This is a genomic window from Pseudomonas sp. GL_091, from assembly GCF_057837725.1.
In genome coordinates this window covers 5,748,494-5,861,665 of the sequence record NZ_CM174451.1, presented here as the reverse complement: position 1 = coordinate 5,861,665, position 113,172 = coordinate 5,748,494, and the positions used below count along the sequence as shown (strand labels likewise).

Annotated in this window: 105 protein-coding genes, 1 tRNA gene and 2 pseudogenes (2 of these 108 only partly in view); 58 read left to right on the top strand and 50 right to left on the bottom strand. The window is 59.6% G+C overall.

Going from position 1 to position 113,172, the window contains the following annotated elements; all coding sequences use genetic code 11:
• The 5 genes in view from AC3ITY_RS26630 to AC3ITY_RS26610 are tightly spaced (each overlapping or abutting the next) and all read right to left on the bottom strand, a layout consistent with a single transcriptional unit that may run on beyond the window.
• A protein-coding gene (locus tag AC3ITY_RS26630; protein ID WP_477784112.1) for an AAA family ATPase crosses the window boundary here: on the bottom strand, positions 1 to 744 show its 5' portion. 258 nt of this gene lie to the left of the window's left edge; only the first 744 of its 1,002 coding nucleotides appear in the window; it begins with the start codon at positions 742 to 744; its stop codon lies off the left edge, out of view.
• Positions 741 to 1,904, bottom strand: coding sequence for a DUF4350 domain-containing protein (locus tag AC3ITY_RS26625; protein WP_489305974.1), 1,164 nt, complete (start codon positions 1,902 to 1,904; stop codon positions 741 to 743). Before AC3ITY_RS26625 ends, AC3ITY_RS26630 begins: the two co-directional genes overlap by 4 nt.
• On the bottom strand, positions 1,901 to 3,445 hold the full coding sequence (locus AC3ITY_RS26620; RefSeq protein ID WP_489305972.1) for a DUF4129 domain-containing protein: 1,545 nt from the start codon (positions 3,443 to 3,445) through the stop codon (positions 1,901 to 1,903). Before AC3ITY_RS26620 ends, AC3ITY_RS26625 begins: the two co-directional genes overlap by 4 nt.
• Positions 3,432 to 4,409, bottom strand: coding sequence for a stage II sporulation protein M (locus tag AC3ITY_RS26615; RefSeq protein WP_489305970.1), 978 nt, complete (start codon positions 4,407 to 4,409; stop codon positions 3,432 to 3,434). The genes AC3ITY_RS26620 and AC3ITY_RS26615 overlap by 14 nt, the downstream gene beginning before the upstream one ends.
• Positions 4,406 to 5,131, bottom strand: coding sequence for an RDD family protein (locus AC3ITY_RS26610; RefSeq protein WP_489305969.1), 726 nt, complete (start codon positions 5,129 to 5,131; stop codon positions 4,406 to 4,408). Before AC3ITY_RS26610 ends, AC3ITY_RS26615 begins: the two co-directional genes overlap by 4 nt.
• A gap of 200 nt (positions 5,132 to 5,331) precedes the next feature.
• On the opposite strand from AC3ITY_RS26610, the gene sbcB reads away from it, so the two are divergent.
• The gene (gene sbcB / locus AC3ITY_RS26605; RefSeq protein ID WP_489305967.1) at positions 5,332 to 6,762 is read left to right on the top strand and encodes an exodeoxyribonuclease I; all 1,431 of its coding nucleotides are present in this window, start codon (positions 5,332 to 5,334) and stop codon (positions 6,760 to 6,762) included.
• 99 nt (positions 6,763 to 6,861) lie between these two features.
• Here sbcB and mvaT read toward each other — a convergent pair whose 3' ends face one another.
• Entirely contained in the window at positions 6,862 to 7,239 is a 378-nt protein-coding gene (mvaT, locus tag AC3ITY_RS26600; protein WP_007933316.1) for a histone-like nucleoid-structuring protein MvaT, read from the bottom strand.
• Positions 7,240 to 7,575: 336 nt separating this feature from the next.
• Between mvaT and purU the strand changes: the two genes are divergently transcribed.
• Positions 7,576 to 8,424, top strand: coding sequence for a formyltetrahydrofolate deformylase (gene purU / locus AC3ITY_RS26595; protein ID WP_489305965.1), 849 nt, complete (start codon positions 7,576 to 7,578; stop codon positions 8,422 to 8,424).
• 86 nt (positions 8,425 to 8,510) lie between these two features.
• Positions 8,511 to 8,687: a hypothetical protein gene (locus AC3ITY_RS26590; RefSeq protein WP_173677941.1), complete on the top strand. Its 177-nt coding sequence runs from the start codon at positions 8,511 to 8,513 to the stop codon at positions 8,685 to 8,687.
• A 113-nt stretch (positions 8,688 to 8,800) separates the two neighbouring features.
• Here the strand turns inward: AC3ITY_RS26590 and gpgD are convergent, their stop codons facing one another.
• From gpgD to AC3ITY_RS26570, 4 genes and pseudogenes are all read right to left on the bottom strand, one after another.
• Complete coding sequence (gpgD, locus tag AC3ITY_RS26585; protein WP_489305964.1) at positions 8,801 to 9,577, bottom strand: N-acetylglucosaminyl phosphatidylglycerol deacetylase; 777 nt, start codon at positions 9,575 to 9,577, stop codon at positions 8,801 to 8,803.
• Positions 9,570 to 10,682: an N-acetylglucosaminyl phosphatidylglycerol synthase gene (gene gpgS / locus AC3ITY_RS26580; RefSeq protein ID WP_489305962.1), complete on the bottom strand. Its 1,113-nt coding sequence runs from the start codon at positions 10,680 to 10,682 to the stop codon at positions 9,570 to 9,572. The genes gpgD and gpgS overlap by 8 nt, the downstream gene beginning before the upstream one ends.
• A 214-nt stretch (positions 10,683 to 10,896) precedes the next feature.
• Positions 10,897 to 11,661 carry a methyl-accepting chemotaxis protein gene (locus tag AC3ITY_RS26575; protein WP_489311012.1) on the bottom strand — a complete coding sequence of 255 codons (765 nt, stop codon included), beginning with the start codon at positions 11,659 to 11,661 and terminating at the stop codon, positions 10,897 to 10,899.
• Between the two features lie 93 nt (positions 11,662 to 11,754).
• Positions 11,755 to 12,786 (bottom strand): annotated as a pseudogene (locus AC3ITY_RS26570) (HAMP domain-containing protein); the annotation flags it as partial.
• Positions 12,787 to 12,974: 188 nt separating this feature from the next.
• On the opposite strand from AC3ITY_RS26570, the gene AC3ITY_RS26565 reads away from it, so the two are divergent.
• Positions 12,975 to 14,453 carry a helicase HerA-like domain-containing protein gene (locus AC3ITY_RS26565; RefSeq protein WP_489305961.1) on the top strand — a complete coding sequence of 493 codons (1,479 nt, stop codon included), beginning with the start codon at positions 12,975 to 12,977 and terminating at the stop codon, positions 14,451 to 14,453.
• 116 nt (positions 14,454 to 14,569) lie between these two features.
• Here AC3ITY_RS26565 and AC3ITY_RS26560 read toward each other — a convergent pair whose 3' ends face one another.
• On the bottom strand, positions 14,570 to 15,028 hold the full coding sequence (locus tag AC3ITY_RS26560) for a DUF721 domain-containing protein (protein WP_046042193.1): 459 nt from the start codon (positions 15,026 to 15,028) through the stop codon (positions 14,570 to 14,572).
• Between the two features lie 307 nt (positions 15,029 to 15,335).
• On the opposite strand from AC3ITY_RS26560, the gene secA reads away from it, so the two are divergent.
• From secA to AC3ITY_RS26540, 4 genes are all read left to right on the top strand, one after another.
• Complete coding sequence (gene secA, locus AC3ITY_RS26555; RefSeq protein ID WP_489305959.1) at positions 15,336 to 18,071, top strand: preprotein translocase subunit SecA; 2,736 nt, start codon at positions 15,336 to 15,338, stop codon at positions 18,069 to 18,071.
• A gap of 120 nt (positions 18,072 to 18,191) precedes the next feature.
• Positions 18,192 to 19,409 carry a bifunctional glutamate N-acetyltransferase/amino-acid acetyltransferase ArgJ gene (gene argJ / locus AC3ITY_RS26550; RefSeq protein WP_090457453.1) on the top strand — a complete coding sequence of 406 codons (1,218 nt, stop codon included), beginning with the start codon at positions 18,192 to 18,194 and terminating at the stop codon, positions 19,407 to 19,409.
• Between the two features lie 148 nt (positions 19,410 to 19,557).
• The gene (locus AC3ITY_RS26545; protein WP_489305958.1) at positions 19,558 to 20,190 is read left to right on the top strand and encodes a glutathione S-transferase family protein; all 633 of its coding nucleotides are present in this window, start codon (positions 19,558 to 19,560) and stop codon (positions 20,188 to 20,190) included.
• The gene (locus tag AC3ITY_RS26540; RefSeq protein ID WP_489305957.1) at positions 20,187 to 21,134 is read left to right on the top strand and encodes a Nudix family hydrolase; all 948 of its coding nucleotides are present in this window, start codon (positions 20,187 to 20,189) and stop codon (positions 21,132 to 21,134) included. Before AC3ITY_RS26545 ends, AC3ITY_RS26540 begins: the two co-directional genes overlap by 4 nt.
• 115 nt (positions 21,135 to 21,249) lie before the next feature.
• Here the strand turns inward: AC3ITY_RS26540 and AC3ITY_RS26535 are convergent, their stop codons facing one another.
• The 3 genes from AC3ITY_RS26535 to AC3ITY_RS26525 are packed head-to-tail and all read right to left on the bottom strand — an operon-like array spanning position 21,250 to position 24,833.
• The gene (locus tag AC3ITY_RS26535; RefSeq protein WP_489305955.1) at positions 21,250 to 21,831 is read right to left on the bottom strand and encodes a cob(I)yrinic acid a,c-diamide adenosyltransferase; all 582 of its coding nucleotides are present in this window, start codon (positions 21,829 to 21,831) and stop codon (positions 21,250 to 21,252) included.
• A 2-nt stretch (positions 21,832 to 21,833) separates the two neighbouring features.
• On the bottom strand, positions 21,834 to 23,870 hold the full coding sequence (locus AC3ITY_RS26530; protein ID WP_489311010.1) for a sensor histidine kinase: 2,037 nt from the start codon (positions 23,868 to 23,870) through the stop codon (positions 21,834 to 21,836).
• Positions 23,871 to 23,915: 45 nt separating this feature from the next.
• Positions 23,916 to 24,833, bottom strand: a complete 918-nt coding sequence (locus AC3ITY_RS26525) for a putative 2-dehydropantoate 2-reductase (RefSeq protein WP_489305953.1) — start codon at positions 24,831 to 24,833, stop codon at positions 23,916 to 23,918.
• A gap of 134 nt (positions 24,834 to 24,967) precedes the next feature.
• Here AC3ITY_RS26525 and AC3ITY_RS26520 point away from each other — a divergent pair, with 134 nt between their 5' ends.
• Together AC3ITY_RS26520 and AC3ITY_RS26515 are read left to right on the top strand one after the other, a co-directional pair.
• Positions 24,968 to 25,453 carry a YajQ family cyclic di-GMP-binding protein gene (locus AC3ITY_RS26520; RefSeq protein WP_007977344.1) on the top strand — a complete coding sequence of 162 codons (486 nt, stop codon included), beginning with the start codon at positions 24,968 to 24,970 and terminating at the stop codon, positions 25,451 to 25,453.
• A 136-nt stretch (positions 25,454 to 25,589) separates the two neighbouring features.
• A complete protein-coding gene (locus AC3ITY_RS26515) occupies positions 25,590 to 26,432 on the top strand; it encodes a mechanosensitive ion channel family protein (protein ID WP_223459529.1) in 843 nt (280 codons plus the stop codon).
• A 144-nt stretch (positions 26,433 to 26,576) separates the two neighbouring features.
• On the opposite strand, the gene AC3ITY_RS26510 is transcribed toward AC3ITY_RS26515, so the two are convergent.
• Positions 26,577 to 27,905, bottom strand: coding sequence for an OprD family porin (locus AC3ITY_RS26510; RefSeq protein ID WP_489305951.1), 1,329 nt, complete (start codon positions 27,903 to 27,905; stop codon positions 26,577 to 26,579).
• Positions 27,906 to 28,816: 911 nt separating this feature from the next.
• On the opposite strand from AC3ITY_RS26510, the gene AC3ITY_RS26505 reads away from it, so the two are divergent.
• On the top strand, positions 28,817 to 29,242 hold the full coding sequence (locus AC3ITY_RS26505) for an HIT domain-containing protein (protein ID WP_489311008.1): 426 nt from the start codon (positions 28,817 to 28,819) through the stop codon (positions 29,240 to 29,242).
• A 3-nt stretch (positions 29,243 to 29,245) separates the two neighbouring features.
• A complete protein-coding gene (locus tag AC3ITY_RS26500; protein WP_008052459.1) occupies positions 29,246 to 29,452 on the top strand; it encodes a SlyX family protein in 207 nt (68 codons plus the stop codon).
• Between the two features lie 64 nt (positions 29,453 to 29,516).
• Here the strand turns inward: AC3ITY_RS26500 and AC3ITY_RS26495 are convergent, their stop codons facing one another.
• The gene (locus AC3ITY_RS26495) at positions 29,517 to 30,119 is read right to left on the bottom strand and encodes a cold shock domain-containing protein membrane protein (RefSeq protein ID WP_317848683.1); all 603 of its coding nucleotides are present in this window, start codon (positions 30,117 to 30,119) and stop codon (positions 29,517 to 29,519) included.
• Between the two features lie 592 nt (positions 30,120 to 30,711).
• On the opposite strand from AC3ITY_RS26495, the gene AC3ITY_RS26490 reads away from it, so the two are divergent.
• The 17 genes from AC3ITY_RS26490 (at position 30,712) to AC3ITY_RS26410 (ending at position 43,802) form a co-directional block, all read left to right on the top strand.
• Positions 30,712 to 31,047, top strand: coding sequence for a ribbon-helix-helix domain-containing protein (locus tag AC3ITY_RS26490; protein ID WP_489305949.1), 336 nt, complete (start codon positions 30,712 to 30,714; stop codon positions 31,045 to 31,047).
• 136 nt (positions 31,048 to 31,183) lie between these two features.
• A complete protein-coding gene (locus AC3ITY_RS26485; RefSeq protein ID WP_032829812.1) occupies positions 31,184 to 31,405 on the top strand; it encodes an FmdB family zinc ribbon protein in 222 nt (73 codons plus the stop codon).
• A gap of 120 nt (positions 31,406 to 31,525) precedes the next feature.
• A complete protein-coding gene (aspS, locus tag AC3ITY_RS26480; protein WP_489271107.1) occupies positions 31,526 to 33,301 on the top strand; it encodes an aspartate--tRNA ligase in 1,776 nt (591 codons plus the stop codon).
• Positions 33,302 to 33,429: 128 nt separating this feature from the next.
• Complete coding sequence (locus AC3ITY_RS26475; RefSeq protein WP_477787709.1) at positions 33,430 to 34,176, top strand: YebC/PmpR family DNA-binding transcriptional regulator; 747 nt, start codon at positions 33,430 to 33,432, stop codon at positions 34,174 to 34,176.
• A 140-nt stretch (positions 34,177 to 34,316) separates the two neighbouring features.
• Positions 34,317 to 34,841, top strand: coding sequence for a crossover junction endodeoxyribonuclease RuvC (ruvC, locus tag AC3ITY_RS26470; RefSeq protein WP_046042207.1), 525 nt, complete (start codon positions 34,317 to 34,319; stop codon positions 34,839 to 34,841).
• Between the two features lie 114 nt (positions 34,842 to 34,955).
• Positions 34,956 to 35,564, top strand: coding sequence for a Holliday junction branch migration protein RuvA (gene ruvA, locus AC3ITY_RS26465; protein WP_008052450.1), 609 nt, complete (start codon positions 34,956 to 34,958; stop codon positions 35,562 to 35,564).
• Positions 35,565 to 36,626 carry a Holliday junction branch migration DNA helicase RuvB gene (gene ruvB, locus AC3ITY_RS26460; RefSeq protein ID WP_046042209.1) on the top strand — a complete coding sequence of 354 codons (1,062 nt, stop codon included), beginning with the start codon at positions 35,565 to 35,567 and terminating at the stop codon, positions 36,624 to 36,626. It abuts the gene before it with no gap.
• A 127-nt stretch (positions 36,627 to 36,753) separates the two neighbouring features.
• Complete coding sequence (ybgC, locus tag AC3ITY_RS26455) at positions 36,754 to 37,221, top strand: tol-pal system-associated acyl-CoA thioesterase (protein WP_007990726.1); 468 nt, start codon at positions 36,754 to 36,756, stop codon at positions 37,219 to 37,221.
• Entirely contained in the window at positions 37,211 to 37,906 is a 696-nt protein-coding gene (tolQ, locus tag AC3ITY_RS26450) for a protein TolQ (RefSeq protein ID WP_008147369.1), read from the top strand. The genes ybgC and tolQ overlap by 11 nt, the downstream gene beginning before the upstream one ends.
• Positions 37,907 to 37,929: 23 nt before the next feature.
• Positions 37,930 to 38,382, top strand: coding sequence for a protein TolR (tolR, locus tag AC3ITY_RS26445; RefSeq protein WP_162135951.1), 453 nt, complete (start codon positions 37,930 to 37,932; stop codon positions 38,380 to 38,382).
• A complete protein-coding gene (gene tolA / locus AC3ITY_RS26440) occupies positions 38,382 to 39,461 on the top strand; it encodes a cell envelope integrity protein TolA (RefSeq protein WP_046042213.1) in 1,080 nt (359 codons plus the stop codon). Before tolR ends, tolA begins: the two co-directional genes overlap by 1 nt.
• A 17-nt stretch (positions 39,462 to 39,478) precedes the next feature.
• Positions 39,479 to 40,759 (top strand): Tol-Pal system beta propeller repeat protein TolB, encoded by a 1,281-nt coding sequence (gene tolB, locus AC3ITY_RS26435; protein ID WP_191624928.1) that lies wholly within the window; start codon positions 39,479 to 39,481, stop codon positions 40,757 to 40,759.
• A 52-nt stretch (positions 40,760 to 40,811) separates the two neighbouring features.
• On the top strand, positions 40,812 to 41,309 hold the full coding sequence (gene pal, locus AC3ITY_RS26430; protein ID WP_003178634.1) for a peptidoglycan-associated lipoprotein Pal: 498 nt from the start codon (positions 40,812 to 40,814) through the stop codon (positions 41,307 to 41,309).
• 6 nt (positions 41,310 to 41,315) lie between these two features.
• Positions 41,316 to 42,155, top strand: coding sequence for a tol-pal system protein YbgF (gene ybgF / locus AC3ITY_RS26425; protein WP_489305946.1), 840 nt, complete (start codon positions 41,316 to 41,318; stop codon positions 42,153 to 42,155).
• A 166-nt stretch (positions 42,156 to 42,321) separates the two neighbouring features.
• Entirely contained in the window at positions 42,322 to 42,969 is a 648-nt protein-coding gene (gene queE / locus AC3ITY_RS26420) for a 7-carboxy-7-deazaguanine synthase QueE (protein WP_150754451.1), read from the top strand.
• 1 nt (position 42,970) lies between these two features.
• A complete protein-coding gene (gene queC / locus AC3ITY_RS26415; RefSeq protein ID WP_108228647.1) occupies positions 42,971 to 43,663 on the top strand; it encodes a 7-cyano-7-deazaguanine synthase QueC in 693 nt (230 codons plus the stop codon).
• Between the two features lie 63 nt (positions 43,664 to 43,726).
• A tRNA-Lys gene (locus tag AC3ITY_RS26410) sits at positions 43,727 to 43,802 on the top strand.
• A gap of 129 nt (positions 43,803 to 43,931) precedes the next feature.
• On the opposite strand, the gene AC3ITY_RS26405 is transcribed toward AC3ITY_RS26410, so the two are convergent.
• Both AC3ITY_RS26405 and AC3ITY_RS26400 read right to left on the bottom strand, forming a co-directional pair.
• Positions 43,932 to 45,212, bottom strand: coding sequence for an MFS transporter (locus AC3ITY_RS26405; protein WP_489305945.1), 1,281 nt, complete (start codon positions 45,210 to 45,212; stop codon positions 43,932 to 43,934).
• Positions 45,209 to 45,592, bottom strand: a complete 384-nt coding sequence (locus tag AC3ITY_RS26400) for a hypothetical protein (RefSeq protein ID WP_489305943.1) — start codon at positions 45,590 to 45,592, stop codon at positions 45,209 to 45,211. The genes AC3ITY_RS26405 and AC3ITY_RS26400 overlap by 4 nt, the downstream gene beginning before the upstream one ends.
• A 316-nt stretch (positions 45,593 to 45,908) precedes the next feature.
• On the opposite strand from AC3ITY_RS26400, the gene nadA reads away from it, so the two are divergent.
• Complete coding sequence (gene nadA / locus AC3ITY_RS26395) at positions 45,909 to 46,967, top strand: quinolinate synthase NadA (RefSeq protein WP_007995624.1); 1,059 nt, start codon at positions 45,909 to 45,911, stop codon at positions 46,965 to 46,967.
• Positions 46,968 to 47,102: 135 nt separating this feature from the next.
• Here nadA and AC3ITY_RS26390 read toward each other — a convergent pair whose 3' ends face one another.
• From AC3ITY_RS26390 to arcD (AC3ITY_RS26335), 12 genes are all read right to left on the bottom strand, one after another.
• The gene (locus AC3ITY_RS26390) at positions 47,103 to 47,591 is read right to left on the bottom strand and encodes an RDD family protein (protein WP_489305941.1); all 489 of its coding nucleotides are present in this window, start codon (positions 47,589 to 47,591) and stop codon (positions 47,103 to 47,105) included.
• A 95-nt stretch (positions 47,592 to 47,686) separates the two neighbouring features.
• Positions 47,687 to 47,899, bottom strand: a complete 213-nt coding sequence (locus AC3ITY_RS26385; protein WP_007977299.1) for a cold-shock protein — start codon at positions 47,897 to 47,899, stop codon at positions 47,687 to 47,689.
• Between the two features lie 403 nt (positions 47,900 to 48,302).
• Complete coding sequence (gcvT, locus tag AC3ITY_RS26380) at positions 48,303 to 49,427, bottom strand: glycine cleavage system aminomethyltransferase GcvT (RefSeq protein WP_489305940.1); 1,125 nt, start codon at positions 49,425 to 49,427, stop codon at positions 48,303 to 48,305.
• A 36-nt stretch (positions 49,428 to 49,463) separates the two neighbouring features.
• Positions 49,464 to 50,840, bottom strand: a complete 1,377-nt coding sequence (locus AC3ITY_RS26375; protein WP_489305939.1) for an L-serine ammonia-lyase — start codon at positions 50,838 to 50,840, stop codon at positions 49,464 to 49,466.
• Positions 50,841 to 51,072: 232 nt separating this feature from the next.
• Complete coding sequence (gene gcvP / locus AC3ITY_RS26370; RefSeq protein WP_489305938.1) at positions 51,073 to 53,925, bottom strand: aminomethyl-transferring glycine dehydrogenase; 2,853 nt, start codon at positions 53,923 to 53,925, stop codon at positions 51,073 to 51,075.
• A gap of 11 nt (positions 53,926 to 53,936) precedes the next feature.
• Positions 53,937 to 54,320 (bottom strand): glycine cleavage system protein GcvH, encoded by a 384-nt coding sequence (gene gcvH, locus AC3ITY_RS26365; RefSeq protein WP_008047373.1) that lies wholly within the window; start codon positions 54,318 to 54,320, stop codon positions 53,937 to 53,939.
• A gap of 445 nt (positions 54,321 to 54,765) precedes the next feature.
• Entirely contained in the window at positions 54,766 to 56,274 is a 1,509-nt protein-coding gene (locus tag AC3ITY_RS26360; protein WP_489305937.1) for a sigma-54-dependent transcriptional regulator, read from the bottom strand.
• Positions 56,275 to 56,427: 153 nt separating this feature from the next.
• Positions 56,428 to 56,790, bottom strand: coding sequence for a DUF5064 family protein (locus AC3ITY_RS26355; RefSeq protein WP_108215109.1), 363 nt, complete (start codon positions 56,788 to 56,790; stop codon positions 56,428 to 56,430).
• Positions 56,791 to 56,802: 12 nt separating this feature from the next.
• The gene (gene arcC / locus AC3ITY_RS26350) at positions 56,803 to 57,732 is read right to left on the bottom strand and encodes a carbamate kinase (protein ID WP_489305936.1); all 930 of its coding nucleotides are present in this window, start codon (positions 57,730 to 57,732) and stop codon (positions 56,803 to 56,805) included.
• A gap of 156 nt (positions 57,733 to 57,888) precedes the next feature.
• Entirely contained in the window at positions 57,889 to 58,899 is a 1,011-nt protein-coding gene (locus tag AC3ITY_RS26345) for an ornithine carbamoyltransferase (RefSeq protein WP_046042231.1), read from the bottom strand.
• Positions 58,900 to 58,968: 69 nt separating this feature from the next.
• Positions 58,969 to 60,225, bottom strand: a complete 1,257-nt coding sequence (arcA, locus tag AC3ITY_RS26340; protein ID WP_489305934.1) for an arginine deiminase — start codon at positions 60,223 to 60,225, stop codon at positions 58,969 to 58,971.
• A 33-nt stretch (positions 60,226 to 60,258) separates the two neighbouring features.
• Positions 60,259 to 61,686: an arginine-ornithine antiporter gene (gene arcD / locus AC3ITY_RS26335; protein WP_489305932.1), complete on the bottom strand. Its 1,428-nt coding sequence runs from the start codon at positions 61,684 to 61,686 to the stop codon at positions 60,259 to 60,261.
• Positions 61,687 to 62,126: 440 nt separating this feature from the next.
• Between arcD (AC3ITY_RS26335) and arcD (AC3ITY_RS26330) the strand changes: the two genes are divergently transcribed.
• Complete coding sequence (arcD, locus tag AC3ITY_RS26330) at positions 62,127 to 63,554, top strand: arginine-ornithine antiporter (protein ID WP_489305930.1); 1,428 nt, start codon at positions 62,127 to 62,129, stop codon at positions 63,552 to 63,554.
• Positions 63,551 to 64,414 carry a DNA-3-methyladenine glycosylase family protein gene (locus AC3ITY_RS26325; protein ID WP_489305928.1) on the top strand — a complete coding sequence of 288 codons (864 nt, stop codon included), beginning with the start codon at positions 63,551 to 63,553 and terminating at the stop codon, positions 64,412 to 64,414. Before arcD (AC3ITY_RS26330) ends, AC3ITY_RS26325 begins: the two co-directional genes overlap by 4 nt.
• A gap of 130 nt (positions 64,415 to 64,544) precedes the next feature.
• Here AC3ITY_RS26325 and AC3ITY_RS26320 read toward each other — a convergent pair whose 3' ends face one another.
• From AC3ITY_RS26320 to AC3ITY_RS26310, 3 genes and pseudogenes are all read right to left on the bottom strand, one after another.
• Positions 64,545 to 65,894 (bottom strand): CoA transferase, encoded by a 1,350-nt coding sequence (locus AC3ITY_RS26320; RefSeq protein WP_489305926.1) that lies wholly within the window; start codon positions 65,892 to 65,894, stop codon positions 64,545 to 64,547.
• 84 nt (positions 65,895 to 65,978) lie between these two features.
• Positions 65,979 to 66,734, bottom strand: a complete 756-nt coding sequence (locus tag AC3ITY_RS26315) for a methyl-accepting chemotaxis protein (protein ID WP_489311005.1) — start codon at positions 66,732 to 66,734, stop codon at positions 65,979 to 65,981.
• Positions 66,735 to 66,836: 102 nt separating this feature from the next.
• Positions 66,837 to 67,853, bottom strand: a pseudogene (locus tag AC3ITY_RS26310) (methyl-accepting chemotaxis protein); the annotation flags it as partial.
• A gap of 564 nt (positions 67,854 to 68,417) precedes the next feature.
• Between AC3ITY_RS26310 and AC3ITY_RS26305 the strand changes: the two are divergent.
• A complete protein-coding gene (locus tag AC3ITY_RS26305) occupies positions 68,418 to 69,374 on the top strand; it encodes a hypothetical protein (RefSeq protein WP_489305924.1) in 957 nt (318 codons plus the stop codon).
• Between the two features lie 61 nt (positions 69,375 to 69,435).
• Here the strand turns inward: AC3ITY_RS26305 and AC3ITY_RS26300 are convergent, their stop codons facing one another.
• From AC3ITY_RS26300 to gap, 8 genes are all read right to left on the bottom strand, one after another.
• Positions 69,436 to 70,170: a hypothetical protein gene (locus AC3ITY_RS26300; RefSeq protein ID WP_489305922.1), complete on the bottom strand. Its 735-nt coding sequence runs from the start codon at positions 70,168 to 70,170 to the stop codon at positions 69,436 to 69,438.
• Between the two features lie 147 nt (positions 70,171 to 70,317).
• On the bottom strand, positions 70,318 to 70,707 hold the full coding sequence (locus AC3ITY_RS26295) for a YbaN family protein (RefSeq protein WP_489305920.1): 390 nt from the start codon (positions 70,705 to 70,707) through the stop codon (positions 70,318 to 70,320).
• Positions 70,708 to 70,882: 175 nt separating this feature from the next.
• Positions 70,883 to 71,491, bottom strand: a complete 609-nt coding sequence (locus tag AC3ITY_RS26290; RefSeq protein WP_489305918.1) for a biliverdin-producing heme oxygenase — start codon at positions 71,489 to 71,491, stop codon at positions 70,883 to 70,885.
• A 114-nt stretch (positions 71,492 to 71,605) separates the two neighbouring features.
• Positions 71,606 to 74,173 (bottom strand): TonB-dependent receptor, encoded by a 2,568-nt coding sequence (locus tag AC3ITY_RS26285; protein WP_489305916.1) that lies wholly within the window; start codon positions 74,171 to 74,173, stop codon positions 71,606 to 71,608.
• A gap of 122 nt (positions 74,174 to 74,295) precedes the next feature.
• Entirely contained in the window at positions 74,296 to 75,261 is a 966-nt protein-coding gene (locus AC3ITY_RS26280; protein WP_489305915.1) for a FecR family protein, read from the bottom strand.
• Positions 75,262 to 75,381: 120 nt separating this feature from the next.
• On the bottom strand, positions 75,382 to 75,900 hold the full coding sequence (locus AC3ITY_RS26275) for an RNA polymerase sigma factor (RefSeq protein WP_223458002.1): 519 nt from the start codon (positions 75,898 to 75,900) through the stop codon (positions 75,382 to 75,384).
• 77 nt (positions 75,901 to 75,977) lie between these two features.
• Complete coding sequence (locus AC3ITY_RS26270) at positions 75,978 to 76,442, bottom strand: methylglyoxal synthase (RefSeq protein ID WP_057713543.1); 465 nt, start codon at positions 76,440 to 76,442, stop codon at positions 75,978 to 75,980.
• A gap of 17 nt (positions 76,443 to 76,459) precedes the next feature.
• On the bottom strand, positions 76,460 to 77,461 hold the full coding sequence (gene gap / locus AC3ITY_RS26265; protein ID WP_150726688.1) for a type I glyceraldehyde-3-phosphate dehydrogenase: 1,002 nt from the start codon (positions 77,459 to 77,461) through the stop codon (positions 76,460 to 76,462).
• A 220-nt stretch (positions 77,462 to 77,681) separates the two neighbouring features.
• Here gap and edd point away from each other — a divergent pair, with 220 nt between their 5' ends.
• The 11 genes from edd to AC3ITY_RS26210 all read left to right on the top strand — a co-directional run bounded on the left by edd (position 77,682) and on the right by AC3ITY_RS26210 (position 91,403).
• Positions 77,682 to 79,508 carry a phosphogluconate dehydratase gene (gene edd, locus AC3ITY_RS26260; RefSeq protein WP_489305912.1) on the top strand — a complete coding sequence of 609 codons (1,827 nt, stop codon included), beginning with the start codon at positions 77,682 to 77,684 and terminating at the stop codon, positions 79,506 to 79,508.
• A complete protein-coding gene (locus AC3ITY_RS26255; protein ID WP_489305910.1) occupies positions 79,505 to 80,464 on the top strand; it encodes a glucokinase in 960 nt (319 codons plus the stop codon). The genes edd and AC3ITY_RS26255 overlap by 4 nt, the downstream gene beginning before the upstream one ends.
• 186 nt (positions 80,465 to 80,650) lie before the next feature.
• Positions 80,651 to 81,382: a response regulator gene (locus tag AC3ITY_RS26250; RefSeq protein ID WP_489305908.1), complete on the top strand. Its 732-nt coding sequence runs from the start codon at positions 80,651 to 80,653 to the stop codon at positions 81,380 to 81,382.
• A 31-nt stretch (positions 81,383 to 81,413) separates the two neighbouring features.
• Positions 81,414 to 82,841, top strand: coding sequence for an ATP-binding protein (locus tag AC3ITY_RS26245; protein WP_223458030.1), 1,428 nt, complete (start codon positions 81,414 to 81,416; stop codon positions 82,839 to 82,841).
• Between the two features lie 220 nt (positions 82,842 to 83,061).
• Positions 83,062 to 84,321, top strand: a complete 1,260-nt coding sequence (locus AC3ITY_RS26240; RefSeq protein WP_489305906.1) for a D-mannose isomerase — start codon at positions 83,062 to 83,064, stop codon at positions 84,319 to 84,321.
• Between the two features lie 117 nt (positions 84,322 to 84,438).
• Positions 84,439 to 85,737, top strand: coding sequence for an ABC transporter substrate-binding protein (locus AC3ITY_RS26235; protein WP_489305904.1), 1,299 nt, complete (start codon positions 84,439 to 84,441; stop codon positions 85,735 to 85,737).
• Between the two features lie 159 nt (positions 85,738 to 85,896).
• A complete protein-coding gene (locus tag AC3ITY_RS26230) occupies positions 85,897 to 86,805 on the top strand; it encodes a carbohydrate ABC transporter permease (RefSeq protein WP_008032969.1) in 909 nt (302 codons plus the stop codon).
• Positions 86,798 to 87,643, top strand: a complete 846-nt coding sequence (locus AC3ITY_RS26225; protein WP_007995997.1) for a carbohydrate ABC transporter permease — start codon at positions 86,798 to 86,800, stop codon at positions 87,641 to 87,643. Before AC3ITY_RS26230 ends, AC3ITY_RS26225 begins: the two co-directional genes overlap by 8 nt.
• A 4-nt stretch (positions 87,644 to 87,647) precedes the next feature.
• Entirely contained in the window at positions 87,648 to 88,808 is a 1,161-nt protein-coding gene (locus AC3ITY_RS26220; protein ID WP_046042253.1) for an ABC transporter ATP-binding protein, read from the top strand.
• 280 nt (positions 88,809 to 89,088) lie between these two features.
• Positions 89,089 to 90,435 (top strand): carbohydrate porin, encoded by a 1,347-nt coding sequence (locus AC3ITY_RS26215; RefSeq protein WP_489305901.1) that lies wholly within the window; start codon positions 89,089 to 89,091, stop codon positions 90,433 to 90,435.
• A 113-nt stretch (positions 90,436 to 90,548) separates the two neighbouring features.
• Positions 90,549 to 91,403 (top strand): D-hexose-6-phosphate mutarotase, encoded by an 855-nt coding sequence (locus AC3ITY_RS26210; RefSeq protein ID WP_489305899.1) that lies wholly within the window; start codon positions 90,549 to 90,551, stop codon positions 91,401 to 91,403.
• 161 nt (positions 91,404 to 91,564) lie between these two features.
• Here AC3ITY_RS26210 and AC3ITY_RS26205 read toward each other — a convergent pair whose 3' ends face one another.
• Positions 91,565 to 92,425 (bottom strand): MurR/RpiR family transcriptional regulator, encoded by an 861-nt coding sequence (locus tag AC3ITY_RS26205; protein WP_170948639.1) that lies wholly within the window; start codon positions 92,423 to 92,425, stop codon positions 91,565 to 91,567.
• 228 nt (positions 92,426 to 92,653) lie between these two features.
• Here AC3ITY_RS26205 and zwf point away from each other — a divergent pair, with 228 nt between their 5' ends.
• The 4 genes from zwf to AC3ITY_RS26185 all read left to right on the top strand — a co-directional run bounded on the left by zwf (position 92,654) and on the right by AC3ITY_RS26185 (position 96,427).
• Entirely contained in the window at positions 92,654 to 94,123 is a 1,470-nt protein-coding gene (zwf, locus tag AC3ITY_RS26200) for a glucose-6-phosphate dehydrogenase (RefSeq protein ID WP_489305897.1), read from the top strand.
• Positions 94,110 to 94,823, top strand: coding sequence for a 6-phosphogluconolactonase (gene pgl, locus AC3ITY_RS26195; protein WP_489305895.1), 714 nt, complete (start codon positions 94,110 to 94,112; stop codon positions 94,821 to 94,823). Before zwf ends, pgl begins: the two co-directional genes overlap by 14 nt.
• 17 nt (positions 94,824 to 94,840) lie before the next feature.
• Positions 94,841 to 95,506, top strand: a complete 666-nt coding sequence (locus tag AC3ITY_RS26190; RefSeq protein WP_223457981.1) for a bifunctional 4-hydroxy-2-oxoglutarate aldolase/2-dehydro-3-deoxy-phosphogluconate aldolase — start codon at positions 94,841 to 94,843, stop codon at positions 95,504 to 95,506.
• Positions 95,507 to 95,701: 195 nt separating this feature from the next.
• Entirely contained in the window at positions 95,702 to 96,427 is a 726-nt protein-coding gene (locus AC3ITY_RS26185; RefSeq protein ID WP_489305892.1) for an intradiol ring-cleavage dioxygenase, read from the top strand.
• A 2-nt stretch (positions 96,428 to 96,429) separates the two neighbouring features.
• On the opposite strand, the gene AC3ITY_RS26180 is transcribed toward AC3ITY_RS26185, so the two are convergent.
• From AC3ITY_RS26180 to AC3ITY_RS26165, 4 genes are all read right to left on the bottom strand, one after another.
• On the bottom strand, positions 96,430 to 97,611 hold the full coding sequence (locus AC3ITY_RS26180) for an aminotransferase class V-fold PLP-dependent enzyme (RefSeq protein ID WP_489305890.1): 1,182 nt from the start codon (positions 97,609 to 97,611) through the stop codon (positions 96,430 to 96,432).
• 19 nt (positions 97,612 to 97,630) lie between these two features.
• Positions 97,631 to 97,867, bottom strand: coding sequence for a DUF3820 family protein (locus AC3ITY_RS26175; protein WP_003227425.1), 237 nt, complete (start codon positions 97,865 to 97,867; stop codon positions 97,631 to 97,633).
• Positions 97,868 to 98,051: 184 nt separating this feature from the next.
• Positions 98,052 to 98,522, bottom strand: coding sequence for a MaoC family dehydratase (locus tag AC3ITY_RS26170; RefSeq protein ID WP_489305888.1), 471 nt, complete (start codon positions 98,520 to 98,522; stop codon positions 98,052 to 98,054).
• Between the two features lie 42 nt (positions 98,523 to 98,564).
• Positions 98,565 to 99,509, bottom strand: coding sequence for an alpha/beta hydrolase (locus AC3ITY_RS26165; RefSeq protein ID WP_489305886.1), 945 nt, complete (start codon positions 99,507 to 99,509; stop codon positions 98,565 to 98,567).
• Between the two features lie 244 nt (positions 99,510 to 99,753).
• Between AC3ITY_RS26165 and fadD2 the strand changes: the two genes are divergently transcribed.
• A complete protein-coding gene (gene fadD2, locus AC3ITY_RS26160) occupies positions 99,754 to 101,442 on the top strand; it encodes a long-chain-fatty-acid--CoA ligase FadD2 (RefSeq protein ID WP_489305884.1) in 1,689 nt (562 codons plus the stop codon).
• Between the two features lie 404 nt (positions 101,443 to 101,846).
• Positions 101,847 to 103,547, top strand: a complete 1,701-nt coding sequence (fadD1, locus tag AC3ITY_RS26155) for a long-chain-fatty-acid--CoA ligase FadD1 (protein WP_489305882.1) — start codon at positions 101,847 to 101,849, stop codon at positions 103,545 to 103,547.
• Between the two features lie 147 nt (positions 103,548 to 103,694).
• On the opposite strand, the gene AC3ITY_RS26150 is transcribed toward fadD1, so the two are convergent.
• Positions 103,695 to 104,072: a hypothetical protein gene (locus AC3ITY_RS26150; protein WP_046042266.1), complete on the bottom strand. Its 378-nt coding sequence runs from the start codon at positions 104,070 to 104,072 to the stop codon at positions 103,695 to 103,697.
• Positions 104,073 to 104,426: 354 nt separating this feature from the next.
• Here AC3ITY_RS26150 and AC3ITY_RS26145 point away from each other — a divergent pair, with 354 nt between their 5' ends.
• Both AC3ITY_RS26145 and def read left to right on the top strand, forming a co-directional pair.
• Positions 104,427 to 105,383: a YihY/virulence factor BrkB family protein gene (locus tag AC3ITY_RS26145; protein WP_046042267.1), complete on the top strand. Its 957-nt coding sequence runs from the start codon at positions 104,427 to 104,429 to the stop codon at positions 105,381 to 105,383.
• A 2-nt stretch (positions 105,384 to 105,385) separates the two neighbouring features.
• Positions 105,386 to 105,925 carry a peptide deformylase gene (def, locus tag AC3ITY_RS26140; protein WP_103397564.1) on the top strand — a complete coding sequence of 180 codons (540 nt, stop codon included), beginning with the start codon at positions 105,386 to 105,388 and terminating at the stop codon, positions 105,923 to 105,925.
• 117 nt (positions 105,926 to 106,042) lie between these two features.
• Here the strand turns inward: def and AC3ITY_RS26135 are convergent, their stop codons facing one another.
• On the bottom strand, positions 106,043 to 106,456 hold the full coding sequence (locus tag AC3ITY_RS26135) for a GNAT family N-acetyltransferase (RefSeq protein ID WP_489305879.1): 414 nt from the start codon (positions 106,454 to 106,456) through the stop codon (positions 106,043 to 106,045).
• A 329-nt stretch (positions 106,457 to 106,785) separates the two neighbouring features.
• On the opposite strand from AC3ITY_RS26135, the gene AC3ITY_RS26130 reads away from it, so the two are divergent.
• The 4 genes from AC3ITY_RS26130 (at position 106,786) to AC3ITY_RS26115 (ending at position 110,263) form a co-directional block, all read left to right on the top strand.
• Positions 106,786 to 107,727 carry a fatty acid desaturase gene (locus AC3ITY_RS26130; protein WP_489305877.1) on the top strand — a complete coding sequence of 314 codons (942 nt, stop codon included), beginning with the start codon at positions 106,786 to 106,788 and terminating at the stop codon, positions 107,725 to 107,727.
• A gap of 51 nt (positions 107,728 to 107,778) precedes the next feature.
• A complete protein-coding gene (locus AC3ITY_RS26125) occupies positions 107,779 to 108,570 on the top strand; it encodes a phosphate/phosphite/phosphonate ABC transporter substrate-binding protein (RefSeq protein ID WP_489311003.1) in 792 nt (263 codons plus the stop codon).
• A 134-nt stretch (positions 108,571 to 108,704) separates the two neighbouring features.
• Positions 108,705 to 109,253: a sigma-70 family RNA polymerase sigma factor gene (locus AC3ITY_RS26120; protein ID WP_489305875.1), complete on the top strand. Its 549-nt coding sequence runs from the start codon at positions 108,705 to 108,707 to the stop codon at positions 109,251 to 109,253.
• On the top strand, positions 109,250 to 110,263 hold the full coding sequence (locus tag AC3ITY_RS26115) for an ABC transporter substrate-binding protein (protein WP_489305873.1): 1,014 nt from the start codon (positions 109,250 to 109,252) through the stop codon (positions 110,261 to 110,263). Before AC3ITY_RS26120 ends, AC3ITY_RS26115 begins: the two co-directional genes overlap by 4 nt.
• Before the next feature lie 56 nt (positions 110,264 to 110,319).
• Here AC3ITY_RS26115 and gstA read toward each other — a convergent pair whose 3' ends face one another.
• Positions 110,320 to 110,922 carry a glutathione transferase GstA gene (gene gstA / locus AC3ITY_RS26110; RefSeq protein ID WP_489305871.1) on the bottom strand — a complete coding sequence of 201 codons (603 nt, stop codon included), beginning with the start codon at positions 110,920 to 110,922 and terminating at the stop codon, positions 110,320 to 110,322.
• Between the two features lie 99 nt (positions 110,923 to 111,021).
• On the opposite strand from gstA, the gene AC3ITY_RS26105 reads away from it, so the two are divergent.
• A complete protein-coding gene (locus AC3ITY_RS26105; RefSeq protein WP_489305869.1) occupies positions 111,022 to 111,894 on the top strand; it encodes a LysR family transcriptional regulator in 873 nt (290 codons plus the stop codon).
• 110 nt (positions 111,895 to 112,004) lie between these two features.
• On the opposite strand, the gene AC3ITY_RS26100 is transcribed toward AC3ITY_RS26105, so the two are convergent.
• Entirely contained in the window at positions 112,005 to 112,640 is a 636-nt protein-coding gene (locus AC3ITY_RS26100) for a glutathione S-transferase family protein (protein WP_489305867.1), read from the bottom strand.
• A gap of 399 nt (positions 112,641 to 113,039) precedes the next feature.
• Here AC3ITY_RS26100 and AC3ITY_RS26095 point away from each other — a divergent pair, with 399 nt between their 5' ends.
• Positions 113,040 to 113,172 carry the 5' portion of a DUF6124 family protein gene (locus AC3ITY_RS26095; RefSeq protein WP_489305865.1) on the top strand. It continues 116 nt past the right edge of the window, so the window shows 133 of its 249 coding nt (coding positions 1–133); the start codon lies at positions 113,040 to 113,042; its stop codon lies off the right edge, out of view.

Genomic DNA, 113,172 nt, shown 5'->3' with positions numbered 1-113,172 from the left:
GCGCACGGCGTAATCGAGCACCTGATCGTCCAGCGCCAGGTCGCTGGCAATGCGTTGCAGGGCCAGTACATCCTTGGCCTGCAACAACGTACGCATCGGTTGAACGTCGAGCATGTCGGCCCGGGTCGAGCGGCTGACCTGACGCACCATGTCCAGCTCTTGCTCGGCGTCGGGGTAATCCATGCGCACTTTGAGCATGAAGCGGTCCAGTTCAGCTTCCGGCAAGGGGTAAGTGCCTTCCTGTTCGATCGGGTTTTGCGTGGCGAGCACCATGAACGGTTGCGCAATCGGCAATGGCTGGCCTTCGAGGGTGACTTGCCGTTCCTGCATGGCTTCGAGCAGCGCGGCCTGGGTTTTCGCCGGGGCACGGTTGATCTCGTCGGCCAGTAGCAGGTTGGTGAACAACGGCCCCTTGCGCAGCTTGAACTGCTCGGTCTGCAAGTCATACACCGCATGCCCGGTGACGTCGCTGGGCATCAGGTCCGGGGTGAACTGGATGCGCGCGAACTCGCCGCCGAAGCAACGGGCGAGGGCACGCACCAACAGGGTCTTGCCCAAACCCGGCACACCTTCGAGCAACACGTGGCCGCCGGCGATCAGCGCGGTCAGGACGTCGTCGATCACGCGGTCCTGGCCAATCACTGCTTTTTGCAATTCTTTGCGTACGGCCTGGGCCAGATGGCCGGCACGCTGACGTTGTTGAGCGGCGTGGCTCGGTACGTCAGGCTCGATCGGTTGACTCATAGGGCGTTCCTCAAGGATTGCAGGTGGGCGACCTGACGGCTGAATTCAACGCTGGAAAGCCGTTGCTTCGGTCGCGGGCTCATGGCCTGGCTGATAGCGCGTGTGGGTTGGCCGGTCAGGCGCGCGAGCACCAGCCATTGTTCGGCAACGCCGAGTTGTTCAAAGCCGGGATGACGACGCCGCACGCGCCGCAGGATGTCTTGCTGCAAGGCTTGCAGCAGGCCGGCCTGACCGTTGCGGCGCAACAGGAAATCGGCACTGGCGCGCAGGTGCTCCTGCAATTGCCGACGCGCTTTTGGTGCCGGTTCCAGCAGTGGCCCCTGACGCACGCCAAAGTGCCAGAAACCCAGGCCGATCAAGGCGAACAACGCGACCAGCGCCTGGGGGAAATAACGCAGCAGCAAGGTCAGCAGGCTGTCGTGATCGGTGTTGAAGATCAGCGTCACGTGGGTATCGGCGGTCAGGTACCAGAGCAACCAGGCGTTGTCGTACCGATCGATGGCCGGGGTTTTCCACAGGTCGGCATCGGTGACCACGATGATCGAACCCAGTCCGTGGTTGAGCTGCATCATGTGCGTGGCCCTGGCGCTGTTGGCCCAGGCCAGGGCGAGGTTTTTCGGGTCTTCGAGATGGAACGCGGTATCGAAACCCGCGTAGGCCGGGGCGTCTTCGTTTTCCAGATAGAGCTTGGTCAGTTGCGGGTACGGATCGTCACCGACATCCGGCGGCGGGTCTTTGAGGTCTTTGCTCAAGGACTGGTGCAATTGCACCCGGTCGAGCAGCAGGTCATTGCTATGGCCGAGTTTTTCATCCCACAGCGACTGGGCGACGAACAGAAGCCGCCCGCCGGCCCGGGTCCAGTTCATCAGCTGGTCGATCTGCCGTGGGGTCATGTTGTAGCGTTCCCCAAGCAACAGAAGGCTGCGTTGATGCGGGTCGAGGCTGGGCAGGATGTCGAGGCCATTGGCGTGGTCGACGTTCTGGCCTTGTTTACGCAGGAACAGCTCCGCCGCCAGATAAGGGTTGGCATTGGCTTCGGGGGAGGGGCCGTGGTCGATTTCGGTCTGGTAGGGGGTAGCCTTGAGGTACAGATAAACGCTCAGCGCAGCCAGCAACACGGCGATCAACGGCCCGGTTATGGTGCCCCAGCGCCGACTCAACGGACAGCCTCCGGGCCGAACAGAACACGCCAGCCGTTACACAGTTCCTGCTGCACCTGAGCGGGTGGCAGGCGATGACCGTAGGCCATGTTTTGCCAGTGTCCGGTCAGGTTTTTACTGTAGGCCAGCAAGGCCGGTTGCTGTAATAGCTCGACACGCCGAAGCACCTGGCCTTCGGTGTCGGCGGCTTTGAGTGCAATGTTGAAGTCGTGCAGCAGGCGGCTGAGCAGGGCGCGATAAAGCAAGCCGAGCGCTTCGCGTGGATGAGTCTGCCAAAGACTTTCGGCGTGGGCGGCGATGTCGGCGGGCAGGGACTCGGGCTTGAGGTCCAGGCCGAATGCTTGCTGCGGTAACGGTCGCGTGGCTTTGATGTCGGGGATTGGTCGTCGGCTGACGAACGCCTGCAACCAGTCGCGATAGCGCCAGATCAACAGGCCGATGGCGCCAATGACGATGCCCCACAGCACGATTTCAATCAAGGTCGCCAATGCCCCGAAGCGTTGCCCCTCAAATAGCTTCAACAGCGCCTTCAACCATTGTGGTGTCTTGCCGTCGTCCGTAGCTTCAGCACTCGGTTGCTCTTCGCCAAAGCGGTAGCGCGTGACCGATTCCCGGTTCTTGAAGGGCGGTTGTTCGAGGATCGACTTGATGCTGTCCCTGGAGGCCTGGCTCGTCAGGGGCTGGTCCAGCAGGCGCGGGCTGTCGGGTGCGATGGCCGGTTCGGTGGCCCATGCGCTGTGGGTGGGCGGCATCAGCACAATCATGGCCATCAACAGGACAGCGCCTGCACTGACGAGGCGCTGGCGCATTCGGCGGAACACCAGTTCGATATCCCAGGCCTCCAGCACGGTGCGCCGGTTCAGGTACAGGCTGAAACCGCAGGCGACATAGATCGGTTCCCAGACCACCAGCACCAGTGCATAAAAGGCGTTGGTCAGGTGTTCCAGCCAGTACCAGTCCTGGTTGGCCGCGGAGATCAGCGACTGCCAGCTCCAGTCGAGCGCGACCTGTTGTGGCAGCAGCAGATAGAACAACACCATCATGCCGATCCACAACGCGCCTTCCAGGTGCGCGCCGATGATCGTCAGCCAGCGTGCGGCGCCGGCGTCTCGCTGCAACAGCACCTGTAGGCGCTGTTGCCGTTGCTGGCCGTTGAGCCCTTCGAGTTGCACCACCGGTATCATGAAACTGCGGGGCAAACTCAGGCGTCGCCAGGTCAGGCTGGCCAGCAAGTGCGGTTTGAGCAGGCGTGGCCATTGGTGCAGCGCCTGCTTGAGCGTGGGCGTTTCACCGAACATCGCCTGGGACAGGATGTATAAGGGCAGGCGTTCGAACGCCGGCTTCAGCCACCAGAAAATGAACACGGCGAGCGAGGGCGAATCCCAGAATCCCCAACTGAGCAGCGCGAAAACGGGCAAGGTGACCAAGGCCCAACTGGTCATCAACAGACGTCGGTGGCGTTGGCTCAGGAGCACCCCGAGGTCCATGGCTTCCCAGGTCGAGCGCGGGCGAATCACCACCGTGGCGTCACTCAGGCGCATGGCGGCGACGTCCGGAAAATACGAGATAAACCACCATCAGCAACCAGAGCGCCGCGCCGACCAGGTACTTGGTCTGGTGCGAAGGGCCGGTCATTGACGACCAATAGGCTTCGATAAACGCCGCGATCAGCAGAAACAGAATGACCCCGCAGATCAGCAGCACGCTCTTGCGCGCAGCCAATCGCAAGGCCTCGGCCCGTGGCAGGCGCCCCGGGGCGACCAACGCCCAGCCCAGCTTCAGGCCGGCGGCACCGGCCAGGGCAATGGCGCTGAGTTCGAAAGCACCATGGCCGATCACGAATGACCAAAAGGTTTGCCCGTAGCCGACGTAGGTCAGGTGCCCGGCCACCGCACCGATCATCAGGCCGTTGAAAATCAGGAAAAACACGCTGCCCAGGCCGAACAGCAAACCGCTGGCGAAGGTCTGAAAGGCAATGCCGATGTTGTGCATGATGTAGTAGCCGAACATCGCCCAATCCTCACTGGCGGCCCGTTCCGCCGTGCGCCCGAGGTGACCGGCAACGGGGTCGTACATGCTTTGCATTTCACTGACCTGCTCGGCGGGGATCAGGTTGTAGACCAGGTCCGGGTACAGGTACACCAGCAGCGCGAAACCGGCCAGGCTGCCAAAGAACAGCAGGCTGGCGGCGAGGACAAAACGCCACTGTTCGCGCACCAGTCGCGGAAAGTCGGCCAGGATGAATGCCAGCACGTTGGCCCCCAAACGGCTGCGATGTCGGTAAAGCTGTTGGTGTCCGCGCAGCACTTGTTGCTGCAAGGAATCGATCAGAAAACTGCTGTAGCCACGCTCCCGTGCCAGTGCCAGGTGTTGGCAGAGGCGTCGGTAGTCCTTCGGGAAACTGCCGGCCCCAGTGGCTTTCCTGTCTTGCTCCAATTGCTCGAGCAGGCGAGTGAACTGTTCCCATTCGGCCTTGTGCCGGCTTTCAAAAAGGCTTTGCTTCATGTCGGCCCCAACAAGCCGCGGGCGATGCCGTTGAGCTCGGTCACCGCCTGCGGGGGCTGGACTTGCAAGGGTTGGGCAAGAATCGAAGCCAGTTCATTGACCCGCGCTTCGGAGAGTTCACCCTGGCGCTCGGCAAACCCGAGGATGGCCCGTTGCTCGGTGAGTGTCAGGACAAAGGCCGGGCGACGGGGCTGGGCTTCGGGGAGTTCGGGGCGGGTATGCGATTGTTCGCGGTAGATCACCAGGGTCCCGGCGGCGATATCGCCGAGGCGCTTGAAGTGGGGATGTTGCAGGCAACTGATGGCTCCGAGGAAGTAACCGAACGGCAGCAGGTCGACAACGCGCAGCAGGTTGCGCAGCAGCGACGCGGACCAGCCGACCGGGGTGCCATCGTCGTGCACCACCCGCAAGCCCATCCATTGCTTGCCCGGCGAGCGGCCGTGGTTCAGCACCTCGAACAGCACCATGTACCACCAGCTCACCACGAACAGCAGGATCGAGCCGAGCCCGGCTCCCAGTTTGCCGAGCATCGCCAGTGCAATGAAAAGCACGCCCAGGACCAGGCCGCGCAAACCAAGATCGATGGCGAATGCCAGCGCACGGACCATCAACCCGGCCGGGCGCAGTGGCAGGTCGACGCCCTCCGGCGTTTCGACCTGGTACCGCGTATCCAGCGGCGGTGACAGCGGCGCAGTCCCTGGCAGTGCTGTGGTCTCGAGCATGGGCAACCTGATGATGTGGCCTTATTCGGGATTGTGTATCCATTCGATGCTAGCAGCCTATTCGAGGGGCGGGGGCGGGGGGAAACGACATAACTATGTATTGCATGGTGAGTCGCGCAAGGTGCTTGAATGACAAGACTACTGGCCGGGGCGGGAGGTGAACGCCTAGACTTTGCCGATCTTCAGTTCAGGAATCGCCCGTGACCTCCATCTTCTGGTACGACTACGAAACCACTGGCATCAATCCCCGTTGCGACCGTCCGTTGCAAATGGCCGGCCTGCGCACTGACTTCGATCTCAATGAAATCGACGAGCCGGTCAACCTTTACTGCCAGCCCAGTGATGACATCCTGCCGCATCCGGCTGCTTGCACGATCACCGGAATCACTCCCGGGCAACTGCAGGCGCAAGGCTTGAGCGAAGCCGATTTCATGACCCGGGTGCATGCCCAACTCGCGGCGCCCGGTACCTGTGGCGCGGGGTATAACACCTTGCGTTTCGATGACGAGATGACCCGCTACAGTCTGTACCGAAACTTTTTCGACCCCTATGCGCGGGAGTGGCAGGGCGGCAACAGCCGTTGGGACCTGATCGATGTGGTGCGCGCCGCCTATGCCTTGCGCCCCGATGGCATGGTCTGGCCGACCGATGACGAGGGGCGGGTCACGCTCAGGCTCGAACGCCTGACCGCTGCCAACGGCATCGATCATGGCAATGCCCACGAAGCGCTGTCGGACGTTCGCGCGACGATCGCCCTGGCGCGCCTGATACGGGAAAAACAGCCAAAGCTGTACGACTGGCTGTTTCAACTGCGCAGCAAGCAAAAAGTCATGGACCAGATACGTCTGTTGCAACCGCTGGTGCATGTTTCCGGGAGATTTTCGGCCGCGCGCAGTTATGTAGGTGTGGTGTTGCCGCTGGCCTGGCACCCGCGCAACAAGAACGCCCTGATTGTCTGTGATCTGCATCTCGATCCCCAGGGCCTGCTCGACCTGGATGCCGAAAGCTTGCGCCAGCGCTTGTATACCCGCCACGACGAACTGGCCGAAGGCGAGTTGCCGGTGCCGTTGAAGCTGATTCATATCAACAAGTGCCCGGTGGTGGCACCGTTGTCGGTACTTCGCAAAGAAGACCAGCAACGCCTGGGGCTGGATATGGCGCTATATCAGCAGCGAGTGTTGCGGCTAAATGACGCCCGGAAAGTTTGGCTGGATAAAATCCTGGCGATTTATGCCCGCGAAGATTTTTCCCCGAGCCAGGATCCGGAGCAACAGTTATATGATGGATTTATCGGTGATCGGGATCGGCGATTGTGTGAACAAGTCAGAGCCGTTGACCCGATGCAATTGGCACAAGAGCAGTGGCCTTTCGATGACGAACGTTTGCCTGAACTGCTGTTTCGATATCGCGCACGCAACTTTCCCGAGACGTTGAATCCCGAAGAGCAGGAACGCTGGCGAGTATTCTGTCAGAAACGTTTGTCGGAGCCCGAGTGGGGGGCGCCAAATACCCTTGAAAGTTTTGTAGAAGCCGCGGCCCAATTGAGCGTTAGTGCTACTCCGTTTCAGCAGGGGGTGCTCAGTGAGTGGCAGGATTATGCCCAGGGACTGCGCCAGCGTTTGTGTCTTTGAAATCGAACATGCCAGGGCTTAAATACCCCGCAAAAAATAACGCCAGCATTTGCTGGCGTTATTTTTTGTCACGGATCCGTCTGCGACAAGCTCTGAGGCTTAGCCCAGCAGGGTAGCCCAGCCTTCCACCACGTCACCGCCCCACTTGGCTTTCCACTCTTTCAGAGTCTTGTGGTTGCCACCTTTGGTTTCGATGACTTCACCGTTGTGCGGGTTTTTGTATTGTTTAACTTTGCGAGCACGTTTGGTGCCGGTAGTTTTCACTGCACCACCGCGTGGTGCCTTGGTTTTGGATTCTGGATCCAACAGCGCGATGATGTCACGCAGGGACTTGGAGTACTCGCCCATCAGGGTGCGCAGTTTGCCTTCGAATTCCAGCTCGGTTTGCAGTTTGTCGTCTTGGGACAGGTTCTTCAAACGGGCTTGCAGCTCTTTGATAGCTTCTTCGGTGGCGCGGTATTCGTTGATCAAGGACATGTGGACTACCTTATGTTGTACGCTGGATGGCAGGTGACAGTGCGGCAATAATAGTCACGGTGTTTCATCAAGTAAACATTTAAGCCAACTTTATTTAATTTAATTGCTGTGTCTTTGGCGCACATCTGTAATGCATTTATTAGTGTGGTCCAGGTCTGTCAGATATACATAATTTAACAAATGACCCGCACCGCTAGAGCATCCGGGCGAACCGGCACCGGCGCTGTCCATCCTGCCGCACCGACCTTCCGGCAGGGCGAAACGTCAACAATACTGCAGTTTTGCTGCGCAATCGCTAGAATGGCGGCCTTTGCGAAGTTCTGGAGTTTCCCCCTCATGCGCACTTTTCGTCTGGTGATTTCTTGCCCGGACCGTGTTGGCATCGTTGCCAAAGTCAGTAACTTTCTGGCATCACACAACGGCTGGATCACTGAAGCGAGCCATCACTCGGACAATCTCAGTGGCTGGTTCTTCATGCGTCACGAAATCCGTGCCGACTCCCTGCCATTTGGTATCGAAGCGTTTCGTGAAGCCTTTGCCCCGATCGCCGAAGAGTTCTCGATGGACTGGCGCATCACCGATACCGAGCAAAAGAAACGCGTGGTCCTGATGGCCAGCCGCGAGTCGCACTGCCTGGCCGACTTGCTGCACCGCTGGCACAGCGATGAGCTGGACTGCGAAATTTCCTGTGTGATTTCCAACCATGATGACTTGCGCAGCATGGTGGAGTGGCACGGCATCCCGTACTACCACGTCCCGGTCAATCCGCAGGACAAGCAGCCGGCCTTCGCCGAGGTTTCGCGCCTGGTCGAACAGCACGATGCCGAAGTGGTGGTGCTTGCCCGTTACATGCAAATCCTGCCGCCTGAGTTGTGCAGCGAATACGCGCACAAGGTCATCAACATTCACCACAGCTTCCTGCCGTCGTTCGTCGGTGCCAAGCCGTACCACCAGGCCTCGCTGCGTGGCGTGAAGTTGATCGGCGCGACCTGCCACTATGTGACCGAAGAGCTGGATGCCGGCCCGATCATCGAGCAGGACGTGGTACGCGTCAGCCACAGCGACAGCATCGAAGACATGGTGCGTTTCGGCCGTGATGTCGAGAAGATGGTGCTGGCCCGTGGCCTGCGTTATCACCTGGAAGACCGGGTTCTGGTACACGGAAACAAAACCGTCGTTTTCTGACGGACCTGCGGCACAGTTGAAATTCGAAGGGCCTGGGCGTTCAATCGCTTCAGGCCCTTCGCCGTTTCTGCACCGAGGATATGACCATGGCCGATCCACTGGACAAAGCCACCTCCAAGGCCCCCGCCACGCTGGGCGAGGGTTGCCTGAGCCGCTACGACCCGGATGACATGGGGCCAGAAACCGGTACGGAGTTTCCTGACGCCGCGCAGTTGTGGGAGCAGTTGCAGCAAGAGCCCGAGGACAAGCCTAAGCCTGCTTGAGTTTCATCAATTTCGTTAGCAGCGGGCGGCCCAGCATCAGTAAAAACACCGGCCCACCGCCCGCCAAATCAGAATCGCCGCGAGCAGACCGACGAGCATCAGCAGTCCGCGACTCATGCGGCACGGCCCAGTCGGTCGTATTGCAGCGCCAGCCAGTGGGCCTTGGTCATTGGCACCCGTCCATTGTCGAGCAGGCGTTCGAGGGTTTGTAGCCAGTATCGACGCGAGAACTCATGGCGCATGTCCACCGGGTGCAGGCCCAGGCGAATCACCGGGGCGTGTTGCCAGCGTTGTTCACGCCGGTCGCTGACGAGCTTCGATACACCTCGGCGCCAGGCACTGCGCGCACTCCAGACCAGCCCCGGCGCTTCGAACGCGATGAAATCCGGCAAACGGTATAGATGCTGCGAGTCACTGGTGTAACTCAGTGGCAATTGGCGCAATGCCTGGCGAGTGCCTTGGCTCATCAGCCAGGCCGGGGCGACGAACCCCTCCAGCGGCCAGTCATGGCGGTGGAACATCTCGATACCCGAACGCAGGCGGGCGAAGGCGGCTTCCTGCGACAAACGGTAAAACTCGCCTTCGTGGGTGTAGACCCGACGCATGAACCAGTCACGGGGATTGCTGGTCAGCGGCCCGTCGTCGTAGTGGAAATAGCCGTGCAGTGCCAGTTCGTCGCCCCGGGCAACCCTGGCACTGAGCTGGCGGCAAAATTGCGGATGGGCGTCCAGATTGTTGTGTTTGTGAAAGTCCGGCACCACCAGCCAGGTGATCGGTACGCCACCCAAGGCGTCGACGGCTTTGACGAACGGCTGGTAATCGGCCCAGGTTGGCGGTGCCACGTCGTGCAGTACCAGCAGTAAAGCGGGAGTGTTCATGGGCTCAACCATTGGCTGTCAGCGGCCATTGGCTGCCGAGCACGGCGTGGTAGTGGCGCAACAAGCTGTTGACCACCGTATCCCAGGCGTAATGCCGTTCGACATGCAATCGTGCTTGTTGGCCCAAGGCTACGCTGCCTGACCCGAACAGTTCTCGAACGGCGGTGGCCATTGCGGCGGGGTTGTTCGGTGCGCAGAGCACGCCGCAGTCGTCGGTGACGATTTCCTCGAAGGCCCCGGCCGCCACGGCCACCACCGGTATACCGCTGGCCATGGCTTCGAGTAACACCAGGCCGAAGGTTTCCTGATCACCGGCGTGCAGCAATGCGTCGGCGCTGGCCATCAGGCGGGCCACCTGCGCCGCCGGGCGGAACTCATCGATCACGGTCACGTTGGACGGTACGGCCGTGGGCATCGACGAGCCAACCAGCAGCAGGTGATAGCGTCGGCCCAAGCGTTCCATGCAGTCGAGCAGCACCGGCAGGTTTTTTTCCATGGAACCGCGCCCGGCGAAGATCAGCAACCGGGTGTTATCGTCCAGGCCCAACTCTGCCCGCAGCCCGGGGTCTCTGGCATCGGGATTGAATGTTTGCAGGTCGACGCCCAACGGTTGCACAAACACATTCCTGACCCCAAGCCCGGTGAGCTTGTCGGCCATGACCCGACTGGGCGCCAGGACCCGGTCGAAGTTGCCATAGAGCTTGCTGACATAGGTCTCGACGTTGTTGGTCACCCAATGGCCCATGCGGTTGCTGACCAGCAGCGGCAGGTCCGAGTGATAAAAGCCGATGACCGGTACATCGAGTTGCCGCCGTGCATCCAGCGCCGCCCACGCGGTGAGGTAGGGGTCGCCGACTTCGATCAGATCGGGTTGCAAGTCTTGCAGGACATTGCGCCAGGGCGCCAGACGCAGAGGAAAGCGATAGCCCTTGCCGAAGGGCAGGGCAGGTGCCGGTACGGTGAAGATGCCATCCTGCTCACTCAACGACGATCCGGGGATCAGCAAGCTGTGGCGAATGCCAGGTTTGATGCCCAGACGACGGTGCTTGGCATCCAGATAAGTGCGCACGCCACCGCTGGCAGGGGCGTAGAACATGGTGATATCAGCGATATGCACGATGAACGATCCTCCGGTCCTGGTACTCCTTTGGTTGACCTATATGAAGGATAGATGTTCGGTTGGGGGTTGTGCGGGTGGGGGCGTCTACGGGGTTTTGTAGTGTTCGGCAGGCCGCTATCGTCGGAACGCCGCCCGGAGCCGGCTCGCTCCCACAAAGTCAGCGTTTAACCCTGTGGGAGCGAGCCTGCTCGTGATGGGGCCAGTTAAGGCGCTAGATACGGAAACTGCCTACCAACTGCTTCAACCGCGCCGCCTGCTGCTCAAGGTCCGAACACGCGCGCAAGGTCGATTGCAGGTTTTCCACACCTTCCTGGTTCAGCGTGTTGATCTCGGTGATGTCGACGTTGATCGACTCCACCACGGCGGTCTGTTCCTCGGTTGCGGTAGCCACCGACTGGTTCATGCCGTCGATTTCACCGATACGCAGCGTCACGCTGTTCAGGCGTTCACCTGCGAGGTTGGCGATTTCCACGCTGTCCTGGCTATGGCGCTGGCTGTCGCTCATGGTACTGACCGATTCCCGGGCGCCGACCTGCAGCTCCTCGATCATGGTTTGCACCTGTTGCGCCGATTCCTGCGTGCGGTGTGCCAGGTTGCGCACTTCGTCCGCCACCACGGCAAATCCACGACCGGCCTCACCGGCGCGGGCGGCCTCAATCGCGGCATTGAGCGCCAGCAAGTTGGTTTGCTGGGAAATGCTGGTGATCACTTCGAGAATCTGTCCGATGTTCACCGTTTTGCTGTTCAGCGATTCGATATTGGAGCTCGAAGCACTGAGCATGTTCGACAGTTGATTCATCGCCACGATGCTGCGGTCCACCACTTGCTGGCCGTCCTCGGCCAGGCTGCGGGCATCGCTGGCCTGGCTCGAAGCCTGCGCGGCGTTACGGGCAATTTCCTGGGCGGCGGCGCCGAGCTGGTTGATGGCGGCCGCGACGCTGTTGGTGCGCGAGGCTTGCTGGTCGGAGTTGAACATCGACGAGTTGGACGCGGCCACCACGCGCAATGCCACTTCGTTGACTTGCCCGGTGGCCGAGGACACTTCGCGGATCGAGCCGTGAATACGCTCGACGAAACGGTTGAACGCGGTGCCGAGGGTGCCGAACTCGTCATTGTTCTGGATGGTCAGGCGCTTGGTCAGGTCGCCTTCGCCGTCGGCGATGTCGGCCATGGCGCGTGTCATGACGTGCAACGGCTGGATCAGGATGCGAATCAGCATGCCGAGCAGGGCGATGATGATGGCCACGGCAATGATGGTCGCAACGACAGCCGAGGTGCGGAATTCGCTGAGCATCGAGTAGGCTTTTTCCTTGTCGACCGACAGACCGATGTACCAGTTGACCGACGACAAGCCTTTGATCGGGGTGAAGGTCACGATGCGGGTTTTGCCGTCGACCTGGATTTCGCTCATTGCACTGCTGATGGCCGGCGTGTCTTGCGGGTAGACATCCTTGAGTGTCTTCATCGCCAGCGCTTTGTCGGGATGTACCAGGATCTTGCCGTCGGAACTGACCAGGAAGGCATAACCGATGCCGTTGAAATCCAGCGTGCCAAGGCTGTCGGCGATCACCTGCAAACTCAGGTCGCCACCGACCACGCCGATGTTCTGGCCGTCCTTGATGACGCTGTCGACAATGGAAATCACCAGTTGGCCGGAGGCCAGATCGATATATGGCTCGGTCAATGCCGAACCGCTGCTGTCTTGCGCGCTCTTGTACCAAGGGCGTGCACGCGGGTCATAGCCATCGGGCATCTTGCTGTCCGGGCGAATGATGAAAGAACCATCCTTGTTGCCGAGGTAGGCGCCCATGAAAGTCGAGGTCACGGCTTTTTGTACAAGCAGCCTGGAAACGTTGTCTGCATCGGGGTTGAACGCGACAGTTTGTGACAGGTTTTCAATCAGCAGGCTGCGCCCGTTCAACCAGGTCTGGATATTGTTGGCGGTCACTGCGCCCATTTCCTGCAGATAATTTTCCAGGTCTTTGCGGATGGCGTTGCGCTGCAAATAGTCGTTGTACAGCGTAAATGAGGCGAAGGCGGCAATCACAATGAGGGCGGCGGCCAGCAGGATCTTATGGCTGAAACGCAGATTTTTGTTCATGGCTTGGGGTTCCGCTAAGGTCTTAATGTCCAGCGCGTGCTTTTATAAAGGGACGCACGACGGGCAAGGTTGAAAGCAAGTGAATTTTCCGACTCTCCTTAGGGAAATTTCCGACCAGATCGTGTCTGACTGCTTTGTCGTTATCTCTATCGGCCGTGTAGGACCAAAGATTAATCATGGGTGACCAAATGCCTGACTCATTGCAACTCGTTATCGGCGCCGATCTCGAAGGGCAGCCGATTGCCCAGGCCATGCGCCTGGCGAACCGCCACGGTTTGATCGCGGGCGCGACCGGCACCGGCAAGACCGTCACTTTGCAACGAATGGCCGAAGCCTTCAGCGATGCCGGCGTGGCAGTGTTCGCCGCCGACATCAAGGGTGACCTGTGCGGTCTCGGTGCCGCCGGCAACCCCCAGGGCAAGATCGCCGAGCGGATTGCCGGGATGCCCTGGCTCAACCACAAGCCTCAGGCTTATCCGGTGACGTTGTGGGACGTACACGGTCAGTCCGGTCATCCTTTACGCACAACCTTGAGTGAAATGGGGCCGCTGCTGCTGGGCAGCCTGCTGGAGCTGACCGACAGTCAGCAGTCGGCGCTGTACGCCGCGTTCAAGGTGGCGGATCGCGAAGGCCTGTTGTTGCTCGATCTCAAGGATCTGAAGGCGTTGCTCAATCACCTGCGGGACAACCCCCAGTTGCTGGGCGACGATGCGGCATTGATGACCACCGGCTCCAGCCAGGCATTGCTGCGACGACTGGCAACCCTGGAGCAACAGGGCGCCGAAGCCCTGTTCGGCGAGCCGGCGCTGCAACTCGAAGACATCCTTCAACCCACGGCGCAGGGCCGTGGGCGCATTCATTTGCTCGATGCCAGCCGCCTGGTGCATGAAGCGCCGAAAGTCTACGCGACGTTCCTGCTGTGGCTGCTGGCCGAGCTGTTCGAGCAGTTGCCGGAGCGTGGCGATGCCGACAAACCGTTACTGGCGCTGTTTTTCGACGAGGCTCACTTGTTGTTCAACAGTACGCCCCAGGCATTGCGTGATCGTCTGGAACAAGTCGTGAGGCTGATTCGTTCGAAAGGCGTGGGCGTGTATTTCGTCACCCAGTCACCGGGTGACCTGCCGGATGATGTGCTGGCGCAGTTGGGCTTGCGCATCCAGCACGGTCTGCGTGCGTTCACCGCCAAGGAGCAGAAGTCCCTGCGCGCAGTGGCCGAAGGTTTCCGGCCGAATCCTGCGTTCGATGCGTTGTCAGTGTTGACCGAGCTCGGGATCGGTGAGGCGCTGGTCGGCACCCTGCAGGAAAAGGGCACGCCGGAAGTGGTCCAGCGGGTGCTGGTGGCACCGCCGCAATCGCGGATCGGGCCTTTGACCGACACCGAGCGCACGGCGCTGATTGCCGGTTCGCCGTTGCAGGGGCGTTATGACAAGCCGATTGACCGTGAATCGGCCTATGAGGTGCTGATGGGGCGCAAGGGGTTGGCACCTGAGCCCGAAGCGGAGCAGGGCAAACAGGAGCCGAGCTTCACCGAACAGGCCGGAGAGTTTCTTGGAACCGCGGCGGGTCAGGCCTTGAAATCAGCGATGCGACAGGCGGCGAATCAGCTTGGGCGACAGTTGGTGCGCGGCTTGATGGGCTCGTTGCTAGGCAGCAAAAAAATCCGGTAGCGAGTGGACACAATTTAACTGTGGGAGCGAGCCTGCTCGCGAATCGGTGTGTCAGGCAACATCATTGTTGAATGTTATGCCGCCTTCGCGAGCAGGCTCGCTCCCACAGGGGGCGCCTATGAGGATTTGGTTTTGGCGTGCGCCGCCAACCGCTCCAGCGCTGCCCGCAAATTCGGGTCGCTGATTCCATCGGCCGTGGCCTGAATGGTCGCTGCCGCGTCGTTGGACAAGTCCATGGTATGCCCGGCCGCACCTTGCTGAACGGTCGGCGGTTGAACTTTGAACAGGATCCGGGTCAGATTGGCAAACTCATCGAACATCTGCAATTGCCGTTGCAGGCGCTTTTGCTGGTAGCGCAGGCGGGTTGCCCAATGACCGTCGGTGACAATCAGCAACAAACTGCCTTCGCGCCAGGAAGCCACGTGGCAATGCTCGCGAGCGGCGGGTTGCAATTGGCTTTCGAGCAAACGTTGCAGATGACCCAGGCGTTGAGCGTGGCCGAGAATGGCCTTCAGCGGCTTGGCTTCGCGTAGTAGAACGGCAGGTACTTTGGCCGTAAGTGGGCGAAATGCCATGATCAGACACCTGAAGTAACAGAGGCGCCATGGTAGCAGAAAGCGCCGGATGCACCCGCCCATTGCTTTTGTGGGTGCTTTGCCCATTAAATCAACAACTAACTTCTGCCTTGAACGGCTTGAAGTTGAGCAAAACGCCCTTATTTTAAGTGAGCCCCGTCAAAGCGCTGTGCCAGCATCGTGGAATATCGCCACTTTCCTCTCCATCGTTTCCGGGTAGAATGCTCGTTCGCATGCGGCCATGAGGGCTGCACGGGCGACTCACGGGGCCGCCCTCCATCCCTTTAGTGTGGAAGATCCTGCCGATATGTTTGCGCCTTTGTTAAAGAAACTTTTTGGAAGCAAGAACGAGCGTGAAGTCAAACGCATGCTCAAGACGGTGCAACTCGTCAATGCCTTCGAAGAGCAAATGGTGGCCCTTTCGGACGATCAATTGCGTGCCAAGACAGATGAGTTCAAGGCCCGCATCGCCAAAGGGGAATCCCTCGACAAACTGCTGCCAGAAGCCTTTGCGGTCGCCCGCGAAGCCGGCAAGCGTGTCATGGGCATGCGCCACTTCGATGTCCAGCTGATCGGCGGCATGACCTTGCATGAAGGCATGATCGCGGAAATGCGTACCGGTGAAGGCAAGACCCTGGTGGCAACACTGGGCGTTTACCTCAACGCGCTGTCCGGCAACGGTGTGCACGTTGTGACTGTGAACGACTACCTGGCCCGCCGTGACGCCAACTGGATGCGCCCGCTGTATGAATTCCTCGGCATGACGGTCGGCGTTGTCACGCCGTTCCAGCCGCCGGAAGAGAAGCGCGCTGCCTACGCCGCCGACATCACCTACGGCACCAACAACGAATTCGGCTTCGATTACCTGCGCGACAACATGGCGTTCAGCATGGAAGAAAAATTCCAGCGCGAACTCAATTTCGCCGTGATCGACGAAGTCGACTCCATCCTCATCGACGAAGCCCGTACGCCGCTGATCATCTCCGGTCAGGCCGAGGACAGCTCCAAGCTGTACATCGAGGTCAACAAGCTGATCCCGACGCTTGAGTTGCACATCGAAGAAGTGGAAGGCGAAGTCACCAAGGCCGGCCACTACACCGTTGACGAGAAGACCCGCCAGGTCGAACTCAACGAAGCCGGTCACCAGTTCGTCGAAGAGACGCTGACCCGCATCGGCCTGCTGGCTGAAGGCGAAAGCCTGTATTCGGCACACAACCTGAGCCTGCTGACTCACGTTTATGCCGGCCTGCGTGCGCACAAACTGTTCCACCGCAATATCGAGTACATCGTGCAGGACGGTCAGGTTGTCCTGGTCGACGAGCACACCGGCCGTACCATGCCGGGCCGCCGTTTGTCCGAAGGCCTGCACCAGGCCATCGAAGCCAAGGAAAACCTGAACATCCAGGCCGAAAGCCAGACGCTGGCGTCGACCACCTTCCAGAACTACTTCCGTCTGTACAACAAGTTGTCCGGCATGACCGGTACGGCCGACACCGAAGCGTTCGAGTTCCACCAGATCTATGGCCTGCAGGTCATGGTGATTCCACCGAACAAGCCGCTGGCCCGTAAAGACTACAACGACCTGGTGTTCCTGACCGCCGACGAGAAATACGCGGCAATCGTGGCCGACATCAAGGAAAGCATGGCTGCGGGTCGTCCGGTTCTGGTCGGTACTGCCACCATCGAAACCTCCGAGCACATGTCCGGTCTGCTCGTGAAGGAAGGCATCGAACACAAGGTTCTGAACGCCAAGTTCCACGAAAAAGAAGCCGAGATCATTGCCCAGGCCGGTCGCCCGGGCGCACTGACCATCGCCACCAACATGGCCGGTCGTGGTACCGACATCCTGTTGGGCGGTAACTGGGAAGTGGAAGTGGCTTCCCTGGAAAACCCGACCCCTGAGCAGATTGCCCAGATCAAGGCCGACTGGCAGAAGCGTCACCAGCAAGTGCTCGAATCGGGCGGTTTGCAGGTGATTGCCTCCGAGCGTCATGAATCGCGCCGTATCGACAACCAGTTGCGTGGTCGTGCCGGTCGTCAGGGCGACGCCGGTTCCAGCCGCTTCTACCTGTCGCTGGAAGACAGCCTGATGCGCATCTTCGCCTCTGACCGGGTGAAGAACTTCATGAAAGCCCTGGGCATGCAGCCTGGCGAAGCGATTGAGCACCGCATGGTGACCAACGCCATCGAAAAGGCTCAGCGCAAGGTTGAAGGCCGCAACTTCGACATTCGCAAGCAACTGCTCGAGTTCGACGACGTCAACAACGAACAGCGTAAAGTGATCTATCACATGCGTAACACGTTGCTGGCCGCCGACAACATCGGTGAGACCATCGCTGACTTCCGTCAGGACGTGCTCAACGCCACCGTCAGCGCGCACATTCCTCCGCAATCGCTGCCTGAGCAGTGGGACGTGGCCGGTCTGGAAGCTGCGTTGCAGAGCGATTTCGGTGTAGCGCTGCCGATCCAGCAATGGCTCGATGAAGACGATCACCTGTACGAAGAAACCCTGCGCGAGAAACTGATGCAGGAACTGATCGCGGCGTACAACGAGAAAGAAGACCAGGCGGGCGCCGAAGCGCTGCGCACCTTCGAGAAACAAATCGTTCTGCGCGTACTGGACGACCTGTGGAAAGACCACCTGTCGACCATGGACCACCTGCGCCACGGTATCCACTTGCGTGGCTATGCCCAGAAGAACCCGAAGCAGGAATACAAGCGCGAGTCGTTCACCCTGTTCTCCGAGTTGCTGGATTCGATCAAGCGCGATTCGATTCGTGTGTTGTCCCACGTTCAGGTTCGCCGCGAAGATCCGATCGAAGAAGAGCAGCGCCTGCGTCAGGAAGCCGAGGCATTGGCCGCTCGCATGCAGTTCCTGCATGAAGAAGCCCCAGGTCTGGAGCAGCCGGAAGTGTTGGGCGAAGAGGTCGATGTTGCCCTCGCTGCCGCGCCGGTTCGCAACGAGCAGAAGCTGGGTCGCAACGAGCTGTGCTATTGCGGTTCGGGCAAGAAGTTCAAGCATTGCCATGGGCAGATTCAGTAAAGCCCGTTTCAATCGCTGAAATACCCGCGCCGCGACCGGCTTCTGCCGTCGCGGCGTTTTACCATTCGAACCACCGTTCTGCTGAAACGGTGCTGACATCATTTATAAAGGAGCGCATTCATGGCTGTTGGTCTTGGTCCTTTGCCAACGTTGCACCCGGTTGCCGGTTTTGAACTCGGTATCGCCTCGGCCGGTATCAAGCGCCCGGGGCGCAAGGATGTTGTGGTCATGCGCTGTGTTGAAGGCTCCACGGTTGCCGGCGTGTTCACCCTGAACGCGTTTTGTGCCGCACCGGTGATCCTGGCCAAGCAACGCGTGCAAGGCGCTGTGCGTTACCTGCTGACCAACACTGGCAATGCCAACGCCGGCACCGGCGAGCCAGGCCTGGCCGCGGCCGAGCGCACTTGCGCGAAACTGGCCGAGTTGACCGGTGTCGATGCCAGCCAGGTGCTGCCGTACTCCACCGGCGTGATCGGCGAGCCGCTGCCTGTGGAGAAAATTGAAGGCGCGCTGCAAGCGGCCCTCGACGACCTGTCGATCCACAACTGGGAAGCTGCCGCCACCGGTATCATGACCACCGATACCCTGCCAAAAGGTGCCAGTCGTCAGTTCCAGCACGACGGTGTGACCATCACCGTTACCGGCATCAGCAAAGGCGCCGGCATGATTCGCCCGAACATGGCGACCATGCTCGGCTACATCGCCACCGACGCCAAAGTCTCCCGCGACGTGCTGCAAAACCTGATGCTCGATGGCGCCAACAAGTCGTTCAACCGCATCACCATCGATGGCGACACCTCGACCAACGACTGCTGCATGCTGATCGCCACGGGTCAGGCGGCATTGCCGGAAATCACCCGCGCCGAAGGCGAGTTGTTTGCCAAGTTGAAGCAGGCGGTGTTCGAAGTGTGCATGGACGTGGCCCAGGCCATCGTTCGCGACGGCGAAGGCGCGACCAAATTCGTCACCGTTGAAGTCAACGGCGGCGGCAACCACCAGGAATGCCTGGACGTCGGTTACACCGTGGCTCACTCGCCGCTGATCAAGACCGCGCTGTTTGCTTCGGACCCGAACTGGGGCCGTATCCTGGCGGCCGTCGGCCGTGCCGGTGTACCGAACCTGGACGTGAGCAAGATCGACGTATTCCTCGGCGATGTGTGCATTGCCAGCCGTGGCGCGCGCGCGGCGACCTACACCGAAGCCCAGGGCGCGGCGGTGATGCAGCAGGAAGAAATCACCATCCGTATCGAGCTGGGTCGTGGCGATTGCAGCGAAACCATCTGGACCACCGACCTGTCCCACGAATACGTGAAGATCAACGCCGAGTACCGTACGTAAGACCGAGTCGCCCCTATCGTGAGCAGGCTCGCTCCCACATTGGATTTGTGTACACCTCGAACCACTGTGGGAGCGAGCCTGCTCGCGATGGCGATCTGTCAGTCACTAGCTAGACTGGCCTGCCTCCCTCATCCCAAAGGTCCCGAACATGAGCCTGCACCTGATCATCGGCGACAAACTGCATTCCTCCTGGTCCTTGCGCGGGGCTCTGGCCCTCGATCTGGCTGGCGCCTCCTACACCGAAGAACTGATCAAGCTGAACCAGCCGGACACCCGTGAGCGTCTGCTCAAGCATTCGCCGACCGGCAAGGTCCCGCTGCTGAAGACCGGGCACGGCACCATCGCCGACTCCCTGGCGATTGCCGAGTACCTGGCAGAACAGTTTCCCGACGCGAACCTGTGGCCCAAAGACACTGCCGCCCGTGCCCAGGCGCGTTCGGCGTGCGCGCAAATGCACAGTGGCTTTTTCGCCATGCGCGGCAACATGCCGTTCGACCTGAGCCATGACGCAGCGCTGTCGCCTGTTCCAGCTGACGTTCAGGCCGACATCGAACGCATGTCGGCGCTGTGGGCCGAGTGCCGTGCCGCTGCGACCGAGAGCGGTCCGTACTTGTTTGGCCACATCACGTTGGCCGACGTGTTCTTTGCACCCATCGCCGTGCGCCTGCGCACCTATCGGGTGAAACTGTCCGCGGCTGACGAAGCCTATGTTGAAACCCTCTACCAATGGCCGGCGTTCAAGGCCTGGCAGAAGGCCGGACTGGAGGAGTTGCAAAGGTGAAACGAGTCCATGTCGCCGCCGCCGTCATCCGCGATGGCAGTGGCCAAATCCTGATCGCCCGTCGTGCCGACTCACAGCACCAGGGTGGCCTGTGGGAGTTTCCAGGCGGCAAGGTCGAGGCCGACGAGTCGGTCGAAACTGCGCTGTCCCGCGAACTCCATGAAGAGCTGGGCATCGTGGTCGGCGCGGCGCGCCCGCTGATCAAGGTCCGGCACGATTACCCGGACAAGCAGGTGTTGCTGGATGTCTGGGAAGTCTCGGCGTTTACCGGCGAGCCCCACGGTGCCGAAGGCCAACCGCTGGCCTGGGTTGCACCTCGTGATTTGTCGAGTTACGAGTTCCCGGCGGCCAATCAGCCGATCGTCGCGGCCGCGAAATTACCCGCACAGTACCTGATCACGCCGGAAGACCTGGAAACCCCAGCGTTGCTGCGTGGCATCCAGAAGGCCATTGCCAGCGGCATCAAGCTGATCCAGTTGCGCGCGCCGAACGGTTACGATCCGAAGTATCGCGACCTGGCCGTGGATGCGGTAGGGCTGTGTGCTGGCAAGGCGCAATTGATGATCAAGGGACCGTTCGAATGGCTGGGCGACTTCCCGTCCGCCGGTTGGCACATTACCTCGGCGCAGTTGCGCAAATACGCAGCGGCTGGGCGACCGCTCCCGGCATCACGCTGGCTGGCGGCGTCATGCCATAACGCTGAAGAGCTGGCGCTGGCCGAACAGATGGGGGTGGATTTCGTGACCCTGTCACCGGTTCAACCGACCCTGACGCATCCTGGCGCCGAGCCGTTGGGTTGGGAGCAGGCGTCGAGCTTGATCGAAGGGTTCAGCAAGCCGGTGTTCCTGCTCGGTGGTGTGGGCCCGGCTGAGGTGGAGAAAGCCTGGGCGGCGGGTGCGCAGGGTGTGGCGGGGATTCGGGCGTTTTGGCCTGATTCCCAGTGATGCAAATGGCCTCATCGCGAGCAGGCTCGCTCCTACATGGATCGCATTTCTACTGTTGGAACTCGGTCAATTGTAGGAGCGAGCCTGCTCGCGATGGGGGCGCTAACGACAACGATTAAACCTCAGGCTTCGCCGCAGGCTGCCAAAGAATCTCCGCCACTCCCTGACGCTTGGCAATCAGCCGCGCCACCACAAACAGCAAGTCCGACAACCGATTGATGTACGCCAAGCCAACCCCGGCCAACGGCTCAATCGCATTGAGTTGCTGACACCGCCGCTCTGCGCTGCGCGCCAGGCTGCGGCAGACATGAGCCTGGGCAATCAGCGTCGAGCCGCCGGGCAAGATGAAGTTTTCCAGCGGTCCCAACTCTTCATTCCACACATCGATCGCCGCTTCCAGGCGTTCGATTTCCACTGCATTTAACGCCTGATACACCGGCATCGCCAGTTCACCACCCAGATCAAATAACCGATGCTGGCAGGGAGCCAATACCTCGATCACTTCGTTCAAGCCTGGAAACTGACCAGTTTCTGCTGCCAGCCCGGCCAGAAGCACCCCAACCTGGCTGTTCAGCGTATCGACCTCGCCGATTGCTTCAATGCGCGGGTGATCTTTCGGTACGCGACGGCCATCGCCCAGCCCGGTCTCGCCTTTGTCGCCAGTGCGGGTGTAAATCTTCGACAAACGAAAGCCCATGGTTACCTCGATAGCAGATTGAGTTCTTGCGGGACAGGCGGCGTGCTCGCCAGGGGCAGGCGCAAGGTGAAGCAAGTGCCTTGGCCCAGGGTCGATTGCACTTCCATCTGCCCCTTATGGTTATTGGTGATGATGAAGTACGACACCGACAGCCCAAGCCCGGTGCCCTGGCCGATTTCCTTGGTGGTGAAAAACGGCTCGAAGGTGCGTTTGCGCACGTTTTCGCTCATGCCGATGCCGTTGTCCTCGACCTGAATTTCCGCCCAAGGCGGATTCAGTCTGGTGCGCAGGATGATCCGCCCCGGCTCGCTGTCGTCTTCGCGCTGGTGAATGGCTTGCGCGGCGTTTTTCAACAGGTTGAGCAGCACTTGCTCCAGTTCGTTGGCGGTGCCGGGGACCGGTCCCAGGGCCGGATCGAACTGGCGAATGATGGCCTGGCCCTTGAAGTCGAAGCCGATCGCCAGATCGAAATCGTTCCCGGCGATCTCCACCGCCTGGTCGATCAGGGCGGGCAGGTCGCACGGGGCCATCTGGCGGGTGCTGCGACGGCTGAAACTGAGCATGTGGGTGACGATTTTCGCCGCCCGGGCACCGGCCTGCTGGATGCCGTCGAGCAACTGCGGCACTTCGCGGATTTGCAGGTACTGATTGACCGTCGCCAGTTCGATACCGGCCTGTTCGGCTACTTCGAGGTTCTTCGGTAGATCAGGGGACAGGCGTCGGCGAATGTTTTGCACGTTGTGCAGGATCGCGCCCAGCGGGTTGTTGATCTCGTGGGCCATGCCGGCGGCCAGACCACCCACCGAAAGCATTTTCTCCGACTGCACCATCATCTCTTCCAGGGACAGGCGCTGGGTGATGTCGTCGATCCGTATCACCACGCCACGCCCGGCACCGCCCATCAACGGATAGAAAGTCAGGGCGTAGTGGCGGGGGTCGTCGTCCTTGAGCCAGGTGACACGTTCGATCTTGGCCACCGTATGCTGCTCGACCGTTTCCTTGAGTTGCGGCAAGAACGGCTTGAGCGGTTCGAAGGCGAGGAAGATAGGCTGGTTCAGGGCTTCATCGAGGCGCGTGCCGGACAGGGCGCTGGCTTCCTGGTTCCATTGCGTCACGTAGAGCTGTTCGTCGAGAGCGATCAGCGCCGACGGCATGGAGTCGATGATGCTGTTGAGGTAGTTCTGGAAACCGGTGAGCTTTTTTTCGATCTTGCTGCGCACCTGCACTTCGAGCTCCAGTTTGCGGTTGGTATGGCGGGTTTCTTCCGCCAGACCCTGGGCCTGGTCATAGGCTGCCTGGGAGTCGTCCCTGGCCCGCTTGAGTTGCTGCTCCCTGGCCTCGATCCGCGAAAGCATGGTGTTGAACGCCTCGGCGAGACTGCCGATTTCATCGTGGTTTCCTCGCGAAGCACGCAGTGCGTAGTTTTCTTCACGGGTGACCTGCCGGGACAACTCTTCGAGCTGGTGGATCGGCCGGGTAATCAGGCGCTTGATCTGGCGGGCAATGATCAGCCACAACAGCACGCTGAAGATCAGAATTCCCAGGCTGGCCGTCAGGGTCCCGGTGTAGAACGCCACTGGCAGTTCGCTCGTGGCCACCAACAACAGGTGCCCTGGTGCCGCGCCGGTGCGGGGCAGGGGGATGACTTGGTTGGTACGAAACTCGGTGGCCTGCCAGTCTTCGATATGCCGGAAACGCTTCGGCAGCTCCAGGTTGTCGCCATGCTGCAATTGCGCCAATCGTTCGCCCTTTGCGTCATACAGGGCCGCCGCGCGCAACGGCGAATAGCTGTTGAGTTCATTCAGCAGGCGCTCGGCGCTTTGCGGTGACTCCAGGGCTTCGGAGGCCAGGCTAGGGTTGGATACCAGCCGGCCGATGGTCTGCAGGGCCTGGGGCGCCATGCTTTCCTGGGAGATGTAGTAGGCGGCGCTGATAAAGGTCAGGTTGGCAACCAGCAGGACGGTGACCATCAGTACCAGCAGGGCGGCCAGCAGTTTCTGGCCGACGGGCAGGTTTTCAAGGCGCTGGCGCAATGGCATCGGATTCATCGCAGACAAGGAACAAGTGGCCAGCGTAGCCGCTGCTCAGTCGCTGGGCAATCCAAGGCTTTGCAGGCGAGCAATCAACCTTGACTCAAGCTGTTTGAGGTGAGGCAGGTTCAGTTGATGACGTCCGGCCACTTTGCAGGCGTAACCCAGCAGGTAGCTGATTTCCGTGCGGCGCTGGCTCGTGACGTCCTGATGCATCGAGGAGTAGTTGGCTGCGGTGGCGTGAATCACCCGCTCGACTTCCTGCTGCAGGTTTTCGGCGGCTGCCGGCTGACCACAACGCTCAAGCAACTCCACCAGTTCGCCGCACAGGGTGGCGACTTCGCAGTTATGTTGCTGCAAACCGCCGTTGCGGCAATCGTGCAGCACCGTCAGCGGATTGATCGCACAGTTGAGGGCGAGTTTGCGCCACAGCCTGGTCAGGATTTCGGTGCTCCACTCGTGGGGGATGCCGGCAGCGCTCAGGTCATCGAGCCAGATCGGCGCCACCGGGTGGCTCGCATCCCCCAGCCAGGTGAAGCCATGCCCGGCAAACACTACGCGCCAATCGCCATCGCGGAAGGCACCTTCGGTGCTCGAGGCATAGATGCAGCGTGCCTGAGGAACCTGTGCGGCCACCGCGTCCTGACTGCCCAGGCCATTTTGCAGCAGGATCAGTTCGGCGCCGGGGGCCAGGCGGGGCGCCACTCGGGCCACCGCACTTTCGGTATCGTAGGCTTTGCACGCCACCAGCAGGCGGTTGATCGGTTGGGGGCTGTCGGCTGTCTCTGCGGGCACGGCATAGTGTCGCGCCTCGCCGTGTTCAACCAAGGTCAACCCACCGGCCGCCTCATAGGCCAGCAGTCTCGCGGTGTCCCGCAGGATCAGCCTGACCGGCGCTCCAGCCCGTGCCAGGCGTGTCGCCCATAAAGTGCCGAGGCTGCCGGCGCCTAGAACATGCCAGGTGGTGGACATCAGCTTTTTACTCTGTTTAAGGCGTGCATCGGCAGCTCGCAGTGAATGATGGTAAAGACCCGTTATAATCAGCGCAGATTTTAACCGCAAGCCAGGCGTGCTCCATCAGTGCGCCTTTATATTGGAGAGATTACATGCCGTCGTTCGACGTGGTATCCGAACTGGACAAACACGAAGTCACCAACGCGGTCGAGAACGCCGTCAAGGAACTCGATCGTCGTTATGACCTGAAAGGCAAAGGCAGCTTCGAGTTCAAGGAAAAAGACCTGACCGTCAACCTGACCGCGGAAGCGGATTTCCAGCTCGAAGCGATGATTGAGATCCTCAAGCTGGCGCTGGTCAAGCGCAAAATCGACGTGCAGTGCCTTGAAGTCAAGGACGCGTTCGCGTCGGGCAAGCTGATGAAGCAGGAAGCCGTCCTCAAGGAAGGTATCGACAAGGAACTGGCGAAGAAAATCGTCGCTCATGTCAAAGACGCCAAGCTCAAGGTCCAGGCGGCCATTCAGGGCGAGCAGGTTCGTATTACCGGCAAAAAGCGTGATGACCTGCAAGAAGCCATTGCAGTGCTGCGGGCCAAGGAATTCGGTATGCCGCTGCAGTTCAACAACTTCCGCGACTGACCTTTAAAGCGGGAACCTCTTGGCGTTTGCGACGTCGGAGGCCCAAGCAACGGCAGAAACGATTGAGCCCGTCGCGGTTCAATCTTTCTGCCGCTTTTTTTACGCATGCCGGGTAGCCGGAAACAGGAGAGAGTAGATGGACTTAAATGCCGAGGTAGACAATCTGGTCAAGGTATCCCAAACTTGGATCCCGATGATCATGGAATACGGCAGTCGTGTACTGCTGGCGGTCATTACCCTGGCCATCGGCTGGTGGCTGATCAACAAGGTCACGAAAAAGCTCGGCGGCCTGATTGCATTGCGTAATGCCGACCTGGCGCTGCAAGGCTTTATCAGCAGCCTGGCGAACATCATCCTCAAGATCCTGCTGATCGTCAGCGTGGCCTCGATGATCGGTGTGGAAACCACTTCGTTTGTGGCGGCGATTGGTGCGGCGGGTCTGGCCATTGGCCTGGCCTTGCAGGGCAGCCTGGCGAACTTCGCCGGTGGCGTGCTGATTTTGCTGTTCCGTCCGTTTCGTATCGGTGACTGGATCGAGGCTCAGGGTGTCGCCGGTACTGTCGACAGCATCCAGATTTTCCATACCGTACTGCGCACCGGTGACAACAAAACCATCATCGTGCCCAACGGCAATCTGTCGAACGGCATCATCACCAACACCAATCGTCAGCCGACCCGCAAAGTCGTGTTTGATGTAGGCGTTGATTACGAAGCGGACTTGCAGAAAGCCCGAGAAGTGTTGCTGGAGTTGGCCAAGGACCCGCGAGTATTGGCAGATCCGGCACCACAGGCAGTTGTTTCTACCCTGGGTGACAGTTCGATCACACTTTCGCTTCGTGTCTGGGTAAAGACTGCCGATTACTGGGACGTGATGTTCATGTTCAACGAACTATCCCGTGATCGTCTGAGAGAGGCCGGCATCGATATTCCATTTCCACAGCGGGTTATTCGCGTGGTTCAGGAATCTGCTGCGCAGTAATTGGTTTTCTGGTCAAAGCCTGACTACTCGGTCAGGCATGTTCTGCATAGATCTGATCGTTTAAACACACTCTTGACACACCAACGAAAAAGGCCCATCCGAAGATGGGCCTTTTTTTGATTACCGCGAACTAACTTTCTGCAATTACAGAATGTTGAGCGGGTAGTCGGTGATCAGGCGGAACTCAGAGATATCGCCTTCGCCTTCGTCAGCATTGGCGGTGTGCCATGCTTGACGGATGCGGAACGACAGATCTTTGGCTGGGCCGGATTGAATGACGTACTTGGCTTCCACGTTGGTTTCGTGGTGTTTGCCGTCTGCACCGTACAGACCGGTGTAGGTGCTGTTCGATGGAGTGTTGGTACCGTCGATGTTCCAACCATTCGCGTAACGGACCATGAAGCTCAGGCCAGGTACGCCGTACTCGGCCATTTTCAGGTCGTAACGGGCTTGTACCGACTTCTCGCCAGGGGCGTTGAAGTCAGAGTACTGGATGGAGTTGGCGAGGAAAATCGAGTCGCCACCACGGTTGTTGTCACCCACACCGATATAGTCGAACGGGGTATCGCCGTTGACCTTCTGGAAGGCCAGGGTCACGGTGTGTGCTTTCAGGAACGAGTAAGCAGCAGCCAGGGAGTAGGCGGTGTTGCTGATGTCGCCTGCTTTAGCGTCACCGGTATCCTTGGTGTTGTAGATGTTACCGTCGAAGTTGATCGAGTTATCGCCGCCCAGTGCGAGGGTGTAGTTCGCGTTGGCGTAGTACTGGTTCCAGACGTCTTCGAGCTTGGCACCGTAGAGCGATACGCTCAGGTCCGGGGTAATGCCGTACTTGCCACCGAAGTAGTCGATGGAGTTGGCTGTCACGCCAGCGTAAGTAGCGAACAGTTCGCCGTCACGAGCGTTGCGGTCCTGGCTGGTTGCCGAGTAGAAGTGACCGGCTTCGAGGTCGAGGTCTGTAACTTCGCTGCTCTGCAGTTGGATACCGCTGGCAGTTTGGTGAAGGATACGGGAACCGCCTACAGCGAACACCGGAGAGGTGCTTGGCTGCATGTCGCCGATTTTCAGCTCGGTCTTGGAGATGCGGAACTTGGCGGCAGCGCCGGCTTTGCCCTGGCTGTTGTTGACCTCGCCATCAGAGTCCACGGACATGTTGCCGGAACCTGAATATTTGTCGGAACCGTCCAGCTTAATGGCCAGTTGGCCCCAAGCTTCAACGCCAACACCGATCAGACCTTGGGTGTAGCCCGAGCTGTACATGCCCTGAATGCCCTGGGTCCAGTCTTTGTCATCGACTGCGCCGTCTTTCTTGTTACGGTTGTAGTAGTAGTTGCGAACCAGCAAGTCGAGTTTGCTGTCTTCAACGAAACCTTTGGCTTCGGCCTGGTCGCTTACGAAAGGTGCGGCTACTGCCAACTGAGTACTGGCTGCTGCTGCAACTGCCAGTGCGATCATGCTCCACTTCATCACGCGCATCGTGATTTGCTCCTTTGGTTTTAGAAGAGTACTGCCGTCCCACCTGATTTATTATCTGGGCGGCTCTTTCTTTTTGTGTCGGCGCAAACTTATATCACGCCGACAATGTTGGCGATACTTGCGTATCTAACCTTTCGCCTTCTTTACGACCCTGTCGCAAACAGCGTGGTAGATGTCGCAAATTTTCCGCTCCGACGCAACAGGGCTGACAGCTTTTATGCTGTTTTCTGAGTCTTGGCACCGGTAAAAAGAGTCCTGGTGAAACGTTTGAATCTCCATCGGGCTACCTTGCCACTGTTTTTTTTTGCCTGAGGGCCTCCGCTTCCAGCGGGTGCCACTCAGGCGATGTTGGGTATGAATGCAATAAGTGTGCGCAAATTCGGGTTTTGTTGCAGTTTTTTTTCAGTTGACTGTCTGACGCCGTAAAAACCTCATAAAACCGGGGGTTCAAGCACGTTTAGTTTGGGCTTGACGCCTTGTCCGGCATCATGTTGAACCGTTCTGGTCCACTGCATGACAGGCAAAAATGTTACCGGATCACCCCGTCAGTGAGTAAATGGCGGATGTCGAAGCGTTCAGCGTAGACCCACTGTGCGGTTTTGGTGCAAAAAAATTTTGTGTCGTGCCGAGTTCATCCAGCTTGACCGTTTGTCTGTAGCGAACTCCTTCTTGTTAATCAGTCATTTCGGTGTTTTTTGCCGGCTTATCGGTTCTGCAATGGTGCGCAGCAGCGAAAAGTGTCTCAATCGGGGGCGGGTTGTCAGCCTTTCGTTAGCGCTTGTGACTTCTGCGTAAGGTTCGTCGTGAAGCGTGCGCCGTTCGCAGGTATGCTGCCGTCCGGTCGTTTGGCGCACTGTCCCGTCAGGATGGGCGCTAAGCTGAAAAATGATGATCCGGCGGGAGTGCGCGCAGTGTTCGCTTTAGATCCACGACTTCAACAAGACACGTTACCAATCGGGGACTTTCCGCTCTGCCGGTTGCTGCTGTCCAACGATTCGAACTATCCCTGGTTCATCCTGGTACCTCGTCGCGAGGCTATCAGCGAGATATTTCAGTTGGATGTCGCAGACCAGCAACAGCTTTGGCAGGAAACAACTGCGCTGTCGCAAGTGCTCAAGGACTCGTTCGATGCGGACAAGTTGAATGTTGCGGCGCTGGGTAATGTTGTCAGTCAGTTGCACATGCATGTGATTGTGCGCAAGCGCGAAGATGCCGCCTGGCCCGCGCCGGTTTGGGGTAAATACCCGGCAAAACCCTACAAGTCTGAGCAGATCGTCGCCATTCGCGAACGTTTGCGTCTGATTTTGACCGATGATTTTACGTTTCTGGAGGGCTGAACCATGAGCCTGGAAGAACGCGTTACCGAGCTTGAAAGTCGTCTGGCCTTTCAGGATGACACCATCCAGGCATTGAACGATGTGCTGGTGGCGCAGCAGCGGGTGGTCGAGCGTCTGCAGCTGCAAATGGCCGCACTGCTCAAGCGGCAGGAGGAAATGGTCGGCCAGTTCGAGTCATTCGAAGAAGAAGCGCCGCCGCCCCACTATTAAGTAAATCGCAGGCATGAAAAAACCGCGGACAGCTCGGCTGTGCGCGGTTTTTTTATGCCTTGAATCAGCGGCGCGGCAGTGCGGCGATCACATCTTCGGCTTGCAGGCCCTTGTCACGATTCATGACGGAGAACTCCACGCGCTGGCCTTCGACCAGGACGCGGTGACCTTCGCCGCGAATGGCCCGGAAGTGGACGAAGATATCGTCGCCGGAGTCGCGGGAGATGAAGCCGAAGCCTTTGGACGTGTTGAACCACTTGACGGTGCCGGTATCGCGGTTGCTCATGTCGTAGCTAGGCGAGGCGGTGGCTGGTGACGACTTGTAGAAGCTGATGCCCAGGTGCAGGGCAACGGCGATCAGGGCAGCGACCAGGCTGAACAGAACGGCGGGTTGACCGGCGATGACGGGCATCGGTGCGAGCAGCGTCAGGGTTTGCAGGACCACGCTCAGAACCAGCAGGGCGCTGACCAGGTTTTGCAGTTGGTGACGCGGGCCTTTGTTCCAGTAAGGGATGACAGGTGCCAGTGTGAGGTTGAGCAGGCCGAAAAAGGCCAGGTACAGCGCGTCGGGTTGTTGCAGGTAAGGTAAGGCTTCGGATTGCAGGCTAGGGATGAAGGACAGCAGCAAGGCCGCTGCGCCTATCAACAGATGGACGATTTTCAACATTTTGATTAACTCACGTTAAGACAGCTCACAAGGAAGAGCTGATGGCGCACGGTTCGCTTCAAGATAATAAAGAGGCGTTGGACACGTACCCGGTATCAGCCTATGCGCCGTGCCCGGAAAAAATAGGCACTGGCGACACGCTGTCTATTTAACAGCAAAGCTGCAGGCTACTCAAATCAGGGCGTCCGGCGGCTCTTTGGGGATGATTTGGTGCAGGTTGCCCCGGGTTGCGGGGCAGCGGTACCTACGGCCGACTTGCTGCCCCAGCCTATGCAGGTGCATGAAAAAAAACGGGGTGGATACTTCGCTCTCTGCTGGATCAGTAACGCTCGCGTGCGCGGATGACGCCTTGAAGTGTTGTTCGCGCTCTTCTTTCCTACACCGTTCAACACGGCGCTTCTGAAGGGGGCATCACTTTGCTGCGTGGGAAAACGTCCGGAGTAGGACGTTCTCCGGGGTCTGCCAACAATTGTTGGCTTATCTTACGTTGATGGTCATAAAGTCGTCTGGATATGCCTTTGTAACTGCGTTTTTATAAGTCGACAGACAGTTGCTCTTAACGAAACCAGGATGGCAAAGGAGTGTCAGCGTTATGGTTTATGAACGGCAAGAAGAGGGGCGATACGGTTCGCACAGGGATGTAAGGATCGATCCGTTTGTTCGCGAGTTCGATATGGGGTTGGCCCAGCCCTTGTCCCGCTCCGTACGATTGAATGGCTTCGCCACCTGTTTGCGGCTTGAACAGGTTTATTGGGATATTTTGGGGGGGATGGCCCGGGCCAATGGTTGCTCGGTCAGTAGCCTGTTATCTCACGTGGATCGCGAAGTTCACTTGCGTCATGGCGGGGTAAGGAACTTCAGTGGATTGGTGCGGGTTGTCTGTGTCGTGCACAGTCTCAAGGAAGGGGGTTGCGCCGTCACGGCCTAGCCTGAGCGGCGAAAGCAGCAGAGTGTCGGTCTGTGCAGTCTTACGGCTGCACAGGCCGCATTTAATGGATATAATCCCGCTCTTTGCCGCAAAACCCTGCGTGTGCGGTAGCAATCTGATCGCCGAGACAACCTCCATGCCGATGTACGATTATCAATGTGCTTCCTGTGGTCATCAGTTGGAAGCCATTCAAAAGATCAGCGATGCACCGCTGGTCGACTGCCCTGCCTGTCAGGCGCCAGAGCTTAAAAAGTTGCTGTCCATGCCGGGCTTCCGCCTCAGCGGCACGGGTTGGTACGAAACCGATTTCAAGACCGGTTCCAAGAAGAACCTGGCCGGCGGCGACAAAGCTGACTAAGGTCTGGAACCTGAGTTGAACGACACGCGCGAGCTTTTGCATCACCCGGCGCCTTTTTAAAGGCGGGGCTGCTGTAGGATCTCCACCGAATTTCGAATTACGAGAAGTGAAACCACGACCATGATGCGCAGCCATTATTGCGGCCAACTGAACGAAAGCCTGGACGGCCAGGAAATTACCCTTTGCGGATGGGTTCACCGTCGCCGTGACCACGGTGGGGTGATTTTCCTCGATATCCGTGATCGTGATGGTCTGGCCCAAGTCGTGTTCGATCCGGACCGCGCTGAAACCTTCGCCGCTGCCGATCGCGTGCGCAGCGAGTACGTCGTGAAGATCACCGGCAAGGTTCGCCTGCGTCCGGCCGGTGCGACCAACGCCAACATGGCGTCGGGCATGATCGAAGTCCTGGGTTACGAGCTGGAAGTGCTGAACGAATCGGAAACCCCGCCGTTCCCGTTGAACGAGTTCTCCGACGTCGGCGAAGAAACCCGCCTGCGCTATCGCTTCCTCGACCTGCGTCGCCCGGAAATGGCCGAGAAGCTGCGTCTGCGTTCGCGCATGACCACCAGCATCCGTCGCTTCCTGGACGAGAACGGCTTCCTCGACGTCGAGACGCCGATCCTGACCCGTGCTACCCCGGAAGGCGCGCGCGACTACCTGGTGCCGAGCCGTACTCACGCCGGTTCGTTCTTTGCCTTGCCGCAATCGCCACAGCTGTTCAAGCAGCTGCTGATGGTGGCCGGCTTCGACCGTTACTACCAGATTGCCAAGTGCTTCCGTGACGAAGACCTGCGTGCCGACCGTCAGCCGGAATTCACCCAGATCGACATCGAGACCAGCTTCCTCGATGAAAAAGAGATCATGGGCCTGACCGAGCAAATGATCCGCAACCTGTTCAAGGAAGTGCTGGATCTGGAATTCGGCGATTTCCCGCACATGACCTTCGAAGAAGCCATGCGCCGCTACGGTTCCGACAAGCCAGACCTGCGTAACCCGCTGGAACTGGTGGACGTTGCCGATCAGCTCAAGGAAGTCGACTTCAAGGTGTTCAGCGGCCCGGCCAACGACCCGAAATGCCGTATCGCCGCCTTGCGCGTACCTGGCGGGGCGAGCATGCCGCGCAAGCAGATCGACGACTACACCAAGTTTGTCGGTATCTACGGTGCCAAGGGCCTGGCGTATATCAAGGTCAACGAGCGCGCCAAGGGTGTTGAAGGCCTGCAATCGCCAATCGTGAAGAACATTCCTGAAGACAACCTCAATGTGATCCTCGATCGCGTCGGTGCGGTCGACGGCGATATCGTGTTCTTCGGCGCCGACAAAGCCAAGATTGTCAGCGAAGCCCTGGGCGCGCTGCGGATCAAGCTGGGCCACGACCTGGACCTGCTGACCTGCAAGTGGGCGCCAATGTGGGTCGTCGACTTCCCGATGTTCGAAGAAAACGACGACGGCAGCTTCACTGCCTTGCACCACCCGTTCACCGCACCGAAGTGCACCCCGCAAGAGCTGGAAGCCAACCCGGCTGGCGCTCTGTCCCGTGCCTACGACATGGTCCTGAACGGTACCGAACTGGGTGGCGGTTCGATCCGTATCCACCGTAAAGAGATGCAGCAGTCGGTATTCCGTCTGTTGGGCATCAACGAAGCGGAACAGGAAGAGAAATTCGGCTTCCTGCTCGACGCCCTGAAGTACGGCGCGCCGCCGCACGGTGGTCTGGCCTTCGGTCTGGACCGTCTGGTGATGCTGATGACCGGCGCTCAGTCGATCCGTGAAGTGATTGCCTTCCCGAAAACCCAGAGCGCGGCAGACGTCATGACTCAGGCACCGGGCCAGGTGGATGCCAAGGCATTGCGCGAGCTGCACATTCGTTTGCGCGAAACGCCTAAGGCCGAGTAAGGCTGACCTGAAGGGCGCATCTGTGGATGCGCCCTTTCTTTATAGATAGAGCTGTTCAAGATTTTTGTTTGCCGGCCGGCGCAATACAGCGCAGCGGGCAATGTTTCAAAGAGAATTCGGAGCGAGTTATGGCAGGTCATTCCAAGTGGGCGAACATCAAGCACCGCAAAGAACGTCAGGATGCCAAGAGGGGCAAGATCTTCACCAAGTGGATTCGTGAGCTGACTGTCGCTGCCCGTCAGGGTGGTGGTGATCCAGGCTCCAATCCGCGTCTACGCCTGGCCCTGGACAAGGCCTTGAGTGCGAACATGAGCCGCGACATCATCGATCGTGCTGTCGCCCGCGGTACCGGCGCTGCCGACACCGACGACGTGGTCGAGTTGACCTATGAAGGTTATGGCCCGGGCGGCGTGGCGGTGATGGTCGAATGCATGACCGACAACCGTAATCGCACCGCAGCCGCTGTTCGTCACGCGTTCAGCAAGTGCGGTGGTAACCTGGGGACTGACGGTTCGGTGGCCTATCTGTTCGAACGCAAGGGGCAGATCTCCTTCGCAGCCGGCGTTGACGAAGACGCGCTGATGGAAGCAGCCATGGAGGCTGACGCCGATGACGTGGTGACCAACGAAGACGGTTCGATCGACGTTTTCACCTCGTTTGCCGGGTTCTACTCCGTGCGTAACGCACTGGAAGCGGCGGGCTTCAAGGGTGACGACGCGGAAATCGTAATGTTGCCGACCACCAGCGCCGAACTCGATCTGGAAGGCGCCGAGAAAGTCCTCAAGCTGATTGACATGCTCGAGGACCTGGATGACGTGCAAAACGTCTACTCCAATGCGGACATCCCGGAGTCGGTGGCTGCACAGCTCGGCTGATTTGCCTTTTGTAGGAGCGAGCTCGCTCCGGGCGGCGCTCCGACGAAAAACCTGAGAGCGGCGTTCATTCAAGTCAGCCGCGTTATCGTTGACGTCCATCGCGAGCAAGCTCGCTCCTACATTTAAAGCCCGCAGGCGTTATGACTTTAATTCTTGGTATCGACCCCGGTTCGCGCATCACCGGTTACGGTGTGGTTCGTGATACCGGCCGTGGCTGTGAGTACGTCGCCTCCGGTTGTATCCGCACCGGTGCCGGCGAGCTGCATGAGCGACTGCAGATTGTCTACCGCGGTGTGCGGGAGATCATTCAGACTTACCATCCGGTGACCATGGGCATCGAAAAGGTATTCATGGCCCGTAACGCCGATTCCGCCCTGAAACTGGGGCAGGCCCGTGGCGCCGCCATTGTGGCGGGCGCGGAAGAAAACCTGGAAATTGCCGAATACTCCGCGACCCAGGTCAAGCAAGCGGTGGTTGGCACCGGTGCGGCTAATAAAGAGCAAGTGCAGATGATGGTCATGCACATGCTGAAATTGACCAGCAAACCCCAGATCGATGCGTCGGACGCCCTGGCGATTGCGATCTGCCATGCTCATACCCGCTCCAGTCTGCTGCCCCACGGTCTGGGTGCTGCACGCAGTCGTGGCGGGCGTCTGCGTCTCTGATAGCATCAGCAATCATTTTCATGGAGTGAGGGCATTCCGCCTGTGTTGTCGGCGGTAATTCCTCGCCCTATCAGTCGCTGGCCCAGAGCTGGCCAACGCTCAAGGATTTGTAACGTGATTGGACGTTTGCGCGGCACCCTGGCTGAGAAGCAGCCTCCACATTTGATTCTGGATGTAAATGGCCTGGGCTATGAACTTGAAGTGCCCATGACGACCCTTTACCGCTTGCCGTCGGTCGGTGAGCCGCTAACCTTGCATACCCATTTGGTCGTGCGCGAAGACGCACAGTTACTCTATGGTTTTGTCGGCAAGCGTGAGCGCGACTTTTTTCGCGAATTGATCCGCCTCAACGGCGTCGGGCCGAAACTGGCCCTGGCCTTAATGTCGAGCCTGGAAGTCGACGAACTGGTTCGTTGCGTACAGTCCCAGGACACTTCGGCGCTGACCAAGGTCCCGGGCGTCGGCAAGAAAACCGCCGAGCGCTTGCTGGTGGAGCTCAAGGATCGCTTCAAGGCCTGGGAAACCGTACCGGCCATGTTCGCCCTGGTGCCGAACCAGCCGGATGGACCGGCCCCGGTGAACACTGCCGAGACTGACGCTGTCAGTGCCTTGATTTCCCTGGGCTACAAGCCCCAGGAAGCGAGCAAGGCGGTGTCTGCGATCAAGGAGAAAGATTTGAGCAGTGAAGACATGATCCGCCGCGCCTTGAAGGGAATGATCTAAGTGATTGAAGCTGATCGTCTGATCGCTGCCACGCACAGCCCGCGTGAGCGCGAAGAAGTCCAGGACCGTGCGATTCGCCCGGTCAGCCTGGCTGAATACATTGGCCAACCGACCGTTCGCGAGCAGATGGAATTGTTCATTCAGGCCGCTCGCGGTCGTAACGAATCCCTGGATCACACGCTGATCTTCGGGCCACCCGGCCTGGGCAAGACCACCCTCGCCAACATCATCGCCCAGGAAATGGGCGTGTCGATCAAGAGCACCTCGGGGCCGGTGCTGGAGCGTCCCGGTGACCTGGCGGCGCTGTTGACCAATCTTGAACCTCACGATGTGCTGTTTATCGACGAAATCCATCGCCTGTCGCCCATCGTTGAAGAAGTGCTGTACCCGGCCATGGAGGATTTCCAGCTCGACATCATGATCGGCGAAGGCCCGGCCGCGCGTTCGATCAAGCTGGATCTGCCGCCGTTCACCCTGGTTGGCGCAACGACACGGGCGGGGATGCTGACCAATCCGTTGCGAGACCGTTTCGGCATCGTCCAGCGTCTTGAGTTCTACAATACCGCCGACCTGTCGACGATTGTCAGTCGTTCGGCCAGCATCCTTGGTTTGCCGCTGGACCCGGAAGGTGCATTCGAAATCGCCCGCCGTGCCCGTGGCACGCCACGGATCGCCAACCGCTTGCTGCGTAGGGTGCGCGACTTCGCCGAAGTTCGCGCCAAGGGGCATATCACCAAGCCGATTGCCGACCTGGCGCTGAACCTGCTGGACGTCGACGAGCGTGGCTTCGATCACCAGGACCGGCGTCTGTTGCTGACCATGATCGAGAAGTTCGACGGCGGGCCAGTCGGGGTCGACAGCCTGGCCGCCGCCATCAGCGAAGAGCGTCACACCATTGAAGACGTGCTGGAGCCTTACCTGATCCAGCAGGGCTACATCATGCGCACGCCACGGGGGCGGGTGGTGACGCGGCATGCCTACCTGCATTTCGGTTTAAACATTCCGTCACGATTGGGCGAAATGCCCGTGGTAGACGAGTTCCTCGATGCCGCTGACGATTAATTAACGTTGCGTGCTGATTTTTTCGGGCAATGTAGGGTCCCAGGACCGTACTTTCACGTGAAAGCCGCAGAACAATGAAAAACAGTTGCCATGCCGGATTGGCAACCTGAGGAGTAAGCACTAGAGTATGCGCGCGCAAAACGGGCTTGAGCCTTTCGCACATCGTTGTCGCGTTTATTACGAGGACACCGATGCGGGCGGCATCGTGTATTACGTTAATTACCTCAAGTTTATGGAACGGGCTCGAACCGAGCGGCTACGAGATCTGGGCTTTGCCCAATCGCAGCTTGCCGGGGAGGACCTGTTGTTCGTCGTGCATTCCAGCGAAGCGCGCTACCACGCGCCGGCGCGACTGGATGACGAACTGCTGGTAAGCGCTGAAGTAATCGAATTGAACCGTGCCAGCCTGCGCTTTAAACAGCAGGTCAGGCGGGCGACGGATAATGTGCTGCTCTGCGAAGGGCAGTTTCTGGTGGCCTGTGTGCGCACTGAAAGTTTGAAACCCCGGGCCATTCCCGAAGCTCTACGAGCGGCCTTTGCCGACGTGAGCGGCGCGGGTACACACTCAAAGCAGGAGATAAAGCGTGGAAGCTAACGTCGTCGACCATTCCTCCATGTGGAGCCTGGTCAGCAATGCCAGTATCGTGGTGCAACTGGTAATGCTGATCCTGGTAGCCGCATCGGTGACCTCGTGGATCATGATCTTTCAGCGCAGCAACCTGCTGCGCGCCGGTCGACGTGCCCTGGAGAGCTTCGAAGAGCGCTTCTGGTCGGGTATCGACCTGTCCAAACTCTACCGTCAGGCCGGCAGCAATCCGGACCCTGATTCGGGCGTCGAGCAAATCTTCCGTGCCGGTTTCAAGGAATTCTCCCGTCTGCGCCAGCAGCCAGGCGTTGACCCGGAAGCGGTCATGGAAGGCGTGGCGCGTGCCATGCGCGTTGCCATTTCCCGCGAAGAAGAAAAGCTCGAGCAGAGTCTGCCCTTCCTGGCCACCGTCGGTTCTGTCAGCCCGTACATCGGTCTGTTCGGTACGGTCTGGGGCATCATGAACTCCTTCCGCGGTCTGGCGACCGCCCAGCAAGCGACCCTGGCCACTGTGGCCCCGGGTATCGCCGAAGCACTGATCGCCACCGCGATCGGTCTGTTCGCCGCCATTCCAGCCGTTATCGCTTACAACCGTTTTGCTGCTCGCAGCGAAACCCTGCTGGGCCGCTACTACACCTTCGCCGACGAGTTCCAGGCGATCCTGCACCGCAAAGTGCACACCAGCGAAGAATAAGCAGGTAATTTCCAATGGCTTTAATCGCTCGAGCTCGCAAAAAGCGCAAGCCGGTCGCCGAGATGAACGTGGTGCCTTACATCGACGTGATGTTGGTACTGCTGGTGATCTTCATGGTGACCGCGCCGATGCTCAATCAGGGCGTGAAAGTTGATCTGCCCAAGGTTTCCAGCGAAGCCTTGCCGCAGGACAACAACACCCAGGTCCTGACCATTTCCATCAAATCCGACAAGACCTACTACTGGAACCTTGGCAGCGAAGTCGACACCGAAAAGCAGCAGGATCGGGCCATGACCCTGCCGCAGATGACTGACGCGGTGACCAAGATCATTCGCGTCGGCAACGAAGGCGGCAAGCGTACCCAGGTCTTCATCCGCGGCGACAAGAGTGTCGATTACGGCTCCGTCATGGGGGCCATGGGCGGGTTGCAGAAAGCCGGGGTCGGTAATGTTGGCTTGATTACCGAGGCGCCCTGATGCAGCAACAGCGAGAGCCGTCCGCCTCGGAAAGCTACTTCTGGCCTAGTGTCTGGGCGATTGGCTTGCACGTGCTGGTGTTCGGCATGCTGTTCGTCAGTTTTGCCTTTACCCCGGAACTGCCGCCGGCCAAGCCGATTGTCCAGGCGACCTTGTACCAGCTGAAATCGAAAAGTCGGGCGACCACCCAGACCAATCAGAAGATTGCCGGTGAGGCGCAGAAATCTGCTGCGCGTCAGACCGAAGTCGAGCAGATGGAACAGAAAAAGGTCGAGCAGGAAGCGGTGAAGGCTGCGGAACAAAAGAAAGAAGAGGCGGCTCAAAAGGCCGAAGAAGCCAAGAAGGCCGACGAGGCGAAGAAAGCGGACGAGGCGAAAAAGGCTGATGAAGCCAAGAAAGCCGACGATGCGAAGAAAACCGCGGAAGCCAAGAAGGCAGAAGAGAAACAATTGGCTGATATAGCCAAGAAGAAAGCCGAAGAAGAAGCCAAGAAAGCTGCGGAAGAAGAGGCCAAGAAAGCGGCCGCTGAAGAAGCCAAGAAAAAGATCGTCGAAGACGCGAAGAAGAAAGCCGCGGAAGACGCCAAGAAGAAAGCTGAAGCTGAAGAGGCGAAGAAGAAAGTCGCCGAGGAAGCGAAGAAGAAAGCTACTGCCGATGCTGCGAAGAAGAAATCGCAGGACGCGGCACGTAAATCCGCCGAAGACAAAAAGGCCCAGGCCCTGGCAGATTTGCTTTCCGACACGCCGCAGCGTCAGCAGGCCTTGGCCGATGAGCAGGGCGACGAAGTCGCCGGCAGCTTCGATGACCTGATTCGTGCGCGTGCAGCGGAAGGCTGGGCTCGTCCACCTTCGGCACGCAAAGGCATGACGGTCGTATTGCAAATCGGCATGTTGCCGGACGGTACGGTGACTTCGGTCAGCGTGTCCAAGTCCAGTGGCGACGGTCCGTTTGACGCCTCGGCTGTTGCAGCGGTGAAGAATATTGGACGTTTGACAGAAATGCAGGGAATGAAGCCGAGTGATTTCGCTCCGTATCGTTCATTCAAGATGACATTCACACCTGAGGATCTAGCCTTGTGAGAAACCTTCTTCGAGGAATGCTGGTCGTTATCTGCTGCATGGCAGGGATGGCGATGGCAGATGAGAAAAACATTCTGGTTACCAGTGGCAGCGATCGGGCGACCCCGATCGCCGTTGTACCGTTCGGCTTCCAGGGCGGTAGCGTGCTGCCGGACGACATGGCGGAAATCATCGGTAACGACCTGCGCAACTCGGGTTACTACTCGCCGCTTCCAAAGCAGAACATGATCAGCCAGCCGAGCCAGGCCAGCGAAATCATCTTCCGTGACTTCAAGGCGCTGGGTGCCCAGTACGTCATGGTCGGCAGCATTGTTCCGGCGGGCGGTCGCCTGCAGGTGCAATACGCACTGTTCAACGTGGCCACCGAGCAGCAAGTGCTGACCGGCAGCGTATCGGGCGGCGTCGATCAGTTGCGCGACATGGCGCACTACATTTCTGACCAGTCGTTCGAAAAACTCACGGGTATCAAGGGTGCCTTCTCGACTCGCCTGCTGTATGTAACGGCCGAGCGTTTCTCCGAGAACAACACTCGCTACACCCTGCAACGTTCGGACTATGACGGTGCTCGCGCCGTGACCCTGCTGCAGTCGCGCGAGCCGATCCTGTCGCCGCGTTTCGCACCGGATGGCAAGCGCATCGCTTATGTCTCCTTCGAGCAGAAGCGTCCACGCATCTTCATGCAGAATATCGACACCGGTCGCCGTGAGCAGATCACCAACTTCGAAGGCCTGAACGGTGCGCCAGCCTGGTCGCCGGATGGCAATCGTTTGGCGTTCGTGCTGTCCAAAGACGGCAACCCGGACATCTATGTGATGAACCTGGGTTCGCGTCAGATCAGTCGTGTCACCAACGGTCCTGGCATCAACACCGAACCGTTCTGGGGCAAGGATGGCTCGACCATCTACTTCACTTCCGACCGTGGCGGCAAACCGCAGATCTACAAGACCAGCGCGGGTGGTGGCGGTGCCGAACGTGTGACGTTCGTCGGTAACTACAACGCCAACCCTAAACTGTCGGCTGATGAAAAGACGCTTGTCATGATTCACCGTCAGGATGGCTTCACCAATTTCAAGGTGGCGGCCCAGGATTTGCAGCGCGGTAGTGTAAAAATCCTCACTGATAGCACTCTGGACGAGTCGCCTACTGTCGCGCCCAACGGCACCATGGTAATCTACGCCACCCGCCAGCAGGGCCGGGGAGTCTTGATGCTCGTGTCCATCAATGGACGCGTAAGGCTCCCACTTCCTACCGCACAAGGCGAAGTCAGAGAACCTTCCTGGTCCCCTTTCCTGAACTGACGCGGCGCTATACGTTTTACTTAACACACTGGGGTTCATTAGGAGTTTCACGATGGAAATGCTGAAGTTTGGTAAATTTGCTGCGCTGGCACTGGCCATGGCTGTAGCTGTAGGTTGCTCGTCCAAAGGCGGCGACAATGCCGGTGAAGGCGCGGTAGATCCAAACGCTGGTTATGGCGCAAACACTGGCGCAGTTGACGGCTCCCTGAGCGAAGAAGCTGCTCTGCGCGCAATCACCACTTTCTACTTCGAATACGACAGTTCGGACCTGAAGCCAGAAGCCATGCGCGCTCTGGACGTTCACGCCAAAGACCTGAAAGCAAACGGCGCTCGCGTTGTTCTGGAAGGCAACACCGACGAACGTGGTACCCGTGAGTACAACATGGCTCTGGGCGAGCGTCGTGCGAAAGCCGTTCAGCGCTACCTGGTACTGCAAGGCGTTTCCCCAGCTCAGCTGGAACTGGTTTCCTACGGCGAAGAGCGTCCAGTTGCTACCGGCAACGACGAGCAGTCCTGGGCTCAAAACCGTCGCGTCGAACTGCGTAAGTAATTCGTCATGCGAACGTGCCGTCGTGCTGTAACTGTTCTGGCTCTCAGCCTCGCGCCACTTGCGGTGTGGGCTGCGGTTCCTGTGGTCGATGACAACTCCGGTTATAACAATAGCGGGAGCAGTTATCCGCCTGCAGGTTACGGTACGAACGGCGCCTATGCCGGGGGAGGGGTTTCGGCCCCTGTCTCGGCACAGGGCGAGCTGTTCAACCAACTGCAATCAATGCAGCAACAGATCGAGCGCCAGCAAGGTGCGATTGAAGTTCTGCAAAATGATGTAGCGCGCATGAAGCAGGAAAACCTGGAGCGATACCAGGATCTTGATCGGCGCATAGGAACCGGCGTTGCACCAGCCGCGAGTCCTCAAAATTCTTCCACCGGTGGTGATTTGAATGCCACCGGTGCAGCCGCAGGTGCGGCAGCTGGCGCAGCCGCCGCTCAAGCACCTGCCGCGGGTAGCGAGCCGGCAGATCCGGCGAAGGAAAAGCTCTATTACGATGCTGCCTTCGACCTGATCAAGGCCAAGGATTTCGACAAGGCCAGTCAGGCTTTTGCCGCTTTCCTGCGCAAATACCCGAACAGCCAGTATGCGGGCAATGCCCAGTACTGGTTGGGCGAAGTGAACCTGGCCAAGGGCGATCTGCAAGGTGCAGGTCAGGCTTTTGCCAAGGTTTCGCAGCTGTATCCCAAGCACGCCAAAGTGCCGGACTCGCTGTACAAGCTCGCTGATGTGGAGCGCCGCTTGGGTCATACCGACCGGGTCAAAGGCATTCTGCAGCAGGTGGTGTCCCAATATCCGGGCACTTCCGCCGCTCAGTTGGCCCAGCGCGATCTGCAAAAAATGTAAGCCTGCTTGACCCGTTTCAAAGAAACCCGCGCTTGTCGCGGGTTTTTTCGTTAGAATTCACACCCTTTTTCTGAAACACGCTTTTTGGGATCTGCGCATTGCCGGGGTTCCTTGAAGTGCCTGACGGAGGCGGACAGCCTGTTTAGCTGTTACGCCCGTGGCGACTATGCAAGACACATTGAGAATCACCGAAGTTTTCTACTCGTTGCAGGGTGAAACTCGGACTGCCGGGCTGCCCACTGTTTTTGTGCGCCTGACCGGTTGTCCGTTGCGTTGCCAATACTGCGACAGCGCCTACGCGTTCACAGGCGGAACCATCCGCACGCTCGATGACATCCTCGAGCAGGTCGCAGGGTTTCGCCCGCGATACGTCTGCGTCACGGGCGGCGAGCCCCTGGCACAGCCCAACGCCATTCCCTTGCTCAAGCGCTTGTGTGACGCCGGTTACGAAGTGTCACTGGAAACCAGTGGCTCTATCGATATCTCGGCAGTAGATTCCCGGGTCAGTCGCGTTGTCGACCTGAAAACCCCGGGTTCGAAGGAAGCACACCGCAATCGCTACGAAAACATTGAGCTGCTCACGCCCAACGATCAGGTGAAGTTTGTCATCTGCTCGCGAGAGGACTATGACTGGTCCGTTTCCAAGCTGATCCAGTACGGTCTTAACCTGCGTGCCGGTGAAGTCCTGTTCTCGCCAAGTCACCATGATCTCAATGCTCGGGATCTGGCGGACTGGGTGGTGGCGGACAACCTGCCAGTGCGTTTGCAATTGCAGCTGCATAAATATCTATGGAATGACGAGCCGGGGCGCTGAAATGACTGAACAACTGAACACTCCTGAAAAACGTGCGGTCATCCTGCTGTCCGGTGGCCTGGACTCGGCGACCGTCGTGGCCATGGCGCGCGCCGAAGGCTACAGCTGCTACACCATGAGCTTCGATTACGGTCAGCGCTCTCACGCCGAACTGCACGCCGCCGAGCGTGTGGCGCGAGACCTGGGTGTGGTCGAGCACAAGGTGATCGGTCTGAACCTGAACGGCATGGGTGGCTCGGCGCTGACCGACAGCAGCATCGATATTCCGGAAGAGTTGGGGGAGGGCATTCCCGTGACTTACGTGCCTGCGCGTAACACGGTGTTCCTGTCCCTGGCCCTGGGCTGGGCAGAAGTGCTCGGCGCACGGGACATCTTCATCGGCGTCAATGCGGTGGATTACTCCGGTTACCCGGACTGCCGTCCCGAGTTCATCGAGTCGTTCGAGCGCATGGCCAACCTGGCAACCAAAGCCGGCGTGGAAGGCAATGGCTTCCGCATCCAGGCACCGCTGCAAAACCTCAGCAAGGCGCAGATCGTCCAGGCCGGCGTTAAGCTTGGCGTGAACTACGGTCTGACCGTTTCCTGCTATCAGGCCGACGATAACGGTCGTGCATGCGGCAAGTGCGACAGCTGCCGACTGCGCGCAGAAGGCTTTGCGGCGGCCGGAATCAGCGATCCAACCCCTTATTTTTGAATTATTTCAAAATAGGTGTTGAATAGTCCTTAAAAATCAGTATTATACGCGCCACCACACAGCGGGTCGTTAGCTCAGTTGGTAGAGCAGTTGGCTTTTAACCAATTGGTCGTAGGTTCGAATCCCACACGACCCACCATTTTTGGCGGTTTAGAAAATCCGGAAGGCCCACGCAAGTGAGGATTTCCGGGTTTTTTTTTGCCTTGAATTCAGTACTGGCAGGTCTGGAGGGCGGGGCTTTCGCTAAGGTAGTAGTGGTTGCCCGGTTTTACCGCGTCGCCGCGATATTCAGTTCCCACGGTTTAAAACTCAGCCACAACAACACCCCTGGTACCTGCAACGCGATCATCACTCCCTGCGACCACTGATAAGCCTCCACTGGGTGCCCTTGTCCAGATCTTGGCCAGAGGTTCAGGATTTCCCCCATCAACCATTGCAAGACGAACGCCAGTACGAACACCACTAGGTTGAATGATGAACTGACCCGCCCGGCCAGTTCAGGCGATACCGACTGAGCGACGATCGCGTAGTTCATGGTGGTGGAGGTGCCGAAGAAGCTGAACCCTATTGCAATCAGTAGTGGCGGTACGGGTAGTCCGCTGATCATCAGTGATTGAAATAAGATGAAGATTGAAACCCCGGTGCCGCACACCATGAGCGGCTGCACACCAAAGCGCCGCAGGTAGTCGGTGATCGAGCCGAAGGCCAGCGAGCCTGCCACCATCGCGACGGTGCCCCAGAGTAAGGTATTGGCCATGCCGGACTCGTTCAACTGGGCGACATCGCGTAGCCACGGCCCCATCCATAGCGACAGCACCGACATGTAGATCGCATGGGCAAACACCGAGTACAACGCCAGTCGCCAAAATACCCAGGAGGAGTAAAGCGTTCCCACGGCCTTGGACATTTCGGCAAGAGTGGTGTGTTTGGGCTTGTAGGTGCGCGGCACGCTCCGATGAATGACTACGCAGACGAACAAGGTCAGCAGCGCCAGAATCAAGAATGCTTCACGCCATGAGATCCACTTGAGCAGTTCATGCAACGGCGTGGTGGACGCCATTGCGCCCAAGCCGCCCACAGATAACAGGCATGCTGTACTCAGCGGCAGGCGTTCGGCAGGTAGCCAGATCGCGCACGCCTTGATCGCACTCATCAGCGAGCCAGCAACACCTAGGCCGATCAGGCCGCGACCAATGATCAGACCCAGTTCCGTATGGGAGAAGCTGAAAATCAGCGAGCCCAACACAGCGAACAGCAGCATGGGTGCCTGCACGCTACGCGGACCGTAGCGGTCGAGCATGACGCCCAGCGGAATCTGCGCTGCGGCGAAAGTCAGAAAGTACACACCGGTTAACAGGCCGAGGCTACTGGCGGGCAGGTGCAGTTCCCGTTCCAGATCCACGTAGATCAAGGCGTTGACCGTGCGAAACAGATACGAAACAAAATGCCCGAGGCCAAATGGAATGAATATGGTCAAAAATAAGTACAAAAACGAGTGTTTGGCTTCCTGATCGGCTTTGGTGCAAGAGTCTATGTTCTCATTGCTCATGTCGCAGGCGTCTCGCATGTGGAAAAGGTTGTGCGTATTTCACAGCAGAAACGACCCCGCTCTTCTTCAAGCCAAAGCTCATCGGGGCACGGTCGCATTTCCGAGAGCTTTGCGTGACCCGCGTTCTTCAGGGCGTTGCTGATGCCGTCGAAGGACAACGGGTTATCGAAGTCGAGGAACAGCGGTTTGGGTTCGGTATCGATCTTGATGAAGGCATAACGGGGCAAGCCATTGCAGGGTTTTAGTGCAAATAAGTTTCTTTCTGCTCGACAGAGGCTATCCAGCCCTAAACAGTGTGTCATTCCTATTTTTGTAGGAGATAGATCATTGATTTTGTAGGATTCTTCCGGTTTTTCGATCATGTGTGCATCGACTGTCATGTCGATGTTCGATCAGTACAGGTGCAAAGTGATCCCGAACTCCACAAGAGCCACCATTTTCAAGCAGTTTTAAGGATCTGGAGGGCCCACGTATGTGAGGATTTCCGGATTTTTTCTGCCTGCGATTTAATTCAGCGATGCGCTAGGCTGCGCAGGTCAGAATCACCTTTTGCATCCGTCGGATATTCTGTAGCCTTGCGCAGCTTCAACGCTGTCCGTGCCTGATGAATACTCACTTTCCCGGCGGTACCCTGAAGGGTCCGGAGCCGGGTGTATACTCGACTTTCGCGCGAATGCGCCTGCAGGTCTTGCGAACATGACGCAAATTTCCGAACGCCTTCTGGTTCAAGCCCACCTCGACGCCAAACAGCCCAAGCCGCTGACCGCCGATGAAGAGGCTTATTACCGTGCTGCCATCGCTGCCGAGCTCAAGGCTCAGGATGCGGTGCTGGTGGCCCACTTCTATTGTGACCCTGTGATTCAGGCGCTGGCCGAAGAGACGGGCGGTTGTGTCTCCGACTCGTTGGAAATGGCCCGTTTCGGCAACGCCCATCCGGCCAAGACCGTGGTCGTCGCCGGCGTCAAGTTCATGGGTGAGACCGCCAAGATCCTCAACCCGGAAAAACGCGTACTGATGCCGACGCTCGAAGCGACCTGTTCGCTCGACCTGGGTTGCCCGGTGGACGAATTTTCCGCGTTCTGCGATCAACATCCGGAACGCACGGTGGTGGTGTACGCCAACACTTCCGCCGCGGTAAAAGCCCGAGCGGATTGGGTGGTAACTTCTAGCTGTGCGCTGGAAATCGTTGAAAGCCTGATGGACAACGGCGAGACCATCATCTGGGGCCCGGACAAGCACCTGGGTACCTATATCCAGCGCCAGACCGGTGCCGACATGCTGCTGTGGGACGGTGCCTGCATCGTTCACGAAGAGTTCAAGTCCAAGCAGCTTGAAGACATGAAGGCGCTGTACCCGGATGCGGCGATTCTGGTGCACCCGGAGTCGCCGACATCGGTGATTGAATTGGCCGATGCCGTGGGTTCCACCAGTCAGTTGATCGCGGCGGCACAGAGCCTGCCGAACAAGACGTTGATCGTTGCGACCGACCGCGGCATTTTCTACAAGATGCAGCAGCTGTGCCCGGACAAGGTCTTTATCGAAGCCCCTACGGCGGGTAACGGCGCAGCGTGCCGCAGTTGTGCACATTGCCCGTGGATGGCCATGAACACCCTTGAGCGCACGCTCAAGGCGTTGAAGGAAGGGGCGAACGAGATCTTTGTCGATCCGGCGCTGATCCCACAGGCGATCCGGCCGCTCAAGCGCATGCTTGATTTCACCCAGGCTGCACGGATGAAGCTGGCCGGGAACGCCTGATATTTGTCAGTTACGCCGCAAAAACTGTGGGAGCGAGCCTGCTCGCGAAGACGGAGTGTCAGTCGACATCAATGTCAGCTGAAATACCGCCTTCGCGAGCAGGCTCGCTCCCACCGTGGTTTCTGCGTCGGGAAACTATTTGGTCTTCTTCGGAATCCGCACCAGTTCGGTATTGGAGTAGATGTCATGCCAGCTGCGTTTCTGCTTGTCGAACAGCGACCAGAAGAATCCCAGGCCAACGCAAAGCAGCGAGGCAATCGACACGACAAAGCGCAGCAGCGCCTGCCACAGGCTCATGGACGAGCCATCGGCATTCTGCACGCGGATGCACCAGACCTGCATGCCCAGCGTCTGACCGGACCAGGTCCAGAATTTGGCGAAGAAGCCGAACAGTACGAACAGCAGGACTGTGGAGAGCAGAGGATCGCCGTCCAGCGCACCCGCTTCGGTCAGGGTGCGCATCCTTTCTTCGCCGATGATCGCCATCTGGATCATCTTGTAGATGCCGCTGGTGACGATCAGCAGGGCGGTGCACAGCAGGAAATCATAGAACATGGCTGCCAGGCGACGACCCAGGCCAGCGGCAGGAAAGTCGCCCTGGGGGGTAAACAGGTGTTTCGACATGGCAGGCTCTCGACGAAAAAAGAAGCCATTTTACGGATTTACGCGCACAAAAAAGCCCCTGATGTCAGCATCAGGGGCTTTTTCGTTACAGAAGGTTAGGCTTCTGCTTGTACTTCGTCAGCCTGCATGCCTTTCTGGCCCTGCACGGCGATGAAAGTCACTTTCTGGCCTTCTTTCAGGCTCTTGAAGCCGTTGCCCTGGATGGCGCGGAAATGCACGAACAGATCCGGACCGCTTTCAGGAGTGATAAAACCAAAACCTTTCTCGTCGTTAAACCACTTGACGGTACCGCTCTGACGTTGGGACATTTCTTATTTCCTTTGACGCAAAAAATTAATGACAGTCTCCTTCTCATGAAAGAGTACTGGGGCTGGTTGCAGGAGAGTAAGAAGACGTCGAACGGGATGTAGCTAACTTGTAGGCTACTGCCCAGGTCACGATTCCAAGCGACCCATGCAAACACAGTGAACAAACTCTACGCCAACTACGGGAGAAAAAACAAGCCCTGTGAAGGCCCCGTATTTCCTCAGGTTGATGGCAAAGTAAGTCCACTAGCGGGGGCTTATTCCCTGGCCTTGTTCAGTTGTTTTCGATCGTTATAAGCAAAGTTCATAATCGAAGCTTATAGCCAAACGATGCACTGTTATATGGCGGTTGCGTTACACATTAGTGCACCGTTAACGCAACCGCGTTACTTATAGGAACATTCAATCAGCCGCGATAGTAGCGTTGTGGAACAAATGGCATTTTGCTTACAAGCAAAGGCACCTTTTTCCCACGAACGATCGCCCAAACCAGTGTGTCCAGTGCGATATAAGCGCTGTCGACGTAACCCATGGCCAGCGGACCGCCCAGGGTTGGTCCGAAACCGCCGCTGCAGACGCTACCGATGATGTCGCCGGCTTCGTTGACGATCTCGGCGCCTTCACGCACGGGTGTACGTTCCTGTGGTAGCAGACCTACACGTTTGCGGTTCACGCCTGCCTGTTGCTGGGCGAATACGGTTTCGGCGCCAGGGAAGCCGCCGGCCCGTGCGCCATCAGCGCGACGTGGCTTGGAGATCGCCCACAGCAGGCTTGCTTCGATCGGGGTGGTGTCGGTGTTCATGTCGTGGCCGTACAGGCACAGGCCGGCTTCCAGGCGCAAGGAGTCACGAGCGCCAAGGCCGATGGCGGCCACTTCGGCTTCAGCCAGCAGCGCGCGAGCCAGGGCTTCGGCACTGGCGGCGGGTACGGAAATTTCGAAACCGTCTTCACCGGTGTAACCCGAACGGCTGACAAAGCAGTCCACGCCCAGCAGCTTCACGCGGGCGAACTGCATGAAGGTCATCTTCGCAACTTCCGGGGCCAGGCGTGCCAGCACGATTACGGCAGCTGGGCCTTGCAGGGCAAGCAGGGCACGTTCTTCGAACAGCGGCTCGATCGTGCACTGGTCGCCAATGTGCTTGCGCAGATGTGCCAGGTCCTGATCCTTGCAGGCGGCGTTGACCACCAGGAACAGTTCGTCATTACCCAGGTTGGCGACCATCAGGTCGTCAAGGATGCCGCCCGTCGCATTGGTGAACATGGCGTAACGCTGCATGCCCACCGGCAGGTCGATGATGTCCACCGGCACCAGGGTTTCCAGGGCCTTGGCGGCATTGGCGCCGGTCAGGCGGATCTGGCCCATGTGCGAGACATCGAACAGCCCGGCCTGGTCGCGAGTGTGCTGGTGTTCTTTCATCACGCCCAGCGGGTATTGCACGGGCATGTCGTAGCCGGCGAACGGCACCATGCGCGCGCCGAGTTCGATGTGCAGTGCGTGCAACGGGGTTTTCAACAGTTGTTCGGTGGACATATTCAGCTCCTGAAGAAGGGTGCAGATGAGCGCGCATCAGCACTCGATAATGTTGACCGCCAAACCGCCACGGGCGGTTTCCTTGTATTTGCTTTTCATGTCGGCGCCGGTCTGGCGCATGGTGCGAATGACCTTGTCGAGGGAGACGAAGTGTTGCCCGTCGCCGCGCAGGGCCATGCGCACGGCATTGATGGCCTTGACCGAGCCCATGGCGTTGCGCTCGATGCAAGGCACTTGCACCAGCCCGCCAATCGGGTCGCAGGTCAGTCCGAGGTTGTGTTCCATGCCGATTTCCGCGGCGTTTTCCACTTGTTGCACAGTGCCGCCCAGCACCTCGCACAAGGCACCAGCGGCCATTGAGCAGGCGACGCCGACTTCGCCCTGGCAGCCGACTTCGGCGCCGGAAATGGAGGCGTTTTCCTTGTACAGAATGCCGATGGCCGCGGCGGTCAGCAGGAATCGCACCACGCCGTCGTCATTGGAGCCCGGGATAAAGCGCATGTAGTAATGCAACACCGCTGGAATGATCCCCGCCGCACCGTTGGTGGGCGCCGTTACGACGCGCCCGCCGTTGGCGTTCTCCTCGTTGACGGCCAAGGCGTAGAGGTTGACCCAGTCGAGCACCGACAGCGGGTCGCGCAACGACGATTCCGGGTTCTTGCACAACTGCCGATGCAGCGCGGCGGCCCGGCGCTTGACCTTCAGCCCGCCGGGCAGGATGCCTTCGTTATGGCATCCGGCGGCGACGCAGTCCTGCATCACTTGCCAGATTTTCAGCAGGCCGGCGCGGGTTTCCGCTTCCGGGCGCCAGGCGCTTTCGTTGGTCAGCATAACCTGGCTGATCGACAGCCCGTATTTGACGCAATGACCGAGAAGATCCTTGGCACTTTTGAACGGAAAGGTCAGGGGCGTGGCGTCTTCGACGATGCGGTCGGCGCCGGCGGCGTCCTCATCGACCACAAAACCGCCGCCAACCGAGTAGTACTCGCGGCTGCGGATTTGCAGGCCTGCTGCGTCGAAAGCGCGAAAAATCATGCCGTTGGGGTGATACGCCAATGGTTTGCGAATCATCGCCAGGTGTTCTTTCTCGTTGAACGCAATGCTGTGTTCGCCGAGCAGGTTCAAGCGGCCGTTGCCGCGAATTTCTTGCAGGCGCGCGGCGACGGTCTCTGTATCCACGGTGTCCGGGTGTTCGCCTTCCAGGCCCAGCAGCACAGCCTTGTCACTGCCGTGGCCTTTGCCGGTGGCGCCGAGCGAGCCGTACAGCTCGACCTTGACGCAGGTGGTGGCCGTCAGCAGCCCTTCACGGCGCAGGCCTTCGACGAAACGCGCAGCGGCGCGCATCGGGCCGACGGTGTGAGAGCTGGAGGGGCCGATGCCAATCTTGAACAGGTCGAACACGCTTAACGACATGGTGGTTCTCCGGTTTCTTGTTATAGGTCTTTTTATAGGTCTTTGCGGAATCTGAGGCTTGGCACAGTTCCCTGTGGGAGCGAGCTTGCTCCGGGCGGCGTTCCGACGATAGCGGTCGTTCAGTCGACATCGATGGTGGCTGTCAGTCCGTCATCGCGAGCAGGCTCGCTCCCACAGGGGGGCTGTGGTGTTCTGGAAATTGGGGGCGGAGTAACCGCCCCCCCTCATTGGTTTAAGCGTAGCTTTCGATCGACGGACAGGCGCAGACCAGGTTGCGGTCGCCGAACACGTTGTCGACGCGACCGACCGGCGGCCAGTACTTGCCTTCGATCAGCGACGCAACCGGGTACACCGCTTGCTCACGGCTGTACGGGTGCGACCACTCGCCCACCAGTTCCTTGGCGGTGTGCGGCGCGTTTTTCAGCGGGTTGTCGTCTTTGTCCAGGGTGCCGTTTTCCACTGCGCGGATTTCTTCGCGGATGCGGATCATGGCGTCGCAGAAGCGGTCCAGTTCTTCTTTGGATTCGCTTTCGGTCGGCTCGATCATCAATGTGCCGGCTACCGGGAACGACATGGTCGGCGCGTGGAAGCCGAAGTCGATCAGGCGCTTGGCGACGTCATCGACGCTGATGCCGCTGCTGTCTTTCAGTGGACGCAGGTCGAGGATGCACTCATGCGCCACCAGGCCGTTGCTGCCGGTGTACAGCACTGGGTAGTGCTCTTCGAGGCGACGGGAGATGTAGTTGGCATTGAGGATCGCCAGCTGCGAAGCACGCTTGAGGCCTGCGCCACCCATCATACGAATGTACATCCAGGTGATCGGCAGAATGCTCGCGCTGCCGAACGGTGCCGCGCAAACGGCGCCTTCCTTGCGCTCCATCTGTGCGTGGCCCGGCAGGAATGGTGCCAGGTGCGATTTCACACCGATCGGGCCGACGCCCGGGCCGCCACCGCCGTGGGGGATGCAGAAGGTCTTGTGCAGGTTCAGGTGCGAAACGTCGCCGCCGAACTTGCCCGGGGCGCAGAGGCCGACCATGGCGTTCATGTTGGCGCCGTCGATGTACACCTGGCCGCCGTTGTCATGAACGATGCCGCAGATTTCGCGGATGCCTTCTTCGAACACGCCGTGGGTCGACGGGTAGGTGATCATCAGCGCGGCGAGGTGTTCGCGGTGCTCGATGGCTTTGGCGCGCAGGTCTTCGATGTCGACGTTGCCACGGGCATCGCAGGCGGTGACGACCACGCGCATGCCGGCCATTTGTGCGGTGGCCGGGTTGGTGCCGTGGGCCGACGACGGGATCAGGCAGATGTCGCGACGGTCTTCGCCACGGCTCTGGTGGTAGGCACGGATCGCCAGCAGACCTGCGTATTCACCCTGGGAGCCGGCGTTCGGTTGCAAGGATACCGAGTCGTAGCCGGTGGCAGCGCAAAGCATTGCTTCCAGTTCGTCGGTCAGTTGCTGGTAGCCAGCGCTTTGCTCGGCCGGGGCGAACGGGTGCAGGGCGCCGAACTCGGCCCAGGTCACCGGGATCATTTCGCTGGCGGCGTTGAGTTTCATGGTGCACGAACCCAGCGGGATCATGGTGCGGTCCAGCGCCAGGTCCTTGTCCGCCAGTTTGCGCAGGTAACGCATCAGCTCGGTTTCCGAGTGATAGCGGTTGAACACCGGGTGGCTGAGGATCGGCGACTGACGTACCAGTGTGGCCGGGATGGCGCTCTGCACCGAAGCGGCGAGGGCGGCGAAATCCGGCAGGGCCTTGCCGTCGGACAGCAGCCTCCACAGGGTTTCCACGTCGGCCTGAGTGGTGGTTTCGTCCAGCGACAGGCCCAGGCGTTCGCCATCGACCACGCGCAGGTTGATGCGCTGGGCGTGCGCCTTGTCGTGCAGGGCGGTGGTTTGCGAGCCGGTCTTCACGGTCAGGGTGTCGAAGAAGCTCGCTTGCTCGACGTTCAGGCCCAATGCGCTCAAGCCTTTGGCCAGGATTGCTGTCAGGTGATGCACGCGATTGGCGATTTGAGTCAGGCCTTTTGGACCGTGGTACACGGCATACATGCTGGCGATGTTGGCCAGCAGTACTTGCGCGGTGCAGATGTTGCTGGTGGCTTTCTCGCGACGGATGTGTTGCTCGCGGGTCTGCATGGCCAGGCGCAGGGCCGGGTTGCCGAAACGGTCTACGGAAACACCGACCAGGCGGCCAGGCATGTCACGCTTGAACGCGTCCTTGGTGGAGAAGTACGCCGCGTGCGGGCCACCGAAGCCCAGCGGCACGCCGAAGCGCTGTGCGCTGCCGATGGCCACGTCGGCGCCGAATTCGCCCGGCGCGGTCAGCACGGTCAGGGCCAGCAGGTCGGCAGCCACGGCAACGAGGGCGTTGGCGGCGTGGAAGCGCTCGGTCAGTTCGCGGTAATCGAACACATCACCGTTGCTCGCCGGGTATTGCAGCAGCGCGCCGAAGAACGGCGTCACGTCAGTCAGCTCGCGCTCGTCGCCAACCACCACGTCGATGCCCAGAGGCTCGGCACGGGTGCGCAGTACGTCGAGGGTCTGCGGGTGGCAATGCACGGAGGCGAAGAAGGCGTGGCTGCCCTTGTTCTTGCTCAGGCGTTTGCAGAAGGTCATGGCTTCGGCAGCGGCGGTGGCTTCGTCCAGCAGGGAGGCGTTGGCAATCGGCAGGCCGGTGAGGTCGCTGATCAGGGTCTGGAAGTTCAGCAGCGCTTCGAGACGACCCTGGGAGATTTCTGGCTGGTACGGGGTGTAGGCGGTGTACCAGGCTGGGTTTTCCAGCAGGTTGCGCAGGATCGGCGACGGCGTGTGGGTGCCGTAGTAGCCTTGGCCGATGAAGGTCTTGAACAGCTGGTTTTTAGTCGCGATGGACTTGATCAAGGCCAGGGCATCGGCTTCGCTCAGGCCGTCTTCCAGGCCGAGGACGCTGGTGCCCTTGATGCTGTCGGGAATCACGCTGGCGCTCAGGGCTTCCAGGGAGTCGAAGCCGAGGCTGTTGAGCATGGCTTGCTCGTCACCGGCGCGCGGGCCGATGTGACGGGCGATGAATTCGTTGGCGGTAGTCAGATTCACTTGAGTCATGTCAGTGCTCCTCAGGCTTCGGCTTGGGCTTTGATCAGGCGGTCGTAGGCGTCCTGATCCAGCAGTTGGGCGACAGCCGAGGCGTCGCTTGGCTGGAAGCGAAAGAACCAGCCTTCGCCCAGCGGATCTTCGTTGACCAGCTCAGGGCTGCTGTCCAGCGCCGGGTTCACTTCCAGCACTTCGCCGTCCAGCGGCATATACACGCCGCTGGCAGCCTTTACCGATTCCACGGTGGCGGCTTCGGCGCCTTTGTCGTAGGACTGCAGCTCAGGCAGTTGAACGAAAACCACGTCGCCCAGGGCGTTCTGTGCGAAAGCGGTGATGCCGACCGTGACGCTGCCGTCAGCTTCGGTGCGCAGCCATTCGTGATCTTCAGTAAAACGCAACTCGCTCATGGAAACTCCTAAGGGGCCAGACTCGTCTGGTGGACGCGATTGAATGCTTGGGCGATGCCCGGGTTATGGGGGAGTACATAGCAAGAACGCGGCCAACGTTGCTTTTATCGTTATTGATCAATGATTTAGGTGGTTTAGACAAAGGCTGAAATTCAATCGTTGTAGCGAAATCGATACGGCATATGTCAATGATAAAAGCCGAGGTGGATCAAAGCCTTGCGCAGCCGTGATCGGAGAGGGGTGTAGCGATATCGTTCCGCTGTAGCGCTTTCAGTACAGATGGAGGTCGTTTTTGGCGCGGTTTTTCGGATGACGGAGGAATCTGTAGGAGCGAGCCTGCTCGCGATGAGGCCATGTCAGTCGACATCAATGTTGAATGTCACACCGCTATCGTCGGAACGCCGCCCGGAGCCGGCTCGCTCCTACAGTTGTTCGGTGTCAGGCCTCAGGCTTTGTTGGGAATCCCGTACTTGCGCAACCGATGGGCAATCGCCGTGTGGGATGTTTGCAGGCGGGTCGCCAGTTGCCGGGTCGAGGGATAGCTGGCGTAAAGTTTTTCCAGCAGGGTTTTCTCGAATTCATCCATGGCCTGTTCCAGGCTGTCGACGTCCTGGTCGCCCTGGCGCGCTACCGAGGTGCCGGCGATGTCGAGGTCGCCGATGTCCACCAGGCTGCTTTCGCAAATCGCCGCGGCGCGGAAGATCACGTTCTGCAATTGCCGCACGTTGCCCGGCCAGCGGTTGCCCAGCAGCGCCGGGTAAGTGCCCGGCGCCAGGCGACAGATCGGTCGCTGGATCTGCGCGCAGGCCTGCTGCATGAAGTAGCGGGCCAGCAGCAGGATGTCCTGGCCACGCTCGCGCAGCGGTGGTACTTCAACGTTGAGGACGTTGAGGCGGTAGAACAGGTCCTCGCGGAACAGGCCTTCGCTGACCATTTTTTCCAGGTCGCGGTGGGTGGCGCTGAGGATCCGTACGTTGACCTTGACCTCACGGTCACCGCCGACCCGGCGAAAACTGCCATCGTTGAGGAAGCGCAGCAATTTGGCCTGCAAGTACGGCGACATCTCGCCGATTTCATCGAGAAACACCGTGCCTTGGTTGGCCAGCTCCATCAGCCCCGGCTTACCACCCCGCTGCGCGCCGGTGAACGCGCCGGGGGCGTAGCCGAACAGTTCACTTTCGGCGAGATTCTCTGGCAATGCCGCGCAGTTCAACGCCAGAAAGGGTGAACTGTGCCGGGCGCTGATGGCGTGGCAGGCGCGGGCCACCAGTTCCTTGCCGGTGCCGGTTTCACCCTGGATCAGCAACGGTGCATCGAGGGCCGCCACCCGCTGGGCGCGTGCCTTGAGGGTGCGTATCACCGGGGACTCGCCGAGCAGGGCATCGAAACCTTCGGCGTGGTCATGGTGCAGCGCGGAAAGACGTTCGCCGATGCGGTTCGGTTGGTACAGGGTCAGCAGGGCGCCGGCGTCGGTAATCGGAGTGGCGTCGAGTAACAAAGTCTGGCTGTTGACGGTGATTTCCCGCAGCGGCAGGCGAAAGCCGTGTTCGAGCAGGGCGTCGAGCAAGGCCGGGTCGGCAAACAGGTCGCCCACGCTTTCACCGTCCGGTTCGCGGCCGTACAGGGCGATCAGGGCCGGGTTGGCCAGCAGCACCTTGCCGTCGCTGTCCAGTGCCAGTACCGGGTCGGTCATGGCTGCAAGCAACGCGTCGAGCTGCAAATGCCGGCGCTGGCCGGGCAGGATGTCGACCACCGTCACCGCTTGCACGCCACGCACGCTGAACAGGGCATCGCGCAGTTCCTCGAGGACTTGCGCGCTCAGGGTCGGGGCATCGATATAAACATTGGGCGGGACCATTTCCACCGCATCCAGGTTCAGATTGCGCCCGCCGAGCAGGGCCAGGACTTCCTGGGTGATACCGACGCGGTCGATGAAACTGACGTGGATACGCATGGGGCGGTTTTGGGTTCTGCAGTGCGAAGGGTGGCAAGTATGCCTTGGGGCGGGCTAATGGTGAAATTTTGCGCGGGATATGCGGGTAACGAAGATCCCTGTGGGAGCGAGCAAGCTCGCTCCCACAGGTACAGCTTCTACTTGGAGACTGGGTTATTCGAAGTGTTCGGGGTTTACCGGGTCGCCTGATTTCATATTCAACTGCTGCCGGATGTCTTCAAACATCAAATCGTAATGTTTGTGGACCGATCCGATCTGGCTGTGCGTCTTCGGAATCCCGTACTTCTCGGCGATTTTCGTCACGTTGCTGGCGAAGTTGTAGGCCTCCTCCTTGGGCAGGAAGAAGGGCTCTGACATCTCCTTGCCCTGAATGCTGCCATGCATAGTGAACTGGATGCCTTTTTCCCCTTTGGCATTCTTGCTGACTTCATAGTCGAGGTGCACGTTGTAGCTGACATCATCCGGGGTCAGCGCATGTCGTTCGATGTGCAAGTGACCTGGCTCAAACTGTGCCATAGACGTCTCTCCTTACAAGTAGGTAATGCCAGGTGTTGCCGTACTGATGCGCGTACCGGCCTTGCCCTGGACGATCGCTTCGATGTCCGCGAGCGAACCGATCACTGCGACTTTTCCAGTATGGCGCGCGAATTCGCAGGCTGCCTGCACCTTTGGTCCCATGGAGCCGGCGGCGAAGCCGAGTTTTTCCATTTCGTCGGGGTGGGCCTGGGCGATGGCTTTCTGCGTGGGTTTGCCAAAGTCGATGAAGGCGGCGTTGACGTCGGTGGCGATCACCAGCAGATCGGCTTCAAGCTGTTCGGCCAGCAGTGCCGAGCACAGGTCTTTGTCGATGACCGCTTCGACGCCCTCGAGTTTGCCGGGCGAGGTATACATGGTCGGAATGCCGCCGCCGCCGGCGCAGATCACGATGCTGCTTTTTTCCAGCAGCCATTTGATCGGACGGATTTCGAAGATGCGTTTGGGTTTTGGGCTGGCGACCACGCGACGGTATTTGTCGCCGTCCGGGGCAATGGCCCAGCCTTTTTCGGCGGCCAGTGCTTCAGCTTCATCCTTGGTATAGACAGGGCCGATGGGTTTGGTGGGGTTCTTGAAGGCAGGGTCATTGGCATCGACTTCGACCTGGGTCAACAGGGTCGCGAAGGGCACTTCGAAGTCCAGCAGGTTGCCCAGTTCCTGTTCGATGATGTAGCCGATCATGCCTTCGGTTTCGGCACCGAGCACGTCCAGCGGATAGGGCGAAACCGAGGTGTAGGCTGCCGCCTGCAATGACAGCAGGCCGACCTGAGGGCCATTGCCGTGGGCGATGACCAGTTGGTTGCCGGGATGGATCTTGGCGATCTGTTCGGTGGCGATCCGGATGTTGGCGCGCTGGTTGTCAGCGGTCATGGGTTCGCCCCGGCGGAGCAGGGCATTACCGCCCAGAGCTACGACGATACGCATGGTGCTAGTCCTTCTGAACAAAGAGGTAAGCGGGAGACTCGATCCGTTTGTGGGAGCGAGCCTGCTCGCGAAGGCGATGTGTCAGTCGACATCAATGCTGAATGTCTAACCGCAATCGCGAGCAGGCTCGCTCCCACATTGACCGGGCTCCGTTCTTTAGAGGTCAGCCAGCGTCGACACCAGAATCGCCTTGATGGTGTGCATGCGGTTTTCCGCTTGCTCGAAGGCGATGCAGGCTGGCGACTCGAACACGTCATCGGTCACTTCGATGCCGTTCTTCAGGTGCGGGTACTGCTCGGCAATCTGCTTGCCGATCTTGGTGTCGCTGTTGTGGAACGCCGGCAGGCAGTGCATGAACTTGGTGCGCGGGTTGCCGGTGGCTTTCATCAGTTCGGCGTTGACCTGATACGGCAGCAGTTGCTGGATGCGCTCGGCCCAGGCTTCGACCGGCTCGCCCATCGACACCCACACATCGGTGTGGATGAAGTCCACGCCCTTGACCGCCGCTTTCGGGTCTTCGGTGAGGGTGATGCGCGCGCCGCTTTCTTCTGCGTACTGTTTGCAGCGAGCCACCAGGTCGTCCGCCGGCCACAAGGCTTTTGGCGCGCAGATGCGCACGTCCATGCCGAGTTTGGCGCCGATCAGCAGCAGTGAGTTGCCCATGTTGTTGCGCGCGTCGCCCAGGTAGGCGTAGCTGATCTCGTGGATCGGCTTGTCGGCGTGTTCACGCATGGTCAGCACGTCGGCGATCATTTGCGTCGGGTGATATTCGTCGGTCAGGCCGTTGAACACAGGTACGCCGGCGAACTTGGCCAGTTCCTCGACGATTTCCTGTTTGAAGCCTCGGTACTCGATGGCGTCGTACATGCGCCCGAGCACACGTGCGGTGTCCTTCATGCTTTCCTTGTGGCCGATCTGCGAGGAGTTCGGGTCGATGTAGGTGACGTTGGCGCCCTGGTCATAGGCGGCGACTTCGAACGCGCAGCGGGTGCGGGTCGAGGTCTTTTCGAAGATCAGCGCGATGTTGTTGCCCTTGAGATGCTGCTGTTCGGTGCCGGTGTACTTGGCACGTTTGAGGTCGCGGGACAGGTCGAGCAGGTAGCGCAATTCGCGAGGGGTGTGGTGTTCCAGGCTCAGCAGATTGCGGTTATGGATATTGAACGCCATTTTGGATCTCCTTAAGTGTCGATTATCCCCCTGGCCTGCACTCGGTAAGTGCAGGCCAGGGCTAACAGGTTAGTAGTCGATCGGGTCGCGGATGATCGGGCAGGTCATGCAGTGGCCGCCGCCCCGTCCCCGGCCGAGTTCGCCGGCGCTGATGGTGATGACTTCCACCCCGGCCTTGCGCATCAGGGTGTTGGTGTAGGTGTTGCGGTCGTAGCCGATGACCACGCCTGGCTCCACGGCCACCACGTTGTTGCCGTCGTCCCATTGCTCGCGTTCGGCGGCGAAGCTGTTGCCGCCGGTCTCGACCACACGCAACGCTTTGAGGTTGAGGGCCTGGGCCACGGTGTCGAGGAAGTTGGTTTCCTCGCGGCGGATGTCGATGCCACCCGGCTTGCTTTCATCAGGGCGCAGGGTGAAGGCGACAATCTGGTTCACCACTTCCGGGAAGATCGTGACGAGGTCGCGATCGCAGAAGCTGAACACGGTGTCCAGGTGCATCGCCGCGCGGGATTTCGGCAGGCCGGCGACGATCACTTTCTCGACGGCCTTGTTTTTGAACAGGTTCACCGCCAGTTGGGCAATGGCCTGGCGCGACGAGCGTTCGCCCATGCCGATCAGTACTACGCCGTTGCCGATCGGCATCACGTCACCGCCCTCAAGGGTGGAGTTGCCATGGTCTTTGTCCGGGTCGCCGTACCAGATCTGGAAGTCGGCGTTGGTGAACTCGGGGTGGAACTTGTAGATGGCAGTGGTCAGCAGGGTTTCCTGACGGCGTGCCGGCCAGTACATCGGGTTGAGGGTGACGCCACCGTAGATCCAGCAGGTGGTATCGCGGGTGAACTGGGTGTTGGGCAGCGGCGGCAGGATGAAGCTGGAGTTGCCGAGGAAGTCGCGGAACATCTCGATGGCCTTGCCGCCGAAACTGGTGGGCAAATCATCGCCCGATACGCCGCCGATCAGGAACTCGGCGATCTTGCGCGGCTCCAGGCTGCGCAGCCACGAGGCCGTTTCGTTGATCAGGCCCAGGCCCACCGAGTTGGCGGTGATCTTGCGTTCCAGAATCCAGTCCAGGGCTTCGGGAATGGCGACGATGTCGGTCAGCAGGTTGTGCATTTCCAGTACATCGACGTTGCGTTCGCGCATCTTGGTGACGAAGTCGAAGTGGTCGCGCTTGGCCTGGGCCACCCACAGCACATCATCGAACAGCAGTTCATCGCAGTTGTTCGGGGTCAGCCGCTGATGGGCCAGGCCGGGGGAGCAAACCATGACTTTGCGCAGTTTGCCGGCTTCGGAATGGACGCCGTACTTAACTTTTTCCTTGGTCATTACAGTGATCCTCCAGTTGACTAAACAGGGTAGTTACAGAGTCAGGAAGCCGTCATAGAGACCGTAGGCCGCCACCACGGCGCCGACGACCACCGCAGCGAAAATCAGCTTCTCGACGTTGGTGAATACCGGTTTGTTGATTTCCAGCTTGGCCTTTGCAAAAAGGATCACGCCGGGGGCGTAGAGCAAGGCGGACAGCAACAGGTACTTGATGCCGCCGGCGTACAGCAGCCAGATCGCGTAGATCAGGGCCACGGCGCCGATGATGAGATCCTTCTGCCGCTCGCCCGCCGCGCCTTCGTAGCTTTCGCCACGCACCGCCAACAGCAAGGCGTAGGCCGCCGACCACAGGTAAGGCACCAGGATCATCGAGGTGGCGAGGTAGATCAGCGACAGGTAAGTGCTGGCCGAGAACAGTGTGATGATCAGGAAAACCTGCACCATGGCATTGGTCAGCCACAGGGCGTTGACCGGTACATGGTTGGCGTTTTCCTTGCGCAAAAACGCCGGCATGGTGTGGTCCTTGGCGGCGGCGAACATGATCTCCGCGCACAGCAGCACCCACGACAGCAACGCCCCCAGCAACGAGATGATCAAGCCGACGCTGATCAGCACCGCGCCCCAGTGACCGACCACGTGTTCCAGCACGGCGGCCATTGACGGGTTCTGCAGTTTGGCCAGTTCCGGCTGGGTCATGATCCCCAGCGACAGCACGTTGACCAGGACCAAAAACAACAGCACGGTGACAAAGCCGATCACGGTGGCTTTACCCACATCGCTGCGTTTTTCCGCGCGGGCCGAAAAGATGCTCGCGCCTTCGATGCCGATGAACACCCACACGGTGACCAGCATCATTTTGCGCACCTGGTCCATCACGCTGCCCAGGTCCGGGTTCTTCAGGCCCCAGATGTCGGCGGTGAAGATGTCCAGTTTGAAGGCGAACAACGCGATCAACATGAACAGCAGCAGCGGCACGATCTTGGCGACGGTGGTCACCAGGTTGATGAACGCTGCTTCCTTTATTCCTCGCAGTACGAGGAAATGTACGGCCCAGAGCAGCACCGAGGCACCGATCACGGCGGCAGGGGTATTCCCCTCCCCAAATAGCGGAAAGAAGTAGCCGAGGGTGCTGAACAAAAGTACGAAGTACCCCACGTTGCCCAGCCAGGCACTGATCCAGTACCCCCAGGCGGACGAGAAGCCCATGTAGTCGCCGAAACCGGCCTTGGCGTAGGCGTAGACCCCGCCATCAAGATCGGGTTTGCGGTTGGCCAGAGTCTGGAACACGAACGCCAGGGTGAGCATGCCGACGGCGGTGATCGCCCAACCGATCAGAATGGCGCCGACATCCGCACTGGCGGCCATGTTTTGTGGCAAGGAAAAGATCCCGCCACCAATCATCGAACCCACGACTAACGCAACCAGCGCGCCGAGTTTCAGTTTTCCGGGAGCTTCAGACATTGCATGACTCCAATGCAGGAGAAGAGAGGCAACAGACTAATTCTGTTGGCTATCCAATCAGCTGACTTGGATCACTAAATGAGAGCGTTCCCAGGTTGTTGGCGGAGTGCCATCATTCGCAAGGCGGCTGTCTGTAATGCTTGTTCTAGAGCCTTTTGTACATTATTTAATTACTTTTAGAGTTTGTTTCGAATTATGACGCTAGTTGGTTTTTGAGAATTCGCAAATTTTCCTCGTGGGTTTTTTGTACAAAATTGATGTATTAGAAAAACGTATACAACAAATGATTATATCGGCGCCTCTAATAGCCGTTTTGTGCAAGTAAAAGACGTATGTTGGCGTTATCCAATAAACGTTATTACTCTTCAACAGTTTAGTTGACGCCCGTTATGTGACGATGTCGCGGCAGTTGTCGCCCCCCCCAAAATGGAGATGCAACGATGGCGCAATCACCGAACAAGCTTCGCCTGAGCGCATTGATCGCGTTGGTGGTGGGTTCGATGATCGGCGGCGGGATTTTTTCCCTGCCGCAAAACATGGCGGCCAGGGCCGATGCCGGGGCAATCCTGATCGGTTGGGCAATCACTGCCGTCGGAATGCTGACCCTGGCGTTTGTGTTCCAGACCCTGGCCAACCGCAAGCCGGAGCTGGACTCCGGGGTGTACGCCTATGCCAAGGCCGGGTTTGGCGACTACATGGGCTTTTCTTCGGCCTGGGGCTACTGGATCAGCGCCTGGCTGGGCAACGTCGGCTACTTCGTGCTGCTGTTCAGCACCCTCGGTTATTTCGTACCGGTCTTTGGCGAAGGCAACACGCCGATCGCCATCGTCTGCGCTTCGGTGCTGCTCTGGACTGTGCATTTTGTGGTGATGCGCGGGATCAAGGAGGCGGCGTTCATCAACCAGGTGACCACCGTGGCCAAGATCGTGCCGCTGATCATGTTCATCGTGATTGCCGCCGTGGCGTTCAAGGCGGACATCTTTACCCTCGATATCTGGGGGCGCAACAACCCGGAATTCGGCAGCGTGATGGATCAGGTTCGGCACATGATGCTGGTCACCGTGTTCGTGTTCATCGGTATCGAGGGCGCCAGTGTCTATTCGGCCCGGGCAGAGAAACGCTCCGACGTGGGCCGGGCGACGGTGATCGGGTTCATTGGGGTGTTGGCGCTGCTGGTGCTGGTGAACGTGCTGTCGCTGGGGATCATGACCCAGCCACAACTGGCGAAACTGCAGAACCCCTCGCTGGCGGCGGTGCTTGAACATATCGTCGGCCCCTGGGGGGCGTTGCTGATCAGTGTCGGCCTGGCGATCTCACTGTTGGGGGCCTTGTTGTCCTGGGCGCTGCTGTGCGCCGAAATCCTGTTCGCCACGGCGAAAGACAAAACCATGCCGGCATTCCTGACCAAGGAAAACGCCAACCGTGTGCCGGTCAATGCGATGTGGCTGACCAACTCGATGATCCAGCTGTTCCTGCTGATCACCCTGTTTTCCGCCGGCACCTACACCAGCCTGATTTATCTGGCGTCCTCGATGATTCTGGTGCCGTACCTGTGGTCGGCGGCCTATGCGGTGTTGTTGTGCGCGCGGGGTGAAACCTACCAACAGGCATCCGCCGAGCGGATCAAGGATCTGCTGATTGGTGGTATCGCCCTGGGCTACGCGGTGTGGTTGCTGTATGCCGGCGGCCTGAAGTATTTGCTGCTGTCGGCGTTGCTGTATGCGCCGGGTGTGATCCTGTTTGCCAAGGCACGTAATGAGCAAGGCAAACCACTGTTCACGGTGGTCGAGAAAGGTATTTTCACCTGTGTCATCGGTGGTGCGGGGCTGGCCGCTTATGGGTTGTACAGCGGGTTGCTCAGTCTGTGAGGTTGTTGCTGGCGTATCAACCACCCTATGACTGGCCGGCGATGCTGGGGTTCTTGTCGGCGCGGGCGATCGTTGGCCTGGAAACGGTGGTCGAGAGTGTCTACTCGCGCAGCATCGATTTGCATGGCGTTCACGGTACGTTTTCGATCCAGCCTGCTACATCCGATGCACTTGAGTTGAGCCTGGACTTTCCAGAGGCTGCTGCCGTGCCCGAGATCGTTGCGCGAGTGCGGCAGATGTTCGACCTGGATGCCGACCTGTCCACGATTCACCGGCACCTGGCGGTTGATCCGCTGATGGCGCGGTTGATTGCCAAGCGCCCGGGCCTGCGCGTACCGGGGGCGTGGGATGGGCTGGAACTGGCGATCCGTGCGGTACTGGGACAACAGATTACGGTGGTGGCGGCGATCCGGTTGGCGGGCAAACTGGTTGCGCAGTACGGCACGCCGTTGAGTTCAGCACTGCCGGGATTGACCCATGTTTTTCCCCAGGTCAGCGTTTTGGCAGACGCAGATCTGGCAGCGCTGGGCATGCCGAAGAGCCGAGGCCGGACCTTGTCGGGGGTAGCTCAGGCACTGCTCGATGATCCGCAATTGTTTGAGCCCGGTCGGGAGGGGGGCGTAGCGCGGTTGCTGGCCTTGCACGGGATTGGTGAATGGACGGCGCAATACATTGCCTTGCGTCAGTTGCGGGAGATGGATGGGTTTCCCAATGGCGACGTGGGGCTGATCAATGCGTTGGCAGCGCTGGAGGGTGGGCCGGTGACAGCAAAGCAGTTGTTGTTGCGGGCCGAAGGGTGGCGGCCTTATCGAGGGTATGCGGCGCAGGTGCTGTGGACTTCGTTGAGTCGAGTGGACTGAGCTGATCCGGTTTTTGTGTTGCTGTTTCTGGCGCCATCGCGAGCAGGCTCGCTCCTACAGTTGACTGAGTTCTAGCTGACGTACGCGATCGAATGTGGGAGCGAGCCTGCTCGCGATGGCTATCTGAAAGTCACCACCACTGCGCGGGATGTGAACCCAGTTCAGTCGCGGGCAATGCCCACTGTAGCGGCGTCCCGATGATTTTCAGAGGCACATGCAACCGATACGCCGGCCCCCACGGTGTCTGCTCCACCACTATTCCCTGATCCTTTTTATCCTCTGCGCGCAGCGGCTCATCCGGGCCGACATCTTGCTTGATCAACAACCTCGCCGTACGTGCCAACGACAATCGCGCCGAGCCCCCCGTAGCGTCGTTCAACCGCTGTGCCAACAACTGAATCGCACTGGCCGCCATCAAATACCCGGTGGCGTGGTCGAGGGCCTGCACCGGCAAAGGCGTCGGTTTGTCCGCCTGCTTCCAGCGCATGCCCGCTTCGGCAATGCCACTGCTCATCTGCACCAGGCTGTCGAAGCCCCGCCGGTTTTGCCAGGGCCCGCTCCAGCCATAGGCGTTGAGGCAAACATCGATCAGGCCGGGGTTCAGTTGCCGGCGCTCATTGATGCCCAGGCCAAGTCGCTCCAGCGCATCGGCGCGATAGCCGTGGAGCAGGATGTCGGCGTCCTTGAGCAGGCATTCGAATACGCCGCGGTCGGACCTGTCGTTCAGATCAAGACGCGCGCAGCGTTTTCCCAAGGTGACTTCCGGCACCACCCCAGGCTCGCTCCAGGTCGGCGGATCGATGCGCAAGACGTCGGCGCCCAGGCCGGCCAGAAAGCGGCTGGCGATGGGGCCTGCCAGTACTCGGGTCAAGTCCAGCACCTTGATGCCGGCCAATGGGCGAGCAACAGAACCTGTCCACGGTTTGCGGCTCTGGCTTGGGTGGTTGGCGAACAGAATCAAGGGTTCGGCATTTACCGCCTGTCCTTGAGGATGGGTCTGCCATTGCTCCCAGGTGCGCATTTCTGCCGCACAGCCACCGGCATCGACCACCGCCTGCTCCAGCTCGCTTTTCGCCCATTGCGCGACTTTGCCGGTCATCGCTGCTCGGTCGGCACAGGCGCCGAGCACGCTTTCGGCAGCGGCGCGGTGATGAGGCGCGTTGGTGTGCAGGCGAATCCAGCCATCACGGGTGGCGTAGTCACCGGCGATTGGGTCCCACAACGGCGGAACGCTCCAGCCAAGCGGGCGAATCGAGGTTGCGAACCAGAATGATGCGAGGCGTCGGTCAACTTCAAGGTCGGGCAGGTGTCCGGTTTGCTGGTGCAGCAGTTCGCTGGCGGCCTGGCCGGCGGCAGCGATGCTGGCGCAGGCCAGATCCGTGACGGCAAACGCCGAGGGCAGGGCGCCGCTGGACGTGAATGGAATCGGGGTGTGAGGCAAACCGAGTGCGGCTTGAATGGACGTGAGCAGATCAGTCATCGAAGGGCCCTCCGGAGCGAGAGCCCGAGCTTAGATCAAAAAACTGAGGCCAGATGAAATCCCTCTGTGGGATGTGGCGATTGTTTAAACGCGGAACTGATCCATCAACTTCATTTGCTGGGTAGTCAGGGCATTGAGCTGGCTGCTGATCTGCGCCGATTCGGTGGCCTGGCCGGTCAGGGTTTCGGTGACGGTGCGGATCGCCGAGACGTTGCGGTTGACCTCTTCGGCCACGGCGCTTTGCTGTTCGGCGGCGCTGGCGATTTGCAGGTTCATGTCGCTGATCACGGTGACCGCATCGCTGATCTTGCCCAAGGCCTGGACCGCCTGCTGGATCTGCCCGGCGTTGCTGTGGGCCTGGGTCTGGCTTGAATGCATGGTGGCGACCACGCCGCGGGTGCCGGACTGGATGCGTTCGATCACCAGGCGAATTTCTTCCACCGAATCCTGGGTACGCTTGGCCAGGTTGCGCACTTCATCGGCGACCACAGCAAAGCCTCGACCGCTTTCACCGGCACGGGCGGCTTCGATGGCGGCATTGAGCGCCAGCAGGTTGGTCTGTTCGGCGATGCTGCGAATCACCTCCAGCACCGAGCCGATCTGCTCGCTGTTGACCGCGAGGGCTTCGACTTCGGTCACGGCCTTGCTGACCTCTTCGGCCAGTTGATTGATGTCGCGGGTGCTGCGCTCGATGATCGACATGCCGTCGCGGGCCGACTGGTCGGCACCCTTGGCGGCGTTGGCCGCGTTCGAGGCGCTGTTGGCGACATCGTGGGCAGTGGCACTCATTTCGTTGGAGGCTGTGGCGACCTGGTCGATTTCGCGGAACTGCACCTGCATGCCTTCACTGGTCTGGCGGGCGATTTCCGAAGACTGGTCGGCCGTGCCACGGGCATCGGTGATGCTTTGCTTGATCTGCGCGATGGTCGGTTGCAGTTTGTCGAGGAAGCGGTTGAACCAGCTCACCAGTTCGCCCAGTTCGTCCTGCTTGCTGTAGTGCAGGCGCTGGGTCAGGTCGCCGTCGCCACTGGCAATCGCCTTGAGCATGTCGGCCACGCTGTTGATCGGCCGGGTCACGCCCGACGCAGTGAGCCACATCAGCAACAGCCCGAGCAGGCCGGCAATCACTGCCACCGACAGCGCCTTGAGCGTGCCGCTTTGCTGGGCATCGTCGAGTACCGCTTGCAGCTTCACCGAGTCGGCCAGCAGCACTTGTTTGGGCAGGTCGATCACCACGGCCCAGGCCTTGGCATCGGCAATCGGGCTGACCGGGTACACCGCGCGGATCAGGTCGCCTTGCTGGAGAATCTTCGGCGCGCCAACGCTGAGCAATTGCAGGATGTCCTTGCCTTCGGCACCCAGGGTGTCACCGATGTTCTTGCCGACTTTACCGGCATCGACACTGTAGGCGGCCAGCACGCCAGTGCCGGAAACGATGAGCATGTGCCCGGCACTGTTGAACAGGTCGCGCTGGGAGTCGACCGCCGCCGCTTGCAGGGCATCGAGGGCGATGTCGATACCGACCACGCCGATGGACTTGCCATCCACCAGCAGCGGTACGGAAATGGTGGTCATCAACACTTCCTTGTCGCCGACAGTATCGGCGTAGGGGTCGAGCAGGCAGGTGCGTTTGCTGTCCCGCGGGCAGGTGTACCAGACGTTGTACGGCGTGCCGCTGAGGTTCAGGGTGGTTTTGGTCATGTCCTCTTCGACCATGATCGTGTTGAGGGCATCCCCTCCGGCGCGGCTCCAGTAGGTGGCGAAACGGCCGATCTCGTTGGACTGGCGGGCGGCGTCATTGGCGAACTCGCTGTCCTTGCCGTCCAGGCCGTTGGGTTCGAACGCCAGCCAGATACCCAGCACCTTGCCATTGCGTTCGAAGGCGGTTTTCAGGCTCTGGTTCAGCTCTTCACGCAGGGCGCCGGGCTCGAGGGAGCGCTTGGCGGCCAGGGTGCGCATGTCCTTGATCTGGTCGGCCAGGGCGGTCACCACCGTCAGGGTTTCACCGAAGGTCTTCTGCACCCGCACCGCTTGCTCGGCGGCTTTGGCCTGGAGCAGATCCTGCACACTGGCGGTGAGCATTCTGCTGCTGGAATCGCTGACCAGGTCATCGTTCTGATTGGTCTGGTAGATGTTCATGCCCACTATCAAGGCGACGACGCCAAGCAGGCACAGACCGGACAGCAGGACGATTTTCAGGCGGATGGACAGTGAGTCGAACATAGGGCGAACTCGCGAATGGATGAAGTGTTGGCTGTGGGCTGTTGCGGCTCACTCGCTAAATCCATTTAGCGCCGATCAATGCACATCGGCGTGGCACTGAGGTTACATGAGGGGCAACTCGACGAACGGTAGTGGTTGAACGTTTGCGCAGAAAAATGTGCCGAAAATGGGGGTAAAAATAGGAAAAGTCACGGATGGACGGTGATCAATTTGGCATCGACGTCCAGGGTGCTTTTTGCGCTTTAAATGAAGTTCACGAAATACATATGTACCGCTTCTCATTAAGGGCAGACCGATTAAATGCAGATGCCACCTCGGTGGAACGCTTCCGGAAGTTTTTGCTTCTGGCATCTGACAGTAAATAATGAGAAAGCCATCATGTGTATTACTTGCATTAAAAGGACCGGGTTGCGCTCGGTGTTGTTTTTTTGGGGGATGTTATTGGCGGCAGGTGCGGCACCTGCCATGTCTTTTCTGAACTCGGCAGCTATTTCGGGTATCGCCTCTCAAATACCCTCGGCGGCCACGGTACTGCCGGACAAACTGAACACTATCGAGGAAAGTCTGGCTGACGAAACGGATGTGAAGCAATACAGCTTCATGGCGGTGCGGGGACAGAATGTGTGGATCCATGCGAGGGATCTGAACGACCGGCCATTGACGCTGGAATACAATCGCGATGGAAACTGGGCCGTAATCCCTTGGGGTACACCCTTAACGGTTTCTGGCTTGCAGCCGAGTCAGGAAGTTCAGGTTCGCATCTCTAAGAATCCATCTGCCCCGTTCGTGGCGGGTGATATCTACAAGCTCGAGTTTGGCTCAGCACCTTACTACGCCGACAGTCGCGTCCAGGGCGATACCGGTGATCTGCGGCACTACTGGGCGACTACGCAGGCCTACAGGGTCTTGAATTGGTCGGTCCGGTTGAGGGATTCGACCGGGCAACCGCTCGAAGGTGCTACCGCTACCTTGATATTGAACAAGGAGGCGGGGGCGGATGATGAAAGGTTCGACCTTATAACGGACAGCACTGGTAGCGCTGCGCAAGCCCTTGAGTTGGGCAGGTGTTATGGCCAGTTGAAGTCTGATCCTTTCTGGACCAGCAGTGGCAAGTATCGCTATAAGTGGGAAGTTGAATACAACCTGGGGTATTGGTTGATCCAGGTTCAACGCAAAGAGGATTCGGGGGTGGGAGGTTACAACGTGCGGAACGTTTCATTTGCTCAGATATGCTATCAAAATATGTTGCGTAACTAGGCCTGTTATATTCCCGGCAACGCGGTAGTGCACACCCGCGTTGCCGGGTTTTATCAAACGATCAGGCTTCGATGTGTAGCCCCTGCCTTTTTTCAAACGGATACTTTTCAGCGTTTTTATGCAATTGATCCAGCCAGGAGTTTGAATTTCTCAGGTCCAGCGCGCCTTCGTTCAGCAATAATCCATAGTCAATCATCTTATGGAAGTTTCGCAGGTCAAGATTCACCTTGCCTTCGAACTGTGGTTTATCCATCTGGACCAGTTCGATCACGAACTTGGCATGCTTGAGTGTCAGGGTTTGCAAACCTTTGGTCTCGTTCAACAGGGTATTCAATATCTCCTCATCCCTGGCAGTCAGTGTGTCGGGGGGCGAAGTGACTTTCAACTGACCGTCTTCGGCCACGGTGAAGCCCATTACGTTATTGGCCAAGCCAGACCATTTGCTTTGCAGGTCTTTTTTGAAGTCGGAGTAAACCCCTTCCATTTTTTTGAGCGTCAAATTTGCGTAGAATTCATGATGCCTAATCATTGAATGTCTGTAGCTTTTTATCCGAGGGGGTAGGTCAGTGAACTCGTTATGTGGTTCGAGCGCATTCAAAAACTCATCCACCTCATTCAGTTTTTCGCTGCTGAGATTTCTAGCTTCACTTTGAGGAGCTCGGAGTTTCTCGATGGTCAACCTTAACCTGTCATTCATTACCGGAATGTCGACTTTCTCAGGCTGGGCTTTTTCCGTGTTCGCCTTCACTGTTTGCGGATACGGAACTTGAAAAGGTGCAGCGGCACTTATATTCATGTCAGCTTCTCGTTATGGGGGTTCATGGTGCTTAACGGCCAAACCCGGTCATGGATGAGCTGATAAGCGCGTAGGAGAAATCCGAACAGGAAGTAGGTACTTTCAAGTGTGCCGTTGCCGGCTGATACAGGGCGTTTTGAAGAGGTTTCAGGTGGCTTGCGGCAATGATTCCGGTCGCGACCAGATCCACAGATTGCCCAGTCCCATCCCGGCAATTGCCAGGTAAATCGGCCAACCGTGATCGAGCATCACCAACATAAGACCGGCACATAACAACATGCTGACCGTGGCGCTGATTTTTGCCCGGCGCGCGATGATCTTGCCGTTGCGCCAGTTATGGAGGATGGGGCCGAACAGCCGATGGTTTTCCAGCCAGGCACTCAGGCGCGGCGAACTGCGGGTCGCGGCCCAGGCGGCCAGCAGGATGAATTCGGTGGTTGGCAGGCCGGGTATGACGATGGCGATCAGGCCGATGCCCAGGCTGACGTAGGCCAGCAGGCCGAAGAGGAGGCGGGAGAGTTTTGAGGAGGTGGGCATGGGCTCTGGGGTGGCGTGTGACGCTGAATGGAGATCTTACAGATTCACCCGGCCCTTTGTGGGAGCGAGCCTGCTCCGGGCGGCGATCCGACGATAGCGGAGTATCAGTCGACAATAATGCTGTCTGGAATACCGTCATCGCGAGCAGGCTCGCTCCCACAGGGTCGGTGTTGTGTCAGGCGACTTCCGGTGCGCTGGCGTAAGCCTGCTCCAGCAACACGGTAAAACGATTGAACGCGTCAATGGCGCCTTTTTCCACTTCGGCTTCTTCCTGGGCGCTGAATGCCAGGCCGTCCAGGGTCTTGACGAAGCTCTTCCAGCCTTCAGCGCGGCCACCGGCCGGTTCGCCGAGGTGGCGGGCGCCGAAGGTTTCGCTCAGGCCAAGGCCCACGGCACGCTTGATCAGGAACGCCGCCCCGAGCTTCGAGCCTTCCGAAACAAAGATCCAGCCCAGGGCTTCGGCCTGGGTCGGGTTCCTCAGCGCACCGGCCACAGGTGCTGGCACCTCGGTGTCCAGGTCCGCGAGGTCGGCCCTGGCTGCATCGGCACGGCAGCGGGCCGGCAGGTCCGGGACGATGGCGGTCAGTTCGGTATCGTTGTACAGCGACACCAGCTCCGACTGGAACAGGTACTGCGCCACCACGAAGCGGGCGAAACTGGCCGGGGTTTCAAACGGGGCATGGGCCTTGACCAGGGCATCGAGCTTGCTGTGCGGCTCGTTGGTGATCTGGTTCAAACGTTGCGAACGCAGGTTGGGGCGTTGTTCGGTGGCCTGGGTAGTCATGGCAATTCCTTGGAGAAAGAAGAGGCGCTTGGTAACGAGACGAACAAGAAGGCGCCTGACAGTAAAAAATCCTCACCGGGCGGCTTGATGTAACCGCCCGGCGAGATGAGCGGATCAGATATCCCAGATCAGGTTGACCGCAAAATTGCGACCCGGCTGGGTCAGGCGATCGAGGTTGGCCGGTTGGGTCACCGAGGCTTCGCCGACGCTGTCGTAGCCGCGCACGTCATCCCACAGCCAGTATTTCTTGTCGGTGAGGTTGTAGACGCCGCCGCTGACGGTCACGTCGTCGGTCACTTTGTAGAACGCACTCAGGTCCAGAATGCCGAAGCCGGGCGTCTTGAACTGGGTGCTGGTGCCGTCCGGGGTTTTGAAACTGCTGCTGTCGACGCGGTCCTTCTTCTTCACCAGCGTCCAGCTGAGCAAGCCGCCGTAGGTGTCCTGGTCGTAGCCGAGGCCGAATACGCCGGTCAGCGGGTTGACGCTGTTGAGCGGCTCGCCGTTGTCGTCGTTGCGCCCGTAGGCATAGGCCACCGAGCCTTGGGTGTAGAGACCTTGCGGCGCGCCGAAGGCGTCGAGGTTCAGGCGGCCCTTGACCTCGGCACCCTTGATGGTGGCGTGCTTGATGTTGTTGCTCTTGAAAATGGTCTCGCTATAGCCGGGCGTGATGGCGTTCTCGTTGATGAAGTCGCGGTACTTGTTGTAGAACACCGCCATGTCAAACGAGCCCTGCTCGAAGTTGCCGCGCAAACCCGTCTCGTAACTTTTGCTTTTTTCCGGTTCCAGGTCCGGATTAGGCGCTACCCGATAGCCGCCAGCGATGTTTTCGAAACGACCATACAACGCCTTGGCGGTCGGGGTGCGGAAGCCTTCGGCGTATTGGCCGAACCAGGTGTAGTGGTCGTTGAAGCTGTAGGTGGTGCCGAACTTCGGCGACAGGCGATGCCAGGTCTTGGTCTCGTCGCTCACCACGCCGTTGCCGCTCTGGTCGGCGGTGGCCAGGAACTCTTCGGTGATGTGCGGCTTGAGTTCGGTGTAGTCGTAGCGTGCACCGGGCAGGAAGGTCCAGTTGCCCCAACTGATCTGATCCTGGGCGAACAGGCTGTAGCTATTGATGGTCGGGTCCGGGAAGTCACTGGCGGGTTTCAGCGTGTCGAGGGCGCTAGGGGCACCGATGACCCGGCAGGCTCCGGCCACGGTCAGGCAAGTGCCAGTGCCGGTACGCAGGCCGGTGACTTTGTCCTGCTTGATGGTGGTGCCATAGGTGACGAAGTGATCGGTATCGGCGATGGCAAGCGACTTGTCAGCCTGGGCGTCGAATACCCATTGGCGATCCTTGTAAGTCGTATCGCGGTTACGCAGCACGGTCCGCGACGGCGGCGCGTAGATTTCCTCGGTGCTCTGGTCGGTCTTGGCGATCTGGTAGTTCAACGACCACTTGATGTTGTCAGCCAGCGCGCTGTCCAGACCGAAGCTGTGTTCCAGGCCAAAGCGTTCGCGGGTGATCGTGTCGTTACCGGTACGGGACTTATAGAAGCCCATACCGCGTCCGGCATTGAACGGGCCGCCCACCGCACTCAATTGATTGGTGTCGCGGTCGGCCTTGTAATGCTCGTAGGTCAGGCCCAGGCGCGAGTCGTCAGCGTAATTCCAGCCCAGTTTGGCCAGCACGCTGGTGGTGCGCACGTCCTGGGGGTTGGCTTCAGTGCGGTTCAGGCCAGTGCCGCCGGTTTCGCCAAATGACTCTGTTTCATGACCGTTGCGTTGACTGAGATGCAGCAGGCCGTCGAACTCGCCGGTACGGCCGGCGACGGTGCCGGAAGTCAGCCAGCTGTCGTCGGCGGAGCTGTAGCCGGTTTTCAGACGTGCGCCGACATCCTTGCCCGGTTTGATGATGTCGTCCGGGTCCAGCGTGTAGTAGCTGACCGCACCGCCAATGGCGCTGCTGCCATACAGCACCGACGCTGGGCCCCGGAGAATTTCCACTCGCTTGACGATTTCCGGGTCGACATAGTTGCGGTTGGTCTGGGCATACGGGCCATTGAAGAAACCGTCGGGCACCTGAACGCCATCGACCTGGGTCAGCACGCGGTCGCCATCGATGCCGCGAATGTTGTAGCCCGTGATGCCGGCGCGTTGGCCTGAACCACCCACCGAAACACCGGGTTCGTAGCGCACCAGTTCCTTGATGGTATTGACGTTATTGCGGTCCAGATCTTCGCGTGTGTAGACAGAGACTGTGCTCGGCACGCTGTTCACAGCCTGTTCGTTACGGGTGGCGCTGATGGTGACCTGATCCAGATTGAGGACGCTGCTACCGCTGCGTTTTTCCAGAACGATGCTGTTGTTGCCTAGCTTGCGATAGCTCAGGTTGGTCCCCACCAACAGGCGCTCCAGGGCTTTCTCCGGCGACAGCGAACCGCGTACTCCCGGCGAGGCCACACCCTGTGCCAGCTCCGACGATACGCCGACCTGCCAGCCCGTCACGGCGGTAAAGGCATTGAGTGCCGACACCAGTGACTGCTGGGGAATGGCGAACGAATAGTCGCCCATTTTGCGGGTCGATTGCTCGGTGGCGGTGGCGGCCATGAGCGGTGCGGTACCGGCCATAAGGATGGCGGCGGTCAGCAGCGACAGCACGCGGGAAGGTGTAGGGGGTTGGCGGGTAAGGCGAGGGGACATCGATAGCGCTCCGTGTCGCACGAATCTTTATAGGTGCTGATCGGCATGGTGAGATGCGAATCAATTGCATTGGCTATAACGAGACGTACGGGGTTTGGCTATCGAGTAAAAATAATTCTCATTCAGTTCAGGATGACCAGCGCCGGGAATTCCTGGAGCCGTGCCGAGGTGATATGGGCCAGGGAGCGAACCACGTCCAGCGGCTGTTCGAGGCGGTAATTGCCGGTCACGGTGACATCGGCCAACTGTTCGTTGTTGTTGATGATCCAGCCCGGGTAGTAGCGGCGAAGTTCTGCCAGCACCTGGTTCAGCGGGCAGTTTTCGAACACCAGTCGCCCCTGGACCCACGCCAGGTCGGTGGCGGTATCCAGCTTGGCCGGGCGGTCGAATCCGTTGGGGCCGATGCGAATGCTTTCCCCGGCGGACAAGCGCACCCGCGCGTCATCCCGGGTGGCGCGCAAGTCGACATCCCCGCGTTGCACCCGCACCTGCGCCACGCCGTCGAGGTAGCGCACGGCAAATGCGGTATCGCGAACGCTGGCCGTGACCGGTCCGGCGTCGATTTCCAGTGGTTGGCCGCGATTGGCCTGGACTTCGAAAAACGCTTCGCCCTGATACAGGCGGGCAACACGTTGCTGGCCGTTGATGGTGCTTGAGAACGCCGAATTGGTATTGAGCAGGACCCTGGAACCGTCCTCCAGTTGCAGGCGCTGGCGCTCGCCGACCACGGTCAGGTGATCGGCCTGCAGGCGCATTGGCAAACTGCTGAAACTGAACAGCCCGAGCAGCAGCACGGCGGCAGTGGCCAGTGGTTTCCAGTGCGGACGCAGACGGGCGAGGACAGTGACTTTCGCCGGACGGGCGGCCAGGTTTTGCGCGCACTGCGCCACTTGCGGGCCGTCCCAGATCGCCTGGGCCTTGGCGAACGCCTGGGCATTCAACGGATCGGCGTCGAGCCACGCATGGAACTGGCGGGTCTGCTCCGCGTCGGGACTGCCGAGCACGATCAGCCAGTCCAGGGCCTGGTCCATCGCGCTTGCGGGGTCCTGCGCCGATGAAGGCTCAGGGGAGCGGTGGTTGTCCGTCACGGTGTTTCCTCGGCAGTGTCTGTGCACGGCTGTTTTTTTAGTGAAGCGTAAAAGTGGGCCAAGGGTAGCAAAGCCTGATGATCAGTGCAGTCGGTCCAGGTAGGCGCAAGGTCCTGGCGCTCAGTTGGTGTTCAAGCGATCGGCAACCCCGATGCAGATCGACATGATCAGTTTGAGTTCTTTCTGCACGGTACTGAGGGACACGTTCAGCTCGTCGGCGATTTCCTGGTAGCTGTGCCCGTGCAGGCGGCTGAGGATGAAAATCCGCTGTTGGCGGGCGCTGAGTTCACTGAGGCTCACGTTCAGGCGCTCCAGCAATTGTTCGGCGTGGGCGGCGTCTTCGGCACTGCTGGTGGGAGCGGCGATGCTGTACACCACCTCCTGCGGCACGTCGTCGACCATGGTGCGCGAGTGGATACGCCGCGCGCGCAAATGGTCCAGCGCCAGGTTGCGCGCCGTCTGGAAGACAAAGGGCTCAAGATGATCGATGGCCCGTTCGCTCAATGCACGGGTCACCCGCAGGTAGGTTTCCTGCAGGAGGTCTTCAGCGGTGCTGTGATTGTTGACCATCCGTTCCAGCGTGCGCAGCAGGGAGGTGCGCTGGGCGAGGAAAACGTGGTTGAAGCGCGATTGACTCACGGGAGAACCTGATCCATTTCGAGTAAATGATAATGCTTATCATCTACTCGAATGGTCAAGTACTGATTTGTGAAGCTTTACGCGCGCCCCTGCAAATAGGTGGCGTAATCGGGAATCCGATGGAGGTGCGCCTGATCCATCAGCGGGCTGCTGAGCAGATAGTCGGCGCTGCATTCGTTGCACGCCACCGGGATGTTCCACACCGCCGCGACCCGCAGCAATGCCTTGATATCCGGGTCGTGGGGCTGGGGTTCGAACGGGTCCCAGAAAAACACCAGCATGTCGACCCGCTGCTCGGCGATTTGCGCACCGAGCTGTTGGTCGCCGCCCAGTGGCCCGCTGATCATGCTTTGCACCGGCAGGTCGAGGCGTTGTTGCAACAACAACCCCGTGGTGCCGGTGGCGACCAGATCATGCTGGGCCAGTCTGTCTTTTTGCCGTTCGGCCCAGTCCAGCAAGAACACCTTGCAGTGGTCATGGGCGACCAGGGCGATACGCTTGCGCGCCGCCATGGTCTTTTGCGTAAAGCTGATGCCGATCATCGATGGTTGCTCCGGGCTTATTCAGCGTTGCACAGCGCCAGGCAGTTATCGAGCATGCGGTTGGAGAAGCCCCATTCGTTGTCATACCACGCCAGCACCTTGAGCAGCTTGCCGGTGGATTTGGTGTGGTTGGCGTCGAAGATCGACGACAGCGGGTTGTGGTTGAAGTCGCTGGAGACCAGCGGCAGGGTGTTGTAGCCAAGGATCTTCGAGTGCTGGCTGGCTTCTTTCATCAGCGCATTGACTTCCTCTGCGCTGGCTTCTTTTTTCAGATGCACCGTCAGGTCCACCAGCGACACATTGATCACCGGGACGCGCACCGACATGCCGGTCAATTTGCCCGCCAGTTCCGGCAGCACCAGGCCCACCGCTTCAGCAGCACCGGTCTTGCTCGGGATCATGTTCTGGGTGGCCGAACGGGCGCGGTACGGATCGACGTGATAGACGTCGGTCAGGTGCTGATCGTTGGTGTAGGCGTGGATGGTGGTCATCAGACCGCTTTCGATTCCCAGCTCGCGATGCAGCACCTGGGCCACCGGGGCCAGGCAGTTGGTGGTGCACGACGCGTTGGAAATGATCTGGTGTGACTGGCGCAGAATGTCGTGGTTCACCCCGTAAACCACGGTAGCGTCGGCGCCTTTGGCCGGGGCCGAGATGATCACTTTGCGCGCGCCCGCCGTAATATGCGCGGCGGCTTTGGCCCGATCGGTGAACAGACCGGTGCATTCGAACACCACATCAATCTTTTCCGCGGCCCAGGGCAGGTCGGCCGGGTTGCGGATGGCGCTGACCGAAATGCGGTCGCCGTTGACCGTCAGGCTCTCCTGATCGTGCTGGACATCGGCATCGAACGTGCCGTGAACGGTGTCGTACTTGAGCAGATGAGCATTGATCGCGCTGTCGCCCAGGTCGTTGATGGCGACGATCTGCAGATCCTGACGGTAGCCCTGGGTATAGAGTGCGCGCAGGACATTACGGCCGATGCGGCCAAAACCATTGATTGCGATTCGAAGAGTCATAGTGCGGCGCTACCGTCGTTTTGTTGTTGGAATTACAAGATTATTCGTAAAAAAATAGAAAACAAGCCTTTTTGATGGCAATATTTTGTTCGATCTACAACGAGTGACCTGAATCAACTGGTCCAAATGGTCAAATAAACCGTCTGTCATCCCATCGACACCGGCCTTTGATCAGCATAGACAATCAGGTCGCCACATCCGTTAGCCTGGAGTTCTACACATGCATCCCCGCGTCCTTGAGGTCACTGAACGGCTTATCGCCCGCAGCCGCGCCACGCGTGAGGCCTACCTTGCATTGATCCGCGGTGCGGCCAGCGACGGTCCGATGCGCGGCAAGCTGCAATGCGCCAACTTCGCCCATGGCGTGGCCGGTTGCGGTAGCGACGACAAGCACAGCCTGCGGATGATGAACTCCGCGAACATCGCGATAGTTTCGTCATATAACGACATGCTCTCGGCGCACCAGCCGTACGAAGTCTTCCCCGAACTGATCAAGAAAGCCCTGCGCGAAATCGGCTCCGTCGGCCAGTTCGCCGGTGGCACACCGGCCATGTGCGATGGCGTGACCCAGGGCGAGCCGGGCATGGAGCTGAGCCTGCCGAGCCGCGAAGTGATCGCGTTGTCCACGGCCGTGGCGCTGTCCCACAACATGTTCGACGGCGCGCTGCTGCTCGGCATCTGCGACAAGATCGTGCCGGGCCTGATGATGGGCGCACTGCGCTTCGGCCATCTGCCGATGATCTTCGTGCCGGGCGGGCCGATGGTCTCGGGCATTTCCAACAAGCAGAAAGCCGATGTGCGCCAGAAGTACGCCGAAGGCAAGGCGACCCGCGAAGAGCTGCTGGAATCGGAAATGAAGTCCTACCACAGCCCTGGCACCTGCACCTTCTACGGCACCGCCAACACCAACCAGTTGCTGATGGAAGTCATGGGCCTGCACCTGCCGGGCGCGTCCTTCGTCAACCCGAATACGCCGTTGCGCGATGCCTTGACCCGCGAAGCGGCGCATCAGGTCACGCGTTTGACCAAGCAGAACGGTGACTACATCCCGATTGGTGAAATCGTCGACGAGCGTTCGCTGGTCAACTCGATTGTTGCGCTGCATGCCACGGGCGGCTCGACCAACCACACCTTGCACATGCCAGCCATCGCCATGGCGGCAGGCATTCAGCTGACCTGGCAGGACATGGCCGACCTCTCCGAAGTCGTGCCGACCCTGAGCCACGTCTACCCGAACGGCAAGGCCGACATCAACCACTTCCAGGCCGCGGGCGGTATGTCGTTCCTGATTCGCGAATTGCTGGAAGCCGGGTTGCTCCACGAAAACGTCAACACCGTGATGGGCCACGGCCTGAGCCGCTACACCCAGGAGCCGTTCCTCGACAATGGCCAGTTGGTGTGGCGCGAAGGCGTGACCGACAGCCTCGATGAAAGCATCCTGCGTCCGGTCGCCCGCGCGTTCTCGGCAGAGGGTGGCCTGCGGGTGATGGAAGGCAATCTCGGTCGTGGCGTGATGAAAGTCTCCGCCGTAGCCGTGGAAAACCAGATCGTCGAAGCGCCGGCCATGGTGTTCCAGGATCAGCAGGACCTGGCCGATGCATTCAAGGCCGGTTTGCTGGAGAAAGATTTTGTCGCAGTGATGCGCTTCCAGGGCCCGCGCTCCAACGGCATGCCGGAGTTGCACAAGATGACGCCGTTCCTCGGCGTGTTGCAGGATCGTGGCTTCAAAGTCGCGCTGGTGACCGACGGACGCATGTCCGGCGCGTCGGGGAAAATCCCGGCGGCCATTCATGTCAGCCCCGAAGCTTACGTAGGCGGCGCTTTGGCGCGGGTGCTAGAGGGCGATATCATCCGCGTCGATGGCGTCAAAGGCACCCTGGAGCTTAAGGTGGACGCCGAAGAATTTGCAGCGCGCACGCCGGCCAAAGGTCTGTTGGGTAACAACATCGGCACCGGTCGCGAACTGTTTGGTTTCATGCGCATGGCCTTCAGCTCGGCGGAGCAGGGCGCCAGCGCCTTCACTTCTGCCCTGGAGACGCTTAATTGAAACTGGCTTTGGTCGGTGACATCGGTGGGACCAACGCACGTTTCGCGTTGTGGAAAAACCAGCAACTGGAATCGGTCCAGGTGCTGGCAACGGCAGATTTCCCCAGTCCGGAAGCGGCGATCAGCCTCTACCTCAATGGCCTGGGGCTGGCGCCGGGTGCGATCGGTTCGGTGTGCCTGTCGGTGGCAGGCCCGGTGAGTGGTGACGAATTCAAGTTCACCAACAATCACTGGCGCCTGAGCCGCAAGGGCTTTTGCCAGGCCTTGCAGGTGGATCAGCTGTTGCTGGTCAACGACTTCTCGGCCATGGCCCTGGGCATGACCCGTTTGCAACCCGGCGAATTTCGTGTGGTCTGCGAAGGCACGCCGGAGCCGTTGCGCCCGGCGGTGGTGATTGGCCCGGGCACTGGCCTGGGCGTCGGCACCTTGCTCGATTTGGGCGAGGGCCGGTTTGCCGCGTTGCCGGGAGAGGGCGGTCACGTCGATCTGCCATTGAGCAGTCCCCGTGAAACCCAACTCTGGCAGCACATATCCAACGAAATCGGTCATGTCAGTGCAGAAACAGCCCTGAGCGGTGGCGGCTTGCCCCGCGTCTATCGGGCGATCTGCGCGGTGGACGGGCACACACCGGTGCTCGACACGCCGGAAGCGATTACTGCTGCCGGGCTGGCGGGCGACCCGATTGCCGTGGAAGTGCTTGAGCAGTTCTGCTGCTGGCTCGGTCGCGTGGCCGGCAACAACGTGCTGACCACCGGTGGACGCGGTGGCGTGTACATCGTGGGCGGGGTGATTCCGCGCTTTGCCGATTTCTTCCTCGAAAGCGGTTTCGCCCGGTGCTTCGCCGACAAGGGTTGCATGAGCGATTACTTCAAGGGGATTCCGGTGTGGCTGGTGACGGCGCCGTATTCGGGGTTGATGGGTGCGGGTGTGGCCTTGGAACAATCCACCCCAGCTTGAAACCCGATTACCTGTAGGAGCGAGCCTGCTCGCGATGGACGTCAACGATAACGCGTGCATTCTGAATGCACGCGGCGCCTTCAAGTCCATCGCGAGCAAGCTCGCTCCTACAGTGGTTTTGTGGTGTTTGTAAAATCGGTGCATCAGGCATAATCCGCCCAATTCAAACAACAAGGACGCCGCCCCGTGAGCTCAGTCAACAAGTCGATTTTGTTGGTCGATGACGATCAAGAGATACGCGAGTTGCTGGACACCTACCTGACCCGCGCTGGTTTCCAGGTGCGTACCACGCCCGACGGCGCCGGTTTTCGTCAGGCGCTGAACGACGCGCCGGCCGATCTGGTGATCCTTGATGTGATGCTGCCCGACGAAGACGGCTTCAGCCTGTGCCGCTGGATTCGCCAGCATCCGCGCCAGGCGCAGGTGCCGATCATCATGCTCACCGCCAGTTCCGACGAAGCCGATCGTGTCATCGGCCTGGAACTGGGCGCCGACGATTACCTCGGCAAGCCCTTCAGCCCACGGGAATTGCAGGCACGGATCAAGGCGTTGCTGCGTCGTGCGCAGTTCGGTCAGGAGCGCAGTGGCGGTGAGGTGCTGGCCTTCGATGACTGGCGGCTGGACATGGTCAGCCATCGGCTGTTCCACATCGACGGCGAAGAGGTGATTCTCTCGGGCGCAGACTTTGCGCTGCTGAAGCTGTTCCTTGATCACCCGCAGGAAATTCTCGACCGCGACACCATCGGCAACGCCACCCGTGGCCGTGAACTGATGCCCCTGGATCGCATCGTCGACATGGCGGTCAGCCGGTTGCGCCAGCGCCTGCGTGACACCGAGAAACCGCCGCGGCTGATCCGCACCGTGCGCGGCAGCGGCTACCAACTGGCAGCCAACGTGGTTGCCAGCAATGGTCACTGAGACTTTGCGCAAGCTCGCCGCCAAGATGCCGGTGCCGCGTTCGCTGCTTGGGCGGATGTTGTTGCTGACCTTGCTGGCGGTGTTGTTCGCCCAGACGTTGTCGAGCGTGATCTGGGTGTCGCAACTGCGCGCCACGCAGCTCGAGGGCCTGGTCACCAGCGCCCGCAGCCTGGCCCATTCAATGACCGCCAGCGTCAGTTATTTTCGTTCGTTGCCGGTGGCGTATCGCCCCTTGGTGCTCGACCAGTTGCGCAGCATGGGCGGCACCCGGTTCGTGGTGACGCTCAACGACAAACCCCTGGGCATGGAAGTGCTGCCCATCACCCCGCGCAAAGAGGCGGTGCTCAAAGCGGTGGACGAAGTGCTGCGCCAGTCACTCGGCCAGGACACGGTCATCTCGGTGACCTTCGTCAGCCCGGAAGACCTGCGCATCTTCAATGGCGGCCTGAAGCTCGATGAGTTGCCACGCTCCTGGGCGCACTACGCGTTGACCCTGGAGCCGGTAAATCCGCCGGTGCTGGTCACGCAGATCCAGATGGCGCCGGGCGAATGGCTGTACATCGCCTCGCTGTTGCCCGAGCCCTACACCAGTCTTGAAGAGCAGGGCCTGCCGGCGCAGCAGGTATGGTTCATCGTCCTGACCAGCAGCTTTTTGCTGTTGTTCATCGGCCTGCTGGTGCACTGGCAGAGTCGTCCGCTCAAGCGCCTGGCGCGGGCGGCGCGGGATCTGTCGTTGGGGGCTGACGTGGAGCCGGTGGCCGAGGGCGGCGGCAGCGAAGTGGTCGAGGTCGGGCGCGCCTTCAACACCATGCGCGAGCGCATCAGCCGTTACCTGACCGAGCGCAGCCAATTGTTCAGCGCCATTTCTCACGACTTGCGCACGCCGATCACCCGCTTGCGCCTGCGGGTTGAATTGCTCGAAGACGAAACACTGCAAGCCAAGTTCGGGCGTGATCTGGACGAGCTCGAATTGCTGGTCAAGGGCGCGCTGCAATGCGTGAAAGACACCGACATCCACGAGAACATCGAGCCGGTGGATCTCAACCATGTGCTCGATTGTTTGGTGGAGCCGTACCTGGCCCCCAATGGCAACGGCCGCGTGACCCAGCAGGGGCGGGCGCTGGCGGCGTACCCGGGGAAACCGCTGGCGCTCAAGCGCTGCATCGGCAACCTGATCGACAATGCGTTGAAGTACGGGCAGAACGCGCACCTGCACATCGATGACGACGAAAGCGCGTTCATCCTGCATGTCGATGATGAAGGGCCGGGCGTGCCGGAGCAGCGCCTGGAGCAGGTGTTCGAACCGCACTTCCGCCTGGCCGGGCAGCAGCAGGGTTATGGCTTGGGGCTGGGGATTGCGCGCAACATTGCCCATAGCCATGGTGGTGAGGTCAGCTTGCAGAATTTGCGTGAAGGCGGGTTGCGGGTGACCCTGCAGTTGCCCCGCTCGATGGATTGACACCGACCCTGTGGCGAGGGGGCTTGCCCCCGTTGGACCGCGCAGCGGTCCCTTTTTTGGGGGCGCTTCGCACCCCAGCGGGAGCAAGCTCCCTCGCCACAAACATCACTCACCAAACAAATGTCACGGCTCGGTGACATTACTCACCCCCTTCGTTACAAGCCCGCCTTCGTCCGTTGTTTATGCTGCTCCACAGTCATAACAACAAAAAAGGTACGCCATGGACACCTTCCAACCGGCCTTCAGCAGTTGGCTGAACGCACCTGCCCATCAGCAATGGCTCGCCACCGAAGGTTTGCGCCTGCTGGCCTTCGCCAAGGCTTCGAAGTTGCCTGAAGGCTTCGGCAGCCTCGATGAAAAGGGCCGCCTCGCGGCTGATGCGCAAGCCCAGACCATGAACACCGCGCGCATGACCCACAGCTTCGCCATGGCCCACATTCAGGGTTTACCGGGCTTTGCCGAACTGGTCGATCACGGGGTTGCCGCCCTGCGTGGGCCGTTGCGCGACGCGTTGCATGGAGGCTGGTTCGCGACTGCCGAACATCGCGACGGCAATACCGGCAAGAACGCCTACCTGCACGCTTTCGTCGCGCTGGCCGCCAGTTCTGCGGTGGTCGCGCAGCGTCCCGGCGCGCAAGCCTTGCTCGATGATGCCATCGACATCATCGACACCTGTTTCTGGAGCGAAGAAGAAGGCGCGATGCGCGAGTCTTTCAATCGCGACTGGAGCGAGGAGGAAGCCTATCGCGGCGCCAACAGCAACATGCACGCCACCGAAGCCTTCCTCGCCCTGGCCGATGTCACCGATGACAATCGCTGGTTGTGCCGCGCCCAACGGATTGTCGAGCGAGTGATCCATGGCCACGCCGCCGCCAACGATTACCTGGTGATCGAGCATTTCGACCGCGCCTGGCAACCGCTGCAGCAATACAACCACGACAACCCCGCCGACGGCTTCCGCCCCTACGGCACCACCCCGGGCCATGGTTTCGAGTGGGCGCGGCTGTTGCTGCACCTCGAGGCGTCGCGGGTGAAGGCCGGGATGCTCACGCCTGGCTGGCTGGTCACCGACGCGCAAAAACTCTTCGAGCACAATTGCCTCCACGGCTGGGACGTCGATGGCGCGCCGGGCATTGTCTACACCCTCGACTGGGACAACAAAGCGGTGGTCCGCCATCGCCTGCACTGGACCCATTGCGAAGCCAGCGCCGCCGCGAGTGCGCTGCTCAAACGCACCGGGGAGGCGCAGTACGAACACTGGTACCGATTATTCTGGGAATTCTGTGACAGTCATTTCATCGACCGTGAAGGTGGCAGCTGGCATCACGAACTCGACCCGCTGAACCGCCCCAGTGCCGATATCTGGCCCGGCAAACCTGACCTTTATCACGCCTGGCAAGCCGTGCTGATTCCGCGCCTGGCGCTGGCGCCGAGCATGGCCACTGCGCTGGCGCAGTTGTCCCAGAGCGGTTCTATGTAACCATGCGGTGACATTCGCGCATCCCTTCGTTACCTGCGAGGGGATATCCCCTGTTTAGAATCCTATGCAGCGCAAGCAACAGACTTGCATGCATAACAACAAGAAAGGTGCTCCTAGATGAATGCGATTTCTCGCCTCGCTACTGTCATTTCTCTCGCTTCCCTGTCTGCACTCCCTCTCAGTGTCCTGGCCGCCGAATCCAAAGGTTCCGTTGAAGTCGTTCACTGGTGGACTTCCGGTGGTGAAAAAGCAGCGGTCGATGTCCTGAAGGCTCAAGTCGAAAAAGACGGCTTCACCTGGAAGGACGGCGCAGTCGCCGGTGGTGGCGGTTCCACGGCCATGACCGTACTCAAGAGTCGCGCCGTAGCCGGCAACCCGCCGGGCGTTGCACAAATCAAGGGTCCGGACATCCAGGAGTGGGGCAGCACTGGCCTGCTCAGCACCGACGCGTTGAAAGAAGTATCCAAGTCCGAAAACTGGGATGGCCTGCTATCGAAGAAAGTCTCCGACACCGTGAAGTACGAAGGTGACTACGTCGCCGTGCCGGTGAACATTCACCGCGTCAACTGGCTGTGGATCAACCCGGAAGTGTTCAAGAAAGCCGGGATCGAAAAAGCCCCGACCACCCTCGAAGAATTCTATGCCGCCGGCGACAAGCTCAAGGCCGCAGGCTTCATCGCGCTCGCCCACGGCGGTCAGCCTTGGCAGGACAGCACCGTCTTCGAAGACGTGGTGCTCTCGGTCATGGGCGCCGACGGTTACAAGAAAGCCCTGGTCGACCTGGACCAGAAAGCCCTGTCCGGCCCGCAGATGACCAAGTCGTTCGCCGAGCTGAAAAAGATCACCGGCTACATGGACCCGAACCGCGCCGGTCGTGACTGGAACATCGCCGCCGCCGACGTCATCAACGGCAAGGCCGGCATGCAGATGATGGGCGACTGGGCGAAAAGCGAGTGGACTGCGGCGAAGAAAGTCGCGGGCAAGGACTACCAGTGCGTAGCGTTCCCGGGCACTGAAAAAGCCTTCACCTACAACATCGACTCCCTGGCGGTGTTCAAGCTCAAGGCCGATCGCAAGGGCGACATCGCTGCCCAGCAAGACCTGGCCAAGGTCGCATTGGGTACCGACTTCCAGAAAGTCTTCAGCATGAACAAGGGGTCGATCCCGGTGCGTAACGACATGCTGAACGAAATGGACAAGCTCGGCTTCGACGAGTGTGCCCAGAAGTCGGCCAAGGACTTCATCGCGGACGACAAGACCGGCGGTCTGCAACCGAGCATGGCGCACAACATGGCCACTTCCCTGGCGGTGCAAGGCGCGATCTTCGATGTGGTCACCAACTTCATGAACGACAAGGATGCTGACCCGGCCAAGGCCAGCGCCCAACTGGCATCGGCTGTCAAAGCGGCCCAGTAATTCCTGTGGCATTTACCTGAGTGAGTTGCCCCTGTAGGAGCGAGCTTGCTCGCGATGGTGTGTCAGCTGCACAGATGTTTACTGACACTCCATCGCGAGCAAGCTCGCTCCTACAAGGGGTCGCACTCCGATCCTTACATCTAAACCTGGATTATCCCGATGAGCTCTGTGGCGGTTTTCAGCAAAGCCTCACCGTTCGATGCGCTGCAACGCTGGCTACCCAAGTTGGTACTCGCGCCGAGCATGCTGATCGTGTTGGTTGGCTTCTACGGTTACATCATCTGGACGTTCATTCTGTCCTTCACCAACTCCAGCTTCATGCCGAGCTACAAGTGGGTCGGCCTGCAGCAATACATGCGTCTGATGGACAACGACCGCTGGTGGGTCGCGAGCAAGAACCTCGCGTTGTTCGGTGGCATGTTCATCGGCATCAGCCTGGTGCTGGGTGTATTCCTCGCCGTGCTGCTGGACCAGCGCATTCGCAAGGAAGGCTTCATCCGCACCGTCTACCTGTACCCGATGGCGCTGTCGATGATCGTCACCGGTACTGCGTGGAAATGGCTGCTCAACCCAGGCCTGGGCCTGGACAAGATGCTGCGTGACTGGGGCTGGGAAGGCTTCCGTCTCGACTGGCTGGTGGATCAGGATCGCGTCGTTTATTGCCTGGTGATCGCCGCCGTGTGGCAAGCCTCCGGGTTTGTCATGGCGATGTTCCTCGCCGGTCTGCGCGGTGTCGATCAATCGATCATCCGTGCCGCGCAAGTCGATGGTGCAAGCCTGCCGACCATCTACCTGAAGATCGTCCTGCCGAGCCTGCGCCCGGTGTTCTTCAGTGCCTTCATGATCCTGGCGCACATCGCGATCAAGAGCTTCGATCTGGTCGCAGCGATGACAGCGGGCGGTCCGGGTTACTCCTCCGACCTGCCGGCGATGTTCATGTATTCCTTCACCTTCAGCCGTGGCCAGATGGGCATCGGTTCGGCCAGCGCGATGCTGATGCTCGGCGCCGTACTGACCATCCTCGTGCCGTACCTGTACTCCGAGCTGCGAGGCAAACGCCATGACTAATCAACTCGGCAAACCAGCATTGAGCTTCAGCCGCATCGCGATCTACGCCACCCTGCTACTGGCAGCGGCGGTGTACCTGATCCCGCTGGTGGTGATGCTGCTGACCAGTTTCAAATCCCCGGAAGACATCCGTACCGGCAACCTGTTGAGCTGGCCGACCGTGATCGACGGCATCGGCTGGATCAAGGCCTGGGACGTGGTCGGCGGCTACTTCTGGAACTCGGTGAAGATCACCGTGCCGGCGGTGCTGATTTCCACGTTTATTGGTGCGATGAACGGCTACGTGCTGTCGATGTGGCGCTTCCGTGGTTCGCAACTGTTCTTCGGCCTGCTGCTGTTCGGCTGCTTCCTGCCGTTCCAGACCGTGCTGTTGCCTGCCTCGTTCACCCTCGGCAAGTTCGGCCTGGCCAACACCACCACTGGCCTGGTGCTGGTGCACGTGGTCTACGGCCTGGCGTTCACCACGCTATTCTTCCGCAACTACTACGTGAGCATTCCGGATGCGCTGGTCAAGGCTGCAAGGCTCGATGGTGCGGGCTTCTTCACGATCTTCCTGAAGATCCTGTTGCCGATGTCGATCCCGATCGTGATGGTCTGCCTGATCTGGCAGTTCACCCAGATCTGGAACGACTTCCTGTTCGGCGTGGTGTTCGCCAGTGGCGATGCCCAGCCAATTACCGTGGCCCTGAACAACCTGGTCAACACCAGCACCGGGGCCAAGGAATACAACGTTGATATGGCCGCCGCGATGATCGCCGGGCTGCCGACACTGCTGGTCTACATTTTCGCTGGCAAGTATTTCCTGCGTGGGCTGACGTCCGGCGCGGTCAAGGGGTAGAAACATGGCAACTCTCGAATTACGCAACGTCAACAAGACCTACGGCCCCGGCTTGCCGGACACCCTGAAAAATATCGAACTGAAGATCGATGACGGTGAGTTCCTGATCCTGGTCGGCCCGTCGGGCTGCGGCAAGTCGACCTTGATGAACTGCATCGCCGGCCTGGAAACCATCAGTGGCGGCGCGATCCTGGTGGACGACGCCGACATCAGCGGCATGAGCCCCAAGGATCGCGACATCGCCATGGTGTTCCAGTCCTACGCGCTGTACCCGACCATGAGCGTGCGCGACAACATCGCCTTCGGCCTGAAGATCCGCAAAATGCCGACCGCCGAAATCGACGAAGAGGTCGCTCGGGTTTCCAAGTTGTTGCAGATCGAACACCTGCTCAGCCGCAAGCCAGGCCAGCTCTCCGGCGGCCAGCAACAGCGCGTGGCGATGGGCCGTGCTCTGGCGCGGCGGCCGAAGATCTATCTGTTCGACGAACCGCTGTCCAACCTCGACGCCAAGCTGCGGGTCGAGATGCGCACCGAAATGAAACTGATGCACCAGCGCCTGAAAACCACCACGGTCTACGTGACCCACGACCAGATCGAAGCCATGACCCTGGGCGACAAAGTGGCGGTGATGAAGGACGGTATCATCCAGCAGTTCGGCACGCCGAAAGACATCTACAACAACCCGGCCAACCTGTTCGTGGCGAGTTTCATCGGTTCGCCGCCGATGAACTTCATCCCGCTGCGCTTGCAGCGCAAGGACGGTCGTCTGCTGGCGCTGCTCGACAGCGGCCAGGCCCGTTGCGAATTGCCGCTGGGCATGCAGGACGCCGGTCTTGAAGACCGCGAAGTGATCCTCGGCATGCGCCCTGAGCAGATCATCCTGGCCAACGGCGAAGCGAACGGTTTGCCGACCATTCGTGCCGAAGTCCAGGTCACCGAACCGACCGGACCCGACACCCTGGTCTTCGTCAATCTCAATGACACCAAGGTCTGCTGCCGCCTGGCGCCAGACGTGGCGCCGGCGGTGGGCGAGACCCTGACCCTGCAATTCGATCCGGCGAAAGTGCTGCTGTTCGATGCCAAGAGTGGGGAGCGTTTGGGCGTTGCCGGCGTGCCGAAAGCCGAGGCGCATGCTGACAACGTGGCCCAATTCAAAGGTCGCTGAAGAACAAAACTGTAGGAGCGAGCTTTTGTGGCGAGGGGGCTTGCCCCCGTTGGGGTGCGAAGCGCCCCTGAAACCTGTCACCGCAATCTTATGCCTGAATGTGGTGAGCGTTTTTACGACCGCTGCGCAGTCGAACGGGGCGGCGCGGCGGTCCGACAAGCCCCCTCGCCACAGGCCCGCTCCTACAGGGGGGATATGCGTCAGGTGGAGAACACCCGTCGCAACTGATGTAACCGCGTTAAAGAAGAAAAGTTAATAACAATAAAACGAGGAAGTAGGGATGAAGATGAAGAACAAGGCCCGGTTGATCTGCCAAGTGTCAGCAGCGGCAGCACTGGTTCTGGCCGGCAATGCGATGGCCGATGAAGCGTTCAGCTCCGACTCCAAGTGGATGACGGGCGACTGGGGTGGCGAGCGTACCAAGCTGATCGAGCAAGGCATCGACATCAAGATGGACTACGTCGGTGAAGTCGGCGGCAACCTGCATGGCGGTTTCAACGATGACAAGACCGCGCGCTACGCCGACCAGTTTGGCCTGGGCGCGGCGCTGGACCTGGAGAAACTGTTCGGCTGGGATAACACCCAGGCCAAGATCCAGCTCACCAACCGTAACGGTGAGAACATCTCCAACGACCGTATCGGCGACCCGCGTGCCGGCACCTTGAGTTCCTCCCAGGAAGTCTTCGGTCGTGGACACATGGTCCGTCTGACCCAGTTGTGGATTCAGCATCAGTTCCTCGACAACAAACTGGACGTCAAAGCCGGTTACTTCGGTGAAGGTGAAGACTTCAACACCTTCCCGTGCGAATTCCAGAACCTGGCGTTCTGCGGCTCCCAGGTCGGTAACTGGGCGACCAACATCTGGTACAACTGGCCGGTGATGCAGGCGGCGATCCGCGTGAAGTACAACATCAATGACGAGCTCTATGCTCAGATTGGCGCGTACAACCAGAACACGTCGCAGCTGGAACACGGCAACGGCTTCAAGCTCAGCGGCAGTGGCACCAATGGCACCGTCCTGCCGGTCGAACTGGTCTGGTCGCCGAAGGTCAACAACCTGCCGGGCGAATACCGTGTCGGTTACTACAAAAGCACTGCCCCTGCCGACGACGTTCTCAAGGACGACAACGGCCAGGACGCCGCGACCACGGGCAACCCTTTTCGCGTCCACGATAGCAAGCACGGCTACTGGTTCGTCGCGCAGCAGCAACTGACCAGCCACAATGGCGACGCTTCCCGTGGTCTGAACATCGCGGCCAACGCCACTTTCCACGACAAGGACACCAACTTCATCGACAACTACCAGTCGCTGATGTTCGTGTACAAGGGCCCGTTCGACGCGCGTCCGAAGGATGACGTGGGCATCGGTTTCGCCCGTATCCATGTCAACGATGACGTGAAGAAAAACGCCGAGCTGACCAACGCGGCCAACGGTGTTTCGGAATACGACAATCCGCTGTTCTCGCCCATTCGTGAAACTGAATACAACTACGAGATCAACTACGGCTTCCACGTGACCAACTGGCTGACCGTACGTCCCAACCTGCAATACGTCACTCACCCGGGTGGTGTGGATGAAGTCGACAACGCGCTGGTGGCCGGCCTGAAAATTCAGTCGGTGTTCTAACGCGTCTGCGATAAGCTTCTCTCCATGTGCGCATATTTGCGGACAGCCATGGCTGTCCGCTTTTTTTTGCGGGTCGCGCACCCCGGTGACAGTTGATTTCAGGACCGTGGCACATGCTTGAGCATCCGCTACAACGCTTCTTCAAATCCTTGCGCGAACGTCCGGTGTTTGCGTGGGAGCGCTATCAGACGCGCGATGTGCTGGTGATCGATCATCCGCTGTGTCAGGCGGTGTTCAGCCGTCAGGGCGCGCAGTTGTTGCACTTCCAGCCCAAGGGCCAGAAACCCTGGCTGTGGTGCGCGGCGAAGTGGCCGCAGGTCGGCGCCATCCGTGGCGGCGTGCCGGTGTGTTGGCCTTGGTATGGCCGGCATCCGAGCGAAAACGCCTGGCCGTCCCATGGCTGGGCACGGTTGCTCGACTGGAAGCTGCTCGACAGCAACAGTGACGACGATGGCGTGCGATTGCACTGGCAACTGAAGTTGTGCGACTGGCAGGTGGACCTGCACGCACACCTGGGTGAGCGCATGGAGCTGCGTCTGAGCACCGAGCATCAGGACGACATGCCTTGCCAGTTGAGCCAGGCTTTGCATGCTTACTGGCGTATTGGCGATGTCAGTGAGATAGCGCTGTCTGGGCTAGAGGGTGCGCAGGGTTACGACCAGTTGAGCCGGCAGATTTGTCAGCAGGAAGGCGAATTGCGCGTGGACGGCGGATGCCAGCGGGTGTTCCAGCACGACGGCGAATTGCAGCTCAATGACCACGCCTGGCAGCGGGCGCTGTGTATCGACACGGGTGAAACGGCCGACACGGTGGTGTGGCATCCCGGTTCACGTCCGTTGCTCGGCGTGACCTGGAACGAGATATCCGAATTTGTCTGTGTAGAAGCGGCGAGCGGCGGTACCGACAGCCTGTGCTTGAAGCCGGGCGAGCGGGCGCATTTGAGTTTGCAGGCGCGGGTGGGGGTTTAGTTCTGGATCTTGTGGTGTATGGGCTGGCCCCTTCGCGAGCAGGCTCGCTCCCACATTGGGTCTTCGGTGAACACTGTTTTTGTGTTCAACGCCAATCCCCCTGTGCCTGTGGGAGCGAGCCTGCTCGCGATGAGGCCAAGACAGTCAGTGCAAATGTTGGATCAGTTGAACTCATCCCCAACCGGATACCGGCTGGCATTCAAGCTCTCCTTGATCTTGCGCAAATGCGGCTGGAAATCCACGCCCCGGCGCAAGGTCATGCCGGTGGCGAGCACATCCAGCACGGTCAACTGGATGATCCGCGAAGTCATCGGCATGTAGATGTCGGTGTCTTCCGGCAGCGGAATGTTCAGGCTCAGGGTGCTGGCCTTGGCCAGTGGCGAGTTCTCGGCGGTCAGGCCAAGCACCGAGGCGCCGTTTTCCCGGGCGATGCGTGCCACTTCCACCAGTTCGCGGGTGCGACCGGTGTAGGAAATGATCACAAACAACTCGCCGGTATGGGCCACCGAGGCAATCATGCGCTGCATCAGCACATCCGCGTGGGCCGTGACGGCGAGGTTGAAGCGGAAGAACTTGTGCTGCGCATCCAGTGCCACCGGGGCCGAGGCGCCGAGGCCGAAGAAGTGGATCTGCCGGGCCTGGATCAGCAGGTCGACGGCGCGGCTGATCAGGTTCGGGTCCAGTGCCTGGCAAGCGCTGTCCAGTGAGGCGATGGCGCTGCCGAAGATCTTCTGGGTGTAGGCCTCCGGATTGTCATCGGCCTCCACCGCGCGACTGACATAGGCGGCGCCACTGGCCAGGCTCTGGGCCAGTTGCAGTTTGAGCTCGGGGTAGCCGCTGACGCCGAACGAACGGCAGAAACGGTTGACCGTCGGTTCGCTGACCGAGGCGGCCTGGGCGAGGGCGGCGATGCTGAAGCGGGTGGCCTGCTGAGGGTTGAGCAGGATCACCTCGGCGACTTTGCGTTCGGCCTTGTTCAGCTCTTCAAGGCGATTCTGGATTTGCTCCAGTAAATTTCGCACGCGGTCCATATAAGTTTCCTTGATTCACCGGCACCGATAAGCGCGCGGCTAATGCAAAAAGGGCCTTTGGTGAGGCCCGTAACGGTGGCCTATCCTACTGATGGCTCCGACCGACCACCACTCGGAATCTGTATTTTGCGAAAATGTTGTGGTTATTACTACATTTTCCCTTGAGTGATGCCTTGAAAAAAGGTATTTGTAGCTTAACTTGATAAAAGAACAAACATCATGCTCTCGATTACGGTTGAACCGTGCACCTTTGCCTTGTTCGGCGCCCTTGGCGATCTGGCCTTGCGCAAGCTGTTTCCTGCCCTTTATCAACTCGACGGCGCCGGCCTGTTGCACGAGGACACGCGGATTATCGCGCTGGCCCGTGAGCCGGGCAGCGAGCAGGAGCACCTGGCGTTCATCACCTCCGAGCTGCGCCGCTATGTCGGAGCCAAAGAGCTGGATGAAGCCGTGGCCGAGCGTTTTCTGGCGCGCCTGAGCTACCTGCACGTCGACTTCCTCAATTCCGAAGATTATGTGGCCCTGGCCGAATCCGCCGGCAGCACGCAGCGGGTCATCGCCTACTTTGCGACCCCGGCCGCCGTGTATGGCGCGATTTGCGAGAACCTGGCCAAGGTCGGCCTGGCGCAAAACACCCGTGTGGTGCTGGAAAAACCCATCGGTTCGGACCTGGAATCCTCGCGCAAGGTCAACGACGCCGTGGCGCAGTTCTTCCCGGAGAACCGCACCTACCGCATCGACCACTATCTGGGCAAAGAAACCGTCCAGAACCTGATCGCCCTGCGTTTCGCCAACAGTCTGTTCGAAACCCAGTGGAACCAGAATTACATTTCCCACGTGGAAATCACCGTGGCCGAGAAGGTCGGTATCGAAGGCCGCTGGGGTTACTTCGACAAGGCCGGCCAGCTGCGGGACATGATCCAGAACCACCTGCTGCAACTGCTCTGCCTGATCGCCATGGACCCGCCGGCCGACCTGTCCGCCGACAGCATCCGCGACGAGAAGGTCAAAGTGCTCAAGGCCCTGGCGCCGATCAGCCCGGAAGGCCTGACCACTCAAGTGGTGCGCGGCCAGTACATCGCCGGCTACAGCGAAGGCAAAGCGGTACCGGGGTACCTGGAAGAACCCAATTCCAACACCCAGAGCGACACCGAAACCTTTGTCGCCCTGCGTGCCGACATCCGCAACTGGCGCTGGGCCGGCGTGCCGTTTTACCTGCGTACCGGCAAGCGCATGCCGCAGAAGCTGTCGCAGATCGTCATCCACTTCAAGGAACCGTCGCACTACATCTTCGCTCCCGAGCAGCGCCTGCAAATCAGCAACAAGCTGATTATCCGCCTGCAGCCGGACGAAGGCATTTCCTTGCGTGTCATGACCAAAGACCAAGGCCTGGACAAGGGCATGCAGCTGCGCAGCGGTCCGTTGCAGCTGAATTTTTCCGACACTTGGAGCAGCGCACGGATTCCCGATGCCTACGAGCGGTTGTTACTGGAAGTGATGCGCGGCAATCAGAACCTGTTTGTCCGTAAAGATGAAATCGAAGCCGCGTGGAAGTGGTGTGACCAGTTGATCGCCGGGTGGAAAAAATCCGGTGATGCGCCCAAGCCGTACGCGGCCGGGTCCTGGGGGCCGATGAGCTCCATTGCACTGATCACGCGGGACGGGAGGTCGTGGTATGGCGATATTTGATCTGAAACTGCCGCAGGGCGTCAGCGCCCATGCATACAAGAGCCCGGTGCTGCTGGCTGAAAGCCTGGCACTGAACGTGGCGAAACAACTGAGCGACGCGATCGACGCCCAGGGCACTGCGACCCTGGTGGTTTCCGGTGGCCGCAGCCCGGTGGCATTTTTCCAGCACCTGGCCAAGCAGACGCTGGACTGGTCGAACGTGGTGGTCAGCCTGGCCGACGAGCGCTGGGTACCAGTGGAGCACGCCGACAGCAACGCGGGTCTGATCAAGCGTTACCTGCTGCAAGGCGCGGCGGCCAAGGCGCAGTTCCTGAGCCTGTACAGCGCCAGCGCCAACCTGGAACAGGCGGCCGAGCAGGCCGACCGTTTGCTGTCCGAGCTACCGGTGATTGACGTGCTGATCCTCGGCATGGGCGATGACGGCCACACCGCGTCGCTGTTCCCCAACAGCCCGAACCTTGCCGAGGCATTGCAGGCCGATGGCATTCGTCGTTGCTGGCCGATGCTGGCGCCGACCGTGCCGCATCAGCGCCTGACCATGAGCCGCGCGCTGCTGGCCTCGGCCAAGCATAAGGTTCTATCGATTTCCGGTCAGTCCAAGCTGACCACCCTGAGTACCGCACTGGCCGGTGACGATGTCGCCGCAATGCCGATTCGCGCGTTTTTGCAACCCACGTTAGAGATTTACTGGTGCCCATGAGCCAAGGAACAGCCGCTATGACAAACCTATCCCCGACCGTTTCCATGGCGGACAAAGTTGCCCTGATCGACAGCATCTGCGCGAAAGCGCGGATTCTGCCGGTGATCACCATCGCCCGCGAGCAAGACGTTCTGCCGCTGGCCGACGCCCTCGCGGCCGGTGGCCTGACGGCCCTGGAAGTGACCTTGCGTTCGCAATTCGGCCTCAAGGCCATCCAGATTCTGCGTGAGCAGCGTCCGGAACTGGTGACCGGTGCCGGCACCGTGCTGGATCGCCACATGCTGGCGGCAGCGGAAGCGGCCGGCTCGCAATTCATCGTCACGCCGGGCATCACCCGTGATCTGCTGGAAGCCAGCGTCGCCAGCCCGATTCCACTGTTGCCGGGTATCAGCAATGCCTCGGGCATCATGGAAGGCTACGGTCTGGGGTATCGCCGCTTCAAGCTGTTCCCGGCCGAAGTCAGCGGCGGCGTTGCAGCCATCAAGGCTTTGGGCGGCCCGTTCGGCGAAGTGAAATTCTGCCCGACCGGCGGCGTGGGACCTGCCAATATCAAGAGCTACATGGCATTGAAAAACGTCATGTGCGTGGGCGGTAGCTGGATGCTTGATCCGGAGTGGATCAAGAACGGCGACTGGGCCCGCATTCAGGAATGCACCGCCGAGGCTTTGGCGCTGCTGGACTGATCGCTTCACCTTACACCTCGTTGTGTGTTCTACGGCTTTACGGTGCGCTTGGTCGGTGCACCGTTTTTTTTTGCCCGGAACAAACAGGTACGACTTGAAACCTGTGGGACCAAGGACATCATGCGATACATAGTTACCGCATAACGAAAATCGACCAGTGCTAGCCTGCGTTCATCTTATGGAAGAGAGAACGTCATGGACGCTACCACCTCAGTTGCACAGGTTGTACCGGTTTACCTGCTGTCCCCCGAACAGGTTGCCGGCCCGTATTTCCGCAACCCCAAACTGATCCGCAGAAACATCAGCGAAGGCGCTGAAGGCGTTCCGTTGGTGTTGCGGCTGACCATTGTCGATGCCATGACCGGTGAGCCGGTCCCCGATGCGCTGGTGGATATCTGGCACTGCAATGCCCGCGGTGCCTATTCGGGCTGGGGCAAGATCAACCCGGACGTCGAGGTCGATACCGGTGACATCGGCGCCGTCCCGCGCACCGATGACGATACCTACCTGCGCGGTGGGCAGTTCACCGACAAATCGGGCATCGTGCGCTTCACCACGATCTATCCGGGTTTTTACGCCGGCCGCGCTTTGCACATTCACGTCGCCGTGCGCATCACGGCCGGCAACAACTATTTGCAAGAACGGCATGTCGCCTGGGTCGGGCAGCTTTACCTGCCTGAGGTGGCCTCGCGCTCGGTACTCGGCAGCCGACCGTACAGCGGTCGAACCGTGCCGGTACTGACCAACGATCAGGACTTTTTTTATACAACCATGGGCGGTGAAGAATCGACCTTGAGTGTGCACACCCTGGGGCGGGATGCGGCTGAAGACGGCTACTTCGGGCAGATGACCATCGGCATCGACACGTTCGCCGTGTCGACACAGATCAAACCCGAGGACTTTGACAAGTACACCGTCTGACGTCAGCCCAGTTCGGTCAGTGCCCTGGCCAGCAAATCCATGTCGGCCGCAGTGGTGGTAAGCCCCGGTGTTATGCGGATGCACGGACCGCATGCCGCGCCACTGCGGGTCACGGTGAACAGGTTGTATTCATTGAGCAGGCGCTCGACCATGGTTTGCTGGTCGGCATGCCGGGTAAAACGCATCGAGGTGATGCCGCAATACAGGCGCGGGTCATCCGGGGTCAGGACTTCGACGCCCGGCAACCGCCGCGCCGCACTGACCCAGCGGTTGCGCAGATAATTGAGCCGCGCACCCTTGGCCGCGGCACCCCCCATCGCCCAATGTTCTTCGAGCACCAGCGGCAGGGTCAGCAGCGCCGGGATATTGGGGGTGCTGTACGAGGTACGGGCGCGAATGTCAGCGGGCGGAAAATGCATTTCGCCCATGTCCGGGTCGATGTCGACCAGGTGTTCGGGTGCGATGTAGATAAAGCCAAGCGTCAGCGGTGCGCCGATCCACTTGTGCAGGTTGTAGCCGGCGAAGGCGATACCCAGTTCGCTCAGGTCGAATTCGAGCTGGCCGAGGGCATGGGCCCCGTCGAGGATGACGTCGATGCCGTGTTCCTTTGCCGCGGCTGCAATCGCCTGCACCGGCATCACCAGGCCCGTGCGATGGGTGACGTGGGTCAGGGCCATCAGTTTCAGCCGCGGATGCCGCGCGAAGGCTTCCCGATAGGTATTGAGCAGGCTGTCGAAGGTTGCCGGGTGTGCGTGTTCGATCTCGATCACTTCAACGCCGCGATTATGCGCCAGCCAGCGCATGGCGCCTTTGACCGTGTCGTATTCCAGATCGCAAACCAGTACCTGATCGCCGGGCTGCAGCCGGTTGTAGTTGCGGATCAGCGACTGCAAACCTTCCGAGGCGTTGCGGGTCAGGGCGATGCTGTCGGCGGGTACGCCAATCAACCTGGCCATCTGCGCGCGGATCTTCAGGCTGTCGCCTTGTTCGAAGCGCTGGCGCACATAGACCGAGTTGCTACGGTTGATCAGCTCGATGTTGCGCTGGTATTCCTCGACCACCGTGCGCGACATGCGTGCGAAGTAACCGTTCTCCAGGTTGAGCGGGCCAGGTTCGACATCGTAGCGGTCGGCAAAGGTTTGCCAGAAGGCTTCATCACGGGCGCGGCGGGTGTTGTCGGGCATGGGGTACTCGGTAGGTGATTCAGTGGCGCGGGGCAGGTTTGCCGTGTTTGGCGCGCAGCGGTTCGAGCAAGTCCGACAAACCGTTGTGATCGATTTCCTGCATCAGGGCCAGCAGGCCGCCCAACTCGCCGTGAGGGAAACCCTCCCGGGCGAACCAGTTCAGGTAAGGGCCGGGCAGGTCGGCAATGATTCGACCCTTGTACTTGCCGAAGGGCATTTCGCGAGTGATCAACAGTTCGAGCTTTTCAGGGTTCATCAATCGGTCGTCTTGATTCAGTCAGTCTGGAAAATACAGGCCTTCTGCATGCAGGCCAAATGACCGACATGAATAATGCCAGCTAGCCTGGCGTTTTTTATGCGGGCAGGATTTGCAAGAGACTGCAGTAGTTGAGGTGCTACGGGGACTGTGGCGAGGGGGCTTGCCCCCTCGCCACAGAGGGTTAGCCGATGCTGATCGCCGGCAGCGTGGTCAAGGTCACGCTTTGCTGCTTGCGTGGCGCGAGGATTTCCGCCTCACCGTCCACCACCAGTTCATCGCGCTGGTTGAACACGCGAGTGGCAATGCGCACGCGAAACTTTGGCAGTTTTTCCAGGATTTCCAGGCGTACGGTCAGGGTGTCGCCGATCTTCACCGGTTTCTGAAAACTCATTTGCTGGCCGATGTAGATGGTCCCCGGTCCAGGCAATTCGCAGGCGACCGCTGCGCTGATCAACGCGCCGCTGAACATGCCGTGGGCGATGCGTTCCTTGAATATGGTGCTGGCGGCGTATTCGGCATCCAGGTGCACCGGGTTGTGATCGCCGGACATCGCAGCGAACAACTGGATGTCGCGCTCTTCGACGGTCTTGCTGAAACTGGCGGTCTGGCCGACTTCAAGGGCTTCGTAAGGGGTGTTGGTAACCTGGGTCATCTATCTCAATTCCTGTGACGAATTAAAAAATTCACAAAAAAACTATTCGGATCGGTGCGGCCGAGGAGCGCTCAAGGCCTGTGCGATCCAGTTCAGCACATCGGCGATGATTTCATCGCGGTTGCTCTCGTTGAACAGTTCGTGCCGCGCCTGCGGGTAAACGGTCAGTTGCAGGCGCTGGCTGCCGGCCGTCCGCAGCGCGTCGGCCAGATCCTTGAGACGCTTGCCTTCGCTCACCGGATCACATTCACCACCAATCACCAGCAGCGGCAGACCCGGATCGATCTGGGCGAGATTGGACGCTTTGCTGATTTGCTGCAAGCCGCCGAGCAAGTCGATCCACAGTTGATTGGTGCAACGGAAACCGCAGAGCGGGTCGTTGACGTACAGATCGACCTGCGCCGGATCACGGCTGAGCCAGTCGAACGGCGTGCGTGCCGGTTTGAATTTGTTGTTGAACGAGCCGAACGACAGCCATTCGATCAATGCACTGCGTCCTTTTTGGCCCTGGCGCAGGCGTTCGATACGGGCGATTTGCCGTGCCGCGCGATAAAGCGCCACAGGCTGGAAGTTCGAGCCGCTGAGGATTGCCCCGTGCAGGCTGGCACTGTGGTGCAGCAGATAGGCCTGGGCAACGTAACTGCCCATGCTGTGGCCCAGCAGCACGATCGGGACGCCAGGGTGCTGCTGGCCAATGTGCTGATTGAGGCAGGCCAGGTCGCTCACGACCTTGCACCAGCCATCGTCATCGGCGAAATGCCCGAGTGTCCCGTTTTCGGCAGTTTTGCCATGTCCACGCAAGTCCGGTGCGCACACGCCATAGCCCTGTTCACAGAGTTTTTGCGCAAGGGGGCCATAGCGGCCGCTGTGTTCGGCCATGCCGTGGGCCAGCAGAATCATTGCCTTGAGGCTGCCGTCGGGAAGCCACTGGTTGACGAAGAGGCGGCTGTGATCGCTCGTGGTCAGCCAGAAAGTGTCATGGATCATGGCGGTTCCTTTGCATGAGGCTGCCTGGTCGCAAACAGCTCGTTGCAGTTTATAGCGCATCCTTGGCTGGGCGTCTGATCAGCCTACGCCATGGCAAGAAGATTCATACGGTCAATGACGGCCGTGGGCATATTTGCCTGCTACGGCATAACTGCTAGTGTCCGTGAAGCTCCGCTTTTTGCATTTTTTTGAAAAGTGACAGAAAAGTGGCCCCGGATAGATTCAGGTAAAGAGGACAAGAACAATGCAACCTGATTTCTGGAATGACAAACGCCCGGCCGGTGTACCCCTGGATATCGATCTGGGAACCTACAAGTCGGTGATCGAGGTGTTCGAGCGTTCCTGCAAGAAGTTTGCTGACCGCCCCGCGTTCAGCAACATGGGCGTGACCCTGACCTACGCCGAGCTGGAACGCCAGAGCGCCGCCTTCGCCGGTTATCTGCAAGGCCACACCGACCTGGTGCCGGGGGACCGCATTGCGGTGCAGATGCCCAATGTCCTGCATTACCCGATTGCCGTGTTCGGCGCCTTGCGCGCCGGGCTGATCGTGGTCAACACCAACCCGCTGTATACAGCGCGGGAAATGCGTCATCAGTTCAAGGATTCCGGTGCCCGGGCGCTGGTATACCTGAACATGTTCGGCCAGAAAGTCCAGGAAGTGCTGCCCGACACCGATATCCAGTACCTGATCGAAGCGAAGATGGGCGACCTGATGCCCACCGCCAGGGGTTGGCTGGTCAACACTGTGGTGAGCAAGGTCAAGAAAATGGTCCCGGACTACTCCTTGCCCCAGGCCGTTTCTTTCAAGAGTGCATTGCACATGGGCCGAGGCCTGGGTATCAAGCCGCTGAGCGTCGGCCTCGACGACATCGCCGTGCTGCAATACACCGGCGGCACCACGGGCCTGGCCAAGGGCGCGATGCTGACCCACGGCAACCTGGTGGCGAACATGCAACAGGCACGGGCCTGCCTCAGCCAGTCGGCCAGCGACGGCCAGCCTCTGCTGCGCGAAGGCCAGGAGGTGATGATCGCGCCGCTGCCGCTGTACCACATCTATGCCTTCACGGCGAACTGCATGTGCATGATGGTGACGGGCAACCACAACGTGCTGATCACCAATCCGCGTGACATCGCCGGTTTCATCAAGGAACTGAAGAACTGGCGGTTCTCGGCGTTGCTGGGGCTCAACACGCTGTTCGTCGCGCTGATGGATCACCCGGACTTCAAGACCCTGGACTTCTCCAGCCTCAAGCTCACCAACTCCGGCGGCACTGCGCTGGTCAAGGCCACTGCCGAGCGTTGGGAACAACTGACCGGTTGCCGCATCACCGAAGGTTACGGCCTGACCGAAACTTCGCCGGTGGCCTGCACCAACCCTTACGGTAGCCAATCGCGGATCGGCACGGTCGGCATGCCGGTGCCGGGCACCACGCTGAAAGTCATCAGCGATGATGGCGTCGAACAACCTTTGGGCGAACGCGGCGAGTTGTGCATCAAGGGCCCGCAGATCATGAAGGGCTACTGGCAGAAACCTGATGCCACCGCCGAAGTGCTGGATGCCGAGGGCTGGTTCAAGTCCGGTGACATTGCGGTGATCGACCCGGACGGTTTTGTGCGTATCGTTGATCGCAAGAAGGACATGATCATTGTCTCGGGCTTCAACGTGTACCCTAACGAGATCGAAGACGTGGTGATGGCTCACCCGAAAGTCGCCAACTGTGCGGTCATCGGTGTGCCCGACGAGCGGTCGGGGGAGGCGGTGAAGCTGTTCGTGGTGGCCCGTGAAGCGGGCGTCAGCCTCGAGGAGCTGAAGGCTTACTGCAAGGAGAACTTCACGGCGTACAAAGTACCCAAGCACATCGTGCTGCGGGAGTCGCTGCCGATGACGCCGGTGGGCAAGATTTTGCGGCGGGAGTTGCGTGATATCGCCTGATTGGTGAGTGGCCGCGCTTCGCGCGGTTCGCTGTAGGAGCAGCCGGTCGACGCTCGATTGCTCGCGAAGGTCGTGAACGATAACGCGCAAACCAGCTGCCCAGTGGCGGCCTCCGGTTTTTCGCGAGCAAGCTCGCTCCTACATTTATACATCGAAGCCCCGGATTCCGTGGGTTTCAGGGCTTTATAGGTTTTTTGCTCTAAAATGACTGCTTGCAGGTCTTGAGTCACAATTGTGACCGTGGAGGCCGATTTTGGCTCTGGTCGACCCTTGGCAAAGCTGCTACTCTCGGCGCGCTTTGTGACTTCTCGGCCTTCTATCAGCCAGATTCACCAATGACCAAACACCAATAATAATCGCATCAAATGCGGTGCTGAATTCGCGTTGCTGAGGAGTGGGCTTCCATGATCGAAGACTTTTGGAAGGATAAGTACCCAGCTGGGATTGCTGTCGACATCAATCCAGACGAGTATCCGAATATTCAGGCAGTGTTGAAGCAATCCTGCCAACGCTTCGCCAACAAGCCGGCATTCAGCAACCTGGGCAAGACACTCACCTACGGTGAACTGTACGAATTGTCCGGTGCCTTTGCCGCTTACCTGCAACAGCATACCGATTTGCAGCCTGGCGATCGAATCGCCGTGCAACTGCCGAACGTGTTGCAGTACCCGGTAGCCGTCTTCGGTGCAATCCGCGCCGGGCTGATCGTGGTCAACACCAACCCGCTATACACCGCGCGGGAAATGGAACACCAGTTCAACGACTCCGGTGCCAAGGCCCTGGTCTGCCTGGCCAACATGGCGCACCTGGCGGAAACCGTGGTGCCGAAAACCGGCGTCAAGCACGTGATCGTCACCGAAGTCGCCGACCTGCTGCCGCCACTCAAGCGTCTGCTGATCAACAGCGTCATCAAGTACGTGAAGAAGATGGTGCCGGCCTATCACTTGCCAAAAGCCGTCAAGTTCAACGACGTGCTGAGCAAAGGCCTGGGCCAGCCAGTGGCGGAAGCCAGCCCGGCCAGCGGTGATGTCGCGGTGCTGCAATACACCGGCGGCACCACCGGCGTGGCCAAGGGCGCAATGCTGACCCACCGCAACCTGGTGGCGAACATGCTGCAGTGCAAGGCACTGATGGGCTCCAACCTCAATGAAGGTTGCGAGATCCTGATCACGCCGCTGCCGCTGTACCACATCTATGCGTTCACCTTTCATTGCATGGCGATGATGCTGGCGGGCAACCACAACATCCTGATCAGCAACCCGCGTGACCTGCCGGCGATGGTCAAGGAACTGTCGAAGTGGAAGTTCAGCGGCTTCGTCGGCCTGAACACGCTGTTCGTGGCCCTGTGCAACAACGAAGGCTTCCGCAAACTGGATTTCTCTGCGCTGAAAGTCACCTTGTCGGGCGGCATGGCCCTGCAACTGGCTGCGGCCGAACGCTGGAAAGCGGTGACCGGTTGCGCCATCTGCGAAGGCTACGGCATGACCGAAACCAGCCCGGTGGCGACGGTGAACCCGATCCAGCACATCCAGGTTGGCACCATCGGTATTCCGGTGCCGTCGACCCTGTGCAAAGTCATCAACGATGCCGGTGTCGAGCAGCCGCTCGGCGAAATCGGCGAACTGTGCGTGAAAGGCCCGCAAGTCATGAAGGGTTACTGGCAGCGCCAGGAAGCCACGGATGAAATCCTCGACAGCGAAGGCTGGTTGAAGACCGGTGACATCGCGCTGATCCAGCCCGATGGTTACATGCGCATTGTCGATCGCAAGAAAGACATGATCCTGGTGTCCGGTTTCAACGTGTACCCGAACGAGCTCGAAGACGTGCTGGCCACCCTGCCGGGCGTGCTGCAATGCGCGGCCATCGGTGTACCGGACGAGAAATCAGGCGAGGCGATCAAGATTTTCATCGTCGCCAAGCCGGGCGTGACCCTGACCAAGGAACAGGTGATGGAGCACATGCGCGCCAACGTCACCGGTTACAAGGTCCCGCGTTCCGTGGAGTTCCGCGATGCACTGCCGACCACCAACGTCGGCAAGATCCTGCGTCGTGAATTGCGCGATGAAGAGCTGAAGAAGATCAACGCGAAGAAAGCCACCGCGTAATCAACAAAAAGCCCCGCAGATGCGGGGCTTTTTGCATCTGTAGGAGCGAGCTTGCTCGCGATGGTCGTTAACGATAACGCGTGTTTACTGGTTAAACGCAGCGCTCTTGAATCCATCGTCGGAACGCCGCCCGGAGCAAGCTCGCTCCTACAAGCGAAACGGCGCGAAGTTGACGTTGGTGCCCGCCGGGCGCATGTCCTGCAGGAAGGAGTCCTTGTCGGCGCTCAATTCCAGGCTCAATGCCGCCTTGCGCTTGCCTTCATTGCGCACCACCAGGCCTTCGAGCTTCTCGCGCAGGAACACGGTCGGCACTTTCAGGTGCAGCAGCTCGTCGGTGTCCGGTGTGTGCATCAGCAGGTGAATCCACTCGTACTGACCGATTGCAAGGCGCGTCACCGGGAGGTCGAACCACCAGATGTTGCGGTTACGGTTCAGTTCGGCGAAGTGGCAGTTGTTGACGCCAAGCACAGCACCGCCGAGTTCCTGGTTTCTGCGGGCAATGGCCTGCTTTTTATCGAGTTTCATAACATTCCTACGGGATTGGATCTTCAGCGCCATGGCCTGAATGTGTTGCGCATTCTCAGGGGTTGGCCCGCAAACATAAAGCCCAACCTGCACTGAACGATGAAATGTCGTGGTGAAAATAAATGAAACTCCCTGCAAAAGCCCCCGGTCAACCTTGTGTAACGACTTCCCAGCATTGAAATGTCTTTAATGAAAAGAAGACGCGGCCATCTTCAGATGGCCGTTTTTGTGTCAGCCTGAACTTGCACGCTGAATTTGTTTCAAAGTCGCCAACTGGGCTACCTTGATGAAAGAAAACAGCCCCTGAGTCGCCACGACTTCAACCCAATCCGTATGCGGCGAATGGAGACGCGAATGATTTTCCCGGACATGAGAGGCTTGCCCCTGCACCGTGTGATGATGCGCACGGTCACCGAGTTCATCGCCGACGAGATGTCGACCTATGCCTCGGCGCTGGCCTATCAAATGCTCTTTTCGCTGTTTCCGTTCATCCTGTTCCTGATTGCCCTGATCGGCTTCCTGCATCTGCCCGACTTCTTTTCCTGGCTGCGCCTGCAATCGGAACTGGTGCTGCCGCCCCAGGCGCTGGAACAGGTCAACCCGGTGATCGACCAGCTTCAACAGTCCAAGGGGGGGCTGCTGTCAGTGGGTATCGTGATTGCGCTGTATACCGCCTCCGCCGGTGTGCGGCTGATGATGAGCGCGATGAACGCAGCCTACGACGTGGTAGAAGGGCGCCCGCTGTGGAAACGCTTTCCGTTGTCGATCATCTACACCGTCGGCATTGCCGGCATGTTGCTGATCGCCGCAGCACTGATGGTGCTCGGTCCGCAGGTGATGAGCTGGATCGCTGCACAGGTCGGCCTTGAGTACTTCATCGTCACCCTCTGGACCATCGCGCGCTGGCCGGTGATCGTGATTTTGCTGATGGTCGCGGTGGCGTTGATCTACTACGTCATGCCGGACGTCAAACAGGAATTCCGCTTCATCACCCCAGGCTCAGTGCTGGCGGTGGTGGTATGGATCATCGCGTCCCTGGGCTTCGGTTTGTACGTCAAGGAGTTCGCCAACTACAACGCCATGTATGGCAGTATCGGTGCGATCATCGTGCTGTTGCTGTACTTCTACATTTCCGCCGCGGTGCTGCTGCTGGGCGCGGAGATGAATGCCGTGATCGAGCACATGTCGCGAGAGGGCAAGGACCCTGGCGAAAAAGTGGCTGGCGAGCATGGTCCCGTCCATGAGGAAAAACACCACGTGTCGGGCCTGGGCCGCGATCACTCACACAAACCGACCATTGATGAAACCTGATCATGATTCGTGAAATCCTGAAAATGGGCGATGAGCGCCTGCTGCGCATTGCCCCGCCAGTGCCGGCCGAGATGTTCGACAGCCCCGAGCTGTGGCAACTGATCGATGACATGTTCCAGACCATGGAAAGTGTGGGGGGCGTTGGCCTGGCTGCTCCGCAGATCGGCGTAGACCTGCAACTGGTGATCTTCGGCTTCGAGCACAGCGAGCGTTATCCGGATGCCGAGGCCGTGCCGCAGACGATCCTGATCAACCCGTTGATCACACCGCTGAGCCCGACCCTGGAAGAGGGCTTCGAAGGCTGTTTGTCCGTGCCTGGCCTGCGCGGCGCGGTGCAGCGTTACCAGCAGATTCGCTACGAAGGTGTCGACCCCAAAGGTGAACCCATCGTGCGGATTGCATCGGGGTTTCACGCACGGGTGGTGCAGCATGAGTGTGATCACCTGATCGGCCGCCTGTACCCGTCGCGCATTACCGACTTCAGCAAGTTTGGCTTCACCGAAGTGATGTTCCCGGACCTGGACCCCAACGCGGACGACTAGATCACTGCAAAACCCTGTGGGAGCGAGCCTGCTCGCGAAAGCGGTCTAACCGTCAGCATTAATAGTGACTGACACGCCGCCTTCGCGAGCAGGCTCGCTCCCACATTTTGATCTCGCTTACTTCGGGGCCAGCCCCATCGCAATCATCGGCTTGCTGCGCGCATAACGGCTCAACCGTTCAACCATCGCGTAAGGCATCGGCGGGTCGAAAGTAAACCCGCGTCGCTCATAAAACCCTCGCAAGTCCGGATGACAGAACAACCACACCGGCAGTTCGCAATCCTTCACCGCGGCCGCAATCAACCCGGCGGCAAGCCCCTGTTCGCGACACCCCGGATCGACAAACAACCCGGTCAGCCAATGTCCACCGGACACCGAACGCAAACACAGCACGGCAACAATCTGCTCACGCCGGGCCACCCACAGCTTTGCGTCGCGTACGGCCTTCATCGACGATTGGTGAGCGCGGTAGAACTTGTTCATCAATGGCCATAACGGCTCGTCGAGCAGGGTGAATTGGGTATCGGGCATGGTCTCGGACTGTCGGTGTGCAAAGCGGGCGATTATAAAAGAACGCGCGCGCCGGGATAGGTGTATACCTGATCTCACATCCCCATGAGTGGAGTACGCATCATGTCCAAAGGTATGGATTCAAAGAAAGCTGCGAAAAAGAAACCGGTGAAAACCGCCATTGAAAAGCGCGCGGACAAGAAGGCCAAGAAGGTCGGCGTGTTCGGTCACTGAACCCGCGTTGATTGATCGCTCCCATGCAACATGGGAGCGATCCTCCAGAAAATAATCTGCAAGATTTCCCAAGGCCAATGCACAGAAGGGGACTGGTCCCCGATCTGAGCAACGCCATGCCCCATTACTTTGATAGCGCCCACCATGAAGAAATCGAAACCCTGCGCCGACGCTTCACCGCGCGCACCGAATGGCCGACCTGGTTGCTGTTGATCGGTGTGTATGGCGGCTGGTTTGGCATCGTGTTGAACAGCCATCGATTGGGTTTGTGGTGGAGCACGCTGTTGCTGATTCCATTGCTGGTGCTGTGGTTATCCGTGCAACACGAACTGCTGCACGGCCATCCCACGCGCTGGCCAACCCTGAACAAAATCCTTGGCTACGCGCCGTTTGCCGTCTGGTATCCGTACACCTTGTACCGCGATAGCCATTTGCTGCATCACCGCGACGAAGACCTGACGATCCCCGGTCGCGATCCGGAAAGCCGTTACCTGAGCGCCGGGCAGTGGCAGGGCAGTTCACCGCTGGTGCGCAGCCTGCAGTGGCTGAACAAAACCGTGCTCGGCCGCTTTGCCCTGGGTGCACCGCTGGCCTTGCTGGCATTGGCTCGTGAAGAGCTGCAACGCCTGAGAGCAGGCGAGCGCCAGGCCTGGCTGATGTGGTTGAGTCACGGTTTGATGACTGGGTTGATGCTGCTGTTCATCGCGAGCTTCAGTGTGTTGCCGGTTTGGCATTACCTGTTTTTGATCAGTGTGCCGGCGCTGTCGATCGCCATGATTCGTTCCTACTATGAACATCGACCTCATGCGGCGCCGAAGCAGCGCACGGTGCTCAATGAAGCGGCGTGGCCGTGGCGCTGGCTGTTCCTGAACCTCAATTTTCATCTGGTGCATCACGAATTGCCGGGGTTGCCCTGGTACGACTTGCCTCGCGCGTACAGGTCCCGCCGCGAGCAATGGGTGGCGCGTAGTGGTGGGTTTCTGGTGCAGGGTTATGGGCAGTTGTGGCGTGAATATGGAGTGAAGGCCATCGACAGCCCGAGGCATCCGTTTTACTGATACCTGATCACCTCAATCCCTGTGGGAATTTCGTTGTGTGGAGATACGATGATGACCCAACACATCGCCGAACTGCTGATGTACACCGCCCCCGAACCCATCCACCAGGCCAACGAACGCTGGCTGGCGCGAATCCTCGAGCATCTGGGCGTCACCCGCAGTGATGCCGAAGGCCTGTCACTGTTGGACCTGTGGCTGTCGCCGAACTTGCTGCTCACTCAAACCTGTGGCTATCCGCTGATGACGGCATTGCGCGGCAAGGTCCGGGTGCTGGGTCGCCCTCGTTATGAACTGCCGGACAGCAGTGGCGGCAATCATTGCAGCCTGATTCTGGGACGCATTGATGATGTGCGGCGAACCCTGGCGGATTTTCGCGGCAGCCGAGGCGTGATCAATGGCCTGGACTCCAACAGCGGCATGAACCTGCTGCGCCACCGGTTGGCGCCATTGCATCGTGACGGACAGTTTTTTGCTCAGGTCGGAATCAGCGGTAGTCATCGCAAAAGCCTGCGCTGGTTGCGCGAAGACCTTGCCGATCTGGCGGCCATCGACAGCGTGACCTTCGCCTATCTGGCGCGCCATGCCGCAGAGGAAGTCGCCGGTTTGCGCGTGATTACCCGTAGTGCGCTCAGTCCTGCATTGCCGTTCATTACTGCTGCGACGGTCAGCGATCAGCAGGCTGAAGCGATATTGCAGGTGATGAATCAAGCGTTGCGTGAATTGCCGGACGTCGCCGAAACCCTCGGTTTGCCAGAGGTACTGCCTGCCAACGAAAGCGACTATCAGGTTGTGCTCGATTATCAGCGTGAAGCCGAGGCGCTGGGGTACGGGGAATTGCGATAGCGGCCTATCAGATTTTTAATTCCAATAACGAATATAAAAATAAGTTTTAAGTATTATTAAAGAATAAGGCTCCTTGCTAGGATTCGCCTCACCGGACCACCGGACATTCAGCGACCCCTAACCCAGGAGCCCCTATGTCCGGCGCCGATATTCTTCATCGCAAACACGTGGACGGCCTGTTCCGCGCTCACTACCACTGGCTCTGCACACGCCTGCACCAGTTTCTGAACGATGCTGCCGGTGTCGAAGACATTGCCTGCGAAACCTTCGTGCAATTGCTCGAAGCCCCTGGCCTGACGGCAATCCGTGAACCCCGTGCCTTGCTCACCACTATCGCCCAGCGCCTGTTGTACCAGCGATGGCGTCGAGGCGATCTGGAGCGCCGGTATCTTCAGCAACTGCAACAGGCCGAGCCGATCCACGCCGAATCGCCGGAGGAACTGGCTCAGTTGTCCCAGACCCTGGCCCGTGTGAGTCGCAGTCTTCAGCGGCTGCCCGGCAAAGTCCGCACGACCTTCCTGCTGTCGAGGATCGACGGCCTGACCTATCCGCAAATTGCCGCTGCGCTGGGCATCTCGCTGCGTTCGGTCAGCGACTACATGACCCGTTCCCAGGCCCTGTGCGACCGGCACAGCGCCAATCAATCCCTGAACAGCCCACTCCAGAACAAGAGGTCCGCATGAGATCGATCAAAACCCTGCTCGGCAGTTCGTTGCTGGCCCTGAGCCTGTTGTCCCACCCGGCATCGGCCACGGAAAAACCCGCGCCCATTCACTTCGGCGATATCACCTGGGAAAGCGGCAGCCTCATCACCGAAATCCTGCGCCTGATCGTTGAAAAAGGTTACGGCTACCCGACCGACACGTTGCCGGGCAGCACCGTCAGCCTGGAAGCGGCGCTGGCCAAAAACGATATCCAGGTCATCGGTGAAGAGTGGGCTGGACGCAGTCCGGCCTGGGTCAAGGCTGCGGCGGAGGGCAAGGTGTTCGGTCTCGGCGATACGGTCAAAGGCGCCACCGAAGGCTGGTGGGTGCCGGAGTACGTGATCAAGGGCGATCCCGAGCGCGGCATCAAGCCGTTGGCCCCGGAGCTGAAATCCGTTGCTGACCTGGCGAAGTACAAGGACGTATTCCGCGACCCTGAAGACCCGAGCCGCGGACGTTTCCTCAACAGCCCGACCGGTTGGACCTCGGAAATCGTCAACAGCCAGAAACTCAAGGCCTATGACCTGACCGCCAGCTACGTCAATTTCCGCACAGGGTCCGGTGCCGCACTGGATGCCGAGGTGGCGTCGTCGATCCGCCGTGGCAAACCGGTGCTGTTCTACTACTGGTCGCCGACACCGCTGTTGGGGCGTTTCAAACTGGTGAAACTCGACGAACCGCCGTTTGACGCCGAAGCCTGGAAAACCCTGGCCGACGCCAACAACCCGAACCCCAAAGGCACGCGCTCGATGCCGGCGAGCCTGGCCATCGGCGTATCGGCACCGTTCAAGGCGCAATACCCGGACCTGGTGACGTTCTTTGAAAAGGTCGATTTGCCGATCGATCTGCTGAACCAGACCTTGGGTCAGATGAGTGAAAAGCGGCAGAAACCCCGTGAAGTCGCCGAAGCGTTTTTGCGTGAACAGCCACAAGTGTGGAAGGGCTGGGTGCCGGGGGAGGTGGCTACCAAGGTGAGTGCCAGCTTGTAGTTTTGTGCTGTCTGGAAGGTAGCCATCGCGAGCAGGCTCGCGATTGATCTCAAGTCTTACGCCAACTCGGCGGCCAACGCCGCTTTCACCGCCGGCCGCTGATCCACCCTGGCTTGAAACCTTGCCAACGCCGGCCACTCATTCAATTCAATGTCGAACAACCGAGCCCAACGCAGCACCGTAAACAAATACACATCAGCAATGCTGAACCCGCCCGCCATCAAGTAATCCTGCCGCTCCAGCGTCTGGTTCAACACGGCAAAACGCTTGAACAATTTCTCCTTGATCAGCGCTTTCACCTCTTCGGGAAATCGAGCGTTGAACAGCCAACCGAGCCCGCCATGAATCTCCGTCGAGATGAAGTTCAGGCATTCCTGTAACCGTACCCGCTCGAATGTCCCCTGCGCAGCGGCCAGTTTTGCTTGCGGCTGTAGATCGGCCAGGTATTGCAGAATTGCCGGCCCTTCGGTCAGCACTTCGCCGTTATCCAGTTGCAAGGCAGCGACGTAACCCTTGGGGTTGATGGCGAGAAAGTCGTCGCCGTCGGCCGTGGTTTTGCTGATGTTGTCGACACGGATCAATTGGAAAGGCAGTTCCAGTTCACGCAGCACGATATGCGGCGCCAGCGAGCAGGCTTGGGGGGCGTAATACAGCTTCATGGGGCGGGCTCTGGTTGTGGATTTACGCCAGTGTCATAGTGCGCTGCGCCACCGGTAAAATTAATCTTTCAGAAAACTGCCATAAGGAAAGCTACTGCCATGATGAACCTGATGCACTGGCGAATGGTGGTGGCCGTGGCGGATACCGGCAACATCACCCGGGCCGCCGAACGGGTCGGCATGACCCAGTCAGGCGCCAGCCAGGCCCTGGCCTTGATCGAGGAAACCCTGGGCGTTCAATTGTTCACCCGGGAAAACCGCCAGACGTTACCGACAGCCATCGGCCTGCCGGTTATCGAGCAGGCACGGACCATGCTCGGTGCGCTGCAAGCCATTCGCAGCACCGTCGAGGCCGCAAAAGGTGTTGAACGCGGGACGATTCGCCTGGCCAGTTTTCCCATGGTACTGGCGACCTTTCTGCCGCCGTTGCTGCGTCAGTTCAATCGGCTTTACCCCGGCATTGAGGTGGTCGCCCTGGAAGTCAGCGATGACGAAGTGGAAACCCTGCTCGGCGCGGGGTTGGTGGATGTCGGCGTGGTGCTCAATCCGTCTGCCGAGCGCAAGGCCAGTCCTTTGGGACGCGATGCCTGGATGGCGGTATTGCCCGGGGGCCATCCGCTGGCGCGGCGTTCCCATGAAGAGGGCGTCTGCCTCGAAGAGTTGGTGACGCAGCCTTTTGTACTGGCCACGGGCGGTTGTTCGACCAATGCGCGAAGCCTGGCTGCCGATGCAGGGCTGCAACTGCAAGATGTGCGCGTCGAGGTCCGCGAATGGAGCAGTGCGTTCACCCTGGTGCGGGAAAACATCGGCGTGAGCCTGGTGCCGGAGATGACGCTGCCGGGCAATCGGCAAGGTTTGCGCGTGGTACCGGTGTTGCCGCGGATCGAGCGTGAGTTTGCTTTGGTGGGCGCTGCGAACAAACCGCCGTCGGCGGCGGTGCAGGCGCTGCTGGACATGCTCGACGGACGGTAACCCCCGACAAGCCGCTGAACCGATTTTGTCCTCAATGCCGGCCGACTAGTGGCCTTGCAAGCCCAAGGTTGCCTCGCTGTGTGGCGATCCAGGCGGCAACCTGCGGCCATTCAAGGCAAGCCATTGCAGCAATGCTTCAGGAAACCGGGGTGTTGCGCCAGGCGTTTGAAATATTCATCGACGGCGGGGTAGTCAGGACGGTCGATCGGCGTCATCAGCCAGCGATTGACCGACAAACCGATGACAACGTCGGCCAAAGTAAACTGTGGTCCGGCGACATACGCCTTGGTGGTTGCGAGTTGATGTTCGAGGATGCCCATCTTCTGGTTCCAGCCGCGGATGCCGACTTCGAGGCGATGGGCGTCCTGGAACTCCGGGTCCTTGCGCACCAACGCCATGAACGCATAACTCCACGACGGATTGAGCTCGGTAGCTTGCCAGTCCATCCACTGTTCCACCCGGGCGCGTGCCGCCGGTTCGCCAGGCAGCAGTTCATGGTGGTGTTGGTGTTTGCCGGCCAGATAGCGGCAGATGGTATTGGATTCCCACAACACGCCGGCTTCATCGATGATCACCGGCACCTGTGCGTTGGGATTGAAGCGCAGGAACTCGGGGCTGTGGGTGGACGCGAAGCCACTGCCCCAGTCCTCGCGTTCGTAGGATATGCCCAGCTCCTCGCAGGTCCACAGGACTTTTCGGACGTTGATGGACGAGGCTTTGCCGAGAATCTTCAGTGTGTGTTCCATTTGAGCTGCTCCATCGCGTATGGCGTAGGTGTAATTGTAGGAGCGGTCTGTAGGAAAGGCGTTTCAACAGGTTTCCGCTGCCTACGATTTATTGCGTCATTGCCTACAACTACGCCAGAATCCGCCGACTTGTGCGCCTGGTATCCGGACTCTATCGTTCCGCGTCGCTGCAAATTCAGCGATCGGGTCTAGCAGCCTGGATACTTTAGGCGCATAGCGTCCACCACTCGTGAACAGGTGTTTTTTATGCCTGTCAGTTCATGTTATGGCGGCTGTGCGTGGGAAGATCTTCGGGTCTACCGGGTTCTAGAGTCCTGGTCTGCTAGCCCGCGCACGGCTGCCACCTTATTTTCGTCTAGCAGCGAATCGTGGCAGCTCCATCACTCTAGGAGCATCACCATGTTCAAACCCACGCCGAACCCCCCACGCAATCCCAGCCCAATGTTCTCCATCTCCCCCGGCATCAATAACGAAACTCTGCTGGCGCACGCCTGCGAATCGTTGGCCTCGGCGAGCGTCATGACCAATGACT

Excerpts from the sequence above, each read along its gene's own strand:
- AC3ITY_RS26620 (WP_489305972.1), bottom strand. The coding sequence starts at position 3,445 with ATGCGCCTGAGTGACGCCACGGTGGTGATTCGCCCGCGCTCGACCTGG.
- AC3ITY_RS26615 (WP_489305970.1), bottom strand. The coding sequence starts at position 4,409 with ATGAAGCAAAGCCTTTTTGAAAGCCGGCACAAGGCCGAATGGGAACAG.
- AC3ITY_RS26610 (WP_489305969.1), bottom strand. The coding sequence starts at position 5,131 with ATGCTCGAGACCACAGCACTGCCAGGGACTGCGCCGCTGTCACCGCCG.
- mvaT (WP_007933316.1), bottom strand. The coding sequence starts at position 7,239 with ATGTCCTTGATCAACGAATACCGCGCCACCGAAGAAGCTATCAAAGAG.
- purU (WP_489305965.1), top strand. The coding sequence starts at position 7,576 with ATGCGCACTTTTCGTCTGGTGATTTCTTGCCCGGACCGTGTTGGCATC.
- AC3ITY_RS26590 (WP_173677941.1), top strand. The coding sequence starts at position 8,511 with ATGGCCGATCCACTGGACAAAGCCACCTCCAAGGCCCCCGCCACGCTG.
- gpgD (WP_489305964.1), bottom strand. The coding sequence starts at position 9,577 with ATGGTTGAGCCCATGAACACTCCCGCTTTACTGCTGGTACTGCACGAC.
- AC3ITY_RS26575 (WP_489311012.1), bottom strand. The coding sequence starts at position 11,661 with ATGTTCAACTCCGACCAGCAAGCCTCGCGCACCAACAGCGTCGCGGCC.
- AC3ITY_RS26565 (WP_489305961.1), top strand. The coding sequence starts at position 12,975 with ATGCCTGACTCATTGCAACTCGTTATCGGCGCCGATCTCGAAGGGCAG.
- AC3ITY_RS26560 (WP_046042193.1), bottom strand. The coding sequence starts at position 15,028 with ATGGCATTTCGCCCACTTACGGCCAAAGTACCTGCCGTTCTACTACGC.
- secA (WP_489305959.1), top strand. The coding sequence starts at position 15,336 with ATGTTTGCGCCTTTGTTAAAGAAACTTTTTGGAAGCAAGAACGAGCGT.
- argJ (WP_090457453.1), top strand. The coding sequence starts at position 18,192 with ATGGCTGTTGGTCTTGGTCCTTTGCCAACGTTGCACCCGGTTGCCGGT.
- AC3ITY_RS26545 (WP_489305958.1), top strand. The coding sequence starts at position 19,558 with ATGAGCCTGCACCTGATCATCGGCGACAAACTGCATTCCTCCTGGTCC.
- AC3ITY_RS26535 (WP_489305955.1), bottom strand. The coding sequence starts at position 21,831 with ATGGGCTTTCGTTTGTCGAAGATTTACACCCGCACTGGCGACAAAGGC.
- AC3ITY_RS26530 (WP_489311010.1), bottom strand. The coding sequence starts at position 23,870 with ATGCCATTGCGCCAGCGCCTTGAAAACCTGCCCGTCGGCCAGAAACTG.
- AC3ITY_RS26525 (WP_489305953.1), bottom strand. The coding sequence starts at position 24,833 with ATGTCCACCACCTGGCATGTTCTAGGCGCCGGCAGCCTCGGCACTTTA.
- AC3ITY_RS26520 (WP_007977344.1), top strand. The coding sequence starts at position 24,968 with ATGCCGTCGTTCGACGTGGTATCCGAACTGGACAAACACGAAGTCACC.
- AC3ITY_RS26515 (WP_223459529.1), top strand. The coding sequence starts at position 25,590 with ATGGACTTAAATGCCGAGGTAGACAATCTGGTCAAGGTATCCCAAACT.
- AC3ITY_RS26510 (WP_489305951.1), bottom strand. The coding sequence starts at position 27,905 with ATGCGCGTGATGAAGTGGAGCATGATCGCACTGGCAGTTGCAGCAGCA.
- AC3ITY_RS26500 (WP_008052459.1), top strand. The coding sequence starts at position 29,246 with ATGAGCCTGGAAGAACGCGTTACCGAGCTTGAAAGTCGTCTGGCCTTT.
- AC3ITY_RS26495 (WP_317848683.1), bottom strand. The coding sequence starts at position 30,119 with ATGTTGAAAATCGTCCATCTGTTGATAGGCGCAGCGGCCTTGCTGCTG.
- AC3ITY_RS26490 (WP_489305949.1), top strand. The coding sequence starts at position 30,712 with ATGGTTTATGAACGGCAAGAAGAGGGGCGATACGGTTCGCACAGGGAT.
- AC3ITY_RS26485 (WP_032829812.1), top strand. The coding sequence starts at position 31,184 with ATGCCGATGTACGATTATCAATGTGCTTCCTGTGGTCATCAGTTGGAA.
- aspS (WP_489271107.1), top strand. The coding sequence starts at position 31,526 with ATGATGCGCAGCCATTATTGCGGCCAACTGAACGAAAGCCTGGACGGC.
- AC3ITY_RS26475 (WP_477787709.1), top strand. The coding sequence starts at position 33,430 with ATGGCAGGTCATTCCAAGTGGGCGAACATCAAGCACCGCAAAGAACGT.
- ruvC (WP_046042207.1), top strand. The coding sequence starts at position 34,317 with ATGACTTTAATTCTTGGTATCGACCCCGGTTCGCGCATCACCGGTTAC.
- ybgC (WP_007990726.1), top strand. The coding sequence starts at position 36,754 with ATGCGCGCGCAAAACGGGCTTGAGCCTTTCGCACATCGTTGTCGCGTT.
- tolA (WP_046042213.1), top strand. The coding sequence starts at position 38,382 with ATGCAGCAACAGCGAGAGCCGTCCGCCTCGGAAAGCTACTTCTGGCCT.
- tolB (WP_191624928.1), top strand. The coding sequence starts at position 39,479 with ATGCTGGTCGTTATCTGCTGCATGGCAGGGATGGCGATGGCAGATGAG.
- pal (WP_003178634.1), top strand. The coding sequence starts at position 40,812 with ATGGAAATGCTGAAGTTTGGTAAATTTGCTGCGCTGGCACTGGCCATG.
- ybgF (WP_489305946.1), top strand. The coding sequence starts at position 41,316 with ATGCGAACGTGCCGTCGTGCTGTAACTGTTCTGGCTCTCAGCCTCGCG.
- queE (WP_150754451.1), top strand. The coding sequence starts at position 42,322 with ATGCAAGACACATTGAGAATCACCGAAGTTTTCTACTCGTTGCAGGGT.
- queC (WP_108228647.1), top strand. The coding sequence starts at position 42,971 with ATGACTGAACAACTGAACACTCCTGAAAAACGTGCGGTCATCCTGCTG.
- AC3ITY_RS26405 (WP_489305945.1), bottom strand. The coding sequence starts at position 45,212 with ATGAGCAATGAGAACATAGACTCTTGCACCAAAGCCGATCAGGAAGCC.
- AC3ITY_RS26400 (WP_489305943.1), bottom strand. The coding sequence starts at position 45,592 with ATGACAGTCGATGCACACATGATCGAAAAACCGGAAGAATCCTACAAA.
- nadA (WP_007995624.1), top strand. The coding sequence starts at position 45,909 with ATGACGCAAATTTCCGAACGCCTTCTGGTTCAAGCCCACCTCGACGCC.
- AC3ITY_RS26390 (WP_489305941.1), bottom strand. The coding sequence starts at position 47,591 with ATGTCGAAACACCTGTTTACCCCCCAGGGCGACTTTCCTGCCGCTGGC.
- AC3ITY_RS26385 (WP_007977299.1), bottom strand. The coding sequence starts at position 47,899 with ATGTCCCAACGTCAGAGCGGTACCGTCAAGTGGTTTAACGACGAGAAA.
- gcvT (WP_489305940.1), bottom strand. The coding sequence starts at position 49,427 with ATGTCCACCGAACAACTGTTGAAAACCCCGTTGCACGCACTGCACATC.
- AC3ITY_RS26375 (WP_489305939.1), bottom strand. The coding sequence starts at position 50,840 with ATGTCGTTAAGCGTGTTCGACCTGTTCAAGATTGGCATCGGCCCCTCC.
- gcvP (WP_489305938.1), bottom strand. The coding sequence starts at position 53,925 with ATGACTCAAGTGAATCTGACTACCGCCAACGAATTCATCGCCCGTCAC.
- gcvH (WP_008047373.1), bottom strand. The coding sequence starts at position 54,320 with ATGAGCGAGTTGCGTTTTACTGAAGATCACGAATGGCTGCGCACCGAA.
- AC3ITY_RS26360 (WP_489305937.1), bottom strand. The coding sequence starts at position 56,274 with ATGCGTATCCACGTCAGTTTCATCGACCGCGTCGGTATCACCCAGGAA.
- AC3ITY_RS26355 (WP_108215109.1), bottom strand. The coding sequence starts at position 56,790 with ATGGCACAGTTTGAGCCAGGTCACTTGCACATCGAACGACATGCGCTG.
- arcC (WP_489305936.1), bottom strand. The coding sequence starts at position 57,732 with ATGCGTATCGTCGTAGCTCTGGGCGGTAATGCCCTGCTCCGCCGGGGC.
- AC3ITY_RS26345 (WP_046042231.1), bottom strand. The coding sequence starts at position 58,899 with ATGGCGTTCAATATCCATAACCGCAATCTGCTGAGCCTGGAACACCAC.
- arcA (WP_489305934.1), bottom strand. The coding sequence starts at position 60,225 with ATGACCAAGGAAAAAGTTAAGTACGGCGTCCATTCCGAAGCCGGCAAA.
- arcD (WP_489305932.1), bottom strand. The coding sequence starts at position 61,686 with ATGTCTGAAGCTCCCGGAAAACTGAAACTCGGCGCGCTGGTTGCGTTA.
- arcD (WP_489305930.1), top strand. The coding sequence starts at position 62,127 with ATGGCGCAATCACCGAACAAGCTTCGCCTGAGCGCATTGATCGCGTTG.
- AC3ITY_RS26320 (WP_489305926.1), bottom strand. The coding sequence starts at position 65,894 with ATGACTGATCTGCTCACGTCCATTCAAGCCGCACTCGGTTTGCCTCAC.
- AC3ITY_RS26315 (WP_489311005.1), bottom strand. The coding sequence starts at position 66,734 with ATGCAGGTGCAGTTCCGCGAAATCGACCAGGTCGCCACAGCCTCCAAC.
- AC3ITY_RS26305 (WP_489305924.1), top strand. The coding sequence starts at position 68,418 with ATGCAGATGCCACCTCGGTGGAACGCTTCCGGAAGTTTTTGCTTCTGG.
- AC3ITY_RS26300 (WP_489305922.1), bottom strand. The coding sequence starts at position 70,170 with ATGAATATAAGTGCCGCTGCACCTTTTCAAGTTCCGTATCCGCAAACA.
- AC3ITY_RS26295 (WP_489305920.1), bottom strand. The coding sequence starts at position 70,707 with ATGCCCACCTCCTCAAAACTCTCCCGCCTCCTCTTCGGCCTGCTGGCC.
- AC3ITY_RS26290 (WP_489305918.1), bottom strand. The coding sequence starts at position 71,491 with ATGACTACCCAGGCCACCGAACAACGCCCCAACCTGCGTTCGCAACGT.
- AC3ITY_RS26285 (WP_489305916.1), bottom strand. The coding sequence starts at position 74,173 with ATGTCCCCTCGCCTTACCCGCCAACCCCCTACACCTTCCCGCGTGCTG.
- AC3ITY_RS26270 (WP_057713543.1), bottom strand. The coding sequence starts at position 76,442 with ATGATCGGCATCAGCTTTACGCAAAAGACCATGGCGGCGCGCAAGCGT.
- gap (WP_150726688.1), bottom strand. The coding sequence starts at position 77,461 with ATGACTCTTCGAATCGCAATCAATGGTTTTGGCCGCATCGGCCGTAAT.
- edd (WP_489305912.1), top strand. The coding sequence starts at position 77,682 with ATGCATCCCCGCGTCCTTGAGGTCACTGAACGGCTTATCGCCCGCAGC.
- AC3ITY_RS26240 (WP_489305906.1), top strand. The coding sequence starts at position 83,062 with ATGGACACCTTCCAACCGGCCTTCAGCAGTTGGCTGAACGCACCTGCC.
- AC3ITY_RS26235 (WP_489305904.1), top strand. The coding sequence starts at position 84,439 with ATGAATGCGATTTCTCGCCTCGCTACTGTCATTTCTCTCGCTTCCCTG.
- AC3ITY_RS26230 (WP_008032969.1), top strand. The coding sequence starts at position 85,897 with ATGAGCTCTGTGGCGGTTTTCAGCAAAGCCTCACCGTTCGATGCGCTG.
- AC3ITY_RS26225 (WP_007995997.1), top strand. The coding sequence starts at position 86,798 with ATGACTAATCAACTCGGCAAACCAGCATTGAGCTTCAGCCGCATCGCG.
- AC3ITY_RS26220 (WP_046042253.1), top strand. The coding sequence starts at position 87,648 with ATGGCAACTCTCGAATTACGCAACGTCAACAAGACCTACGGCCCCGGC.
- AC3ITY_RS26215 (WP_489305901.1), top strand. The coding sequence starts at position 89,089 with ATGAAGATGAAGAACAAGGCCCGGTTGATCTGCCAAGTGTCAGCAGCG.
- AC3ITY_RS26210 (WP_489305899.1), top strand. The coding sequence starts at position 90,549 with ATGCTTGAGCATCCGCTACAACGCTTCTTCAAATCCTTGCGCGAACGT.
- zwf (WP_489305897.1), top strand. The coding sequence starts at position 92,654 with ATGCTCTCGATTACGGTTGAACCGTGCACCTTTGCCTTGTTCGGCGCC.
- pgl (WP_489305895.1), top strand. The coding sequence starts at position 94,110 with ATGGCGATATTTGATCTGAAACTGCCGCAGGGCGTCAGCGCCCATGCA.
- AC3ITY_RS26190 (WP_223457981.1), top strand. The coding sequence starts at position 94,841 with ATGACAAACCTATCCCCGACCGTTTCCATGGCGGACAAAGTTGCCCTG.
- AC3ITY_RS26185 (WP_489305892.1), top strand. The coding sequence starts at position 95,702 with ATGGACGCTACCACCTCAGTTGCACAGGTTGTACCGGTTTACCTGCTG.
- AC3ITY_RS26180 (WP_489305890.1), bottom strand. The coding sequence starts at position 97,611 with ATGCCCGACAACACCCGCCGCGCCCGTGATGAAGCCTTCTGGCAAACC.
- AC3ITY_RS26175 (WP_003227425.1), bottom strand. The coding sequence starts at position 97,867 with ATGAACCCTGAAAAGCTCGAACTGTTGATCACTCGCGAAATGCCCTTC.
- AC3ITY_RS26170 (WP_489305888.1), bottom strand. The coding sequence starts at position 98,522 with ATGACCCAGGTTACCAACACCCCTTACGAAGCCCTTGAAGTCGGCCAG.
- AC3ITY_RS26165 (WP_489305886.1), bottom strand. The coding sequence starts at position 99,509 with ATGATCCATGACACTTTCTGGCTGACCACGAGCGATCACAGCCGCCTC.
- fadD2 (WP_489305884.1), top strand. The coding sequence starts at position 99,754 with ATGCAACCTGATTTCTGGAATGACAAACGCCCGGCCGGTGTACCCCTG.
- fadD1 (WP_489305882.1), top strand. The coding sequence starts at position 101,847 with ATGATCGAAGACTTTTGGAAGGATAAGTACCCAGCTGGGATTGCTGTC.
- AC3ITY_RS26150 (WP_046042266.1), bottom strand. The coding sequence starts at position 104,072 with ATGAAACTCGATAAAAAGCAGGCCATTGCCCGCAGAAACCAGGAACTC.
- AC3ITY_RS26145 (WP_046042267.1), top strand. The coding sequence starts at position 104,427 with ATGATTTTCCCGGACATGAGAGGCTTGCCCCTGCACCGTGTGATGATG.
- def (WP_103397564.1), top strand. The coding sequence starts at position 105,386 with ATGATTCGTGAAATCCTGAAAATGGGCGATGAGCGCCTGCTGCGCATT.
- AC3ITY_RS26135 (WP_489305879.1), bottom strand. The coding sequence starts at position 106,456 with ATGCCCGATACCCAATTCACCCTGCTCGACGAGCCGTTATGGCCATTG.
- AC3ITY_RS26130 (WP_489305877.1), top strand. The coding sequence starts at position 106,786 with ATGCCCCATTACTTTGATAGCGCCCACCATGAAGAAATCGAAACCCTG.
- AC3ITY_RS26125 (WP_489311003.1), top strand. The coding sequence starts at position 107,779 with ATGACCCAACACATCGCCGAACTGCTGATGTACACCGCCCCCGAACCC.
- AC3ITY_RS26120 (WP_489305875.1), top strand. The coding sequence starts at position 108,705 with ATGTCCGGCGCCGATATTCTTCATCGCAAACACGTGGACGGCCTGTTC.
- AC3ITY_RS26115 (WP_489305873.1), top strand. The coding sequence starts at position 109,250 with ATGAGATCGATCAAAACCCTGCTCGGCAGTTCGTTGCTGGCCCTGAGC.
- gstA (WP_489305871.1), bottom strand. The coding sequence starts at position 110,922 with ATGAAGCTGTATTACGCCCCCCAAGCCTGCTCGCTGGCGCCGCATATC.
- AC3ITY_RS26105 (WP_489305869.1), top strand. The coding sequence starts at position 111,022 with ATGATGAACCTGATGCACTGGCGAATGGTGGTGGCCGTGGCGGATACC.
- AC3ITY_RS26100 (WP_489305867.1), bottom strand. The coding sequence starts at position 112,640 with ATGGAACACACACTGAAGATTCTCGGCAAAGCCTCGTCCATCAACGTC.